The organism is Virgisporangium aliadipatigenens (assembly GCF_016863615.1).
Taxonomy (GTDB): Bacteria; Actinomycetota; Actinomycetes; order Mycobacteriales; family Micromonosporaceae; genus Virgisporangium; species Virgisporangium aliadipatigenens.
The window spans coordinates 1-112,747 of the sequence record NZ_BOPF01000021.1; the positions used below are offsets into that span (position 1 = coordinate 1).

Below are 112,747 nucleotides of genomic sequence, written 5' to 3' on the forward strand. Positions count from 1 at the left end.
CTCACGCTGCAAGACCCTACCGGCAGCGGCCGCGATGTCAGTGAACTCGCGCACTGTCAGCTGCTCGCCCCGCGTTCCCGGAGAAATGCCGGCGCCGGTCAGAACCTCCTCGGCGCGCACGGCGCCGCCCGCCCACGACGCCAGCGCGGCCCGCAAAGTCTTACGCCGCTGGGCGAACGCGGCCTCGACCACCGCGAACACCGCTTCGCGCGGCGCACCGGGCGGCGGCTCCCGCCGGCGGAACGCGACGAGCCCACTGTCCACATTGGGCACCGGCCAGAACACGGCCGGCGGCACCCGACCGGCGGGCCGCGCCTCGGCGTACCAGGCGAGCTTCACGGTCGGCACCCCGTACACCCGCGAACCGGGCGCCGCGGTCAGCCGGTCGGCGACCTCCTTCTGCACCATGACCAGCCCGGACGTGAGCGTGGGCAGCTCCGCCAGCAGCGTCAGCACGACCGGGACGGCCACGTTGTACGGAAGGTTGGCCACGAGCGCGGTCGGCGCCGGCCCCACGAGATCGGCGGCCCGGACCTTCAGCGCGTCCGCGTGCCGAACGGTGAGCCGGTCGGCGCACTCCGGCGCGCGGGCCGCCACGGTCTGCGGCAGCGCGGCGGCCAGCACCGGGTCCAGCTCCACGGCGTGCAGGTGCGCCACCTCGGGCAGCAGGGCGAGCGTGAGCGAACCGAGCCCGGGCCCCACCTCCAGCACCACGTCGTCCGGCGTCAACGCGGCGGCCTTCACGATGCGGCGCACGGTGTTGGGGTCGTGCACGAAGTTCTGGCCGAGCTGCTTGGTGGGGCGGATCCCGTGGGTCGCCGCGAGGCTGCGGATCTCGGCCGGTCCTAAGAGACTCACAGGCTCACCATGGTCCGAAGATCCGTTCGCCGGTCGCGGAGATCGCCGCGCACAGCTCGTCGACCGGTGTCTGCGCCGCCTCGGCGAGCCCGCGGACGGTCAGCGGGATGAGGTACGAGGCGTTCGGGCGGCCGCGGTACGGCATCGGCGTCAGGTAGGGCGCGTCGGTCTCCACCAGCAGGTGCGAGACCGGCGTGACGGCGGCCGCGTGCTTGAGGTCCGCCGCGCTCTTGAACGTCACCGTGCCCGCGAACGACAGCACGAACCCGCGCGCCACGCACTCCCGGGCGAACGCCGCGTCGCCCGAGAAGCAGTGCATGACGACCGTGTCCGGAGCACCCGCGTCGTCCAGCACGCGCAGCACGTCGGCGTGCGCGTCCCGGTCGTGGATCATCAACGCCTTGCCGTGCCGCTTCGCGATCTCGATGTGCGCGCGGAAGCTCTTCTCCTGGGCGGAGAAGCCCTCCGGCCCGGTGCGGAACGTGTCCAGGCCGGTCTCCCCGATGGCCCGCACCCGCGGGTCCGCGGCGAGCGTGTCGATCTCGTGCAGCGCACCGTCCAGATCGGACAGTCGGGGCGCCTCGTTGGGGTGCAGCGCCACCGTCGCGACGATCTGCCGGTGCTTGCCGGCGGCGTCCACGCCCCAGCGCGACGAGGCGACGTCGACGCCCACCTGCACCAGCCGGTCCACCCCGGCGGCGGCGGCGATCGCCAGCGCGTCCTCGACGGTGCGCGGCCCACCCGCCTCCGGCGGCGTCTCGAACATCAGGTCCAGGTGCGTGTGGCTGTCGAGCACCGGCACGGCGAGCGGCTCCGGCGGCGGCGGAAACTCCCCGTGCCGCCCGGATCCCCTCTTACTCACTGCTGCCCCGCGGCCAGCACGTCGCGGATGGCGTCCAGCGAACCGGCCTCCAGGTCGGCGGCCTTGCTGCCGGCGCCCTGCACCCGCGTCACGACCATCAGGTTGCGCCACCGGGTGAACGTGAAGACCTCGGTCAGCTCAGCGCTCACCCGTACGTGGTACTGCCACGTGTCGTCGCCGATCCCCGGGACCTGCTTCGGCTCGCTCGCGATCTTCGCCGGTGGTTCCCGCCAGATCTTGATCAGGTCGGCGGCCACGTCCGGCGCGCCCTTCCCGGTCACGGCGCTCGGCGCGGTCACCTCGACCTCGAGCCCCAGCCGGTCCTTGTCGGACTGCCACACGCACGCGCTGCGGAACGTCCGGTCGGCGGGCGAACGGTCGTTCTCGCGCGAGCCGAAGACCAGCTTCTGCACCGTCTCCTGCCGCACGGCCCCGCAGGCCGACGGCGCCGCGGTGAGGTCCGTGGCCGACGGGGCCGGGCTCGCCGCGGTGCCCGACGCGCCGGACTGCACCCCGGCGAGCACCTCCCGCATGACGCCGAGCGAGGCGCGTTCGACCTCGGTCATCGACAGCGCCCGCAGCGGCCCGCCCCACCAGGCGGTGCTCTCGAAGCGCACGTCGAGGATCAGGTTCTTCACCCGCACGGTGAACGTCGCCGTGCGCTGGTCGGTGCCGATGTACCACTTCTGGGCGGCCTGGTCGCCGAGGCCGGCGACCGGCGGGTTCTTGCCGGCCGACCAGCGGTCCGCGGTGAAGTCGGCGCCCGCCACCTCGGTGGCGCTCTTCCCGCCGGCGGCGGAGTAACCGCGCAGCTTCACCTCAAGCGCGCGGGAGACGTCGCCGTCGCGGAACACCCAGCGGCACTTGCCCTCGATGTTGCTCGGGGTCGGGTCCGGGCTCACGCCGGCGGGCGGCTTCGGCTGCTCCGGAACGAGGCCGCGCACCGTCGCCATCGAGACGGTGCGACAGGGGTCGGGCACCGAGCGGTACTCGCCCTCGGCGAAGGTGCCCGGGAGCTGCGCCTCCCAGGAGGGTTCGACCACCGGCTCCTTCGGCCCCTCGCAGGCGGCGGTAGCCGCCAGGGCGACCGCGGCCAGCAGGCCGGACAGCCAGCGCCGTCCCATGCCTTCCACCTCCCGCTCGCAGACAACCCGGACAATCTATAGGGCGCTCTCAGCCGAGCAGGGGCGGCGGGGGCACCGGGCCGTCCTCCGCGTCGTCGTCCTGCGCCGGAACGGCCGCGCCGATCCACCTGTCGAGGTCCGGCCCGTGCACGACGCGGTTGCCGAAGACGCTGTTCAACGGGTCGCGCTGGGCCGTTCTCGTCATGCGTTCGACGGGGAGGCCGCCCCTGCGACGCGCGCCGGCGATCACCACGTTGCCGTAGCGGCGGCCGCGTAACAGCCCGGCCTCGGAGAGCACACACGCGTCGGCGAAGACCTCCCGCACCGTCGCCGCCTGCACCCGGGAGAACGCCAGCGGCGGCACGTCGACGACGTTCGCGGCGTAGCGGCCCGTGTGGGTCAGCACCCGTGCCGCCGCCCGCACGAACTCGACGCTGGTGACGCTGCGGGGCATCCGCGCCGCCCGGTACACGTCCACGATCACCAGGTCGAACCGCCCCGCCGGGGCCGCTTCCAGGGCCGCCCGCGCGTCGTCGAGCGTGATCGTGACCCCGGCGTCGACCGGCAGCGGAAGTTCGCTCTCGACGAGGTCGATCAGCGCGGCGTCGCGTTCGACCACCTCCTGCGCGGAGCCGGGGCGGGTGGCCGCCACGTACCGCGCCATCGTCAGCGCGCCGCCGCCGAGGTGCAGCACGTCCAGGGGCTTGCCCGCGGGTGCGATCGTGTCGATCAGCCACGACAGCCGCCGCATGTACTCGAACTCCAGGTGGGTGGGGTCGGCGAGGTCCACGTAGGACTGCGCCACCCCGTCGATGTGGAGCATGTACGCACCGGGCCGTTCCGGATCGGAACGGATCTCCGCCGTGCCAAGGTCCACTTTCCGGCGGATCATGTACGAAACCCTAATCAGGGCCGGTTCGCCTCGCGGTAGTGCCCCGTTCACGCTCCGGAAAAACTGCACTCGTAGCGTCGCGCCCATGACCCTGCCCGAGGCCGGCGCCGTGTCCACCACCGACGATGCCTCGCTGACAGTGACGTTCGACGGGGTCGTGCACCCCGCCGTCAGCGTCGCGCGGGGGGCCGCCTACGAGCTCTTCGGCGCCGATCCCGGCCCCGGCTGGCTCCGGAACCCGCGCCCCGGTGCCCGGTGGCCGTTCCGCCGCTTCGTCCCGGCGGCCGAGGCCGACCTGATCTCCGGCACGCCCGACGCGGCCGAGGACGCCCCGCTGTACGCGCCGGTGAGCCGCCGCCTCTCCTGGGACGCCCTGCACGCCCTGAGCCAACGACCCGCCGACGTCGACTCCGCGACGATCCACGCCGTGCGGCGCACCGCCACCGTCCGGCGCGGCACCCGGATGGCGCTGGTCCTGCCGGCCACCGCCCTCGCCGACTACCTGCACGGCGCGCTGCCGGGCGGGTTCTGCTACCGGGAGAGCGACATCGCGCACCTGCGCACCCCGGCCGAGCTGTCGGTGCTGGGCGGCGACGGGACCGAGGTCGGGGTCAGCTTCGTCCTGCACTGGCGGGCCACCGACGGGGCGGACTTCGAGGTGCCGGTCGGTCCGCGGTTCGCCGGCCTGGTCGCCATGCCGACGGGTTCGCGCGTCGGACCTCCCGTCATCGGAACGGGGTTCGCGCCCAGTTCCCACCATCTGATTCCGGAGTTCGTGACCCGTGACTTCGCGGACCTGCCGGTGCCGGCCCGCGCCTCGCTGGTCGCCTACACGCCGGACGGCTCCGAGGTGCAGCTCTACAGCTACCTGGCCGAACAGGCCTCCTGGGTGCGCATGTGCGGGCCGCGCTGGCGGCCGCTGCTGGAGCTCGCCGGCGTCAACCCCGAGCAGGAGTACTTCCACGTGGCGCCGCCGCTGACCCGGCTCGTCGGCCGGTACCGGGGCGACATCTTCGACGCGATCGCCGACCCGCCGGAGGAGTTCCGGGTGGCGGCGAAGAACCGGGCGGCCCGCTGGGCGGTCGAGACCCTGGCCCGGCGCCGCTACGAGGTGACCTGGCAGGGCGCGGCGACCACCGTGGTGCGGGCCGAGGAACGCTGGCTGCGCCTGCGGCTGTGCGCGCCGGACCCGGACAACGTGGCGCGGCTCGGGGCGCAGTGCGTCGCCCGCGGCCTCTACGAGACCTGGGTACCGCGCGGTCACGTCGCCGAGCTGCACGAGGTGGACCTGGAGTACCCGCCGCCGCGGGCCGCCTGAGTCGGACGGCCCGACGGCGGGCTCAGCTCTCGAGACGGGCCAACTCCTCCTCGACGATGGACTCGTCGAGCTTCTTGAAGATCGGCTTCGGCGGTGCCAGTTCGCGGCCGGCCTCGATCGGCACCGACGCCCAGCGCGCGCCGACCGAGTAGTCGCCGCCCAGCACCGGATAGCCGGGGCCGCCGTCCAGGTCCTCGACCTCGCGGATCTCCGGCATCGGCGCGTGCACGTCCTTGCCGCCGAGCAGCTCGTGCACCTTCTGCGCCGAGTGCGGCAGGAACGGCGTCAGCAGCGTGTTGCAGTCGCTGACCGCCTGCAGCGCCACGTGCAGCACCGTGCCCATGCGCTCGCGATCCTCCTTGAGCTTCCACGGCGCCTGCTCGGAGACGTACTTGTTGACCTCTCCGACGACGCGCATCGCCTCCGAGATGGCCTGCTTCTGCCGGTGCCGTTCGATCAGGGAACCGACCGTCCCGAAGCCGGCCCGGACGGCGTCCAGAAGCGCGCGGTCCTCGGACGTCAGCTCGCCGGCGGCGGGCACGGCGCCGAAGTTCTTCGCGGCCATCGAGATCGACCGGTTGACCAGGTTGCCCCAGCCGGCCACCAGCTCGTCATTGTTGCGGCGGCGGAACTCCGCCCAGGTGAAGTCGGTGTCCTGGGTCTCCGGGCCGGCGACGGCGATGAAGTAGCGCAGCGCGTCGGCGTCGTAGCGGGACAGGAAGTCGCGCACGAAGATCACGACGGCTCGGGACGAGGAGAACTTCTTCCCCTCCATGGTCAGGAACTCGCTGGAGACGACCTCGGTCGGCAGCGCGAGCTTGCCGAAGACGCCGGGCTCCCCGCCGTGCGCGCCCTCGCCGTTGTACGCGAGCAGCTCGGCCGGCCAGATCTGCGAGTGGAACGTGATGTTGTCCTTGCCCATGAAGTAGTAGGCGCGGCTGTCGCCGTCCTTGGTCCACCACTTCCGCCACGCCTCCGGGTCGCCGGTGCGCCGCGCCCACTCGACCGAGGCCGACAGGTAGCCGATCACCGCGTCGAACCACACGTAGAGGCGCTTGTTGGCGTTCTCCTCCCAGACGGGGATCGGCACCGGGATGCCCCAGTCGATGTCCCGGGTCATGGCGCGCGGCTTCAGGTCCTCCAGCAGGTTCTTGGAGAACTTGAGGACGTTGGGCCGCCAGTCGGTCCTGGTGTCGAGCCACTCGCCGAGCGCCTCTGCGAGCGCGGGCAGGTCGAGGAAGAAGTGCTCGGTCTCGATGAACTTCGGCGTCTCGCCGTTGATGCGGCTGCGCGGGTTGATCAGGTCCACCGGGTCGAGCTGGTTGCCGCAGTTGTCGCACTGGTCGCCGCGGGCGCCGTCGTAGCCGCAGATCGGGCAGGTGCCCTCGATGTAGCGGTCGGGCAGCGTGCGGCCGGTCGACGGGGAGATCGCGCCCTGCGTGGTCTGCTTGATCATGTACCCGTTGCGGTGCACGGTGCGGAACAGCTCCTGCGCCACGATCGCGTGATTGCGCGTGGTGGTGCGGGTGAACAGGTCGTAGGAGAGGCCCAGCGCGTGCAGGTCCTCGACGATCATGCGGTTGTACCGGTCGGCGAGCGCCTGCGGGGTGAGCCCCTCCTTCTCGGCCTGCACGAGGATGGGCGTCCCGTGCTCGTCCGTGCCGGAGACCATGAGCACGTCGTGGCCCGCCATGCGCATGTACCGGCTGAACACGTCGGAGGGCACCCCGAACCCGGATACATGACCGATGTGGCGCGGGCCGTTGGCATATGGCCAGGCGACCGCGGCGAGAACGTGACTCATAACGGACCAGCCTAGTTACGTCCGTACCGGGGCCGCGAACGGATAGCTCGTCCGACACGCGCGAGGGATTCTAAGGACGAACCGCCACAAAATATAGTGCAATGGGACTATGACACGTTCTGCGGACCGCCGACCGCCACCGGAATGGCCGCTCGCCGCCGACCCGGAAGGGGGCGACGGGCCGCAGGACCGGTTCCGCGTACTCGATGAATCCCTGCTCAACGAGGCGCGGCGGCGCGACGACGCGGACTCCTTCCCGCTGTGGCCGCAGGTCGAGACGCAGGGCGAGGAGAGCCCGCGCGAGCCCGCACTCCGCCGCGACCTCGAACCCGCGCAGGAGCCGCTGGAGCCGCCCCAGGCGCCGGACTGGGCCACCCGGGCGACCCGGCACCGGTTCCTCGAGGACCCCTCCTACCGGGCCCGGTTCGGCGAGGGGGAGACGCCGGCCTTCGACACCACCGACAGCGGGTGGCCGATCCTGCCGGCCGCGGCGTCCCCCGGACCGGTGGCGCCGGTCTCCCCCGCCGTACCGGCGACCGTGATCGTCGAGGGCACGTTCATCGAGGAGCCGCCTCCGCTGCCGCCCGCGCCGGTGGAGTCCGCGCTGCCGCCCGCGCAGCAGACCGAGTCCACGCGGCCGGTGGAGCCCGTCCGGGCGACCGCGCCCGCCCAGGCGAAGCCGCCGCTCGAAGGCGCCGGCGGCCTCACCATCACCCCGCGCCGGGGCGCACTCCGCACCGAGCCGCCGCGCACCGGCATCCCGCACACCCGCCAGACCCGGCGGCCGCTGGCCGGCCTCACCGCCCTGCTGCTGCTCGCCATCGTGTCGGCGTTCTTCGGCTGGGTGACGGCCGAACCGTTCTGGCTGGCCGTCGGCCACTCCGAACGCGGCACCGCCACCGTCAGCCGCTGCACCGGGGACGGGCTCACCCGCCGGTGCGAGGGGACGTTCAGCGTCGACGGCAGGCTCAGCCGGGTCGCCGTGCCGATCCTGGGCGACGCGCCGGCGCCGGGGCGTTCGGCCGCCGCGCGGATGACCTCCACCCGAGGCGACCGCGTGTACGTCGGCACGAGCAGCCGCGAACAGGCGGGCGTCGGCGTCGGGCTGCTCGTGCTGTGCGGGCTGGGGATCGCGTGGGCCACCGGAGGGCTGCGCCTCGCCGGCCGGCGGGCCCGGACGGCCGCGGTGGCGTTCAGCCTCGCCGGGCCGCTGCTCCTGTTCGCCCTGATGCTCGCCGCCACCTACTGACGGGCGCCCGACCCCGGACGGGAGCGGATCACGGCGTCGTAGACCTCGCGCTTCGGAACGCCGTGCGCGACGGCCACCGCCGCGATGGCGGCCTTGCGGGCGGTGCCGCCGGACTCCAGCGCGGCGACGGCCACGGCCAGCCCCTCGTCGGTGGGGCGTTCGGCCGGCGCCGCCGGTGCACCGCCCACGACGAGCGTGATCTCGCCGCGCGGCGGGTCGTCCGCCACGGAGGCCACCAGCTCCGCGAGGGTGCCCCGGCGCACCTCCTCGAACGTCTTCGTCAGCTCGCGCGCCAGCGCCGCCGGGCGTTCGGGGCCGAAAATTTCAGCCAGATCCGTGATCGTGCCGGCGATGCGGTGCGGCGCCTCGAAGAAGACGAGCGTGCGCCGTTCGTCGGCCAGTTCGCGCAGGACGGCGCGGCGCTCACCGGGCTTGCGGGGCGGGAATCCCTCGAAGCAGAAGCGGTCGCAGGGCAGGCCGCTCAGCGCCAACGCCGTCGTCACCGCGCTCGGCCCCGGCACCGCCGTCACCGGAACGCCCGCGTCCACCGCCGCACGGACCAGCCGGAATCCCGGATCCGACACCGACGGCATCCCCCCGTCGGTGATCACGGCAACCGTGCGGCCGGCGCGCAGTTCGTCGAGCAGCTCCGGTGTGCGCCGTTCCTCGTTCCCCTCGAAGAAGCTGACCGAACGGGCGACCGTGACGTCCAGGTCGGCGGCGAGTCGCGCGAGCCTGCGGGTGTCCTCGGCGGCGACCGTGTCGGCCTCGGCAAGGGCGCGCGCTACCCGCGGCGACACGTCGGCCGGATTCCCCAGCGGGGCACCCAACAGGATCAACGGCACCGGACACTCCCTTCTGCGGCGGTGGAGGCACCACCACCGAACGGCCCCAGCAGCCTACGATCGCGGGGTGAGCACCGAGCCCGCAGTCGCGGTGATCGACCTGTCCAAGGAGACCCAACCGTCTCCGGTACCGCCGCCCCCACCCCCGCCCGGGATCACCGAGGAGGTGCGGCAACGGCTCGCCGTCGTCGGCAGCGACGCGATGTCCTGGTGGGCGACCGGCTTCGTCGTCTTCATCACCGCACTGCTGCGCCTGGTCAACCTCGGCCGCCCGCCGCAGATCATCTTCGACGAGACGTACTACGCCACCGAGGGCCAGGAACTTCTGGCGCACGGGGTGGAGTGGCGGCCGGAGAGCAACACCGGCGACTTCGTGGTGCACCCGCCGCTCGGCAAGTGGCTCATCGCGCTCGGCGAATGGGCGTTCCGCGACGGCGGGCAGTACACCGCGTTCGGGTGGCGGATCTCGGCCGCGATCGCCGGCATCATCTCGGTGCTGATCGTCACCCGGATCACCCGGCGGCTGTTCCGCTCGACCGTGCTCGGCTGCGTCGCCGGGCTGCTGATCGCGCTGGACGGGCTGCACTTCGTGCTCTCCCGGGCGGCGCTGCTGGACATCTTCCTGACGGTGTTCGTGGTGGCGGCGTTCGGCTGCGTCGTGATGGACCGCGACCAGCGCCGCGTGCGGGTGCTGCGGGCGTTGGAGTCCGGGGCGAAGCCGGGCTTCCAGATCCGCTGGTGGCTGCTCCTCGGCGGGCTCATGCTCGGCTGTGCCGCCTCGGTCAAGCAGAGCGGGGCGTTCTTCGTCCCGGCGATCTTCCTCATCGTGCTCATCTGGGAGATCGGGCTGCGGCGCACCATTTCCTCGTCGGCCCCGTGGCTGCACGCCGCCCGCGGCGTCGCCGGGTGGCTCGGCGGGTTCACCCTCATCGGGTTCGTGGCGTACATCGCCAGCTGGGCGGGCTGGTTCGCCACGGACACCGGCTACAACCGGCACTGGCTCGCGGCGCAGGGCAAGTCCGAGCCGCCGATCATCGGCGCGCTGATCAACCTGTGGGAGTACCACAAGGCGGCGTACGGGTTCCACCGCGGGCTCAGCTCGCACCACGACTACCAGTCCTGGCCGTGGCAGTGGCTGCTGATGGGCCGGCCGGTGGCGTTCTACTGGGAGACCAACCAGCCCTGCGGCGCGGAGAAGTGCGCGGCCGAGGTGCTCCTGCTCGGGACGCCGATCCTGTGGTGGTCGTTCATCCCGGCGCTGGCCGGGCTGCTGTGGTTCGGCATCGCGCAGCGGGACCGGCGCGCCGCCGGCATCGGGATCATGATCGCGGCGGGGCTGCTGCCCTGGTTCTGGTACCACTACGACGGCGGACGCACGATGTTCGTCTTCTACGCGCTGCCGGCCGAGCCGTTCCTGGTGATGGCGGTCGTCTACGTGCTCGGCGCGATCATGGGGCCGGCGCCCCTGGCCACCGGCGACGGGTTGGGGATCGGCCGGATCAACAGCAACGTCTTCTTCGAGAGACGCGGCATCGGCGCCCTGGCCATCGGCGCGTACGTGCTGCTCGTCGCGGCCTGTTTCGCGTACTTCTATCCGATCTACGTGGGCGAGTCGATCCCGTACGAGGACTGGTGGGCGCGCATGTGGCTCGGGACGCGCTGGGTCTAGCCCGTTCGGGCACGGCGTGGCGTCTTACGGAAAGCCCTGCGTGCGGTTAGGGTCCCGCGATGGCCGGCACACTGTCCCGATACGCCGTCGAGGCCGCCGAGCTTGAGGCGGCCGCCGCTTCGAGCGGGTCCGACGCACCACAGTTGCTCGTCGAGGCCGCGCACCAGTGGCGCCTCGCCGGCGACTCCGAACGTTCCCAGGGCCTCCTCGGCACCGTGATCGCCGGCGGCGGCGAGATGGGCTGCTACGCGCGGGCCGAGCTGGCCGGGCTGCTGTTCGACGCCGGTGCGCGCGACGCGGCGTTCGCCGAGCTGGCGCTGCTCGCCGACGACCCGCAGTGCGGCGACGGGCCGAGCCGGGTGGTGGCGGAGCTGCTCACCGATCAGGGCGCGCTGACCGCCGCGGTGCCGTGGTACGACCGGGTGGTGACGACCGGTGACCCGATCCTCGAGGTCAACCGCAGCCGGGTCCGCAAGCGCCTGGGCCTCGCCGACCCGGAGTAGGTCAACCCAGGGCCGCGCGGATCGCCGTCGCGAGCGACTCCTCCGTCGCCGCGTCCAGTCCCGCCATTGTCCGGGGGAACGTCTCACCCAGGTCGATCAGCACGTCGAGCACCACCTCGCCGGCGAGATCCCCCGCGGGGCCGACCTTCGAACGGGCGCTCGCGATGCGCGGGGCGTTGACCATCGACACCGCGATCCGGCGCAGTTCGTCCGCCGTCAGCGGCACCGACGGGTCCCACGCCCGGCCGGCGTCGAAGCGGCGTTCGTCGAACTCGGCGATCTTGCGCTTGACCGCCGGCCGGCCCTCGGGCGGCAGCGCGGCGTCGGGCCGCACCACCACGCCCTCGGCCAGGTTGCCGTCGATCGGCGGCAGGCCGAGCAGGCCCGGCACCCGGGTCGGATATCTGACCGGTACGGCGTCCACCTCGGACTGCCGCCCACGGGCCAGCAACGGTACGGAGTCCAGCCCCGCCGCCGCCGCGACCCGCGCCACCTCGGCGTACGGCAGGTAAGCACCGCCGTCGACCAGCACGTCGAAGAGCGCGAACCTGATCTCCGGCGCGTACCAGATCCCGGTCTGCACGGGTGCGGCTCCGGGCACCGGCGGCACGTCGGGGTGCGGATAGTGCCCGCCGTACAGCTCGCCGTAGAGCCGCACGGCGGCGTTGCCCGTCTCCCCGTGGGCGAACCGCGCCGCCGCGCCGAAGCGGAGCGCAGCAGCTGCCACCCGAAGAACGGCTCCTCGGCGGCGAGCCACGCCCGGCGCTTGCCGACGCGCAGTTGGCGGCCGTCGAACGCGATCACCAGCTGCGCGCCGTGGATCTTCTCCGTGGCCACCCAGGTGCCACCCACGCGGCGGCCGGCCGGGTCGGCCACGAGCGGGATCTTCGGGTATGCGACGTGCTCCACATCGGGCAGGCTGCCGCCCGGATGTCAATAGCGCCACCGGATTAGCCGCATCGGGCCGTGGCACAGCGTGAGTACAGTGATGAAGATCGAGTCCGAAGTGGAGGGTCCGCGTGGTGCAGTCGCAGTCGATGGGCCGCGTCTCGCTGGAGCGCCAGTTCCGGATGTACCGCTTCTACGACGAGCACGGCGCGCTGCTCTACGTGGGCATCACGGGGCGTCGGCCGTTCCGCCGGCTGATGGAGCACGTGTGCGACAAGCCGTGGGCGCCGGAGATGGCGCGCTGGGAGGTGGACCCCGGCGTCTGGACCACCGAGGAAGAGGTGCTGGTCGTCGAGCGGCACACGATCCGTTCCGAACGCCCGCGCTACAACGTCCGCCACAACGAGTCCAACCCGGATCGCGTGTGGGCGCCGCCGGTCCAGCGCGGGGCACCGCCGCAGCAGCAGCGCGGCGGGTGGTCCGGCCGGCGGCCGATGGGTCGGGTGCCGTCGCGTCGCACGCCGTACCGGCGGCTGCCCTGGTACACGCGCATGGCGCGGACGCTGACGTTCCGGGTGTCGGTGCTGTGGCTGGTGCTGGCCGGCGTCTTCGGGGCCGGCGCCTGGTACGCCGCGGATCTGTTGGCAGCAAAGGGCTTCACGCCGGATCTGCCGGTCACCTCGACCGCCGGCGTGGGGGCCGTCGTCGCCACCGCCGTCGTCGTGCGCTGGTGGAAGCGCATCAAGCGGGCGCTCAAGAGGCGACGCTAGGGTTCCGCCCTCCGGTCCTTACTGCTCGGCCGGACGTTCCTATGTGACGCTCAGCTACTCGTTGATGTCTCATAGTCGTGCCACACTTCCCTCTGCCCGACACCGGCCGAGTGTGCCGGGCGAGAGGAGCCCCAGGTGCGCAGCACGACCGCCATCCGTTCCGGCGCCGACCTTCGCCGCTACTTCGCCGCCTCCCCCGGGCAGGCCGAACTGGTGGGCATCGAGTCGGAGTACGGACTGGTCGACCCGCTGACCGGGCGCTCGGTGCCGTACCCGACCGCGGAGGAGTTCCTGCGCGCCCTGCTCGTGGCGTTCCCCCGGAGCAAGCCGGTCCACGAACGGCATCTGCTGGTCGGCGTGCGTCTCGCCGACGGCGCCGAATTTTCCCTCGAAACCGGCTGCGGCCTGGAGTACTCCTCGGCGCCGCGGTCCTCGGTCGCCGGCGCGGTCGACGACACCCTTCGGGACATGACGGCCGCGGCCCGGGTCGGCGCGGAGTGCGGGATCGCGCTGCTCTCCGGGGGCATGCTGCCGTTCACGCCGCCGACCGACGTGCCGTGGCTGCCCAAGCAGCGGGTCGGGGTCATGCGGGACTACTTCGCCGGCCTCGGCGACGACGGCTCCGGGGCGGCCGGGGTGATGGCGCTCACGCTCTCCACCCAGACGTCGCTGGACTACGTCTCCGAGACCGACCTCGAGGAGAAGATGCGGCTGCACGTGGCGGCCGGGCCGATCGCCGCCGCGCTCTTCGTGAACTCGCCGCTCGAAGGCGGCCGGGCGACGGGTGCGCTGTCGCGGCGGATGCAGCTGTGGCGCAAGTTCGACCCGCGGCGGTGCGGGGTGCTGGGCTTCGCCGCCGACGACTCCCCCGCGCTCAACGGGCTGGTCGAGTGGGCCATGGCGCTGCCGATGATCTACCGGCGGGAGGGCGACGCGCACGTGGCCGCGCCGGCCCGGCCGTTCGCGTCGCTGGTCGAGCACGGGTTCGACGACGGGACCCGGCCCACGTTCGACGACTGGGAACTGCACCTGAGCCAGGTCTGGCCGCACGTGCGGGTCCGGCGCACCCTCGAACTGCGCGCGCCGGACGGGCTGATGTGGCCGCACTTCGGCGCGGTGCCGGCGTTCTGGGTGGGGCTCACGTACGACCCGGGGATCCGCCGGGAGGCGCTGGACCTGCTCGCCGGTGTGCGGGCCGACGAGTTGGAGCAGCTCACCGACGCCGTCGCGCTCGACGGGCTGCGCGTGACGGAGCCGCTGGCGGTGCGTTCGTACGCGGCCCGCCTCCTCGAACTGGCACACGCCGGCCTCGCCGCCCGGGTCGCGCGGGGCGTCGAGCCGGAGCGGGTGTTGGGCCTGCTGGAGCCGCTGGACGAGGTGGTCGAGAGCGGCGTCACGTTCGCCGAACGGACGCTCGCGCGCTGGTCGACGGAGTTCGAGGGGCGGCCGGAGCGGTACGTGGCCGCCTACCGCGTGCCGGACACACCCGGCGCCTAGCCGATCAACCTGTGTCCTGGCAGAGTTGGGGACGTGAGCAAAAGCTGTTCCCATCTCGACGTAGCCGACCCGGCCGCCGTCCCCTCGGGCGACGGGTGCGAGGAATGCCTGAAGGCCGGCGGCAGGTGGGTACACCTGCGCATGTGCCGCACCTGCGGACACATCGGCTGTTGCGACTCCTCGCCGGGCAAGCACGCCACCGCGCACAGCCACTCGGACGGGCACCCGCTGGTGTCGTCGTTCGAGCCGGGTGAGCAGTGGTGGTGGTGCTACACCGACGAGGTCGTGTTCACCGTTCCCGACCAGCAGAGTTTCGCGCACAGCTGATGGACGAAGCGGACGCCAAGCCCATCCTGCTGACCGTCGACGACGACCCGGCGGTCTCCCGGGCGGTGGCGCGCGACCTGCGCCGCCGCTACGGCAAGGCCAACCGGATCGTGCGCGCGACCTCCGGTGCCGACGCCCTGGAGGCGTTGCGCGAGGTGAAGCTGCGCGGCGGCCGGGTGTCCGTGCTGCTGGCGGACTACCGGATGCCGGGCATGAGCGGGATCGAGTTCCTCGAAGCGGCGATGGACCTCTTCCCGAAGGCGCGCCGGGCGCTGCTCACGGCGTACGCCGACACCGACGCGGCCATCGCGGCGATCAACGTGGTGGACGTCGACCACTATCTCCTCAAGCCGTGGGAGCCACCGGAGGAGAAGCTCTATCCGGTCATCGACGCGATGCTCCAGGCCTACGCCGACGAGCCGGACGTCGAGGTGATCGAGACGAAGGTGATCGGGCACCGATGGTCGGCGCCGTCGTTCGAGACGCGCGACTTCCTGGCCCGTAACGCCGTTCCGTACCGCTGGTACGCCGTCGACGAGCCGGAGGCGGCGCGGCTGCTCCAGGCGGCCCAGGTCGCGGCCGACACGCTGCCGGTCGTGATCACTCCGGACGGTTCCGCGATGATCGCCCCCTCGACCAAGGCACTCGCCGACGCGGTCGGGATGTCGACCGTGCCGGCGACGGACTTCTACGACCTGGTCGTGGTCGGCGGCGGGCCCGCCGGGCTCGGGGCCGCGGTCTACGGGGCGTCCGAGGGCCTGCGGACCCTTCTGGTCGAACGCCGTGCGACCGGCGGCCAGGCCGGCCAGAGCTCCCGGATCGAAAACTATCTGGGCTTCCCCGACGGGGTCTCCGGTGCCCAGTTGACCGACCGCGCGCGGCGGCAGGCGACCCGCTTCGGGGCGGAGATCCTGACCGCCCGCGACGTCACCGGGCTGGAGGTGCGCGGCTCCTCCCGGGTGGTGACCTTCGGCGACGGGTCGCACGTGGCGGCGCACTCCGTGATCATCGCCACCGGGGTCTCCTACCGGGACCTCGACGCACCGGGCACCGATGACCTCAACGGCCGCGGCGTCTACTACGGCTCGGCGGCGACGCAGGCGGCCGAGTGCACCAGCCGCGACGTGTACATCGTCGGCGGCGCCAACTCGGCGGGCCAGGCGGCGGTCTTCTTCGCGCGGACGGCGAAGTCGGTGACGCTCGTGGTGCGCGGCCCGTCGCTGGAGGCGAGCATGTCGCACTACCTGATCGAGCAGATCAGCGGCATCGAGAACATCTCGGTGCGCACCTGCACCGTCGTCGAACAGGCGCACGGCGACGGCCACCTCGAAGGGCTGACGCTGCGGCACACCGCCTCCGGCGAAACGCAGTCGGTGGACTGCTCGCACCTGTTCATCTTCATCGGGGCGCAGCCGCGCACCGAGTGGCTCGACGGCATCCTCCAGCGCGACCCGCGCGGGTTTCTGCTGACCGGGCCGGACCTGCTGGTCGACCGGCAGCGGCCGAGGGGCTGGCCGGCCGACCGGGACCCGTGGCCGCTGGAGGCGAGCGTGCCGGGTGTCTTCGTCGCGGGCGACGTCCGCGCCGAGTCGGTCAAGCGGGTCGCCTCCGCCGTGGGTGAGGGCGCGATGGCCGTGACCCTGGTGCACCGGTATCTGGGGGCGTCATAACCATGGGAGTCATGGACAGGGTCGGGACGCTGGAGCCCGACGACCTGCGCAAGCTGTTCCTCTTCGAGAAGCTGTCGGAGGAGCAGCTGGCGTGGCTGTCGGAGCACGGCTGGGTGGCCGAGGCGGAGGCGGGCGAGTTCCTGCTGCGCGAGGGTGAGCCGGTCGAGGTCTTCGTCGTCCTGCTGAGCGGCACGATGGCGATGAGCCGCCGGGTCGGGCAGGACGACGTGGAGACCATCCGCACCGACCAGGTCGGCGTGTACGCCGGCGCGACCCAGTCGTACCTCGACTCCTCGGACCGGCAGACCTACACGGCGACGGTGCGCACGGTCAGCCCGGTGCGGGTCTTCGCGCTCACCGACGACGACTTCGCGTGGGCGATGCGCACCTGGTTCCCCATGGCGATCCACCTGCTCGACGGCCTGATGATGGGCATGCGCCGGGGACAGGAGATCATCGGCCAGCGTCAGCACCTGCTGGCGCTCGGCGCCCTGTCGGCGGGCCTGACCCACGAGCTCAACAACCCGGCGGCCGCCGCCGTGCGCGCCACGTCGGAGCTGCGCGGCCGGGTGGCCGGGATGCGTTCGAAGCTCTCCATGATGGCGCACAAGGAGATCGAGCCGGTCCTCCTGGAGATGCTCGTCGAACTGCAGGAGGAGGCGATCGGTGGGGTCGCCGACGCGCCCACCCTGTCGGCCGTTCAGGAGTCCGAACGCGAGGACGAGATCGGGGACTGGCTGGAGGAACACGGCGTCGAGGACGGCTGGGATCTGGCGCCGATCTTCGTCAACGCCGGCACCACGACCGAGTTCCTCGACAAGATCGCCGATCGGGCCCCCGAGGACCTGCTCGAACTGGCGGTCCGCTGGGTGTCGTACTGCCTGGAGACCGAGCTGCTGATCAACGAGATCACGGACTCGGTGACCCGCATGTCGACCCTGGTGTCGGCCGCCAAGCAGTACTCGCACATGGATCGCGCGCCGTTCGAGCGGGCCGACATCCACCTGGGGCTGAAGAGCACCATGATCATGCTGAGCGGCAAGCTGCAGGGCATCGAGGTGGTGAAGGACTTCGACCGAACGCTTCCGCCGGTGCCGGTGTACGCGGGCGAGCTCAACCAGGTGTGGACCAACCTGATCGACAACGCCGTTCAGGCGATGAACGGCAGCGGCACGCTCACCGTGCGCACCTACGAGGAGAACGGCAACGCGCGGGTGGAGATCGGCGACACCGGCCCGGGGATCCCGCCGGAGCTGCGTCAGCGCATCTTCGAGCCGTTCTTCACGACGAAGCCGGTCGGCCAGGGCACCGGGCTCGGGCTGGACGTGGCGTACCGCATCGTGGTGGGGCGCCACGGCGGGAGCCTGACGGTGGAGTCCGAGCCGGGCAACACGCGGTTCATCGTGTGCCTGCCGCTGACCGAACGTCCCGCCGAGGCCGCTGTCTAGGCCACTGTCGGGATCCGTAGAAACTTACAAGCAGTCTTGCTCGTAAGTTGTGTCGCGTGGGACCGTTCGGTCATGTTGACCGGCACCGATCCCACCGCGCGCACGGTGGATCAGATCCTGTCCGAGATGATGACCCCCGCCGGCCGGGCCCGGATCGGCGATCTCTACGCGGAGTTGCACACCCTCGGGGAGTTGCACCGCACCCGCCTGATGGGCCGGCTCGTGACCGGCTACCGCGCCGCCGACGCCGTGCTGCGCAACACCGCCGCCGGCCGCAACCGTCCCGACGGCAGGCCGATCTTCAAGGACGCCGACCAGCACTCGTCGCGCCGCCTGGTCAACCGCACGATGCTGATGGCCGACCCGCCCGACCACTCCCGCCTGAGGCGCCTGGTCAGCAAGGCGTTCACCATGCGGGCGGTGGCGGGTCTGGAGCCGACGATCCGCGAGCTCCTCGACGCCCTCCTGGACGACCTCGCCGCGCGCGCCGCCGACGGCGAGACCGTCGACCTCATGTCCGGCCTCGCGTTCCGCCTGCCGGTCGCGGTCATCGGGCGGCTGCTCGGTGTACCGGCCGCCGAGCAGCCCGGGTTCCAGCAGATGGTGCGCGACCTCAACGCCGTCTTCGACCCGGACATCGCCAACGGCGACATGACCGACGCCGACCTGGCGGCGGACACCCTGGAGGCCTACTTCGCGGAACTCATCCGCGAACGCCGCACCCACCCGCGCGAGGACCTCACGTCGGCCCTGATCGCGGCGCGGGACGACGACGACCGGCTCAGCGAGGACGAACTCGTGGCGATGCTGGTGCAGCTCTTCACCGCCGGCTTCGAGACGACCACCAACCTCATCGGCAACGGCATGCTGGCCCTGCTGGAACATCCGGACCAGCTCGCCAGGCTGCGCGCCGACCCGTCGATGATGCCGTCCGCCGTCGAGGAACTGCTGCGCTACGACTCGCCGGTACAGGCCAGCGGGCGGGTCAGCCGGGCGGACTTCACGCTCCCGGACGGCACGGTCGTCCCGGAGAACCGGTTCCTGCTCGTCATGCTCGGGGCGGCCAACCACGACCCGCGCGTGTTCAGTCAGCCGCACCGGTTGATCCTCGACCGCGCCGAGGCGACGCCGCTGAGCTTCGGCAACGGCATCCACTTCTGCCTCGGTGCCGGGCTGGCCCGGGTGGAGGCGCGCATGGTCTTCACCGAGCTGCTGCGCCGGTTCCCCTCGATCGAACTGGCCGGGACGCCACAGCGGACGCCCTACCTCACGATCTGGGGCCTGAACCGCCTGCCGCTGCGGCTGCGCTGAGCGGCTCGACCAGCAGCGCGCGGATCATCCGTTCCAGGACTGCGCGCTGCCGGTCGAACGCCGCGTCCGGCTGCACGGTCCGCAGCAGCGCGGCGCCGTGGACGGCGTTGAGCACGAGGCCGATCACTTCGCGGTAGTCGGGGTGCTCCGCCAGCTCCGAGCCGAACAGCTCGTTGAGCAGGCTGCGGTTGAGGCGGCGCAGGTCGCGCTCGAACGGGATCAGCGCCTCCCGCAGCGCGGTGTCGGTGCGCGCCGCCGCGAGCAGTTCGACGCCGGCCTGGAACAACCGCCCGGAGAACTGCGACAGCAGCAGGTCCAGCACGGCGGCCGTGCGGTCGACCCCGGACGGGAACTGCGCCGCGGCGGCCCGCAGCTCCGCCGCCCGCAGCGCCGCGAGGTGCTCGATCGCCGCGACGACCAACGCCTGCCGGGTCGGGTACTGGTGCAGTTGCGCACCCCGCGAGACACCCGCCCGGTCGGCCACGCGGCCGGTCGACAGCCGGAAGTAGCCGTCCTCCACCAGGCAGTCGATCGTGGCTTCGAGCACCAGATGCTTGGTCGCTGCCCGGCGCTCACCCTGGGTCCGGCGCCGGGGAGCGCCCGCTTTCGCCTCAGGCATACCGCACGGTACCGCTGCCCGGGCGGCCAGCGGCAGGGCCGCTCACAACAGCTTGAAGTCCTGGTACTCGAACCCGGGCGCCACCACGCAGCTCACCAGCACCGGCTCGCCCCCGGCCGGAACGGCCGACTGCCACACGCCGCCGGGGATGCGCACCTGCGGCTGCTGGCCGTCGCCGACGTCGTTGCCGAGCACCACGACCTCCGCGTCGCCCGGGGTCTCCCCGTCGCCGCCGAGGCGCAGCTCAAGCGGCCCGCCCTCGTGCCAGAACCACAGTTCGTCGGAGCGCACCGTGTGCCAGCGGGACTCCTCGCCGGGATTCAGGAGGAAGTAGATGGCGGTGGCCGCGCGCCGGGGGCCGTCGTAGCCCTCGGGCTCGAACTCCACGGCGGAGCGCCAGGTCTCCCGGAACCAGCCGCCCTCGGGGTGAGGGGCCAGATCGAGCCGTTCTGCAAGGGGTGGTCGCGTCACCGGCGTCACGATATCGGGTGGCGGCGAGGGTTGGCGAAAGGGGTGGGTCCGTCCTAGGGTGTCCGTTAGAGACCGGCGTCTTCCCCCGTGGACGCCGGTCTCTCTGTTTCTGGATTTCTGTCCGGTTCTCATGCACGCCTCCCATACGTCGAACCGCCCGCCACGTGACCCCGTGGCGGGCGGTTCGCTGTTCCTTACCCCCTCTTGCCCCAAACTCCCTTCTTGACGCTGTGACTGTCACCCCTTGTGTACTGAACCCCAGAGTTACTGGACGATGATCCGGACGGAGTCGAAGGCGGGCGTCTGCCGGGCCAGCTCCATCAGCGGGATGCGGTGCGAGCCGTCACCGGCCCAGGCGGAGCACTGCGCGATACCGCGCGACGGCATACCGGTGACCGTGATGGTGATGACGTCGGGCTCCCGGCCGCCGCCGCCGTCCTCGGTCGCCACGAAGAACGCCGGGTCCGCGCCCGCCTCAGGGGCGGCGTTGGTGTTCGCGAGCATCCGGCAGGCGGTGTGGAAGTGGCCGCGGGTCAGGCCCTGCGCGTTGAGGAAGCCGCTCTCCTTGTAGTAGCCACCGGCGGCGGCACCGAGGAACCGGTCACGCACGAGGTTGCGGGTGCTGACCTTGATCTGGAACGACTGGCCGACGTTCACCGTGCGCGGCGAGTCGGTGATCAGCAGCGACGGGTTGGTGTCCCGGGGGCCGACCTCGCCCATCTCGGTGGCGACGCACTTGTTGCCGGCCTGGAAGCCGTCGTGAATCGGGAGCTTGCTGACGCCCTCACACTGGTCGCCGAGGATTTGCAGCGGCGGCGCGGCCGAGGAGCTGGCGCCGGCGCTCGCACCCGTGCTCGCGCCGGTACCCGGGGACGGGGTGCAGGGGCGGCCGCGGTTGTCGGTCCAACGGGTGCCGCCGGCACGCCCGTCGTCGGCGTAGTTGCGGACGCGACGGCCGTTCTGTACGCCGCCGTCCTGCGAGCCGTCGGCGGCGGTCGATGCGCTGGCCCTGCCGGAGGTGCTGGGCGCCGGCGGGTTGCTCGGCTTACAGGTGCTCTGGTTGCCCCGGTTCTGGTTGCCCCACCTGCGGGAACTCGCGTTCGACACCTGCGTGACCGTGACGACTGCGGCGAACGTGATGACTGCTGCGAGCACTGCCATCATGCGGGTGCTCGGGCGACGCCGTTGCGGCGTGCTTTCATCGGGCGAGCTGCGGCGTGGTGCCGGCCTCTCCAGCATGGCGGGGACCCTTCTTTTTCATTTCGGTTGCCGGACCGTCCTGTGGGCCATCCGGGCCGGCGGTTTAAAACCTTGATGCCAACGTATTCGAAACTAGGTTCGCCCAATTGGGGAGTCAAGCCGACGAGTAATTGATAAGCAAGCCTGGCGACGCACCTAAAGTGGACTTATATATTGGCTCGCGGGCAGGGCGAAGCCCCGGCAACGGAGCGCCGCCGGGGCGTGTGAACTGCCGTTCTACCTGCTCAGCGTGCAGGTGTTAATGCGTGCGGTATTCAGTTCTCCGATTCGCCGGAGCCGGCCTTGACCAGCTCCCGCCCCCTCGTCGGCGCGGGCTTCGCGATGGTCACGCGCGCGGGCTCGACAGCGGGCTTTGCACGCTTCTGGCGGAGCACGCCAAATGCGGTTACTGCTGCGATGAACACCAATGCGCCATACAACCACCACCGACCGCTGTCGCTTTCTTTCGCGGGCGCGGGTGCGGCATCGGTCGCCGCTTCCGGTTGGGCGATCGCCGGGTTGACGGCGAGGCTCAGCGCGGGCTTGTCGCCACCGTCGGCCCACCGCACGGTCGAACCGTCGGCGTGCGTCTCGACGACGGCGAACGTCATCGTCGACACGAGCGGGATCGGCCCCATGGAGAGCGTCAGCTTCAGGGTGCCGCCCGGAGCGAGTGCGGCGCCCTCGAAGGCGCTCCACGTCACCGTAGTGACCACCTCTTTGATGGGCAGCGGACCGTGCAGACCCGGAATGGGCTGGTCGATGGGGCGCATCGCGATGGCGGGCGCCCATCCGTCGACCGACAGCGGGAAGACCTCGGCGATCGGATTGGCCTCGGGGATGAGGATCTGAACCGAATTGATCGGCGACGTCGGGTGCTCGTTGGTGATCGTGAAGGTGAGCTTGGCCGCGTCCCCCTGCACCGGGGTGTCGCCGCCCACCGTCACCTGGGTCGGCAGCGGTGCGGCCGTCGCGGGTGTCGCCGCGAGGCCCAGGCACAGCAGGCCCAGACCGACCAGACCGATCGTCCTGACCCCGTTTCGCGCAAACCTCATACAGATAACTCGCATCCGAGGGGCGTCCGGTTCCACCGCCTGAAAATTTCTTGCGAGATTGTCCGTACGCCACGGTTCGGATGCGGTGTGTGATCGTTGAGCCCCCTGGGACTGTGATCTACTCGCGCTCCGTGAGGGGCGCCGCATCCCGCTTCCGACGGGGATGGAAATCTTAACGTCGTCGGTGGCGAACCCGCCGGCCGTCCACCCCGGTCCGAGGAGTCGTAGAGATGCAGCCAGGCACCACCGAGCCAGGCGCCCCGCAGCAGGACGCCGACACCACCGAGGGCACGACCTTCGCCGACCTGCGGCTACGGCCGGAACTGCTCAAGGCCCTCGTCGACCTCGGCTACGAGGAGCCCACCCCGATCCAGAGCGGCGCCATCCCGCCGTTGCTCGCCGGGCACGACCTCCTGGGTCAGGCGGCGACGGGCACGGGCAAGACGGCCGCGTTCTCCCTGCCGATCCTGGAACGCCTCGCCGACGACGCGAACCGCCCCGGCGACCCCGGCGCGCTGGTGCTGGTGCCGACGCGTGAGCTGGCCGTGCAGGTGTCGGAGGCGCTGCACCGCTACGGCCGCGACCTCGGCGCCCGCGTGCTGCCGATCTACGGCGGCCAGCCGATCGGACGTCAGTTGCGCGCGCTCGACCAGGGCGTCGACGTGGTGGTGGCGACGCCGGGGCGCGCGCTCGACCACATCGGCCGGGAGACGCTGCGGCTCGGTTCGCTGAAGATGGTGGTGCTGGACGAGGCCGACGAGATGCTCGACATGGGCTTCGCCGAGGACATCGAGGCGATCCTGGAGCAGGCCCCGGCCGACCGGCAGACGGTGCTCTTCTCCGCCACCATGCCGTCCCGGATCGAGGGCATCGCCAAGCGGCACCTCACCGACCCGGTGCGCATCCAGATGGGACGCCGGTCGGCCGAGGCCGGTGCGCCTCCCCTGGTGCGACAGATGGCCTATGTCGTTCCCCGGTCGTACAAGCCGCAGGCGCTCGGACGCGTGCTGGACGTCGAGAGCCCGACCGCGGCGATCGTCTTCTGCCGGACCCGCGAGGAGGTCGACCAGCTCACCCAGACGCTGAACGGCCGCGGCTACCGCGCCGAGGCGCTGCACGGCGGTATGGACCAGCAGCAGCGCGACCGGGTGATGGGGCGGCTGCGCGCCGGCGCGGCCGACCTGCTGGTGGCGACCGACGTGGCGGCGCGCGGGCTCGACATCGAGCAGCTCACGCACGTGGTCAACTACGACGTGCCGTCGGCGCCGGAGTCCTACGTGCACCGCATCGGCCGGGTCGGCCGGGCCGGCCGCGAGGGCGTGGCGATCACCCTGGCCGAGCCGCGTGAGCACCGGATGCTCAAGACCATCGAGCGGATGACGAAGCAGCGGATCACGGTCGAGAAGGTGCCGACCGTCGCCGACCTGCGGGCCCGCCGGCTGGAGATGACGCGGGCGGCGCTGCAGGAGAGCCTGATGGAGGACGACCTGGAGCGCTACCGGGTCGTGGTCGAGTCGCTCGCGGACGAGTTCGACGTCATGGAGATCGCGTTGGCGGCGGTGAAGCTGGCCTACGAGTCCAGCGGCGCGGCGGCCGACGAGGAGCAGGAGATCCCGGAGGTGGCGCTGCGCGCCGCGGGGCCGTCGCGGCGGGACGGCGAGCGCCCGGAGCGCCGCGGCAACCGTCCGCCGGCCGGCCGGATGACCCGCATCTTCGTGGGCGTGGGGCGCAGTGCCGGCATCCGTCCGCAGGATCTGGTGGGCGCGATCGCCGGCGAGTCCGGGCTGAACGGCCGGGACATCGGCGCGATCGAGATCGCCGACCGGTTCTCGCTGGTGGAGATCCCGCAGGCGGCGGCCGACGAGGTGATCACCGCGCTCCGGGGGGCGACGATCAAGGGCCGGAAGGCGACGGTTCGGCGCGAGCGGCGCGAAGCTCGCTGAAAGGCGCCCAAACCAGGCGAACGGCGATCCGGGCGACTCCTAACACATGCTTTCTCTCTGGTCGTGCTTCGCCACGCCGTCCTGAGGGCTTCTGTCGAGAAGCAACCGATCAGCAACCGAACGTGACCGCAATCTGCACTCTCCGTGGGCAAGAGTTCACCCTGTCAGCCGGTCCGCCACCACGGCGAACCGAACGAAGGGGGAACGATGACCGCTCACGCCGCCACGGACACCATGACCGCCCCCTCGGCCCGGGAGCAGGACGAACTCGTCCGCACCCACCTTCCGCTGGTTGGGCACCTGGTCCGTGAGGTGCTGAACCGGCTGCCCTCGCACGTCAACCGCGAGGACCTCGTGTCCGCCGGTATGGCCGCCCTGGCCGCCGCGGCGCGGAGCTTCGACCCGAAACGGGGCACCCCGTTCGGCGGCTTCGCGACGCTGCGCATCCGTGGCGCCCTGCTGGACGAGCTGCGTGGCCTGGACTGGGCCAGCCGTTCCGTCCGCAGCCGCGCCCGCCGGATCGAGGCCGCCCAGCAGCAGCTGACCGCCACGCTGGGCCGCACCCCGACCCAGGGGGAACTGGCGGAGGCCCTGGGAGTTGCCGTCGACGAGATCAAGTCGGTGGACGAGGACGTGCAGCGGGCCGTGGTGCTCAGCCTGCAGGGCTTCGCCGCCGGCACCGCCGACGACCTGGTGCGCGAACGGACCCCGGGTCCCGAGGACCTGCTGGTCTACCGGGAGCGCATCGGGTACCTGCACCACGCGATCGAGGCGCTGCCGGACCGGCTCCGCCACGTGGTGACGGCGTACTTCTTCCAGGAACGCCCGATGGCGGAGATCGCCGCCGAGTTGGGAGTCACCGAGAGCCGGGTCTCCCAGCTGCGGGCCGAGGCACTGGTCCTGCTCCGGGACGGGCTCAACGCCCACCTGGAGCCGGAGTTGGTCGAGTCACCGGCCCGTGCGACGGGCTGCGTGGCGCGGCGCCGGCAGGACTACTACGGCCGGATCGCGGCCCGCGGTGACCTGCAGAGCCGGCTCGCGAAGACGGATTACTTCGCCACGCCGGTAGCCGCCTGACATTTGCACCGCGGGAGGCCTGTTTTTCTGCCTCCCGCGGTGCATCCTTTTCTCATGGACGAGTCCTTCACCGACCAGGAGCTGGCGTTTCTGCGGCACGCGCGCTTCGGTGAGCTGCCGGATCGGGTGCGCCCGGAGGAGCAGGTCCAGTCCGTCGAGACCGATGCCCGCCGCGATCTTCCGGAGCCCGTCGGGGACCCCGCCACCTGGCGTGATCTCCACGCCGGCGGCTGATCGCGCTCCTTCGAAGAGCGTTATTGCGTCGGTCCGTCGGGGGCGCGACCGCTGCTCCCGCCGGGTCGCTACGCTCCACGTCCGCGTGCAGTCAGCTGGCGCGTGTGGCCCGCTGGTTGGCTGCCGCTGAGCGGTAGTCCCCGACGTCCTCCGGGCGGATCAGCCCGTCCTCGATGGCGCGTGCGAGGAGGGCGAATCTCGACGGGACGCTGCGGCCGACGCGGGCGTACTTGACTCTCGCGCGGTCGAGGTACTGCTTCACGGTGTCCTTGGTGATGGCGGTGCCGCTGCCGTCGGCCTTCTCCATGCGTCGGGCCACCGCCGCCATGTCCATCCCCTGGAACCACAGCAGCAGCGCCTCGCGTTCCCTCCCGGAAAGCTGGGGGTCGGCGAGCATCCCACCGGCCAGCGACCGGGTCACGTACGGGCGGTCGGTCCCCACCGCGAGCAGCGTCGCCAGGCAGTGCTCGCGCGCCTCGTCCTTGGTCAGGTAGGCGCAGGCGCCCGCGTCGAGCGCCGCCTTCACCATGGCCGGCCCGCCGTGTGCGGAGAAGACCACCACGCGGTGGCCGGCGTCGGCGAGCGGGCCGATGCGTTCCAGCATCAGCTCACGGTTGAGCTCCAGGTCGAGCAGGATCACGTCGACCGGCGTCGCGTCCGGTCCCACGAGAGCGTCGAGCGTCGCCGGCGTGGTGCCGGTCAGGACGATGTCGACGCGGTGGAGCGGGTCTGCCGCTGCCCAGGCACGGACACCGTCGATGACGACTTCGTGGTCGTCGACGACGGCTGCGCGGAGCGGCGCCACCGGGTCTGCACCCACAGTTGACCATCCTCCCGTTCGACGGACAGGCTGACGTCGGCGCCCGGCGGCGGGCCGACGACCCCGGGGGTGTCCCCGTCGGCGAGCACCGACACCGAGATGTCGTCCCCCGTGGACACCACCGTGACACGGGCGGTGCCGTGGGCCGCGGCGAGCACCTCGGTCGGCGCCTCGACCAGCGCCTGCCGCACCTCGGTGGGCAGGTCCCCGACGGCGCCGACCTGGTCCAGGGTGACCGCCGCGCCGCGCCGTTCGGCCACGTCGGCGGCGGCTCTCAGGTCGTGCAGCAGCGGATCGGGAACGTCGTCCGTCTCCGTCACCAACCGGCGCAGCCGGGCGGCGGCGATCGCGCAGCGGGCCCGCACCATCGGGTCGTCCGGGTCGAGCGCGCCCCCCGCGAGGCCGGCTAACAGATCCTCCGCGGCGGCGCGGGCGGTCGCGTAGCGGCGGCGGCGTTCGAGCCGGGTCTCCTCGGCGGCTATCCCTCGGGCCAGCACGCGGTCGCCGGCCTCGCGCGCGGCGGCCGCACGGCGCGCGGTCTCCGTGATCATGCGCGCCCCGAGGAGTGCGCCGAGTTGCAGCGAGGCCGTCCCGTACACGACGCCGAGCAGCATCGCCAGCTGGTAGCGGTCGGGGCCGGTGGAGGAGAGAAGAGCGGCGGTCGTGATGATCGCGTTCGCCGACAGGAACGCCACCGTCGCCTCGACGTCGTGCCGCCACAGCACCAGCAGGCCCAGCCAGCCGACGGCGCCCCAGGCCCAGTTCGGCCACTCGAAGATGCCGCCGGAACCGGCGCTCAGGTGCAGCGCGGCCGTCCCGGCGAGCAGCACGGCGGTGCAGATCCACACGGCGAACGGCTCCAGCCGCCGCCCGCGCAGCAGCGCCACCGCGGCGACGACGCCGACGACCGTGTACGCGCACCAGACGGCGAGCCCGAGCCCGGCCGGGTGCACCTTCTGCCAGGTGAGCAGCGCGGCCGGCAGGTCGTTGCCGAAGTGCCAGGTGCCCGCGATGGCCAGGGCGCCCCGCACGGCCCCCTTGTCGTAGATCTTCTTCGCCCGATCCGCCGCCGAGGAACGCAGGATCGGCACGGTGTCGATCCGTTCGCGTCTGCGCCGCCCGCGCGTTCGCCTGCGGCTCACGGCTTCCACAGCAGCTCCACCGTGGTGCCGCCGCCCGGCTTGGAACGGATGCCGGCCAGCCCGCCGACCTGCGCCAGCTGCCCCCGGATCGCCTCGCGCAGCCCGAACTTCTGCGGCGGCACGCGCGCCGGGTCGAAGCCCCGCCCGTTGTCGGTGATCCGCACCTGCACGCCGTCGGTGCCGATCCGTCCGATGTGGACGGTCGCGTCGGCGGTGCCGCTGTGGCGCACGACGTTCTCCAGTGCCTCGGCCGTGGCGGCGGCGAACGCGTCCGCGACGGCCGACGGCACGGTGTGCGGGGCGCGCATCAGCCGCACGATGAGCGGCGGCTGGAAGCGTTCGACCGTGGCGGCGAGGCTCTCGTCGATGCGCACCGGCCGGGCGGGGGTGTCCGGCTCGGGTCCGGCGCGCAGCGTGGCCAGGTCGGCGGCGGCGCGTGTGCGTAGCGCTTCGACGGTGTCCGGCGCGAGACCGCCCACGGCCGCCATCGTCAACGTCGTCAGCGGCCCGTTGTGCAGCAGCCGCAGCTCGGCGCGTTCGGCCTCGCGGCGCACCAGCTCGACGGCGCCGGCCCGGGCGGTGGCGTGGTAGTCCTCCAGGGCCACGGTCGCGCCGGAGTCGGTGCGCCGCAGCACCCCCACCAGCGCCGCGGTGATGACGGTCTGCAGCACCAGCGTGAACCCGTGGATCAGCCCGCCGCCGGCGGTCTGGGAAAGTTGCCCGCCGGCAACGAAGCACGCGGCGACGGCCAGTCCCGCGGGCACGGTGGCCGCGGGGCGGCCGACGAGCTGCGCGCAGATCACGGCGACGCTGGCGACGTTGGCCAACCAGCCCGCACCGGCCGGCTGCGCCACCGCGGGCACGAACGTCGCCGCCCCGAGCACCAACAGTCCCGCCACCACCAGGTCGGCGAGGGCGTACCGGACCCGCAGCCCGTCCCGGTACACCGCCGACACATAGAGAACACTCCATGCGACGTACCCGATGAGCAGGCCGGCCAGCGGAACGGCCCGCACCGGGCCGCCCACTCCCAGGGCAGCGGCGATCGCCACGACCACGGTCGCCGACAGTCGCAACACGATGGCGACCCGAGACAGCGTGGTACGCAGCGGCTGGGCGGCGGACTGGATCGACACGGTACCCAGCAACTTACGGCGTGAAAGTGATCAATGGGGGTTGGATCACCTACCCGGCGGGAAAGACTGGCCCGAAGGATGGTGATTCGGTTGTCTGACTGGATATCGAGCGTCATCGACGCGCTCGGTCCGGCCGGTGTCGGCGTACTCGTGGCCCTGGAGAACATCATCCCGCCGATCCCGTCGGAACTGGTGCTCCCGCTCGGCGGCTTCCGCGCGCGCGAGGGAACGATGAACGTCTTCCTCGTCTGGCTCTGCGCCACCGTCGGCGCCTACGTCGGCGCGCTGGCCCTGTACTGGCTCGGCGCGTGGCTCGGCTACGACCGCGTCTACTGCCTCGCCGGGCACAAGCGGTTCATCCTGGCCAGCCAGAAGGACATCGAGCGGGGCTCGGCGCTGTTCGACAGGTACGGCAGCTGGGTCATCGCGCTCGGCCGCTGCGTGCCGGTGGTGCGCAGCATCGTGTCGCTGCCGGCGGGGATGCGCCGCATGCCGATGGTGCGGTTCAGCGTGCTGACGCTGAGCGGCACCGCCGTGTGGAACGCGGCGTTCATCGGGGCCGGCTGGGCGCTGGCCGAACGGTGGAAGCAGGTCGACCACTACATGGGACCGGTGAGCCTGGTCGTGGTGGGCTTTCTCCTGGTGGGAGCGGGCGTTCTGGCCTGGCGACGCCGGCACGACTGAGGCGGGAGTGAACTGCGGGCAACCGGCGCGCGTAAAAGTCTTCGGGTCCGGGTAAAGCGGTCCCACGCCGCTGGAGGTGCCCATGCTGAGCGAACGCGACCGTCAGGTCCTCACCCAACTCGAGATCATGCTGACGGCCTCCGACCCGCGGTTCGTCGACGCCCTGCGCAGCGGCAAGCCGCGGCCACCCCGCGAGTACAACCGGCTCGGGACGATTCTGCTGATCATCGCCGGGCTGGCCGCGTTCACCGGAATCATCCTGTCGAAAGGACACCCGGCGGCGGTCGTCGCGCTCCTCGCGGTCTGCCTGAGCGCGGTCGTGCGTTTCGTCCAGCGCCGCTTCGACAAAGCCTGATCGAGGCCGCCGGTTCTACCCTGCCGCTTCCGCGGAGGTCCGCCGCTCGATCGCCGGATCGCGGCGCTCGGTGCGCCGCTCGGACTCCGCCAGCAGCGCCTCGGCCTGCGCCTCCGGGTCGTCGCTGGAGACGGCGAGCTCCTCCGGGAGCAGGTGTCGGGCGCGGCTGGCAGCGAGATCATCCGTCATGCGAGCTCTCTTACCCACCGCGCCCGAGCCACTCACCTATCCGCGGGAACGCCACGCAGTGAGCAACGACGTCCGTCCGTTGGTGCGCAGCAGCGACCCCTCGTAGAGCCGCGCCCCGACCGCCAGGCACGCCGCACAGCTCGCCACCAGCACAACCAGCGCCAGCACCGGCTCCCACACGGCCGCGTCCCCGAAGAACAGCCGCAGCGGCATCGCCATCGGCGCCGAGAACGGGAAGTACGACAGGACCGTCATCGCCGTCTGGTTGTCGTTCAGGAAGATGACGCCGAAGAACGGCAGCAGCACGCACATCTGCACCGGCATCGTGGTCTGCCCGATGTCCTCGGTGCGGCTGACCAGCGAGCCGGCCACCGCCCACAGCGACGCCAACAGCGTGAACCCGACGATGAAGAACGGCACGAACCAGCCCAGCGCCGGCGCCAGCATCGTGATGACCGCGCTGTCGCCGGTGAGGTTCATGCCGACGAACGCCACCAGCGCCAGCACCGCGATCTGCCCCATCGCCAGAATCCCGCAGCCCAGCACCTTGCCGGCGAGCAACGCCCGCACCGGCACGGCCGCCACGAGGATCTCCACGATGCGGGTCTGCTTCTCCTCGGTGACGCTCATCGCGATCTGCGCACCGAAGCCGACCGCCGTGAAGAAGAAGATCATCCCGAATGCCGTCGTCACGAGGACGCGCACGACCGAGTCGATCGCCTCCGGGTCGAGCAGCCTCGTCCCCGGCTGCACCGACAGCGCGGAGACGATGTCGCCCGGCACGTCGTCCATGGCCAGCACCTCGGGCTTGCCGTTCGTGGTGACGACGGCACCGTCGACGGCACCGTCGCGCACCAGCTTCTCGGCGGCCGCGTCGTCGGCGACCACCCGCACGTCCAGGCCGGCGTCGCGCAACTGCTGCACGGCCGGGTTCGAACCGGCGACGGCCACCTCGTCCGGGCTGCCGGCGAAGATGGCCGGCAGCACGGTGATGGCGACCGTGAAGAACAGGAAGAAGAGCGTTCCGTAGAGGAACGTCTTGTCGCGCAGGCGGACCTGGATCTCGCGCGCCGCGACCAGCTTGGTGGTGGTCCAGAACGACGTCATCGGATGACCTCCCGGAAGATCTCGGCCAGCGAGGGAACGATCGGCGTGAAGGCGCGCACCGGCCCGCGCGTCATCGCCTCGCGCAGCACCACCTGGTCCGCCTCCGGGTCGGCGAGTTCGATGACGGCCCGGTCCCCGTCGAGTTCCACGATCGTCACGCCCGGAACGTCACGCAGCCATCCGGCGTCCGTTCCCAGCAGCACCTCGATGCGCGGCAGCGTGTACTTGGCGCGCAGTTCGGAGCCGCTGCCCGCGGCGCGGATCTGCCCGGCGGCGATCACGACGAGGTCGTCGCAGAGCCGTTCGACCAGGTCCAACTGGTGGCTGGAGAAGAGCACCGGCACGCCGTCGGCGGCCCGTTCGCGCAGCACCGCCACGATCACGTCGACCGCCAGCGGGTCCAACCCGGAGAACGGCTCGTCGAGGATCAGCGCCACCGGGTCGTGCACCAGGGCGGCGGCGATCTGCGCCCGCTGCTGGTTGCCCAGCGACAGCGTGTCCAGTTTGGCGTCGGCCTTCTCGGCCAGCCCCACCTGCTCCAGCAGCGCGTCGGCGTTGCGCCGGGCCGCGCCGGCGTCCAATCCGTGCAGCCGCCCCAGGTAGACGAGCTGGTCGCGCACCTTCATCTTCGGGTACAGCCCGCGTTCCTCCGGCATGTAGCCGAACGCGCGCCGGGTCGCCGAATCCAGCGGCCCGTCCTTCCAGGTGACCGTTCCCGCGTCCGCCGCCAGCACGCCGAGAATGATCCGCATCGACGTCGTCTTGCCCGCGCCGTTCGCCCCGACGAACCCCGTGATCCGGCCCGGCGCGACGTCGAAGCTGACGTCGTCGAGCACCAGGGTGCCGTCGAACGAGCGGCGCACCGCCTCTACCCGCAACATGCCTTCGACGCTAGATCCACCGGCGGTCGGGAGCATCCGGCGGCGGACGGAGCCGCTCGGGTCAGCCCTGCGACGGAGCGTGCGGCGATCCGGGCGTGACCACGCCGTGCTCGTAGGCGAAGACCACCGCCTGGGTGCGGTCGCGCAGGCCGAGCTTGGTCAGCACCCGCGACACGTGCGTCTTCACCGTCGCCTCGCCGAGGAACATGCGTTCGGCGATCTCGGCGTTGGAGCTGCCGCCGGCGACGAGGACCAGCACCTCCCGCTCCCGTTCGGTCAGCGAGGAGAGCCGCTGGCGCGCGGGCCCGACCGGCGTCGCCTTCGGCAGCACTCCAGGCGCCAGCGCGAACGTCGCGATGACCCGCCGCGTCAGCTCCGGCGCCAGCAGCGCGTCGCCCCTGGCCAGGATGCGTACCGCGTCGATCAGGCCCTCCGGGGTGCCGTTCTTGAGCAGGAAGCCGCTCGCCCCGGCCTGCAGCGCCGCGAACAGGTAGTCGTCCCGGTCGAACGTCGTCAGGATGAGCACCGCGGGGCCGCCCGCCGCCGAGCCCGCCACGATCCGGCGGGTCGCCTCCAGTCCGTCCATCCGCGGCATCTCGACGTCCATCAGCACCACGTCGGGCCGTTCGCGCGCGGCCAGCGCCACCGCCTCGGCGCCGTCGGCCGCCTCGGCCACCACGGCGATGTCGTCCTCCGTCTCCAGGATGACCCGGAAGCCGGCCCGTACGAGCTGCTGGTCGTCGACGAGCAAGACCTTGATCACGCGACGACCGCCCCGCTGTCCGCCATCGGCTCGCGCGGCATCGGCACATCCAGCTTTGTCAGGGGGAACGTCGCCCGCACGCGAAAACCGCCCTCCTTACGCGGCCCGGCTTCCAGCATCCCGTCGTGGGCCGACACGCGCTCGCGCATGCCGATCAGGCCCAACCCGCCGGACGCGCCCGCCCGGCCGCCCGTGCCGTCGTCGGCCACGTCGACCTCCACCTCCCGCTGCAGGTAGCGCACCCGCACGTCGACCGAACGGGCCTTCGCGTGCTTGATCGTGTTCGTCAGCGACTCCTGCACCACCCGGTACACGGCCAACGAGACGGAGTCCGGCAGGCTCACGGGCGTTCCATGGACGGATGAACGCACGTCGAGCCCGGCGTCCCGCGCGGCCTGCAGCAGGTCATCCACGTGGGCGACATCGTGGCCCGCGGCGTCCACCGGCGCGGTCCCGTCCGTCTGACGGAGGACGCCGAGCATCCGGCGCAGCTCGTCGACGGCCGTGCGGGCGGCCTGCTCGACGGCGGACAGCGCGGTGCGCGCCTTCACCGGGTCCCGCTCCATGACCCGCCGGCACGCCCCCGCCTGAACGCCCATCACAGACACGTGGTGCGCCACCACGTCGTGCAGCTCCCGCGCGATCCGCACCCGCTCCTGGATCACCGCCCGCTCGGTGTGCGCCTCCTGCGACCGCCGCAGCTCCTCGGCCTGCCGCTTCACCTCGTGCTCCCGGTGCGCGGCCGTCCAGGCCAGGTTGCCGAAGAAGTACGCGCTCCCGAAGAACATGGCGTTGAACAGGACCGTGCTGACGATCGCCGCGAGCACCGGCGGCAGCGGCCCGATCGCGTCGGGGAAGTGCTGCTCCTGCGCGTCCATCGCGTTCACGGCGATCGAGGTGCCCAGATAGGCGAACATCACCACGATGACGGCGATCCGCAGCCGGTTGGCGACCCGCCGGTTCCGCCCCCACGCCCCGAGCGTGTACAGCGCACAGAACAGGGCCGCCGAACTGGCGATCCCGTCCTGGCTCGACCGTAGCTGGCTCACGATGAACAGCACCGACACCACCGCCAACACCGTCGCCGGCCACCGGCGCCGCACCACCAGCGGCAGCGCTACAGCGGCCGACCAGGCCAGCGCCTCGGCCCAACTCGGCGGCGGCCCCAGCGGGAACGACCCGATGCTGTTGTTGAGGGTGACGCCGATCAGCGACCAGCCGACGAGGAGAAGTCCCAGGTAGATGTCGTGCAGCCGTTCGACCTGGGTCGGTCCGGGGCGCTGCCAGTCCATCGAACCTCCCCAGGGTCGGCGCATGTGCGGCTCGACCGTATCCGACCTGCGTCGTTTATCGTCTGGCCGGTGGCCGAAACCTTGACGATCGACTGCGGGGGCGGGGGCATCAAGGCGTCCGTGCTGGACGCCGACGGTGCGATGCTCGCCGACCCGATACGCGTCCCGACGCCGTACCCGCTGTCGACGTCGCTGTTCATCGAGACGCTGCTCGCCCTCGCCCGGCGGCTGCCCCCGGCGGCCAGGGTGACGGTGGGCGTTCCCGGCATGATCAGGCACGGCGTGGTGGTGCACACGCCGCACTACATAACGGTCAGCGGGCCGCGTTCCCGGGTCGACCCCGAACTGCGCGACCAGTGGACCGGCTTCCATCTCGAGAAGGCGCTGGCGGTGGCGTTCGGGCTGCCGACGCTCGTGCTGAACGACGCCGAGGTGCACGGCGCCGACCTCGTCCAGGGCGCCGGCCTGGAACTCGTGCTCACGCTCGGCACCGGGCTCGGGTGTGCGATGTTCGACCACGGGGTGCTGGCGCCGCATCTGGAGTTCTCGCGGGCGCCGATGCGCTGGGGACAGACGTACGACACCTACATCGGCGAGATCGAACGCCGGCGCCTCGGCGTGCGGCTGTGGTCGCGGCGGATGGTGCGGGTCGTGGAGAGCCTGCGTCCGGTCTTCCTGTGGGACCGGCTGTACATCGGGGGCGGCAACGCGCAGCTCATCCGTGCGGAGGCACGCGCCAAGATGGGGCCGGACGTGGTGTTCGCGCTGAACGCGGCCGGGATCCGCGGCGGCGGCAAGGCCTGGAACCTGGTCGGCGTCCGCGGCCAGCCCTAGCGCGCCACGTGTCACCCGGAGCCGGCCGGCTTGCTCCCGACCGCCGCCTCGCGGCCCTGTTCCCACGGTGTGGAAGCTGTCGCCGAACGTGTGTGAGCTCAGGGAGGTCAACAGGCCGAAAAACAGCCCTGAGCTCACACACGTTCGCGCTGAACTCACACCCGTGCGGCGTCACGGCGGTCGAGCGGGGAGCTGCGCGCGGGAGCGGGCGGTCGTGCGCCCGACGGACGCGCGAAAAAAGTGGCTGTCTCTACTTCCAACGGAAGTGGACGAAGACGCGGCCGAAGTTGCTCGCGTCCTTCTCGACCCGGTGGTAGATCTGCTTGATGTGCTTCTGGTCGAGGAAGCGCAGCACCCGCTTCTTCAGCTGCCCGGAGCCCTTCCCCGGGATGATCTCCACGAGGGTCGCCTTCTTCGCCACCGCCTCGGCGATGATGCCGTTGAGCGCCTGGTCGATGTCGCGGCCCTTGTTGAAGATGTCGTGGAGGTCCAGCTTCAGCTTCACGTCGCCGATGGTACGCACCCGGCGGTGCGAGGATGGGTCGATGGAGTACGTGCGACTGGGCAGCACCGGGATGAAGGTCTCCCGGGTGGCGCTGGGAATGATGAGCTACGGCGATCCGGAGAAGCGTCCGTGGTCGCTCGACCTGGAGTCGTCCGAGCCGATCGTGCGGCGGGCGGTCGAGGCGGGCGTGACGTTCTTCGACACCGCCGACGTCTACAGCTGGGGCGCGAGCGAGGAGATCACCGGCAAGCTGCTCGGGAAGCTCTTCGCACACCGCGACGACTACGTGCTCGCCACCAAGGTGTACAGCCGGATGGGCGACGGGCCCAACGAGGCCGGCCTGTCCCGCAAGCACATCATGGCCTCGATCGACAATTCGCTGCGCCGCCTCGGCACCGACTACGTCGACCTGTACCAGGTGCACCGCTGGGACGGCGAGACGCCGGTCGAGGAGACCATGGAGGCGCTGCACGACCTGGTCAAGGCCGGCAAGGTGCGCTACATCGGGGCGTCCAGCATGTACGCGTGGCAGTTCGCCAAGGCGCAGTACACCGCGACGCTGCACGGCTGGACCCGGTACGTCACGATGCAGAACCACTACAACCTCGTGTACCGCGAGGAGGAGCGCGAGATGAACCCGCTCTGCCTCGACCTCGGTGTGGGGTTGCTGCCCTGGAGCCCGCTCGCGCGCGGGCTGCTCACCGGTTCGCGGAGCCGCTCGGGCTCGAAGACGACGCGTCGCGCGCAGACGGACGAGTTCGCCGAGAAGCTGTACGACGAGAGCGACTTCGACGTCGTGGACGTCGTGGTGAAGATCGCGGCCGAACGGGAGGTGCCGCCGGCGCAGGTCGCACTCGCCTGGCTGCTGCACCAGCCGGCCGTGACGGCGCCGATCTTCGGGGCTACGAGGGAGGCGCACGTGGATGATGCGGTGGCTGCGGTGTCGCTCTCGCTGAGTGAGGGCGAGTTGGGTCGGCTGGCGGAGCCGTACCGGCCGCACGCGATCAAGGGTCATTGAGCGGTTCCCGGAAGTCGGGGTGGGAGTCGGGACTCGCGTGGTCTCGACCCCCTCCGCGCGGCGGGGCCGGAAGGTGCCCGACGGGGCACGCGTGAAAGCGATTCATCCAATTGACGCACGACGATCACGGTATTCTGCGATCTTGAATTTCCTTCCGCCTGTTGTGTGACGAGACTTCTGTACGGCCGAACATCCGTTTGCCATACTGTTGCTCCTCTCGTCGCCCGTTCGCTTCAGATCTCGGCCGACGCGGAGGGCCCCAGCACGCGAGCGGCACGTCTGGCGGATTGGAGAATCGCAAGTTGACCTGCAATTCGTACCCTCTCGGACCATTCCGCCCTTCGGTGCCTTGACATGCCGTCCACGGCATCCCGGTCAGATGAAGGCAAACGCTCCGACGGGGCATGGTGGGACGTAACAATCGGTATCGTCACCGCATTACCGATCGAGGGCGCAGCGATGGCGACCTTCCTCAAAGATCCACAATACGTGCGACTCGAAGACGACCCGAACGACTATCGGATCGGGCACATCGACAGCGCGGACCAAAAGCGCCAACATCGGGTCGTATTGACGACAATGCCCCGCGACGATACCCGAAACGCGGCAGCGACCTGCACGGACATGCTCCGGACGTTCCCCGGGATCAGATGCGTCGTGCTCGCCGGAGTCGCCGGCGGCGTCCCCTCCCTGCGACGGCCGGACCGGCACGTACGACTCGGTGACGTCGTGGTGGCGGTGGACGGCATAGTCGATTACGGGCATGTCCGCTTACGGGACGGCATCGCCGAGCCGCGCCGGCCGGTAACCGGCGTGTCGATGGACCTCGTTCGTGCCGTACGCCGTTTGCAGGTGGAGTCGTACGACGACAATTCCGGCCGATGGATCTCCTGGCTGACACCGGCACGGGATCAGCCGATGGCCACGTTCCGGCGTCCACCCCCGGAAACCGACCTTCTCGTATTCCGCGGACGGGCCGTTCCCCACCCTCCGCCGGCGCAGACCGGACACGTCGAAGGACTGCCGAAGATTCACTACGGCAAAATCGGATGCGCCGACGTACTGATGCTGGACGAGGAGCGCCGGGACAACCTGGCCGCCAGACACGATCTGTTGGCCTTCGAAATGGAGGCGGCCGGTGTCGCCGCCAGCGCCGCGAGCCACGGAATCGGATGGTTCACCGTTCGCGGGATCGTCGACTACTGCGACCGCGCGAAGAATGACGTCTGGCACCCGTATGCCTCGCTCACCGCGGCGGCGTACGTGCGGGCCATGCTCGGCAGGTGCCAGCCGTTTCCGGTCTGGCGCATGGCCCCCGGGCGAGGCGCCATCGCACTGCTTCCCGATCACGAGCTGGACTCGCTCGTGGCGTTGCTGGAGCACGTTCACGACCTCGACCTCCAGGCCGTGTGGCGAGCCGCGACGGGTGAACTGACCCCGCTGCCACCCTCGCCACCGACCGGTGCCGTCGACCTGTTCAACTACCTCGCCGGCCTCAACGCCGGCCTCGACCAGGTGCCTCCGGCGTTGGCATTCGTCGAGGAGGTCGCCGGCCGGGTCGACCGGCGCCTCGGCGCTCGGCTACGTCAGTGGGTGGACCACATGGCAGCCCGGCTTCACCTCGTCGAGGTGATGCACGAGCACCGCGCACGGGTCGAGGAGCGGCGGTTGCGCAATGACGAGCCGAACGGCGCGGGCCAGCAGATCAAACCCTGTCTCGTGATCCAGGTGGAGGGCGACGGCATCGATCGTGAGCGCTGCGAGGTCCGGTACTGGATACAGCGCAGTTCCGACCGGTGGCAGCCGGAGCCCGGGGAGCCACGCCAGACCGCGTTCAAGGAGGTCGAAGAGGCGATGCAGGCGGCCGTCCGGCATGCCGAATCGGCGTGGCGGGACAATGACGGACCGGTCGGGATCGAACTCCTCCTGCCGACCGATCTGCTCCACAAGGCCGTCGAGTGGTGGCACACGGAACTCGAGGCCCCCGCGCCGACCCCGTTGTGCCTGGACTACCCAGTCGTCGTGCGGAGCCTCGACCGCATGCGCGCCACCTACCGGCATCGCGTCTGGATCAATCGTTGGAAGACGATATGGCGCCATCCGCCCGGACACCGGCTGTATTGGGGGCGCATGCACACCCAGGAGAACTCGATCGAGTCGTGGAACGCTCGCCTGCGCGACAACGCGGAGCTGACCACCGTGGTGCTCAGTTCGTCGCCGGAACACACAACCGGCCGGGAGGAACTGCAGTCCGCGTTGAACGCCGGCGTAGCCGTGATCCTCTGGGACAGGCGTGCACCGCTGCAGCCCGACACAGCGAGCCTGATCGAGGAAGCAACGCAGGGCCATCCGAACGAGCTGCCGCATCGAATCCGCGTTCTCCGCACGGCCGCCGCCACCGCCGCTCATGAGGAGCAGGCCCGCCATCCCGGCCGCCACATCGCACTGCTGTGGGACGACCCGAATCGCACGGTCGAGGCCGGAGGGCATTGACGTGGACACGACGCCGCACACGCACTGGTGGCATTATCACGGCGACGGGGTGCCCACCGACGACGAGCGGCGGACCACGTTTCCGGCGCCGCCGCCCTGGCGCACGTTCCACGGGACGCCGTGCCAGTCACCACCGCCGGACGACGAGGAAGACGCCGACCGCAAACTCGGTCGTGCCGACGTCCGGCCGCTGCGCCGCGCCGACCGGCGGGAGTGCGACATGGTGAACGCCGCGATCCTGCTCCGCCGCCCGCTCCTGGTGACCGGCAACCCGGGCACCGGAAAATCGAGCATCGCCTTTCGGATCGCCCGTGAACTGCGCCTCGGCCGGGTCCTTCAGTGGCCGATAACCAGCCGGACGACCCTGCGCTCCGCCCAGTACGAATACGACGCCATCGGACGGGCGCAGGCGGGCGCCGACCGGTCCGACACCGACGATCCGGTCAACATCGGCGACTTCATTCGCCTGGGGCCGCTCGGCACCGCGCTGCTGCCATACGAACGACCCCGGGTCCTGTTGATCGACGAGTTGGACAAGAGCGACGCCGACCTGCCCAACGACCTGCTGCACATCTTCGAGAACGGCGAGTTCACCATCCCCGAACTGCTTCGCGTGCGCCGGCGGGAGCCCGAGGTCGCCGTCTTCACCGACGATCCGGATCAGGAGGCGCGGGTCCGCGACGGCCGGGTGCGGTGCCGGGCATTTCCCATCGTCGTCATCACCAGCAACGGGGAACGGGAGTTCCCGCCCGCGTTCCTCCGTCGATGCCTGCGCATGGAACTCGCTCCGCCGACCGCGGACGACCTGGCCGCCATGGTGCGCGCGCAACTGCCGGCGCTCGTCGACGGGCAGCGCGAACTGATCGAGGACTTTCTCAACCGGCCGGAACCGGACGGCCTCGCGCGGGACCAGTTGCTCAATGCGATGTACCTGACCGCCTCCGACGCGTACGGTGAGGATCGGGAGTCCTGGCAGGACCTGATCACCTCCATCTGGCACCCGCTGTCCGGGGAGCGCTGAGCCGTGAACACATCCCCGCGCGATCCACCCGGCCCCGGTGACAAGCAGCCGACCTGGGTCGAGATCGCCGACGCCGTATGGCTGGCCGCGCTCACCCGCGGACGCGGTACCGAGGCACCGGAGCCATCGGCCGCCGAAGAGACCCCGCTGCCGGAACCGTCGACCGACAACGCCACCACCGGTGCGGATCCGCCACCGCCACTACCGCCGGTGAACGTGCGAACGCCCCGCGGGCCGACGCTGCGGAGACAGATCGCCCCGGTCGTGGAAACAGCCACTTCCGTCGAACAGTTCAATCGCTACGCACTTCTCGGGGCCGGTGGCATCGTCCGCGCCCTGCGTCCGTTCAAACGACTCGTCGCCTCGGCCACCGAAACGGAACCCGACGAGGTCGCCATCGCGGAACGCGCCGCGGAGACCGGTCATTGGATTCCGCGATATCGACCGGTCGAGACCCACAGTCTCCGCGTCGTTCTGGTCGTCGACGCGGGGCCGTCGATGGCGGTGTGGGATCCGACCGTCACCGCATTTCGCCTTCTCATGGAACGTCAGGGGCCGTTCCGCGGCGTTCGCACCTACACCCTTTCCGCGCAGCGCGTCGACGGGCGGCTCACGCCTCGGATCCGTGGGTCCGGCGGTGGATTACGGAACTCCGCCGAAATGCTCGACACCAGTGGACGCCAGGTCTTCTTCGTCCTCAGCGACGGCCTCAACCCGCTGTGGAGAGAACCGCGCATGGACCGGCTGCTGCGCCGATGGGGACGCTCGGGCCCGGTGGCCATCGTCAACCCGTTCCCGCAGGGACACTGGCATCGCACCAACCTCACGCCGCGCCGCGCTCGTCTGCACAGCCCGCAGGCCGTCACGCCCAACGCCCACTGGACGGTCACGTATCCCGAGGAGCACCACAACCCGTTCGACACCACCGTCGACGAGCGCGCCATGGCGGTGCCCGTCCTCGAACTCGGACCCCGTTGGATCCGCTGGTGGGCGCGTCTGGTGATGGAACCGTCGGCCTGGGTCGATGCGATCGTCCACGCCGTCGATCCCAGCACGCCGCCGGATACCGCGCCCGCCACGGAGCCGCGTTCGGCCTCCGATCTCGTGCTTCGCTTCCGCTCCGGTACCTCGGCCACCGCTTTCCGGCTGGCGACCTACATCGCCGCCGCTCCGCTGGATCTCCCGCTCCTGCGCAGGATGCAGCGTTCGCTGTTGCCGGATTCCGCTCCGCACCATCTCGCCGCGATCGTCACCAGTGAACTGGTCCGGCCGGCCGGTGACGACCCCACATCACTGGAGTTCGTGGACGGTGTGCGCGAAGCGCTTCTCGCCTGCGCGACACGCGACGATTCCGCGAAGGCGGTCCGAGTGGTCGCCGCCCATCAGCGACACCGCGTTCCCACGACGTTCACCGATGCGATCGAGGCACCGGACCTCACCCCGGAAACCCTGGTCACCGACGAGAACCTTGCCATGGCCCGCATCGAACTCGCTGTGCTCAGTGCGCTCTCCGGCCCTTATGCGCGGCGCGCCCGCCGATTACAACACGCCATCGACGCATGGGAACGCAACACTTCCGGAGAACCCCCAGAAGCCGACGAGGCGCTGACCCCCGCCGAACCGGCCGAGCAGGAATCACCCGGTGGCCGAGGCACCGGGCAAGGCGAGAGCGGTGAAGAGATGACAGAGTTCAGTGCCTCCGAGCCGTCGCGGGAACCGGGCATCGCCGAAGATCGGGACCGGCTCATCGGCAGCGACGACGACCCCATCCTGTCCATCCAGACGCTGTTGGAAGGACACGGCCACGAGTCGGGTCCGGCCGTATGGGGAAAGGTACCCACCCGCAATCCCGTCTTCACCGGCCGACGGGAACTGCTCGATCAGCTCGAACGGCGGCTCCAGACCGAGAGTGTCGCCGCCGTCCTGCCGCAGGCGCTGCACGGCGAGGGCGGCGTCGGCAAGTCACAGATCGCCATCGAGTACGCCTACCGGCACCGTGGCGACTATGACGTCATCTGGTGGGTTCCTTCCGAACGGCCCGCTCAGATCCTGGCCTCGATCATCGAACTGGGCAACAAGCTCGGACTCGAGGTCGGGAACGAGGTCATCACCGCCGTTCCGCGGGTGCGCAACGCCCTCCGGGCCGGCACCCCGTACGCCAACTGGCTTCTCGTCTTCGACAACGCCGAAACGCTGGAAACCGTCCGTGAATACTTCCCGGAGGCCGGCACCGGCCGCGTTCTGGTGACTTCCCGCAACCAGGAGTGGAGCCGGATCGCGGAGACGCTCGAGGTCGACGTCTTCACTCGGCAGGAGAGCATCCGGCTGCTGAAGCGACGCAATCAGGGCCTGGCCGACATAGACGCAGACCAACTGGCCGAGGCGCTCGGCGACCTGCCGCTGGCCATCGAGCACGCCTCGGCATGGTTGGCGGCGACCGGCATGGGCGTTCCCGAATATCTCTCGGTGCTGCGCGAGAAACGGGCGGAACTGACCGCGCTGGTTCCGACCCCCGGCTACGAGATGCCGGTCGCCGCGGCCGCCAACGTGGCACTCGACCGCCTCGCCGTGGAGAACCCCGCCGCCCTGCAACTGCTGCAGGTCTGTTCCTTCTTCGCACCCGAGCCGATCAGCCGCGAGTTGTTCACCGGACCGCGGATGACCCCGATCGCCACGGAACTCGACGAGGCCCTGCAGAATCCCAGCCTGCTCAACCAGGCGATGCTGGAGATCGAGAAGTACGTGCTCGCGCGCATCGACCATCGCGCCAACACGTTGCAGCTGCACCGTCTCGTCCAAGCCGTGCTTCAGGGCCGCATGCCGGAGGACCAGCGATTCACGATGGAGCACGGCGCCCACCTTCTGCTCGCCAGCGGTGGTCGACCGGGTGATCCGAGTGACCAGGCCAACTGGCTCAGCTATCAGGCGCTGGCGTCTCACCTCACCGCTTCGAACGCGATCGCGTGCGAGGACGGCTGGGCACGCGATCTCGTTCTGAACCTCGTCAAGTTCTACTTCTACTGGGGCGACTACGACAGCGGCACGAACCTGGCACAGCAGGTCGTCGACGAATGGCGGCAGCGGCTGGGTGAGAATCACCGACAGACCCTGTCGGCGGCGAAATGGCTCGGATACTTCTGGTGGGTCAACGGCAACTTCGCGGCCGCCGCCGAGATCCAGCGAGACACCCTCGTCCGCTACGAACGCTCATTCGGACGCGACGACCTCGGCACCATCGACGCCATGAGCATGGTCGCGTCGACCCGCCGCGTGTACGGCCAGTTCACGGCGGCTCGCGACATCGACCTGGACGCCTTCCAGCGGGCACGCCGCCTGTTCGGCGGGGACAACCCGGAGACGCTGCGCGCCGCACACAATCTCGGTGTCAGCCTGCGGCTCACCGGAGAGTTCCGCACGGCGCGCAACCTCGACGGGGACACCTATCGTCGCCGGGTCGCCGTACTCGGCGAAGACCACCCGGAGACCCTGCGCACCCTGAACAACCTGTCGATCGACGAACGGGAGTGCGGCGAGTACATCAAGTCCCGCCAGCTCGTCGAGCGGATCTACCAGCGATACGTCAACCTGTTCGGCGTCGAACATCCGGACACCATCAGGGTGGCCCGCAATCTCGCCGTGGCCCGCCGGCGCGCCGGTGACCACGAAAAGGCCTACAAGTTGGCCGAGGACACGATGAACCGGCTGCAGGACCGTTTCGACGTCGCGCAGCCGGATGCGATCGCGGCGGCACTCAACTTCGCGGTGGACATCCGCGAGTCGGACGACCTTCCCCGTGCGCATGCCGTGGCCGCCCAGACCGCCGAGCGGTATCACGCCACGCTGGGACCGGACCATCCGTACACGCTCTATGCGCGCACCAACCTCGGCATCGTCCTACGACTGCTCGATCGGCACGACGAGGCGTTGAGGCACAACCGCGAGGCGCACGAGAAGCTGGAACAGTCACTGGGCAGGATGCACATCCTGACGTTGACCTGCGCGATCAACCTGGCGAGCGACCTCGCCGCGGCCGGCCGGTACGAGGAGGCCTACAACCTCGACCGGGACACCTGGGGACTTGCTCGCCGCATCATCGGCGAGGAACATCCCTCCACGTTGGCGTGCGCCCTCAACCTCGCGCTCGACCTCGACAAGCTCGGGCGCACCGACGAGGCATCCGAACTGTTCCGCGAGACGGTCGAGACTTACGAACGGGTGCTCGGCGAGGCGCACCCGGCAATCACCGCGGCGCACGCCGGAATGCGCGCGAATTGCGACGTCGACCCGATGCCGTTCTGACATCGCCGTTAAGAGAAAAGGGCGCGACCACCGAAATGTTGATCGCGCCCTTCGCGTTCCGAAATTCGGAATGTCGCCCTACTTTTCTTCCTTCGCCGTCAGATCGCATATCCGGTTGTATACCGCGGACCCCACGAGGCATGCCCATGCCGGACCGTCACTCAGGAAGATGCCGCACATAGTCATCACGGCAATTCCCGAGGCGACCATCCGGCGCGAGGTGAACCAGGGCGGCCTGGCGTCCACCCGCGCGGCGCGGGGTTGTGGTCGCTCCGGGACCGGACGGCATTGGCCTTCACATTCTCTCGCAGGGACATGCTTGCCACGGCCTGCGGAAAGGTGGGCAAGACCGATCCGCAGGCCACTTTTCTTGGTTTCCTAATTCTGGTCCAGTAACGACTTCCGGCAGGCGCTGGCCAAGTAAAGAGGTGCGCTTTTGTCGTGAGGTGTTCCACACGACCACCCTCGCTTCGGCAAGCGCACCTACTCGCCAGATGATCCAGGTCGATCATTATCTGATCCGGACGAATACAACATCGTAGCGGATCCCCAGGCGTTCTCCCGACCCCTCAGGACTACATTAGGAGAGGCCTTGAGGATGTTCGACGGAAACAACGGCGAGTATGCTGAAGAGTTCGGTATGTGCGCCGTTCCGATACCGCGTTCCATTCAGGACCCGCTATCGGACAGCACCGGAGCCAACCAGCCGGCCACCGCCACCGGATCGGCCGCGACGCCCGACGCGCGAAGCGCGCCGTACACCGAACGGACCAGGTCGGGCCGTTGGGCCAGCGCATCAGCCGCCCGGTCCGCCCCGGTGCGCCCGAGAGCCAACGCAAGGCCGGTCCACGCGAGGATCGAGTCGTCGGCATCCTCGGGGCCGGCGTCGATCCATTCGAGATAGGCCGCCCGAGCAGCGAACGGTTCACCCATCACCAGGTACCGGTCGGCGGCTGCCAGCGGCGATGCGCTGCCGGACAGTCCGTCGTCGTCGAAGAGCCGTCGCCGCACGAAGGTCGGGATCCGCTGCGCCCACCGGAGTACCGGATGCGGCGCGCTGATCGCCGGAGCGATAGCCGTCGCGGGTTCCCGCGCGAGCCACGCCCGGGTCAGTGCGGTCACGTCAGCCGGATCGGCGACGAAGTGACGCAGCCGCCAGCCCACGCGGTGACAGTCCGCGGTGAGAGTCGTCAGCCGAACGACCTCCGGGTCGGTTTGGTCAGCTGCCCAGTCCGCGGCGGAGCGTTCGAGTCCGTCGATGACGGCACGACCCTTGCCGGTCAACGCCGGTGCGCGTCGTACCGACCGCAGCGCCTCGACCGTCTGCCCCCGGGCGTACAGGTAATCGAACTCGGCCAGCAGCCGGTCCCGCCCGGTGACGGACAGCCGATGACGTCGCCAGAACTCGGCTATGCCGAAGAAGGCGTAGATGCCTTGTAGTAGCCCCGCCAGCGGCCGTGGGTCGTCCCGCCAGGGCGCGTAATAGAGACTTCCGTCGTCCTCCTCCGTCAGGTGGAACAGATGCATGAGAGCGCCGAGTTTGATGTGCTGGAACTCGTGGACCAGTGAGACCGCCAACGTGGTCGCATCCGGCGGTTCCGACACCAGCACGCTGCCGAACGCCTCGCCGTTGGACGCACTTCGGGTGTCCCAACCCGGTTCGGGTTTGAGCGGCACGAGGGACACGACGCCGTCAGCAAGCGCCTCCGCGCTATGGCGATGGTCGCGGCACAACAGACTCCACGCCGCACCGAGGAGACCGGTCCAACGATCAAACGCGTCCGGTGCCAGCCGAGCCGGTGGCTCAGGATCGGCCAGGTCGCGGAAGGGGTCGAGGTCGTCGAGCCACACGGTCAGCCGCAGGTCATCACCGACCGACACCTTTCGCAGCGGCAGCCACCGATCGCCGTCGTGTCGTGTCGTGTCGTCGCCGCTTCCCGCCGTCGGCGGAACGTCGACCGTTCGGCCGTCGTGCCGCAGCTCGATTCGACCGCCCCGGACCGAGGCGTCCACGACCACCTGCGCCGGCGTCTCGGTCAGGCGAGCCATGCCGAGTCCCGGAAGCATCACCGTGCCGTGCCGGCCAGGTACCTGAGTGGCCCAGTCGACGCCACACTTCGCGGCGGCTACCAACGCGATGAGGTGGATCGTCCCGAGGTCGACCCAGAACGGCACCGATCCCGACGCGCCGCCGCGATGTCGGCGCAGCACGTACGCCATGGAACTGCCGACCTGCGGATGCATGAGCAGGTCCAGAAACGCTTCCGGCTCGGCTTTCTGCGCGGCTTCGAACACTCCCGCGAGTTCCTTGACGGGTGGCAGCGGACCGGCCAGCGACGGATCATCCGTCACCGTGTCGAGCAGGGTGCGCAGCAGCAACAGTCGGCGGCTCCGCTCCGTCTTCCAGAAGTATCGGGTTATCTCCGGCGTGCCCCGACCCTGGGCAACGGTATCGAACCACTCGATTGGCAGGGTGTGCCGAGCCAGCACTGACGAACTCCTGTCCGAATACATGGGAGATGCATTCCTATCAGTCAGAACGGAGTCGTCAGTCCGCACGTCCCGGAGGCCCGGTGCCCAAGTTGTATCTGGGGCGCTCGACCTGCTTCAGCAGCCCTTGTACCAGCCAATCAAGCTCGTCGTGTCGCAACACCAGCTGATCGAGCGTCAGCTGGGACAGGTCCACCATTTCGGTGTCCCATTCCGAGGAACTGTCCAACGCCTGTTCCATTCTATGAACGTAACTCCGGCCCCAGTGCTACTGGCGGGATTGCTGGTGCGGCCAGAATGCAGCACCAAAACGGCTCAGCGTACCGCCATGCACAGAGGTTGCTTAGTTGCCCATACCAGGAGAGCAGGCACGATCGGGTAACGGTATCGGTTCGACCGGTATATGCCCGAACTCATAAAGACGGGCCGACCATGCACAGAAGGCGCCCCCAAAGGGCGCCTTCGGCAGAAAACTGGTGGAGCTGAGGGGATTTGAACCCCTGACCCCCTCGATGCGAACGAGGTGCGCTACCGGTCTGCGCCACAGCCCCAGTTGACCCACCACGGTGGGCCGGCAACAAGGCTAACAGGTCCCCTTCGCCGCCCGCGAACCGGTTCCCCCTACTCGTTCGCGGCGCGTCGTGACGTCGGCCGGAACTCCGTCAGCGCCCGCCGCTCCTCCTCCCGGGCGGCGAGCTGGCGCTCCAGCAGTTCGCGGCGCTGGGCGGCCCGGCGGGCCTGCTCACGGCGCACGGCGGCCTGGTGCTGGGCGACCCAGCGGAGGTAGCGCGCCTCGGCGCGGCGGCGGCGCCGTTCGACCAGGGCGCGGTTGCGCAGGTGCACCACGTAGGCGAGCAGCAGGACGGAGGTGACCGACAGCGCCACCACGAACGGACGCCCGAGCACGAAGGCGCCCGCGATCTCCAGCAGGTTGAGCAGCGTCAGCAGGAGCAGGGTGCGGCGGCGCCGGTGCATCATCCGCGCGTGCGCGTCGGCCCCGGACCGCCGCGACCGGCGAACGGAAGCCGCGGTCGCCGAACCGGCGGCGGCACCGGCCCCCACTTCGACCCCGGAGCCGGAGGACCCCCCGGACCCCGAAGCCGACCGCCCGGACCCGGAGACCGAGGAGCCGGCCCCGACCCCGGAAGCCGAAGAGCCGGATGCGGCAGCCGAGGACCCGGCCCCGGACGCGGATGCCGACCGCCCGGACCGGGAGACCGAGGAGCCGGAGACTGCGGAGCCCGCACCCGGGGAGCCAGAAGCCGAGCCAGGAGAGCCGGCGGACGAACCAGCCGACCCGGGCGAGGACGCATCAGCCCCGGCCGACCCCGTGCCGGCGTCGGCGTCGGGATCGGACGACGTACGCGGACGCCGCGAGGACGGCGGCGCCGGCGTGGACGCCACGGAGGGAAACGCCGACGACGCCATGAACACGGCCGCCCCGGCGGCGAACGCCGCAGCGCCCGCCACCTGCTGAGCCAGAACCCGGGGAGGGTTGACCGGCCGCCGTCCCGGCACCGTCCGGCGCCGCCGCTCGGGCTGCGCACCGGCGCGGACCAGTACCCGCGCGGTCGACAGCGCCCGCTCGGCGACGAGCCGCTCCGTGGCGTCGTACCGGCGCACGAGGGCCGGAGCGAGCGCGAGCAGGCCGGCCGCGGCGAGGACGGCGAGGAGCACCGAGGTCGGCACCCTCACCCCTCTCTCGATCATGTGCCGGACGGTCCCGCCCCGCCCGGCGCGTTTACCCGAAGCATGCGTGTGAACACCGAGGTTACGGGGCGCGGCACGCATTCCACGCACGACGCGCAGCGGTCCGACGCGCCGATCTTAAGTTACTTTCAGCGCAAAACGGACACCAGTACCCGTCCGGGTACGGAAATCCCCTCACAAATGGATCACGCCATCCGTCGGGTGTCCGACCGGCGATGATCGTCACTTCTTGCGGGAATCCGCTCTCCAGCGACAGGTTTTACGGAAAATCGCCGATCATCGAGGGCTCCACGGGCCCACGGGTCAGGAGGACGAGGCCGCGGCCTGCAGACGGTGCCAGCGGGCCAGCAGGCCGCCCTCCCCCGCCACATCCTCGGACGTCAGCGCGTAGCCGACGTGGTCCCGCCACGCGCCGTCGATGTGCAGGTACCGCGGGTGGTACGCCTCTTCGCGGAACCCGAGCTTCTCCACCACGCGGCGGCTGGGGGTGTTCTCCGGGCGGATGTTCACCTCGATGCGGTGCAGGCCGCCCGAGCGGAACGCGTGATCCACCGCCAACGCCAGCGCCGTCGGCATGACCCCACGGCCGGCCACCCGGGAGTCGACCCAGTAGCCCGCGTACGCCGAGCAGAACGCCCTGCGCACGATGTTCCCCAGAGTCAACTGACCGGCGAGCCGCTCCCGCCCGTCATCGACGACGCACACGGCGAACGGCATCGCGGTCCCCCGTCGCGCGGACCGGCGCAGGTCGGCGTAGACGGCCCGGAACGTCGCCGGCGAGTTCAGCTCGTGCCACGACCCGTACGGCGTCGGCTCCCACTTGGCGAGCCAGCTCTCGTTGATCCGCCGCACGTGCGACCAGGCCCGGGCGTCGGAACGCCGGTACGGCCGCAGCACCACCGGCCCGTCCGCGAGCACCACCGGCCATCCCGGCGCCTCGCCAGACCACAACATCAGACCCGCCTACAGAAAGAGAACCGGCTACCGGCGCCGATCCAGCAGCAGAACGTCCACTGTGGACCCGGCCGCCGCGGTGACGACCCGTTCTCCGAGCACCATCAGCGCGTTGGCCGCGGCCAGCCCGGACAGCGTGTACGGACCACCCGGCAGCGGGGCAACAGTGTAGCCGCCGCCGCGCCGTTCGGCGACGTGCGCGGGCCGGAACTCCCGCAGCCCCGCCGGCGACGAGACGGTTTCCAGCAGGTGTGCCCGCACGCTCGGCCGGAAGACCGGATCCGCGCCGGCGAGCAGCTGGATGATCGGCCGGCCGAGCACCTCGAAGCCCACGAGTGCCGCGCCGGGGTCGCCGGGCAGGCACACGACCGGCACGCCCGCGGCGCCGCCGATGGTCCCGAAGCCGAGCGATCCGCACGGGTACAGCGACACGTCGGTGAACGACACGTCGCGCCGGGACAGGATGCGCCGGACCATGTCGCCGGGGCCGGTGCCGGTGCCGCCGGTCGTGATGATCAGGTCGGCGCGCAGCGTCTGGTCCTCCAGCAGCCCGCGCAGCCCTTCGGGGTCGTCGTCGCAGATGCCGATCCGGTAGGCGAGCGCGCCGGCCTCGACGGCGGCGGCGGTCAGCGCGTGCGAGTTCGCGTCGACGACCTGGCCGGGTTGGCTGGCGCGGCCGACCTCGACGAGTTCGTCGCCGGTGGCGAGCAGCACCACGCGCGGGCTGGGCCGCACGACGACGTGCCCGATCCCGGCGGCGGCGAAGACGGCCACCAGCGCCGGCGTGATGTAGGTACCGGCACGGGCGAGCGGCTCGCCGGCGGAGATCTCGTCGCCGGCCCGGCGCAGGCCGCTGCCGCGCTTGCCCGAGCGGTACACCTCGACGACGGCCATGCCGCTGTCGGTGTCGCCGGTGGGCACCACGATGTCGGCGCCGCCGGGCAGGGCGGCGCCGGCCGCGATGGAGAAGCACGTGCCGGGCGTCAGCCGCACCGGCCGCCAGCTCGACGCGGCGAGGTCGCCGATGACGTTGAGCCGGACGGGGCGGTGCGGCGACGCGTCGATCAGGTCGTCGAGCCGGGCGGCGTAGCCGTCGATGGAGGCGCGGTCGAACGCCGGCACCGGCCCGGGCGCGTGCACGTCCTCGGCGAGGACGTTGCCGTACGCCTGGGTGAGGTCGAGGTCCAGGGGCGGTAACGGTCGCACGGCACGCAGCACCGCCGCCAGGTAGTCGGCGAGCGGTGTACGCGAGTCGGCGAGCAACGTCACACGATCTCCTTGTCGACGAACTCGGTGAGCCAGCTCTTGAACGCCGGGCCGAGGTCGTCGCGCTGGCAGGCGAGCTGAACGACCGCCTGCAGGTAGCCGAGCGGCATGCCCGTGTCGTAGCGGACGCCCCGGTAGACGATGCCGTGCACCGGCGTGCCCTCTTCCAGGAGACGGGCCATGGCGTCGGTGAGCTGGATCTCGCCGCCGCTGCCGGGGCCGGTCTTCTTGATGGCGGCGAAGATGGTCGAGGGGAGCACGTAGCGGCCGATGATGGCCAGGTTGCTCGGCGCATCCGCCGGCTTCGGCTTCTCGACCAGGCCGGTGATGCGCACGACGTTGTCGCCCTCGGCCTCCTCGACGGAACAGATGCCGTAGCGGCTCACCTGGTCCTGCGGCACCTCCAGCAGGGCGATGACGATGCCACCCGTCCGCGCCTGGAGATCCAGCATTTTCACCAGTAGTGCCTCGTCGTCCATGAACTCGTCGCCGAGCATCACGACGAACGGCTCGTCGCCGACGTGCGACTCGGCGTAGGAGACGGCGTGCCCGAGGCCGAGCGGTTCGCCCTGGCGGCAGGTGTAGATCTCGGCGAGCTCGCTGGGACGCTTCACCGCGGCGAGCCGCTCCGTGTCGCCCTTGTCCGCGAGCCGCTGCTCCAGGTCCGGCCGCCGGTCGAAGTGGTCCACCATCGAGGTTTTCCCGCGCCCGGTGATCAGCAGGACGTCGTTGATGCCGGCCGCGGCGGCCTCCTCCACGATGTACTGGAGGACCGGGCGGTCCACGACGGGAAGCAACTCCTTCGGCACGGCCTTGGTGGCGGGCAGGAAACGGGTAGCGAGACCCGCGGCTGGGATGACAGCCTTGACTGCGCGTGGTCCGGTCACGTCCTGAGGCATGTTCGAAAGGCTAACCGCCACTGCCCCTCCGTGTCGGTTGTGTCCCGCGCGCCGCGCCGGGGGCGATCGCGATCCGGCACGTGTCACGGCCTGCGGCCTTGGCCGCGTACAGGGCCATGTCGGCCGCTTCCAGCACCGCCGAGCCGGTCGTGCCGTGTTCCGGGTAGACCGCCACCCCGATCGAGAGGGTCACGGTGACGGGGCCGTTCCTGGTGGTGACGGGTGTGCGGCGCACGGCCGCGCCCAGCCTCCGGGCCAGTGCCGCGCCGCCGGCCGCGTCGGTCTCCGGCAACAAGATCACAAACTCTTCACCCCCGCGGCGGAACGCGAAGTCGACCTCGCGGGTCACCCCCCGGATCCGCCGGGCCAGTTCCGCGAGAACGGCGTCACCGGCCCCGTGCCCGTACCGGTCGTTCACGTGCTTGAAGTGATCCAGGTCGAGGGCGACCACACAGAGCGTGCGGTTGAACCGGTTGGCGCGTTCCAGCTCGCGACGCAGCGACTCGCGCAGGTAGCGGTAGTTGAACAGGCCGGTCAGCGGATCGGTCAGCGACAGCCGCTGGGCCTCCTCGTGCAGCCGCACGTTGTCCAGCGCCACGGCGGCCTGCCCGGCGAACGTCGTCAGCGTCACCAGGTCCCCGACGTCGAACTCCTCCGGCCCGACCCGGTCGTAGAGCACCAGCAGCCCGCGCGCCGCCTCTTCGCCCTCGGTGACGGCCGGCGCGGCGAACGGCACCGCGATGTACGTCTGCGCCCGCGGCTCATGCGGCGCCAGCGGGGTGACCGCGCTGAACCGACCCCGTTCGGGCACACCGGACTCGGCGATCGCCCCGAGCAGCCCCTCGCCCAGCTTGAGCCGCAGCCCGCCCAGGTCGACGTCGCTCTCCGGCAGCGAGCCGATCGCCGACTGCGCGACGAGCAGCTTGGAGACCGGGTCGTACAGCAGCACCACGCCGGCCTGCGCGCCGGTGGCGGCCCGGGCGGTGTGCAGGGTGACGTTCAGGATGCGCGACAGGTCGTGGGTGCCGGAGAGCGTGTCGCCGAGCAGTGCCAGATAGCCGCGCAACTGGTCCCGGCTGGCGGTCAGCGCCCGGATGTACCCGCGCATCTCCTGCGTCATCCGGTTGAACGTCGTCGCGAGCCGCCCCACCTCGTCGACGCTGCGCACCGGCACCTTGATCCCGAGATCCCCGGCGGCGACCCGGTCGGCGGCGTGCGCCAGTTCGGTCAGCGGCCGCGTGGTCGAACGCGCCATCCACCACGCGGCGACCATGGCGAGCAGGCCGGCGGTGATGACCACGGTGACGAGAACGGCGTAGAGGCCGCCGTTCGCGGGCGGATCGACGGCAAGGGCGAGCCGCAGCGGCTGGCCGGGCCCGGCGTCGAGGCGCCGCACGTACCGCCCCGAACCGGTCGTGCCGTCCTCGTGCAGGGACGCGGTGCGCCGCACGGCGTTGGCCTCGGCGCGGGACTCCGTGGACAGCAGCGAGTCGCCGCTGGAGAGCACGGTGACCGAGACGCCGCTGATGCGGGCCAGCGCCTGGGCGAGCGCCTCGTCGACGGGTGCGATGGCGACGGCCGCGCCGAGGTCGTTGCCGGCGGTGTCGCGCCGTCCGACGACGGCGGCGATCGAGGTGCCCACTCCGCGGCCGGGTGCGGCGCAGTCGACCCAGTTCATCGGCGGCGGGGCACCGGCGCTGGCCTGGACGGTGCCGTCGGGCCCGGTCAGCAGCACGGTGGCCGCGAACCCGACGTCGAGCGCGGTCAGCGGCTCGTGCCGCGCCGGTGCGCGGCCGCCGCCGGTGCCGTCGGCGGTCGTCGGGCGTTCCGCCAGATCTTGATCCTGGGCGAGGAGCGCGGCGGAGGTCGCGGCGGCGGCGAGGCGCTGGCAGCGGGCCCCGAGCTCGGCGCGGACGCTGCCGGCGGCGAGGTCGAGGCGCTCGCGGGCCCGGTCGGCGCCGATGGCGGGGACGGTGGTACCGATGAAGAGGGCCCCGAGGAGTACGGGGCCGAGCACGACCGCCAGGAAGGCAGCGGTGAGCCGCGCGCGCAGCGTCACTCGTCCTCCCGGGGGGCGTGGGGGTAGCTCAGCTACCTGATGCTGTCACAAGCAGTAAGCCAACGGAGCCGGACAGTGAGGGAGTTCGTGTCAAATTTCAGCCGTGAGGGGGCTTTTCCCCTCTTCGGTGGTCTTGCCAGTGCAAAACGAGACATGCGGGCCTCCGTTCTCACCGCACGGCGTGCGGTCGCACCCGGGGTGCGGCAGCGTGCCGACGCCGCGATCGCCGTCGCACTCGCGCCCCTCGTGGCCGGCAAGGTCGTCTGCGCCTTCGACCCCATTCCGGGGGAACCGGGCGGAGCCCCGCTCCGCGACGTTCTGGCCGGGGCGGGGCGGCTGCTCCTGCCCGTCCTGCTGCCGGACAACGACCTCGACTGGGCGGTGCACGACGGCGGGCCGCTGCACCCGGCCGGCCGGGGCCTGCGTGAGCCCTCCGGCCCCCGGCTCGGCGTCGACGCGATCACCGACGCCGAACTGGTCGTCGTGCCGGCCGTCGCCGTGGACCGGCGCGGGCTGCGGCTCGGGCGCGGCGGCGGTTCGTACGACCGGGCGCTGGCCAGGGCCGCCGGGCGGGTCGTCGCGGTGGTGTACGCCGTGGAGATCGTTCCCGAGGTGCCGGCCGAGGCGCACGACCGCCCGGTGCACGCGGCGGTGACCGAGGACGGCCTCGTCCCGTTTGTGAGATAACAACCGGGAAGCCGACTGGACGGCGGGGGCAATCATGGCGCACCATTGGCACTCGAATCCTGCGAGTGCCAATGCCATGGAGGAGCCGTGCCGACCTACCAGTACGCCTGCACCGCGTGCGGTCACAACCTGGAGGCCGTGCAGTCGTTCACGGACGACGCGTTGACGGAGTGCCCCGAGTGCGCCGGACGCCTGCGCAAGGTCTACGGCAGCGTGGGCATCGTGTTCAAGGGCTCGGGCTTCTACCGCACCGACTCCCGCAACGGGAGCGGCGGTAGCAGCACGGTCACGCCCAAGAAGGAGACGGCGAAGTCGGAGAGTTCCTCGTCCTCGTCGAGCGACTCGTCGTCCTCGTCGAGCACGACGTCCTCGACCACGTCGAGCGCCTCCACCTCCGCCGCCTCCTAGACGGGCGCGGGGCGGGCGTCAGTCCCAGTGCGGCGGGCGTTCGGCCAGCAGGTGATCGTCGTTGCGGCTGGGACGCTCGCCCCACCCGGTGTCGGTGTCGTCGGCGGTCTGGTCCGGCAGGATGACAAACTCGTCGGTCAGCAGGACCTCGCGGTCCTCGTCGTGCGTCGCCACTCCTGAAGGTTAGCGCCGGAGCTTCGCGCGACGCCGGATAGGTTCTTCCTGTGACGAAAGCCGACGACGACGCGGGCTGGCGGCGCCCTCCGGCCGGCACCGACTCCGAGCGGGCCGCGCAGCCGGCTCCGGCCGCCCCGACCCGGCCCCCGGTGGAGTACAGCGGCCCGCCGCCGAGCAACCCGCCGCCGGCCAACTGGCGTCCCCCGCTGGTGCAGCGGCCGGTCCCGCCCCGGCAGTTGCCGGAGCAGGATCACGACCGGCTGGACATCGAGGAACAGGCGGCGCGGACCCTGTCCCAGGGCATCGGCATGGTGGCCGGCGCCGTGCTGCTGGTGCTGATGCTGATCCTCTGCGCCCGCGCCCTTTTCTGAGGACCCCCTACTGCCCCTCCCACACCGCCTTGGCGCCCGAGTCACCGGTGCGAACGACGTAGTACACGGCCACGATCGCGAGCACCACCGCCAGCCCGGACAGCGCCAGCGGCAGCACCTTGCCGCCCGCCCCGCCCCCGACGGCGACACCCCCCGGCGGCGGAACGAACAGCACGAGGCCGATCGCCACCAGCGCCAGCACGGCCGAGGCGATCAGCGTGTAGTTGCCGAAGTCGGCGTGTGCCTGGAGCCGGTCGAAGTACTCCGCGCTGATCGCGCCGCGCTTGTTCAGCCGGTCGTAGAAGGCATTTCCTGAAAGCTTTGCAAACAGCGCCGCACCCGGCGTGACGATCGCCAGCGCACCCAGGACCCACCGGGTGTGCGGACGGACCTTCGGCACCACGGCGTACCCGACGGCGACGAGTGCGAGCAGTGGAACGAAAACCACGGCAGCGTGCACCAACAGCGGATGCATCGGCAGGCCCGAGATCTCCTCGAACATGGCGCCTCCTTGATCGCGATGGCCAACCATACGCACGGTTTACCGCGGCAGGGCGGTTCACAGATTGTTGTCCGTGCCGGCTATTTCGTGATGCGATGGTCACGTGAACGCAGCGGAACTCCTCCGTGACAGAGGCCTACGGGTGACCCGGCCACGCGTCGCGGTGCTGGAGATCCTGCACGAGTCGCACGGCCACCTCGACGTCGACGACATCACCGCCCGGGTGCGCGGCCGGCTCGACTCGGTATCCGTTCAGGCGGTGTACGACGTGCTCGCCGCGCTCAACAGGGCCGGCCTCGCCCGGCGCATCGCCCCCGCCGGTGCCGCGGCCCGGTTCGAGGCGCGGGTCGGCGACAACCACCACCACCTCGTGTGCCGCACGTGCAACGCGATCGTCGACGTCGACTGCGCCACCGGTGCCGCGCCCTGCCTCGACCCGATCGACGCGGCCGGGTTCGTCGTCGACGAGGCCGAGGTGACGTACTGGGGACTCTGCGCTACCTGCCGGTAGCCTGGGTGGGGTGACAGACTTCGGGCTCTACGGCCCGGGCTCGGTGACCTGGAAGGTTCACGACGAACCGATCCTCTTCGTCGCCGGCCTGCGGGCGCTCATTCTGCAGTCGTTGCATCCACGCGCCATCGCCGGCGTGGCCCAGAACTCGGACTACAAGAGCCGCCCGGCGCATCGGCTGGAGCAGACCTCCGACTACGTGATCACGATGATCTACGGAACGACGCCGGAGGCGCAGCGCGCGGCCGCCCGGGTGCGCGGCATCCACTCCCGGATGCGCGCGCACGACCTGTTCACCGGCGAGGAGTTCCGGCTGGACGAGCCGGAGCTGCTGCGCTGGGTGCACGTGACCGAGGTCGAGTCGTTCCTGACCGTGGCGCGCCGGGCCGGTGTGCGGCTCACCGACGCCGAGGCCGACCGGTACTTCGACGAACAGCGTCGCGGCGCCGCACTCCTCGGCCTCGACCCGGAGACGGTGCCGGGCTCGGTCGCCGAGGTCGAGCGGTACTACGCGGACATGCAGCCCCGCCTGGCGATGACGAAGGAGGCGGCCGACACCCTGTTCTTCCTGACCTGGCCGCCGATGCCGTTCAAGCTGGGGTGGACGCCGGTGCGCGCCGCCTACCTGGGCGTGGCGAGCCTCGCGATCGGGCTGCTGCCGGCGTGGGCGCGCCGCTTCTACGGCCTGCCCGGCATCGAGGCGGCCGACCCGGCCGCCAGCCTGTCGGCCCGGATGCTGCGGCTGTCGCTGCTGGCGTTCCCGTGGGCCCTGGTGCGCACGCCGATGTACAAGGCCGCCATGAAGCGGGTCGAGGACGCCGGCCTGAAGATCTAGAAGACCACCTTCGCGGCGCGGCCGTCGAGGGTCACCACGTCGCCGGGGTGCAGCTGCCGACCGCGCCGCTCGTCGACCTCGTCGTTGACCCGCACGTCGCCGGCGAGGATGCGTTCCTTGGCGTCGCCGCCGGACTCGACCAGATCGGCCAGCTTGAGGAACTGACCGAGGCGGATCATGTCGCCGCCGATCGCGACCTCACGCATCAGTGGTCCCGAGTTTTTGCGCATGGTCAGGAACGTACGTCACGCTCTCCTTGGGCGGCCGCCGGTACCCCTTGGGCTTCGGCCGCTTCGGCATCTCGATCGCGGGCGGGTCGATCCGCTCGTACGGCACCGTCGACAGCAGGTGCGCGATCATGTTGATCCGGGCGCGGCGCTTGTCCTCGCTGTCCACGTCGTACCACGGCGCGTCGGGATGATCGGTGTGCGCGAGCATCTCGTCCTTGGCCCGGGAGTAGTCCTCCCAACGGGTGATCGACTCCAGGTCCATCGGCGACAGCTTCCAGCGGCGCATCGGATCCTCCAGCCGCGAGCGGAACCTCCGTTCCTGCTCCGCGTCGCTGACCGAGAACCAGTACTTGCGCAGCAGGATCCCGTCCTCGACGAGCAGCCGTTCGAAGATCGGCACCTGGTGCAGGAACCGCCGGTACTCGGCCTCGGTGCAGAAGCCCATGACGCGTTCGACCCCGGCCCGGTTGTACCAGGAACGGTCGAAGAGCACGATCTCGCCGGCGGCCGGCAGGTGCTCGACGTAGCGCTGGAAGTACCACTGCGTCCGCTCGCGCGAGGTCGGGGCCGGCAGCGCGGCGATCCGCGCGACGCGCGGGTTGAGGAACTCCGCCACGCGCTTGATCGCGCCGCCCTTGCCCGCGGCGTCCCGCCCCTCGAAGATCACGACCAGTCGGGTGCCGCTCGCCTTCACCCACTCCTGCATCGCCACCAGCTCGGCCTGCAGCCGCAGCAGCTCCGCCTCGTACAGCTCCCGGTCCAGCTTCGCGGGCTTCTTCGCCTTCGCCGGCTTCTTCGTGTTGTCCGCCTTCTTCGCCATCCCGGCCTCCGTCCTCCTAGCCATCCGCCGGCCGCCGCTGCGCCCCCGGCACACCGGCACCGGCCGCGCGACCGCCGGCCTCGTCCACCCCGCCGGCGACAGTGGTGGCGGCCCCGCCAGGCCCGGAAGCACCGGACGGCGCGCCCACCGGCCCGTCGGCCCGCCCCTCCAACGCGGCCCACGGCTCCTTGGCCGGCCACGCCGCCGACCCCTCGGGGCATACCCGCCGGAAGTCGCACCATCCGCAGCGGGGACTCGGCACCGCCGGGAACGCCTCGTCCGGCGCGACCCCGTCGGCCAGCGCCCGCTCGGCGGCCACGGCGTCGGCGGCCGTCGCCTCGGCCCGGCGCAGGTGGCGGGCCAACGACTCCTCGGTGTGCTCGTGCGCGGCCACGGTGCCGGTGGGCAGGTGGTGCAGCTCCACGCGCACGCACCGCCGCCGGAACGTCCGCTGCGCCGCGATCGCGTACAGCGCCAGCGCCCGGGAGCCCCGCGCGTCGTCGCCGTCCAGCTCGGAGCGGCCGGTCTTGTAGTCCACGATCACCAGGTCGTCGCCGCGGCGGTCGATCCGGTCGACGCGGCCGGACAGCGCGAGCGTGGCCGTCTTGGTGGCCACCGTGCGCTCGACGCCCACCGGATCGTCCTCCGGGTCGAGCCCGTCGACGTACGTCTCCAGCCAGGCCAGCGCCCGCCGGTACGCCTCCCGCTCCTGCTCCTGGTCCCGGTAGCCCTCGCTGACCCAGGTGGCGCGCAGCAGCTTCGGCAGCAGCTCGGGGCCGCGCCGCTCGGCGGGTGTGCCGTACCAGTTCTTCAGCGCGGTGTGCACGCTGGCGCCGAGCGAATTGTGCGCCCAGGGCGGCCCCTTGGGTGGCTGCGGCCGGTCGACGTAGGTGAAGCGGTAGCGGCGCGGGCAGTCCTCGTAGCTCCCGAGCCGGCTCGGGGTGCACGAGAACAACCGCTGCGGGGCGTCAAAAAGGCCGGGCTGCTGCACACCGGACATCCTGCCAGTGCCCTATGACAGTTTGTCACCCTGAGTGAATGGTTTGCCGTGGCTCGCGGTGGCGAGGAGGCGTTCGAGCTGGTCGGGGGCCGTGGTGTTGGCGGCGAGCCGGACCGTCTTGTTGGTGCCGTGGAAGTCGCTCGACCCGGTCATGATCAGGTCCAGCTCCGTCGCCAGCGCGCGCATATCCTCCCGCTCCGCGGGCGAGTGATCGTCGTGGTCGACCTCCAGACCGTGCAGTCCGGCCTTCGCCAGATCGACGATCATGTCATCGGGAACGACCCTGCCGCGCACGCTCGCCCGGGGGTGCGCGAAGACGCTCACCCCGCCGGCGGCGCGCACCAGCCGCACCGCCTCGAAGACGTCCAGGTCCTCCTTCGGCAGCCGGTACTTCGCGCCCAGCCACCGTTCGCCGAACGCCTCCGACACGCTGCCCACGAGTCCACGCCGCATCAGCGCCTGGGCCAGGTGCGGGCGGCCGATGCTGCCGCCGTTGGCGTAGTGCAGGATCTCCTCCCACGTGACGTCGATCCCGTCGGCCCGCAGCAGCGCGACCATGCGTTCGGCGCGGCTGTCCCGGGACCGCCGGACCCGCTCCAGCGCGGCGACCAGCTCCGGATGCGCCGGGTCGAACAGGTACGCCAGCAGGTGCAGCCCGATCGGCCGGCCCGGCCCGTGCCAGCGGCACGACAGTTCGGCGCCGGGGACCAGGGTCAGCCCCGCCGGCAGCGCCTCGACCGCCGATGCCCACCCGGCGACGGTGTCGTGGTCGGTCAGCCCGACGGTGGTGAGACCGGCATCCGCCGCGGCCCGAACGAGTTCGGCCGGGGTGCAGGTCCCGTCGCTGGCTGTCGAGTGGGTGTGGAGATCGATGGGCACGCGCTCAACCTACTGGTTGACCACCACGGCATCCCCGGGCAGTGAGTGGAAGCGCACCGTCTCCTTAGGGCGGTCGACCCGCCACGTGCCGACCCTGTTCCCCTCGCGCAGCACCACCGTGGAGCGATCCAGCCAGAACGCCTTCATCGCCACGCCGCTCACCGGCGACTCGTGGCTCGCCGGCCGTTCCCGCGAACTCTCCAGGTCGTAGACGCGCGCCCCGACCTGTCCCGTGGCGAGCAACCACCGACCGTCCGGCGACAGCCAACCCCGGTCCACGGCCGAGTCGAACACGTCGCAGGCCGACTCCTCCACGCCGAGCCCCTCGACCCGGATCGACACCAGGCACGGCGAACCGCCCTGGTCACGCTGCGCGGCCACGAGGTACTTCCCGTCCGGCCACGCCCCGAAGAGCACGCTCGAGGTCGACCAGGTCGGCTTGTACGCGCCCCGCTTCGGGAACCACACGTCGTACCGGTGGTACCCGTCCCCACCACCGGCGGAGAGGCCCCCACCGGAGAGGCTGCCGTCGGAGAGCACCACCGCCTCCCCCACGAACCCGACCGGCGCCACCCCGGCCGGCACGGTGGACTCCTGCCGGGACCCGGAGGACTCCATCCGGAAGTCGAACAGCTTGCCGTCGAGCACACCGGCGACCCGCGCCTCCGGCCCGACCGCGAGCCGGTTGGCGCGCGGCACCACCGTGATCTGCGAACCGTTCGCCGGGTCCAGATAGGACAGCCGGTAGACGGGCGCCTCGGTCAGCCGCTCGACGAGCAGGTAGCCGGCGCGCGCACGGTACGCCCGCTCGACCGTCCCGGCGAGCGCGATCGGCACGGCGCGACCGTCCACTGTGTACAGCGTTCCGCCGCTGATCACGTCGACCGGCATCCGCTCGTTGACGAACTGCGCCAGCAACGACGGATCGTTGCCGGAGTTCTCCTGGCCGGACAGCGGCCGCAGGGAGAGCACCATGAGCACCGCACCCGCGAGGAAGCACAGCGCCACCGCGCCGACCATGCTCTGCTGACGCCGCAGCCGGGCCCGACCCCGGGCGATGGCGGCGTCGGCGAGCAGGTGCGAACCGGTGGGCGCACCACCGGCCAGGTCCCGAAGAACCCGGCTCAGCTCGTCTTCCAGCGGGGTCACGGTCCTACCCGGGCACCGGCAAGCTCGTTGTCGACGACGGCCGCGAAGGTGGCGGGCGCCTCGGCGAGGGCGACGGGCGCCTCCGCGACGGTCGCCGACCGGCGCCGGGGCAGCCGCACCGCCGGCTCGATGCCCTGCTCGGCCATGCGCGCGCGCAACGTGGTCAGCGCGCGGGCGCACTGGCTCTTGACCGTGCCGACGCTGACGCCCAGCAGCCGCGCGGTCTCCGCCTCGGTCTGGTCCTCGTAGAACCGCAGTACCAGCACGGCCCGCTGGCGGTTGGGCAGCCCCTGCACGAACCGCCACAGCAGGTCCCGCTCGGCGCGCTCGTCCACGCCGTCGGTCGCCTCGCGGTCCGGCAGCACGGCGGTCGGCCGCTCCCGGTGCCAGCGCCGGCGCCACCAACTCGTCGCGGTGGTGACCAGCACGCGGCGCGCATACGGCTCCACCGACTCGATCACACCGAGACGCAACCACGCCAGATACGTCTTGGTCAACGCCGTCTGCAGCAGGTCTTCGGCGATGCCCCAGTCGCCGGTCAACAGGTATGCCGTGCGCAGCAACGCGGGCGATCTGGCCGCCACGAACTCGCGGAACTGCTCGTCGATCGTTTTCTCGATCGTCTCGGTCACGTGTGCTCCCCCTGGACGTCCCCGAAGTAAGGACGCTCGAAGGAGGTCAATCGGTTGTCAGGTGCCGTCGTCCACGACGTCCTGCGCGTTGGCCAGCCGAGCCTCGACCGCCTCCGGCTCGTACATCTCCTCGACGATGCGCAGGTAGAGCTCGTTGGGGCTGGGCAGGTGCGGGATGCGGCGCAGCGCCTGCTCCTGACCGGCCGACTCCAGCTCGAACGTGCCGTAGTTGAGCACCCGTCCGAGCGCGCTCTGCACGTACTTCATGTCGGTGACCCGCTGGAGCGGCATCATCGCGACGTTGCGGGTGATGATGCCGCTGACCACCATGACCCGCTTGTTGGTCAGGATGAACCGGTCGAACCACCAGTCCGCGATCTGCCAGGCGACCCAGATGAGCACGAAGATCCAGCCGAGCACCAGGAACGTCGCGAACTCCGGCCGCGCGTCGTAGCGGGTCAGCAGGCCGGTGACGACGCCCATGACGACCGTGGCGCCGGCGGCGATGCCCACCTCGCGGGCGAGCTGGATCGGATGGCGCCGCCATTCCCCCCGGAACTTCTCCGTGGGGAACAGGTACTTCTGCACCAGCTGGCTCGGCTCGTCCTCCAGCGGCACGACGCGCCGGCTGCCGACGAGCCCGGTGCCTCCGCCGCCGCCGCGGAGGTTGCTCAGCTCCTCCTCGGTGATCGGCTCCCCGACGACGAACGACGCCCCCACGGTCGTGGAGCCGTCGTAGCGTTCGTCCGCGAGATCCTCGGGGAAGCCAAGGTCGTCGCCGTAATCGGGATCCTTGCGGAACCGTGGGTCGTCGAACTCGGGATCGTCCACATAGGGCGGTGGGGTGCGTCCGCCGGGACTCGGCCGGGGCCGGTCGAGGTCGGGATCCGCCGCGAAGGCCCGCTCGTCCTCCCGGATGTCGGCCAGGTCGGCGTCGGTCAGCTCGTCCGGGTCCGGCCGATCGGGTCCGGCCGGAGGGTCGAAGCGCGCGCGTGGGATCGGTTCGGTGTCGCGGTCCCGCCAGATGTGCTCGTCCTCGCCGCCGCTGCTACGCGGCCCCTCCCCAGCCATGGGTCAGTTGAAGAGCGAGGTCATGAAGTCGCCGATACCGCCGGCCAAGTCCATGATTCCGCTGCCGATCGACTTTGCGACGTTGGCGGCGGACTGAGGCCGGTACGCGATGAAAAAGATCAAGAACGCGATGCTGCCCCAGGTAAGGACTTTCTTGACCATCTCGGCCCATCCCTCCCCACGGCGACGGTCCTGTCCCGCCGCGGACACTCAGCGTATCAGTCAGACCGCTTAGGGTGAATTGTGCGTGCGATGACCGACTCGGACGTTGATCCTAGACCGATAGGTCTACACCGCACCGTGACGATACGGGGGCAACGCGGCACAACACCAGTCGTGGGCCGCGCGTGTCGTAGACGGCAGAATCACACCCGTCCGGGCGGTTTTCACACCCGCCCGTGCAGATACGGCGTCGGTGCGCCGTAGACGAGCTGCCCGGGGACGTCGTCCACGAGGTTGATCAGGTTGAGGTCCTCGGCGAAGACGTAACCGGCGCCGGAGGGCCAGGCGACCAGGTAGAGCCACATGCCCATCGCCTCGCCGACGTAGGCGCAGCGGTCGGCCGCCGACTTCACGGTCCACAGCGAGGCGGGCCAGCCGGCCGCCCGGACCCGCGCGTGCGGGGTGGCGGTGGACTCGCCCTCCAGGAACGGTCCCGGGTCCGGCCCGGGGATGCCGGCGAGGCGGGTGCCGAAGCCGACGCCCGGCTCCTCGGCGACGAGCAGCAGGTCGGCGGGGCCGCCCTCCAGCGGGGTCGGGCCGCTGATCGCCATCACCGTGCCGCGGGTCCCGTCGTGGTCGTCACCGACCCAGCCCGCGCCGGTCACCGTCCATCCGGGCGGCAGGGGCCACGGGCACCAGAGCGGCGTGGCCGAGCCGTCGACCCGGCTGCGGACCATCTCGACGATCTCCGGACCGATGTGTTCGGGAACGTGCAGGGGAAGCACACCACCGTCGACGTCGCAGCGCCATTCGGAGTTCATCAGGTCCGGCGGCCGCACCGGGCCACCGCACCTGGGACAACTCACGGAGACGCCCATGCCCACTACGGTGCGTCGTCGAACCGCCCGCCGTCAAGCCACTCCGGCGGATCCGCGTGTTCCTGAATCCAGGCGTGCATCGCGATTCCGCTCGCGACACCGGCGTTGATCGATCGCGTGGATCCGTACTGCGCGATGGAGTACAGCGCCGTGCACGCCGCCCGCGCCGCGTCCGACAGGCCGGGCCCCTCCTGCCCGAACACCAGCACGCAGCGCCTGGGGAGCGCGTGGCGTTCGAGCGGTTTGGAGCCGGGGAGGTTGTCGATCCCGACCACGGCAAGCCCCTCGCCCGCCGCCCACGCGGCGAACGCCGGCACGTCCGGATGGTGTCGCACGTGCTGGTACCGGTCGGTGACCATCGCGCCCCGCCGGTTCCACCGCTTGCGGCCGATGATGTGCACCTCGCGCGCCAGGAACGCGTTCGCGCTGCGCACCACGGTGCCGATGTTGAAGTCGTGCTGCCAGTTCTCGATGGCGACGTGGAAGTCGTGGCGGCGGGAGTCGAGGTCGGACACGATCGCGTCGAGCCGCCAGTAGCGGTAGCGGTCGACGACGTTGCGACGGTCGCCGCCGGCGAGCAGTTCGGGGTCCAGGCGCGGGTCGTCCGGCCAGGGGCCCTCCCACGGTCCGACGCCCACCGCTGACTCCGGTTCGGACTCCGGTCCGGCGCCTTCGGGCAGGGAGACGAAAGCGGTCACGGACGCCGAAGGTACAGGCCGGTCGGGTGAACGCACGGACGCAGCTCACCCGACCGGCGCACCGATCACGGGGGAACCGGCCCGGTCAGCCGGCCAGGGCGTGTTCGAACCGGTCCAGGAGGCGGTGCTGGGCCGCCGCGGCGGGGTCGTCGACCGGCGGCGTCGCGCCGAGCCCGCACGCGGCGAGCGCGATCCGGCGCACCCACCGGCGGTAGCCGTCCGCCTCCCCGGTGGGGACCCGTTGGGCGAGCGCCTGCCCGGCGAGCACACAGTCGCCGTGCACGACCTCGGGTGGCACCGCCTCCGGCGACACGTCGTCGCCGGCGTAGATCGCCGCGACGACCTCGCGGACCAATGCGCTCGCATCGGTGCGGCCGGCCGCGATGGCGGCGACGCCGGCGAGGATCTCGGTGACGGCCGGCGGCTCCGGCGAGACCACGGAAACAGCGGTCAGGACGCGCGGGGGCAGCCGTATCAGCAGCTCCCAGTCGTGCGACGGGAGCGAGCGGGCGTAACTACCACCGGCGCGGGTCCGTGCGGGCTGGCTGGCCATGACGACCTCCCGAACGCAGCATATGCCGACGTATCAGGCAAGCATCACGATTCGAGCGCCCCGGCAGAACCGGACCCGGACGCAATGAACGGCGGGGCCCTCCCCGGCACCCGCCGTCCACGCTCTGTTACGAGAGAGTCTGAGTGATCCCGGACACTCCGTACAGAGACGGAGGTCACATTTACCGAATCGAGACACCGACTCAAAGGTCGGAAAGTTTCGGCACTCGTGGGAGCGATTCCACGAAACTACGTTCCGTAACGTGCACTGAGCGTGCAGACTCCGTCGCTGAACACGGGCGGTAGGGTCCCCGTCAATGGAAACGCCAGCCACCCGACAGGCCGGTCCCGATCGGTTGTCCGACCGCGGTCGGACGGCCCGGCTCGTGGCGACCGCGCTCGGCCTCCTGCTGCTGTTCGGCGGCACGATCTTCGGCACCGACGACGACTTCCCGTTCGGGCCGTTCCGGATGTTCGCCACCACCAACCGGTGGGACGAGCCGATCTCCATCGCCCGCGCGGAGGTGCTGCTCGACTCGGGCGAACGCGTCGAGCTGACCCCGGCCAACAGCGGCGTCCGGCGGGCCGAGGTCGAGGGGCAGCTCGAACGGTTCAAGGCGGAGCCGCAGCGCCTCGCCGGGCTCGCCGACGCGTGGCGGGCACACCACCCGGGCGGCAGCTCAGTCCGTTCCGTCGCGGTCTATCTGAGACACCACGAACTCAGCCGGCGCGGGCCGACGGGCCACTACTACGACGAGCAGGTGGCGACATGGGACGCCTGAGCGCGGCCGGCGACTGGCTGGTGGCGCCGGTGCCGCGGGCCCGGATCGCGATCTTCCGCACGATCGTCTACCTCTTCGTCGCGCTCGACGTCACCGTGATCACCGGCTGGGTGCGGGCGCACACCGGGATGCCCGGCGACCTGTACCGGCCGCTTCTCGTGGCGCGCCTGCTGCACCTGCCCACGCCCGGGCGCGCGCTGATCCTCACCGTCTTCTGGGTGCTGCTCGCGGCCGCGCTGGCCGCCGCCACCGGGCGCGCCCACCGGCTGCTCGGCTGGACCGTCTTCGCGCTGTACTTCGAGTGGATGATCATCGCGATGAGCTACGGCAAGGTCGATCACGACCGGTTCGGGCTGCTCGTCGCGCTCGCGGTCCTGCCGACCGCCGGGGCCGCGCGTCACACGGATCAGACTCTGACGGAACGGGGCGGTTGGGCGCTGCGCATGACGCAGTTCGGCGTCGTGGCGACCTATTTCCTGGCCGCGTGGGCGAAGCTGCGCTTCGGCGGGCCGGAGTGGCTCACCGGCGCCACGCTGATGCGGGCGGTCGTGCGGCGCGGCACGTTCCTCGCCGACCTGCTGGTGCAGGTGCCGTACCTGATGATCCTCTCGCAGTTCGGGATCATGGCGTTCGAGCTGCTCAGTCCCGTCGTCTTCGTCCTGAACGAGAAGTGGCGGGTGCGGCTCGTCGCGTTCTGGTACGCCTTCCACGTGATGGTCTTCGCGACGATCACGATCTCGTTCGCGCCGCATCTCGCCGCCATGTCGAGTTTTCTGCCGCTCGAACGGGCATTGGCGCGCGTGAGACGGCCCACGTGGGGAATGCTCCGATACGCCGGTGTCGTTTCTCCCGGAGACGCGCCCGAGGATCGGAGTTCGATATGGCGACGGTTGAGGTCACCGAGCACACCTTCGAAGAGACAGTGACGGGTGAGGGCATCACCCTCCTCGACTTCTGGGCCGAGTGGTGCCCCCCGTGCAAGGCGTTCGGTCCGATTTTCGAGAAGGCCTCCGAGGCGCATCCCGACATCACGTTCGGGAAGATCGACACCGAGGCCGAGCAGATGCTCGCCATGCAGTTCGAGATCCGGTCGATCCCGACGATCATGGCGGTGCGCGACGGGATCGTGGTCTACGCGCAGCCCGGCGCGCTGCCGGCCAAGGCGCTGGAGTCGCTGATCTCGCAGGTGCGGGAGCTCGACATGGACGAGGTGAAGGCGAAGGTCAAGGCCGCCACCGAGCCTGAGGCCCCGGCCGCTCCCGCTGCCCCTGCCGCTCCTGCTGCTCCTTCCGCGCCGGAGAAGGCCACCGCACCCGCTTCCGACGAAGCCGGCGCTGTGGAGCCCGCGGCCGCCGGGTCGCCCGCCGCCGAGAAGCCGGCGGCGAAGAAGGCACCGGCCAAGAAGACCGCCGCGAAGAAGGCGCCCGCCCCCCGGAAGGCACCGGCCAAGAAGGCGGCGGCGAAGAAGACGACCGCCAAGAAGACCCCCGGCGCGAAGAAGGCTCCCGCCGCGAAGGCGGCCCCGACCGACGCGGCCACCGAGGAGTAGGTAGCCGGCGGCGTCAAGGCCGCCGGCGAGTAATCGCACCGACACGCAAAGTTGGCCCCACGCATATCGTTGAACTTCGTATCGAACGTATGTTCGAATGTCTGTGTGCGTTGGGACCAGTTGCTGATTTCCGCTGACCGGACCGATGGCGAGCGGCAGAACACTTCCCTGCCGCTCGCCCTCCCGGGTGCGACGGTGCGTACTTTCGACACGCCCGAGTTCCGGGGCAAGACGTTCTACGAGGTGCGAGCGCGCTCGATCATCAACCGGGTGCCCGCCTCCTCCCGCATGCACTTCGAGTGGACGGTCAACCCGTACCGGGGCTGTTCGCACGCGTGCACCTACTGCCTGACCGGCGACACGCCGATCCTGATGGCCGACGGGCGGACCAAGCCGCTCGCCGACCTCGTGGTGGGCGAGCGCATCTACGGCACCGTGCGCGACGGCTACTACCGCCGTTACGTGGTGACGGAGGTGCTCGCGCACTGGCAGACCCGCAAGCCCGCGTGGCGGGTCCGGCTCGCCGACGGCACCACCCTCGTCGCCAGCGCCGATCACCGGTTCCTGACGCAGCGCGGGTGGAAGCACGTCGTCGGCAGCGAGCAGGGCACCGACCGCCGGCCGCACCTCACCGTCGGCAGCAAGCTGCTCGGCGTCGGCCACTTCGCCGACGCGCCCAAGGACTCGGCGGACTACCGGCACGGCTACCTGTGCGGGCTGGTCGGCACGGGCGGGCGGCATCCCGCCGACTTCCACGGCGAGCCCGACGCGATGCTGCGCGCCGCGCAGTACCTGGCGCGTTCGATCGACGACGAGAGCGGTGCGCGGGATCCCGAGCCGGGTGTGCACGTGGGTCCCGCGGCATGGCCGCAGGCACCGGGGGCGGACTGGCACGCCGGGTTGCTCGCGGGGATGTTCGACGCGCACGGCAGCTGCAGCCGGGGCAACCTGCGCATCGCCACCAGCGGCGAACGCCTCGTCGAGGCCGCACGGGAGGCGTTCGCGCGGTTCGGGTTCGAGGTGTCGGTGGACCGTTCGGGGCGTGGGCGGCGCACCACCTACCTGCGCCTGCTCGGCGGGCTCGCCGCCCGGCTGCGGTTCTTCCACACCACCGACCCGGCCGTCGTGCACAAGCGCGACCTCAGCGGGATCGCCGTCAAGTGCGACGCCGACCTGCGGGTGGTCAGCGTGGAGCCGCTCGGGCTCGACCTGCCGATGTACGACATCACCACCGGCACCGGGGACTTCATCGCCGCCGGCGTCGTCAGCCACAACTGCTTCGCCCGCAACACCCACACCTATCTGGACCTGGACGCCGGGGCCGACTTCGACGACAAGGTCGTGGTGAAGGTCAACGCGCCCGACCTGCTGCGCAAGGAGCTGGCGCGTCCACAGTGGACCGGCGGGTCGATCGCGATGGGCACCAACGTCGACTGCTACCAACGCGCCGAGGGGCGGTACCGGCTGATGCCCGGCATCATCGCCGCGCTGCGCGACCGGGCCAACCCGTTCTCCGTGCTGACCAAGGGCACCCTGCTGCTGCGCGACCTGCCGCTGCTGCGGGAAGCCGCCTCGGTCACCCGCGTCTCGCTGGCCGTCTCGGTCGGGTTCCGGGACGAGGAGCTGTGGCGCTCGGTCGAGCCGGGTGCGCCGAGTCCCGCGCGGCGGCTGGACATGGTGCGGCGGCTCGGCGACGCCGGGTTCGCCGTGTCGGTGCTGATGGCGCCGATCCTGCCGGGCATCACCGACACCGACGGGGAGATCGACGCCACCGTGGCCGGGATCGTGGCGGCCGGCGCGGTCAACGTGGTGCCGATCCCGCTGCACCTGCGCCCCGGCGCGCGGGAGTGGTACCTGCGCTGGTTGTCCCGCGAGTTCCCGCACCTGCTGCCGATGTACCGGGAGCGGTATCGCGCGGGGGCGTACCTCGACGCGACGTATCAGAAGGAGCTGTCCGCCAGGGTCAAGGCCGCCGCGCGCCGGCACGGGCTGCGGCCGCCGGCACCGGAGCCCGAGCCGGTCGCGCCGGCACCCGCCCCGCTCCCGAGCGACACCCAGTTGACGCTGCTGTGAGGGAATCCAGTGCCGAACTTGAGTTCATGCGCCCCTCGCTCCTCGCCCCACGCCCGTCAGGCGGTGCCCTGGTCATGGATCGGCCCAGGCTCTACACCGACGTGCACCAGGTGATCGACGAACGGGCGATCTGGACGGCGTTCCAGCCGATCGTGCGGCTCGACACCCGCGAGGTCGTCGGCTACGAGGCGCTGAGCCGCGGGCCGGCGGGGACGCCGTGGCAGCGGCCGAGCACCATGTTCGCCGCGGCGCGGGCCGTCGGGCGGGCCGGTGAGCTGGATTGGATCTGCCGCATGAGCGCCTACCGCGCCGCGCTGGAAGCCGGGCTGGGGCCGGAGACGACGCTGTTCGTCAACGTCGAGCCGGCCGCGCTGCGGGAGCCGTGCCCGCCGGACCTCTCCGACGTGCAGGACCGTGCCAAGGGGCGGCTGCGCGTCGTCACCGAACTGACCGAACGCCACCTCGCCGACGACCCGGCCGCGCTGCTGGCCGCCGTTCGGGGCTGTCGCGATGCGGCCTGGGGCGTGGCGCTCGACGACGTCGGGGCCGACCCCGCGTCGCTGGCGCTGATGCCGTTCGTGCACCCGGACTTCGTCAAGTTGGACATGCGGCTGCTGCACGAGCCGGGGCAGCCCGCCACCGCGCAGGTGGTCAACGCCGTCATCGCGCACGCGGAGCGCACCGGCGCCGCGATCGTCGCCGAGGGCGTCGAACGGGAGGCACACCTCGCCCAGGCCCGAGCCATGGGCGCCACGCTGGGGCAGGGCTGGCTGTTCGGCGCGCCGGGGCCGCTGCCGCGCGGCGACGGGCCGGCCGTACGGCAGTTGGACCTGCTGACCGTCACCGATCAGGGGCCGGCCGGGCGCACGCCGTTCCACATCGTGTCGCAACACCGGCCGACGACCAGGGCGACCAAGCGGATGCTCATGGAGACCACCCGCTACCTGGAGTCCAAGGTCGCGGACCCGGTCGAGCCGCCGGTGCTGCTGGCCTGCTTCCAGGACGCCGGCAACTTCACCGGCGGCGTCCGGCGGCGCTACACCCGGCTGGCCTCGGGCTCGCCGTTCGTGGCAGTCTTCGGCGCGGGCCTCGACGCGGCACCGGCGGCGAAGGTGCGCGGCGCCGACGTGGCCGCGGGCGACCCCCTGCACGCCGAGTGGAACGTCATCGTCGTCGGCCCGCACTTCAGCGCCGCCCTGGTCGCGCGCGACATCGGCGACACCGGCGCGCAGGACTACCGGCGCTTCGACTACGCGCTCACCTACGACCGCCCGCTGGTGCTGGCCGCCGCGCGGTCCCTCCTCGGCCGGCTGGGACCAGTAGCCTCGGACACGTGAGGACCGCTCAGGAAATCCTGGCCCAGGCTCGCACCATCGCCGTCGTGGGCGCTTCCCGGTACGCGTACAAGGAGGCGCACACCGTGCCGCTGCAGATCAAGCGGCACGGCTGGCGCATCATCCCGGTCAACCCCGAGATCGACGAACTGTGGGGCGAGCGGGCCTATCCGCGCCTGGCGGACCTGCCGGAGCAGGTGGACTTCGTCAACGTGTTCCGGCCCTCGGGCGAGGCGACCGACGTGGTCCGGCAGGTGATCGACACCAAGGTGGCGCCGGCCGTCTGGCTCCAGCTGGGGATCTTCTCCCCGGAGGGCCGGCGACTGGCCGAGGCCGCCGGCATCGACTACGTCGAGGACACCTGCCTGGCCGTGGTGCGCGCCCGCTACGGCCTCAGCGCGCCCGCCGCCCCCTGAGCCGCTACCGGTACTGCGCCTCTCGCACGCTGTTGCCGCCGTCGATCACCAGCATCTGGCCGGTGATGTAGGAGGCGCTCGGCGAGCACAGGAACGCGATCGCGGCCGCCACCTCGTCCGGCGCCCCCGGCCGGCCCATCGGGCTGCCGTAGCCCTGCTTCAGCTCCACCAGCGTCGACGCGCCGGTGTGGATGATGCCGGGCGCGACCGCGTTGACCGTGATGCCGTCGGCCACCAGCTCCATGGCGAGCGCGCGGGTGAGACCCACCACGCCGGCCTTGCCCGCCGCGTAGCCCGCCTCGGCCGGCAGCGCGTTGACCGGACCCGCCGTCGCGGCGAGGTTGACGATGCGGCCCCAGCCGTGCTCCGTCATGCCGCCCACGAACGCCCGGCTCACCAGGAACGCCGTCGTCAGGTTGCGGTCGATCTCCGCGCGCCACTCGTCATAGGTCAGCTGCGCCACCGGCCGAACGACCTCCGGGCTCGCCTTGCTCGCCAGGCCGGCGTTGTTGACCAGGATGTCCACCGGGCCCAGCTGCTCGGTGATCGCGTCGGTGAGCGCACCGACCTCGGCCTCCACGGTCAGGTCCGCGACGAAGCCGGTCACGCCCAGTTCCGTGGCGCGCTCGTGGATGCGTCGCGTGGTCGACACGATCGCGACCGAGGCGCCCATCGCGCTCAGGCGGCGGGCGGTCGCGTAGCCGATGCCGTCGGGGCTGCCGGCGCCGGTCACCAGGGCGACGCGGCCGTCCAGCCGTTCGGGGAAGGAATCGCCGCCGGCCAGGGGCGACGCCTCGCCGGCACCCCCGCCGGCCGCGTCGCTGCCGGTGGGAACGGACCGAAGGTTCGGACGGCGATTACGTGGATCGGAGACCATAGGCAGAATCCTGCCTGGCGCACCGCACACCGGCAACGACAACGGGACGAATCACCTTCAGGCATCGGTTCCGGCATCGGCGAACTTCCCGGACGGCTGTGCGAGCGGGCACCCGCTACTCTGGCGTGGCCGGCGTCCGCAGGCGTCGGCGTGTCCCGTAGCGGAGTGTCCACGCGATGTCCTATCCCCAGCAGCCCGGCGGCTGGTCCGACCCCTCGTGGCCGCCCGCCAACCAGCCGTACTCCGACCCCGGATACGGCGGCTATTCGGGACCACCGGCCGACCCCGGCTACGGATACGCCTATCCGCCGCAGCAACCGCAGCCGTACGACCCGGGCCTCGCCTACGGCGCGCCGGCGCAGGCCTACCCGCAGGCCGCGCCCGAGCTGAAGAACAACGGGCTCGCCATCGCCTCGCTGGTCGTCTCGATCATGAGCCTCCTCACCTGCGGGCTGGCCGGCATCATCGGCGCGATCCTCGGGCACGTCGGCCGCAAGCAGATCCGCGAGCGCGGCGACGCCGGGGACGGGCTGGCCCTCGCCGGCATCATCGTGGGCTACGTGCTCTTCGTGATGGGGCTGCTGTTCGTGGCGTTCATCGCGTTCGTGTACGACGCGGCGTCCAACTACGAGCCGACCTACGACCCGACCCCGTACCACACCTAGTAGGTAGGCGGTTCGAACCTCGTGGTGCGGGACATGCCCGCCGCGCGGCCCTTGGCCGAGATCACCAGCGCCATCTTGCGGGACGCCTCGTCGATCATCTCGTCGCCGAGCATGACGGCACCGCGCTTCCCGCCCGCCTCGGACGTGGCGTGCGCGTAGGCGTCGAGGATGAGTTCGGCGTGGTCGTAGTCCGCCTGGCTCGGCGCGTACACCTCGTTGGCGGCGTCGATCTGGCCCGGGTGCAGCACCCACTTGCCGTCGAAGCCCAGGGCCGCCGAGCGCTTCGCCGCCTCCCGGAACGCGTCCACGTCCCGGATCTGCAGGAACGGGCCGTCGATCGCCTGGAGGTCGCGCATCCGCGCGGCCATCAGGATCCGCATGAGGATGTAGTGGTACGGGTCGCCCGGGTAGTCCGGGATCAACGCGCCGACCTGGAGCGAACGCATGTTGATCGAGGCCATGAAGTCGGCCGGGCCGAAGATGATCGTCTCCATGCGGGGCGACGCCGCGGCGATCTCGTCGACGTTGACCAGGCCGGCGGCGTTCTCGATCTGCGCCTCGATACCGATCCGGCCGACGTCCAGCCCGAGGGACTTCTCCAGCTGCGTGAGCGTCAGGTCGAGCCACTGCACCTGGGCGGCGTTCTGCACCTTGGGGAGCATGACGCAGTCGAGGTGCGCACCGGCACCCTCGACCACCTCGATGACGTCCGTGTACGTCCACGGGGTTGTCAGATCGTTGACCCGCACGGCGCGCGTCTTGCCGCCCCAGTCGCCGTCGTTCAGCGCGGCGACGATGTTCTTGCGGGCCGCCGGCTTGGCAAGCGGCGCGACGGCGTCCTCCAGGTCGAGAAAGACCTGGTCAGCGCCGAGTCCCCGAGCCTTGTCCAGCATTTTGACGCTGGAGCCGGGCACGGCCAGGCACGAGCGGCGGGAACGGCCGGCGGCAGGCATCGATCTCTCCTTAACGGTCGGTCAATCGGCCTGGAGGGTAACCTCCGTGCGTGGCTGGCACAGCGCGGGATCTCACCGGTCAGGTGATCGTGATTACGGGTGCGAGTTCCGGGATCGGACTGGCGGGGGCGAAGGCCCTCGCGAGTCGCGGAGCCGGTGTCGTTCTGGTCGGGCGGGACCGGGAACGGCTCAAGGCCGCCGCCGACGAGGTGGCCGTCCTGGCGGGGTTCCCGCCGCTGACACACACCGCCGACTTCAGCCGGCTCGACGACGTTCATCTGCTGGCCGATCAACTGCGGCAGCGGCTGCGGCGCATCCACGTGCTCGTCAGCAACGCCGGCGCCGTCCGCCTGAGCAAGAAGAAGACCACGACCCGGGACGGCCACGAGACGACCGTACAGGTCAACCACCTCGGCGGGTTCCTGCTGGCCAACCTGCTGCGCGAGCAGCTGCGCGGCGGCCGCATCGTGGTGACCTCCTCCGACGTGCACAGCAAGCACGCCATCGACCCGGCCGACCTCTCGGCCAAGACGGGGTGGGCGGGCTACGGGGCGAGCAAGTCGGCCAACATCCTGTTCGCCCTCGAGGCGGCGCGGCGCTGGCCGGACATCGTGCCGGTGAGCTTCCACCCGGGCGTGGTGTCCTCGCGCTTCGGCACCGGAACGCTCATCAAGGCCGGGCAGTTCTTCATCAAGCCGTTCCTGCTGACGCCGGAGAAGGGCGCCGACACGATGGTGCACCTGGTGACGGCGCCGACGACGGAGTTGCAGCGCGGCGGCTACTACGTCAAGCGCACGCTGACCCGGCCGGCCCCGCACGCCGCCGACCCGGCGACCGCCGCCCGCCTGTGGGACGCCAGCCTGGCCGCGGTCGGCATCGGCTGGCAGCGCCACTAGCGCCTGCCGGTCAGCTCGGTTTCGGGGGCTTGCGGACCCGGTGCAGGCGGAAGGGGCGCTTCGTCGCCCGGGCCGCCTCGCTCGGGCGCGGGGGCTCGGCCAGAGAGGTCTGCGGCAGGGTTTCGCCGGCCTCCAGTGGCGGCGCCGCCTCGCGCAGGGCGTAGACGGTCGAGTGGGCGGCCCAGCGTTCGGCCGTCTCGGTCGGGCCGCCGCTGGCGTTGAGCCGCTTGCCGGCCAGCTGCGGCGCCACCGTGCTCCACTCCTCGCCGGCCGGGTCCACAGTGGACACCGCCGCGGGCCAGGTCACGATGCGGCCGCCGTGGTCCCCCCGCAGGGTCACCGGGACCGTGGCACCGGCGGCCAGGGCCGGCGCCTCCTGCTCCCCGCCGCCGGTCACGACGTACAGCGCGTCGCCGACCCAGGCGCACCACACCGCGCGCCCGTCGATCCAGGCGATGGCGGCCTTCTTGACGGCCTCGGTCACCAGCGGATGCGCCATGCACGCATCCTGCCAGGATTCAGGCCGGACGCGGCATCGTGGTGGAGAACTCCCGCGCGGTGTACCGCGAGGCGACCAGCCCGTGCGGCCAGGACTGCGCGGGCCAGCCGCCCTTGGCGAGCAGCGCCGTCACGAACCGGTCCGGCGTGTTGAGCTTCTTCCACACCGCCGGCAGGAACGTCGCACGCCGTTCCCCATCGGTGATCAGAACGCCGTCGACGCCCGGCCGCAGCGCCGCGACCAGGTGCTCGCGGGTGTCGGCGGGAAGCCCGCCCTCCTGGGTCAGCACCGAGACCTTGACCTCCAGGTCCGGCCGCTCCTCGGCGGTGACCGGAGGCATCCGCGGGTCCCGCATGGCGCGGTGCGCGTTACGGATCACGTCGAGGTAGAGCGGGCGGGCCGGCTCGATCGTGCCGACGCAGCCCCGCAGCCGCCCGTGGCTCTCCAACGTCACGAACGTCGCGCCCGGCGCCGCGAGCGGGCCGGAGTCCGGGCGTTCGGGATCGGGCCGGCCCTCCAGGCGTGCCGCCACGGCCTCGGCGGCCAACTCGGCGAGGGCCCGACCATCGTCGTCTTGCAGCGCGGGCTGCATCGTTCGAGCGTATGACCTTCCCATGGGCGCCGCCAGGCAAAACCGGGCAGCGCCGGGCATCAGAACGCCGGTTCCAGGCGGCGGGTCAGCACGTCGAGAATCTCCGGCAGGGAGCCGATCTCGATACCCTCCCACGTGACGTCGCGGCCGAACGTCAGGTGCCCGCGCAGGTCCGGTGCCGCCAACCGGAGCGTGGCCATCCCCAGGGCGGCCGCACCGGTGAGCTCCGTGCTGCCGCCGTCCCCCACGTACAGGCACTCCTCGGGTGAGACGTCCAGGGCGGCACAGGCCGTCAGGTACATGGCGGGGTCGGGCTTGCGGCGGCCCAGTTCGACCGAGAAGACCTTGGTGTCGAGGAGGGGGTGCACGGGCAGCCAGGGCAGCAGGCGCGGCAGTTCGTACCAGCAGTCGCTGACGACCGCCGTGCGCAGGCGGCGGGCGCGCAGGGCGGTCAGGACCTCGACGGCGCCGGGACGCAGCGGGCCGTCGGCCCCGACGGTCGCCACCCGGCGGGCATAGACCGAGTACACGGTCCGGAAGGTGGGATTTCCGCCAAGGGTGCGAGCGAGATCACTCAGCACCTCGAGCGGCTCCCCCATGGCGCCGGTGGCGCGCCGGTAGAACGTCCGGTCCAGAGCTGCGATCCACTCGTCCGGGTCCACGCCCAGGTCAACGGCCATGCGGCGATGATCGGGGCCGCGTTGCACGGCGGTGGTGAGCGTGCCGAAGTAATCAAACAGAACAGCGCGCGGCTGGAGATGATCCAATTTGGTACTCATTTGCCACGCACCGTACCCAGCCAGTTACCTGCTCGAACAGGCGACCGTCCGGAAGGTGGCAGCATGGAGCGCCGTGCGTCATCTCGGATTCCCGGTCATCGCCGCGCTGACCGTGTCGGTCACCGCCGTCTCGTCGTCGGCACCGCTCACGGCGTACGCGCTGGCGCCGGCGCTGGCGATCGCGTTCTGGCGCAACGCCATGGCCGTGGCGGTGCTCGCGCCGGTGGCCGTGACCCGGGGACGTGCCCAGCTCCTCTCGCTCGACCGGCGCACCGCCGGCGTCTGTCTGCTGGCCGGTGTGGCCCTCGCCGCGCACTTCGCCACCTGGCTGCCCAGCACCCGGCTGACCAGCGTCGCGACGGCCACCGCCCTGGTCAGCACGATGCCGGTGTGGTCGGCCGTGATCGCGACGTTCCAGGGGAACCGGCTGCCGCGTTCGACCTGGATCGGCATCGCCGTCGCCGTCACCGGAGCGGTGCTCGCCACCGGTGCCGACCTCACCGTCTCCGGGCGGGCCGTGGCCGGGGACGCGCTGGCGCTGCTCGGCGGGTTCTGCGCGGCCGCCTACGCCGCGTTCGGTGAACGGGCCCGCAGCACGCTCACCACCACGACCTACACGACCGTCTGCTACGGCGCCTGCGCGCTGATCCTCGGGGTCGGCTGCCTGGTCGGCGGCGTGCCGCTGGGTGGCTACCCCGGTTCGGCCTGGCTCGCCATCATCGGCATCACGCTCGGCGCCCAACTGCTCGGACACTCGCTGATCAACTTCACGCTGGACAAGGTCTCGCCCACCACGATCAGCGTGCTCATGCTGCTCGAGGTGCCCGGCGCGGCGCTGCTCGCCTGGTGGTGGCTCGGTCAGCTCCCCGAGCCGGGCAGCCTCCCCGGCCTCGTCGTGCTCACGGCCGGGGTGCTGATCGTCCTGCTCGGGTCGGCCCGCAAGAGCCGTCCGGGAGACGGTCACCCGACGAACGGCGGCACCACGATCTCGCCCGAGGCGATCGCCACCACCTGACCGGAGACCGTCGCGCCGACCGCCACCCCGCCCCTCGCCGTCACCGTGCAGTCCAGTCGCGACGGGCGGCCCATGTCGTGCCCCTGGTGCACCGTGTACGACGAGGTGCCCTCGCCCGGCAGCAGGCCGTTGATCACCAGGAACAGGCCGAGCCCCAGGGCCGCCGAGCCGGTCGCGGGATCCTCGGCGACACCCGACGCGCCGGCGAAGACCCGGGCGTGCGCGGTGCGCTCCGCCGGTTCCCACGCGAAAACGCTGGCGTGCGCGGTGGCCGAGGGGGTCGCGCGCGAGAGCGCGTCGCGACGGACGTGGAGGTAGTCGAACTCCAGCCCGCAACCGGCCCGGCGCGGCGGAGTCCCCACGAGATCGGCGGAGGTGAGCCCCACGGAACCAGCCAGCTCAGCCGGGTCGAACGGGCGGCTCAGGGTCGGCGTGCCGCCGGTCAGCGTGGCGCAACCGGACTCGTCCACCACCACCGGCAGGAGGCCGGCGCCGCACTCCTGCACCACCTCACCGGCCTTGACCAGCCCGCGCCGCCACTGCGTCACCGCCACGCCCACGCTCGGGTGCCCGGCGAACGGCAGCTCCGCGAACGGCGTGAAGATCCGCGCCCGGTAGTCCGCGCCCGGCTTGGTCGGCGGCAGCGCGAAGACCGTCTCCGAGTAGTTGAACTCGCGCGCCAACGCCTGCAACTGGCCGGTCGACAACTCGTCGGCGCCGAAGACGACAGCCAACTGGTTGCCGGCGAACGGCCGGCTGGTGAAGACGTCGACGATCTCATAGTGCAGGCGACTCATGGTGTTCAGCCTAGGCTTCTAAGGTATTTGGGGTGAGCACAGCCACTCGTGTCTACGTGGCCCGAATTGCCGGGATACCCGTCTTCGACCCCAACGGGGATCAGGTCGGGCGTACGCGGGACGCCGTGGCACGGGAACGCACCGGCACCCTGGCCCCCCGCATCATCGGCCTGGTCGCCGAGATGCCGCTGCGCCGCCGCATCTTCCTGCCCATCGGCCGCATCACCGCCATCGAGGCCGACGCGGTGATGCTCGGCACCGGCACGCTCAACCTGCGCCGGTTCGAGAAGCGCCCCGGTGAGCTGCTGGTGCTCGAAGAACTGCTCGACCGGCGGGTGACCGTCGCCGCATCGGGTACCAGCGCCACCGTGGTCGACGTCGCGATGGAATCCGACCGGCTCGGCGACTGGTCGCTGACCCGGGTGGCGGTGCGCGAGTACACCGGGCGGCTCACCCGGCGCGGGCACCTGCGCCAGCTCGAGTGGAGCGAGGTGCGCGGGCTCAGCGGCCACGCCGATCAGCAGGGCACCGCCGGGATGCTCGCCCTCTTCCAGGACATGCGCCCCGCCGACCTCGCCAACGCGCTGCAGGACCTCGACGAGAGCCGGCGCTTCGAGGTGGCCGCGGCGCTCGACGACGAACGCCTCGCCGACGTCCTCGAGGAGTTGCCCGAACAGGACCAGATCGGGATCCTCGCGGCGCTCAACCCGGAGCGTGCGGCGGATGTTCTCGAGGAGATGAACCCGGACGACGCGGCCGACCTGCTAGCCGAGCTGCCCGCCGGGGAGCAGGAGGCGCTCCTGGAACTGATGGAGCCGGCCGAGGCGACGCCGGTTCGGCAGCTGCTGGCCCATCCGGAGGGCACCGCCGGCAGCGTCATGACCTCGGAGCCGGTGATCATGGCACCGGACAACACGGTCGCCGAGGCGCTCGCCCGCATCCGCGAACCACAGCTCGCCCCCGCGGTCGCCGCGCAGGTGTTCGTCGCGCGGCCGCCGATGGCCACCCCCACCGGCCGCTACCTCGGGATGGTCTTCTTCCAGCGGCTCCTGCGCGAACCGCCGTCCGCCCTGCTCGGCGGCATCCTCGACTCCGACATCGACCCGCTGGAGCCGGCCGCGCCGCTGGCCGAGATCACCCAGCGGATGGCCACGTACAACCTCGTCGCCTGGCCGGTCGTCGACGCCCAGGACCGGCTCGTGGGCGCGGTGACCGTCGACGACGTCCTGGACCACCTGCTGCCGCGCGACTGGCGCGACCGCGAACACGCCGGTGCAGCTGATGAGTGACCACCGGCGGCTGGATCAGCCCCGCGACCCGCGGCGCATCTCCCTGCCGCGCTACGACCCGGAGACGTTCGGGCGCGTCTCCGAGGGCATCGCCCGGTTCATGGGGACGGCGCGCTTCATCGTCTACATGACCGTGTTCATCGCCGCCTGGCTCGGGTGGAACACGTTCGCGCCGGCCGGCATGCGGTTCGACCCGTACACGTTCACCTTCCTCACGCTGTTGCTGTCGCTGCAGGCCTCCTACGCGGCGCCGCTGATCCTGCTCGCCCAGAACAGGCAGGCCGACCGGGACCGCGTCTCCCTGGAGGAGGACCGCCGGCGGGCCGCCATGCAGAAGGCCGACACGGAGTACCTGGCCCGGGAGATCGCGGCGCTGCGGATCGCCATCGGCGAGGTCGCCACCCGGGACTACCTGCGCTCCGAGCTGGCCCGCCTCGCCGAGGAACTCGACGACGCCGCGCACCGGCGCAGCAAGCACGACCGCAAGGAGATCCGCAAGGACGTCAAGCGGGTCGTGCGGGAGGCCGATCTCGACACCACCGCCGCCGAGGACGGCTACGACGACGACAGCGCCCTGGACGAGCCGCTGCCTCGCCGATAGCGGGTCCCACCCGACCCGGCAGTAGCATTGCCGACATGTCAGCTCCCGCCACCACGCTGAACGACGCCGTTCGCGCGGCGCTCGCCTCCGTCCAGGACCCCGAGATCCGTCGCCCCATCACCGACCTCGGCATGGTCGAGTCGGTCGACGTCGGTGCCGACGGGGTGGCCCGCATCGGGATCCTGCTGACCGTCTCCGGCTGCCCGCTCAAGGACAAGCTGCGCGCCGACATCACCGCCGCCGCCACCTCGGTCGACGGGGTGCGCGCGGTGGAGATCGACTTCGGGGCGATGACCCAGGATCAGCGGCAGGCGCTGCAGGCGAAGCTGCGCGGCGGAAGCGGCGGGGCGGAGCCGGTGATCCCGTTCGCGCAGCCCGGATCGCGGACCCGCGTGTACGCCGTGGCCAGCGGAAAGGGCGGCGTCGGCAAGTCCAGCGTCACCGTCAACCTGGCCGCCTCCCTGGCCGCCCGCGGGCTGTCCGTCGGGGTGGTGGACGCCGACATCTACGGGCACTCGGTGCCGCGCATGCTCGGCGTCGAGGGTGGGCCCACCAAGGTCCAAGACATGATCATGCCGCCCCAGGCCGTGCACGGGATCAAGGTGATCTCGATCGGGATGTTCACTCCGGGGAACGCCGCCGTGGTCTGGCGCGGGCCGATGCTGCACCGGGCGCTGCAGCAGTTCCTGGCGGACGTGTTCTGGGGCGACGTCGACGTGCTGCTGCTCGATTTGCCGCCGGGTACCGGCGATGTGGCGATCTCGCTGGCGCAGCTGCTGCCGAGCGCCGAGATCCTCGTCGTCACCACCCCGCAGACCGCCGCCGCCGAGGTGGCCGAGCGCGCCGGGGCCATCGCGTTGAACACCCACCAGCGGGTCGTCGGCGTCATCGAGAACATGTCCTGGCTCGAACTGCCCGACGGCACCCGCATGGAGGTCTTCGGCGCCGGCGGTGGGCAGACCGTCGCCGACTCGCTCAGCCGGTCGATCGGGGCGACGGTGCCGCTGCTCGGCCAGATCCCGCTCGACCCGCGCCTGCGCGAGAACGGCGACGTCGGCACCCCGATCGTGCTCGCCGAGCCGACGTCCGGTGCGGCGACGGCGCTCGAGTCGATCGCGGACCGGCTGGCCGTGCGCAAGGAGAACATCGTCGGCCGCTCGCTGGGTCTCAAGCCGGCGGGCCGCTAAGCGGCGATCTTGCAGTTGTGGCTGCGACGAAGCGGCCGTAGACGGCGCAAGTCGGGCGCCGCAACTGCAAGATCGGCGAGGTCCTACGTGACGTCGTCGTAGCGGCCGGCGATCGGGGCGGCCGGCTCCGCCGCGGCGGGCTTGCCCAGGTCGACGGCCGGGGCCTCGACGGCGGGCGCCGGATCGGGCTTGGTCGTCGCGAACTTGTCCAGCCCGAGCTTCTCCGTCTCCACGCCCAACTGGTCGGCCGTGGTCTTGACGTCGCTCAGGATCTCCTGGAACGGGCGCCGGATGGCGTCCTCCTCGGCCTCGCTGAGCAGATGCTTGCGGATGAACGTCTTCGGGTGCAGGTCCTCAAGCTCGATGTTGGTGCCGAGCTCCCGCGAGAGATCACTGGTCGCACCACGAGCCATCGAGCGCACCTTGCGCAGCAGTCCCATCGCGTCGGAGAGCACCTTGGGCAGCCGCTCCGGCCCGATGATGAACAGGGCCGCCAGGATCAGCGCGATGATCTCCCAGCTACCCAGGTTGTCCAGCACGAGGCCAAGAGTAGGACTAGTTCGCGTCCTGGGCCAAGGTCACCGACGTCTTCTGTTCCGAACCGTCGCGTTGGTACGTCACCGGCACCACCGACCCGGGCGCGTACTTGCGGATCAGGGCCACCAGATCGCCCGGATCCTCCACCGCGTCGTCGTTGAACCGCGTGATCACGTCACCGGCGCGCATACCGGCCTGTTCGGCCGGCCCGCCCGCAGCGACTGAATTGATCTTCACGCCGCCGTTGGCGCTGCGGTAGTTGGGATCGGTCGTCGCGCCGAGCACGGTGCGCCGGGCCTTGCCGCGTTCGATGATGTCCTGCGCCTGCCGCTTGGCCTGGTTGATCGGGATGGCGAACGCGAGACCGACGTTGCCGGCCGTCTCCTCGTCCGAGGCGAGCGACTTGATCACCGAGTTGATGCCGACGACGCGGCCGTTGAGGTCGAAGAGCGGGCCACCGGAGTTGCCCTGGTTGACCGCCGCGTCGGTCTGGATCGCCGCGTAGTAGCGCGGGCTGCTGGCCTCGCCGGCGACCACCGGCCGGTCGAGCGCGCTGACGATGCCGTACGTGACGGTGTTGCTGAGCGCGAGCGGGGCGCCGATCGCCAGGACCGGGTCGCCCACCTGCACACTGTCCGAGTCCGCGAACTCCACCGCCGGCAGGTTTGACTGCTCGATCTTGATGACGGCCACGTCGGACTCGGGCTCGGTGCCGACCAGCTTCGCATCGGCCGTGCGCCCGTCCGCGAACGTCACGCTCAACTGGCTGCCCGGCCCGCCGGCGACGTGGTCGTTGGTGAGCACGTATCCGTCGTTCGACACGATGAAGCCGGAGCCGAGACTGCCGTTGCTGCCGACGCGCGCCCGGATGGTGACCACGCTGGGCAGGACCTTCTTCACCACACCCGCGATGGAGTCCGGCGGGCGCTGGCCCAGGCCGCCGTTGGCGCTCCCCTCGCCCAGCGCCGAACCACCACCGAGCGTGCCCCCGCCGCTGCGCACCGCAAAGACGTATCCGAGCGTGCCGCCCAGGGCGCCGGCCAGCAGCGCTGTGATCACGGACACCATCAGGACCAGGCCGATGCCCTTGCGGGGCTCGGCGGGCGGCCGTTCCAACGGAGTGGCCGACTCGGGCGGCTCGGCCGGGACCGGGGCGTAGACCACGGTCGCTGCCTGGGGGTTTCGCCAGGGATCGGAGATGCCGTCCGACCACCACACCTCACCCGACTGCCCGGCCCCTCGCCGCCACGGCGAACCGTCCGTCACGATCGGTACTCCTCCGCTCGCCCACCACACGCCGCCCAACCCGCGGGGGATGGGTCTGTCCAGCATTGCACGGGTCGGCCCGAGTCGTTTCCCACCGGCATGGATGAGTCTCACGTCCGGCCACGGTGCCGGTCACCGATGGATCGACGGAACAGGGCTTAGGCTCTGCCCGGGATCGGTATGCGACGAGGAGGTGTGGTCACCGTGCGGCACGACGCGCACACCCGTGACTTCGCCGACGGGTACGTCGCCGAGGATCCCCTGCTCACGGTCGCCCGGGAGCAGGCCATCGAGGTGGGACTCACCCCGGTGAGCCCGGCCGCCGGAGCGGCGTTGCGGTTGGTCGCGGCCGCCAGCGGTGCGCGTGCCGTCGTCGAGGTCGGCACGGGAACGGGCGTGAGCGGCCTCTGGCTCCTGCGCGGCATGCGGCCCGACGGCGTTCTCACCACGATCGACCTCGAACGCGAGCACCAGCGCATCGCCCGGCGGGTCTTCGCGGCGGCCGGGTTCCCGCAGTCGCGCACCAGGATCATCGCCGGGCGGGCCGCCGACGTGCTGCCCCGGCTGACCGACGGCGCGTACGACCTGGTGTTCGTGCACCACGACCGGATGGAGTACGCGTCGGCCGTCGCGGCGGCGGCGCGGCTGCTGCGGCCCGGCGGGCTGCTCGCCCTCGGCGGTGCACTCGGCGAGGGCCGCGTGATCGACCCGGCCGCCCGGGATCCGGACACCGTGGCGCTGCGCGAGATCCTGCGCACGCTCCGCGACGACGAACGGTGGCTGCCGGCGTTCGTGCCGACGGGCGACGGGCTGATGTGCGCGGTGAAGCGGTAGCGCGCATTCTGTCGTACCCCTCGTTCAGGGTGTGGGGCATGACGATCGCACCCGTGCACCACACGCTGCTGTCCGCCGTTCCGCCGTTCTCGATCGAGGCGTCACGCCGGGCCATGGCCGGTTTCCAGCCGTGCGCCGGAGATCAGCAGGTCTGCGCCGCGCATGTGCGCAAGGCGTTCCTGCGGCCGGGCGCCGACGACGAGGCCGTCGTGGTGGAGGTCAGTCGGCGACCGGACACCACGCCCGGCGTGAGCCTGCTCGTGCACGCCGCGAGCCCGCTCTCCCCCGCCGAGGCGGCCGCGGTGGAGCTGACCGTGTCCCGATGGCTCAGCCTCACCGACGACCTGCGCCCGCTGCTCGACCGGGCCACCGGCGACCCGCCCACGGCGGCCCTGCTGGGCGCGGTCGAGGGGCTGCACCAGGTGCGGTTCCCGTCGCTCGCGGAGGGGGTGGCGTACTTCGCGCTCAGCCAGCGGTCGACGCAGTGGTCCGCCGCGGCGCGCAAGGCCCGGATGGCGACCTCGCTCGGGCCCGCGCTGGAGGTCGGCGGGCAGCGGTATGTCGCGTTCCCGTCGCTCGGCCGGCTCGCCTCGATGAGCGCGGAGGAGCTGCTGCCCTACGGGGGCAACCGGCAGCGGGCCGCCCGGCTCGACGAGGTGCTCACGGGGGTGGCGCGGCTGGACGAGGACATGCTGCGCACCGCGCCGTACGCCGAGGCGCGGGAGGCGTTGCTGGCGGTGCGCGGGATCGGGGTGTTCACGGCCAACGCCATCCTGCTGCGGGTGCTCGGGCGGCCGGACGACGTGCCGTTGGAGATGGCGCAGTTCGCGGCCGTCAGCGAGGGGGTGTACGGGCCGCACCCGCCGGCGCCGGATGAGATCCGCGAGCGGTACGGGGCGCACACCGGCTGGTGGGCGTACCTGTGCCGGACGGCGCTCGCCTGGCGCAGGGCCGACGCGAAGGGTGCGGCCGCGGCGGCCTAATCCGCCGAAGGGTCAGGGCGTCAGCGTGGAGAGCCAGCGCAGCAGGGTGCGGACGCCCCAGCCGGTGGCGCCCTTGACCAGTTCGCCGTCGGCGCCGTCGGCCCACGCCGGGGCGGACATGTCGATGTGCGCCCACCGGTCCCGGTGCACGCCCGCGAACTCCCGCAGGTACAGGGCGGCGGTCACCGACCCGGCGCCGATCTCGGTGGCGTTGATCAGGTCGGTGTCGTCGCCGGCCAGGGCCTCCACGTAGTCCTCGGGAAGCGGCAGCCGCCACACCTTCTCGCCGGCCTCGTCGGCGGCGGTGGCGAGTTCCTTGGCGAGGGCGTCGCTGTCGCTGAAGAGCGCGGCGGTGCGCTTGCCGAGGGCGACGCTCTGCGCGCCGGTGAGCGTGGCGAGGTCGATCAGGTAGTCCGGCTTGAGCCGGGTGGAGCCGTAGGCGAGGGCGTCGGCGAGCACGAGCCGGCCCTCGGCGTCGGTGTTGCGCACCTCGCTGGTGATGCCGCCGAAGTGGCGGACCACGTCGCCGGGGCGCATCGCGGTGCCGCTGACCATGTTCTCGGCGAGGGGGGCGAGGGCGGTCACGCGCACGGGCAGGCGCAGGTTTGCCGCGCCGAGCGTGGCCGCCACGACCGCGGCCGCCCCGCCCATGTCCTTGCGCATCAGCTTCATGCCGTCGCGGCCCTTGATGCAGATACCGCCGGTGTCGAAGGTGATGCCCTTGCCCACCAGCACCACGTGCAGTTTCGCGCCGCGCGGCCGGTAGGCCAGTTCGACCAGGCGGGGGCCGTGGGCCGAGCCGGAGCCGACCGCGAGGATGCCGCCGAAGCCCTCGGTGGAAAGCTGTGCCGGTTCGCGCACGGTGACGGTGAGGTCGGCGACGCCCTTCGCCTCCCGGATCACCTGCTTGGCGAACCAGTCGGGAGTCTTCCGGTCGCTCGGCGTGTTGGTCAGGTCGCGCGCCAGCCGGATCTGCGTGACGGTGATCCGCGCCTTCGCCAGCGCCTCGTCGAACGGCGCGCCCGACACCAGCGTCACCCGGCGCAGCGCCGGCTTGTCGTCGTCGTTGCCCAGCCGGTACCGGTACGACGCGAGCCACAGCCCCTCGGCGAGCCCGCGCACCGCTTCGGCGCCGACGCCGTCGGGCAGGACCAGCGCGACGGCCTCTTCCTTCTTGGCGGTGCGGGCCAGTGCGGCCCCGGCCGAACGCCACGCGGCCTCGCCACCGTCGCCGACGCCCACGAACACCAGCCGCGCCAGCCGTTGCAGCGGCCGGATCCAGGTCTGCGTCGAGCCGGCCTTGCCGGAGTGCTCCGACTCGTCCAGGAACCCGACGAGTTCCTCGGCGTCGACGCCGTGCGGCACGTCGACGAGGAGTTCGACGGAAGGGCTGTCACCCTCGTGGGTTGCGACGGCCGCGGCATCCGGGTCGTTGTCCTCGGTACCGGGCCCGACCGGCAGCGCGACGACCGCGACGCCCCTCGGCAACCGGCCCGCGACCCGAACGTCAAGCATCTCCATCACTCCCGGCACCGGCTTCCAGAGTTGGTCTATGGGCAGCAAAAGGGCCGGTGCGACGCAGGTCCGAGACGGCCCTGCACACCGGCGGGTGGGGGCGATAGGGGGCGCGCGGCAGCGGTGCCGCGCGCCCCCGGGACGCCGTTGCTCAGCCCGTCGCGGACTTGAGCGCCGTACTGAGCGCGTTGGCCTCGTCGGGCGTCATCTCCACCACGAGCCGGCCACCACCCTCCAGCGGCACGCGCATGACGATGCCGCGGCCTTCCTTGGTGACCTCCAGCGGACCGTCACCCGTCCGCGGCTTCATGGCCGCCATGTTGTCTCCCCTCACAGTCAGCCTTCAGGCGCATCGGTTCCCCATCCGCACCCGCATGCGGCGCGCCGCCTCGCCCCGAACAAATACAGGTCCGGCGCGTTTTGTGCCAGCTCTAGATTTTCGCTGATGAAGGGCCCAAGACCCAAACCGGCGCCACTTTGTTGTGACAGTGATATGGCGACACTCCTGTGAAACTGTCACAATGAGCGCCGATGCAGGCACGGTCGGCACTTTTTGACCTCTACGGCGACTACCTGCGCCCGCGCGGCGGACGCGCCCCGGTGGCCGCTCTGGTAAGGCTGCTCGCACCACTGGGCATCGCCGCGCCGGCCGTTCGTACCGCAGTATCCCGCATGGTCAGGCAGGGGTGGCTGCATCCGCTGCGACTGTCCACCGGCCCGGGCTACCTGCTCACCCCCAAGGCCGCCCGCCGGCTCGATGACGCCGCCGCGCGCATCTACCGGACCGGCCGCACGCCGTGGGACGGGAAGTTCGACCTGGTGCTGTTGGAGCCGCCGACCGCCCGGGCCGAGCGGCAACGCCTCGCCACCACGCTCGGCTTCCTCGGCTACGGCGCCGTCGACCAGGGCACCTGGGTCGCCGCGCGGCCGACCGACGAGGTCGAGACGGTGCTGACCGAGGCCGGTGTGCAGTTCGAACGCTTCACCGCCACGCACGCCGGCGGCATCGTGGGCGCCGCCGCGCTGGTGCGCCGGGCGTGGGACCTGACGGAGATCGGGCAGGCGTACGAACGTTTCGTGACCGAACTGACGCCGATCGTCGAGGCCGCGCACGAGGGCGACGAGGCCTGCTACACGGCCCGGTTCCAGCTGGTGCACGCGTGGCGGACGTTCCTGTTCCGGGACGCGCAGCTGCCGTCGGTGCTGCTCCCCCGCCGCTGGCCGGGCACCTCCGCGGCGATCTTCTTCGACCAGCATGCGACGAAGCTGCGCCCGGCGGCGGACCGGTTCGTCGACCATTGTCTGGAGCACGCCGCCCAGCGCAGCTCGATACCCGTTCGTTGAGAGAGGCCCACATGGCACCCCTTCTCGTCGACCGCGACGGCGCGGTCGTCACGCTCACGCTCAACCGGCCCGACGCGCTCAACTCGCTGGACACCGCGCTGAAGGTGGCGCTCCTGGAGGCCCTGCGGGAGCTGCGCACCGACCCGACGTGCCGGGCGGTGGTGCTCGCCGGTGCCGGGCGGGCGTTCTGCGGCGGGCAGGACCTGCGCGAGCACGTGGCGTCGTTGGAGTCCGGCGAGGGTCAGCAGCTGGACACCGTGCGGGAGCACTACAACCCCATCGCCCTGGCGCTGGCCGGCGTCGGCAAGCCGGTGGTCGCCGCGGTGCGCGGGATGGCGGCGGGCGCGGGCGCGTCGCTGGCGTTCCTCGCCGACCTGCGGGTCGGTGGGCCGCGCACGGCGTTCCTGATGGCCTTCGCCAACGTGGGGCTGGCGGCCGACACGGGGGCGTCGTGGACGCTGCCGCGCCTGGTGGGCACGGCCAAGGCGACAGAGATGCTGATGCTGGCGGAGCCCGTGGACGCCGCCGAGGCGTTCCGGCTGGGACTGCTGACGCGGCTGGTGGACGACGACGAGAAGGTGCTGCCGGCCGCGCAGGAGCTGGCGGCCCGCCTCGCCGCCGGGCCGACCGTGGCGTACGCGCAGATCAAGGCGGAGCTGTCGGTCGCGGCCACCGCCACGCTGGAGCAGTCGTTGGAACGGGAGGCCGAGGCGCAGGCGCTCTGCGGCGGCACCCACGACCACACGGCGTCGACGATGGCGTTCGTCAACAAGCAGCGGCCGGTGTACGAGGGTCGCTAGCGTTTCGTACGAACGACGTAAAACACTCGCGCCGCCACGAATCACGCATAAATCAGTCATACAGTGGGGCCCGTGACAACGCGTGAGGATGTGGCACACCTGCTGCGGCGCGCCACGTTCGGCCCGCGGGCGATGGACCTGGACGAGGCCGAACGGATCGGGTTCGGCGCCACCCTCGACGGGCTGCTGACCCAGACCGGCCCCACGCCGGGGACCGACCCGGGGGCCGAACGGACACCGGTGCCGCCGGCGGAGCGGGACCCTTATGCCGTTCTCCCGAAAAACGCCGACGGGGACGCGAAGGCGGCGGCGGTCAAGGCGCAGAAGGCGCAGGTCGTGGCGCTCACCTCGTGGTGGGTGAACCGGATGGTGAGCGCGGAGCACCAGGCCCGCGAGAAGCTGACCTTCTTCTGGCACGGCCACTGGGCCACGTCGGCGCAGAAGGTCCGCTCGGCCAACCTGATGCGCACCCAGCAGCAGACGCTGTACCGGCTCGCCGGCGGCGACTTCGGTCCCATGGTGCACGCGATGGTGCGCGACCCGGCCCTCATCTACTGGCTCGACGGGCAGCGCAACTCGGCCGCCGCCCCCAACGAGAACCTGGCCCGCGAGCTGATGGAGCTGTTCACGCTCGGCATCGGCAACTACTCCGAGGCCGACGTGAAGGAGGGCGCGCGGGCGCTCACCGGCTGGCAGCTCGACCGGGTCGAGGGAACGGCGTCGTTCAGCCCGAAGAGGTTCGACAGCAAGCCGAAGACCATCCTCGGCAAGCGCGCCGACCACGACGCCGACGACTTCGTGGAACTCCTGCTGGCACACCCGGCGACGGCGAAGTTCGTGACGGCGCGGCTCTGGTTCCGTTATGCCTCCGGTGAGCCCGTTCCCGCGCAGACGCACGAACGACTCGTCGCCGCGTACGGCGCGAAGCGCGACATCACGGCCGCGCTGCGGGCGATGTTCACCGATCCGGCGTTCGCGGCGACGCGGGGGCAGCTGGTGAAGCAGCCGGTCGAGTGGGCGGTCGGCGCGATGCGGCAGCTCGGCGTCGAGCCCGGGTCGTGGAAGGAGAACGACCGCAAGCAGCTCAACGCGGCGCTGGACGCGCTGGGGCAGGTGCCGTTCGCGCCGCCGAGCGTGGGCGGGTGGCCGGCGGGTGCCGCGTGGTTGACCACGTCGACGACGCAGGTGCGGCTCGGGTTGGCCAACCGGTTCGCCAACAACGTGTCGCCGGCGACGCTCGATGCCGTCGCGTCGGCACCGGCCGCCGGGCGGCCGGACGCGCTGGCGCGGCTGCTGGCCGTGGAGTCGTTCAGCACGCGGACCCGCGCGGTGCTGCTCGACGCGGGCAACTCCGGCAAGCAGGCCGACCTGCGCCGGCAGATCGCGCTGGCCCTGGCCAGCCCCGAGTACTGCGTGCAATAGGAGGGAGCACGGATGGACACCGTCACCCGGCGCCGGTTCCTGGTCGCCAGCGGCGTCGTCGGCGGGACCGCCCTCGCCGCCGGGGCCGGCACGCTCACCTGGCGCGAACTCTTCCGGACCGAGAAGCTGCGCAGCGGCCACAGCACCGGCACCCTTGTGCTGATCACGCTCTACGGCGGCAACGACGGGCTCGCGACGGTGGTGCCGCACGCCGACCCGGCGTACCGGCAGGCTCGCGGCGATCTCGCGATCCCGGGCGAGAGCGTGCTGCCGCTGGATCAGACGGTCGGGTTGAGCCCTTCGCTGGCGGCGTTCAAGCGGCAGTTCGACGCGGGGCATCTCGCGGTCGTGCGGGGGGTGGGCTATCCGAAGCCCGACCGGAGCCACTTCCGTTCGATGGACATCTGGCAGACGGCGGACCCGGTGCAGCCCGGCAACACCGGGTGGATCGGACGCTTCCTCGACGCCAACCGGGCCGCCGACTCGCGGTGGGCCGTGACGTTCGAGCCGGTGCTGCCGCCGGTGCTGGCCGGCGCCTCGAAGGCCGGCGCGGCCGTCACCACCAACGGGCTCAAGCTGCCCAGCGGCTACCGCACGCCGATGCTCGCCGGCCTCGGCCGGCCGGAGGAGGAGTCACCGCTGCGGGCCCGGGCCGCGCGCGCCTTCGCCGACCTGGTGCGGGTGGACGAGATGGTGCGCGGGCTGCCCGAGCACGAGGAGACCGAGGAGACCGAGGACGGCATGCCGGCCGCCACCTCCACCGGCGGCGGCAAGGCGTCGCTCGCCCAGCAGCTGCGGCTCATCGCGCGCTGCGTCGAGGCGGAGGTCGCGCCGCGGGTGTACTCGGCGTCGCTCGGCGGCTTCGACCTGCACGCCGACGGGCACGAGGCGCAGCTGACCCTGCTGCGCGACCTGGACAAGGCCGTCGGGAGCTTCCTCGACCGGATGGCCAGGACGCCCGCCGGGCGCCGGGTGGTCGTCGCCGTCTACTCCGAGTTCGGTCGGCGGGTCCGGGCGAACGCCTCCGACGGCACCGACCACGGCACCGCGTCCGACATGTTCCTGCTGGGGGTGCCGGTGCGCGGCGGCCTCTACGGCGCACCGCCGAGCCTCACCGACCTGGACGACGGCGACCTGAAGTACACGACCGACTTCCGCGACGTGTACGGAACCCTGCTCGCCGATGTGCTGGACACCGATCCGGCCCAGGTCCTGGGCGGCTGGACCGGCCGCCTTCCGGAGCTGCTGCACTGATGCGTAACACCTGGTTGTGGCGCACGTTCGGCGTCGCCCTGCTCGGCGCGGCCGTCGCCTTCGCCGGCCTGGCCAGCTGCCGTTCGTCCCCCGACCGGCCGCCCGCCGCCACGCCGTCGGCCGTGCCCCAGGCGGCGTCGCCCGCGCTCTCGTCCGTCCCGTCCGCGGCCGAACGCGAACGCGCCTACGCGGATCTCGTGGACCGGGTGACCAACGTGGCCTTCGCCCCGGACTCGCCCGCATACGACGTGCGCAACGTGGACGCGTTCCTCGACGAGGTGGTGGCGGCGCTGCACGCGGGCCGGCCGGTGCCGGCCGAACGGATCAAAGCGGCGGCGGCCGGCTTCAGGCCCGCGGCGTCGGGCGTCAAGGGCTACAGCCGCGCGGAGGTGGACGCGTTCATCGGCGAACTGACCGATCGCATGGCCCAGCTGCCGTAGCTCAGTCCTCGTCCTCCTCCGGGTCGAGGTTGGTCTCCTCGCCGAGCACGAACGCCTGCATGGCCAGCTCGTCCCCGGAGGGCGAGACGAACGCCGGCAGCTCCCGGGGCCCCAGCTCGGCCACGTAGGACCAGAAGGCGCGCACCGCCTCGGCCGGCGTGGCCGCTTCGATGGGCAGGTCCACGCTCACCAGCCAGGTGCGCCTGACCGGCTCGGCGCCCGCCTTCGCGGAGTACTGCGCGAACGTCCCGGGGTCGAGCGGGTGCACGCCGGGCCCGGAGACCGCCAGGTCCTCGGCGGGCAGCGGGGCGTCGAAGAGGCGGTGCGTGTAGGCGACCCGGCCGTCCGGGGTGACCCGTCCGAGGCCGAACACCGCCCTGGACCCGTTGTCGACGGTGAGCAGCACGGGATCGCCGGCGGACGGCCCGGCGCCGGGCAGCGGGACCGACTCGTGGGCGTACAACCGCTCCGTCTCGTACCCGTCCGGGGTCAGAACCAGTGCCCAAGGTGCCATGTCCGCTATCCCATCACGTCGCCCCGACCGGGACGTGACACCCCAGCACATGATCGTCGACCATGCCGGTGGCCTGCATCAACGCGTAGGCGGTGGTCGGCCCGACGAACCGGAACCCGCGCTTCTTCAGCTCCTTGGCCATGGCGGTCGACTCGGCCGTGATCGCCGGCAGCTCGGCGAAGCCGGCCAGCCGCACCTCCCGTGGCTCCGGCGCGAACGACCACAGCAGACCCGACAGGTCCACCGGCAGGTCGGCCGCCACGCGTGCGTTGTGCAGCGTGGCCTCGATCTTCTGCCGGTTGCGCACAATGCCGGTGTCGGCGAGCAGCCGCTCCACGTCGTCCGGCCCGAACGCCGCGATCTTGGCCACGTCGAAGCCCGCGAAGGCCGCCCGGAAGTTGTCCCGCTTGCGCAGGATCGTGATCCACGACAGCCCCGACTGGAACGCCTCCAGCGTGATCTTCTCGAAGAGCGCGGCGGAGTCGCGGACCGGCCGGCCCCACTCGTCGTCGTGGTAGGCGCGGTAGTCGGGCGTGGACGCGCCCCAACCGCAGCGAGCGAGCCCGTCGTCACCAATCACCAGATCCGGCACGGGCAGACGCTAGCGCGCGGGTACGACACTTTCCCGCACGACGTCCTCCACCGCCGGAGCGGCCGGCGCCTTCGTGGCAACGGTGCGCTGCGACAGCCATCCGCCCAGCAGCACGATCCCCGCGCCGAGCACCTGGTACCAGTGCAGGCGTTCGTCGAGGAGCGTGACGCCGACCGCCAGCGAGACCAGCGGGATCAGGTAGGTGACCGTGGAGGCCACCGTGGCACCGGCGTCGCGCACCAGCGAATGGTGCAGCAGGTAGGCGATGCCCGTGCCGAACACGCCGAGCGCCGCCACGGCGAGGGTCGAACGCAGCGGAAACGCCGAGGGAACCCCGCCGAGGAGGGGCGTCACGAGCGCCAGCTGCAGCGTCGCCATGAGCAGCTGTCCGCAGGCGAGCGCGGCGAGCGAGTAGCCGGTGCCGGTGAGGAACCGCCGCACGTACGCCCAGCCGGCCGCGTACAGGGCGGCGGCCGTGAGCGCCATCAGGGTCGGCACGCCGCCCGCGAACCCCTGCCACACGCCGAGCACCACGGCGACCCCGGCGAAGCCGGTGACCAGGCCGGCGAGGCGGGTGCGGGTGGGGCGTTCGTCGGGGAGCACGGCCAGCGCGACGAGAACGGTGAACAGCGGCGTGGTGGCGTTGCAGATGCCGGCGAGCGCGGACGGGATGTGTCGTTCGGCGTATCCGAACAGGGTGAACGGCACCGACGCCGTGATGGACGCCGCCACGAACAGGTGGCCCCAGACCTTGAGCGATCGCGGGAGGCGTTCGCGGCGCACGGCCACCACGGCGAGCAGCACCGCCGCCCCGAACGCCACCCGCCCGAGCGTCACCTGCGTCGGGTGGAACGCCTCGACGCCGAGCCGGATCAGCAGGAAGCTCACGCCCCAGATCGCGGCGAGCAGGACGAAACGGGGCACCCAGGTGGGCGAGGTGGGCTCTGGCGCGGTGGTGTTCATGCGTTCTACCCTGGTGCGGGCCAACGTTAAGCACAATTTATTTGATCTGTACACAACCTCGTAGGACTGCTGAAGTGTTCAACATGGATCGGCTGCGCGTCCTGCACGCCGTCGCGCGGCACGGGTCGATCAGCGCGGCCGCGGGCGTTCTGCACGTGACGACCTCGGCCGTCTCCCAGCAGCTCGCCAAGCTGGAGCGGGAGGTCGGCCAGGTGCTCACCGAGCGCAGCGGCCGCGGCATCCGACTGACCGACGCCGGCCACCTGCTCGCGGGTCACGCGGGCGGGCTGATCGCCGCGCTGGACGCGGCCGCGGCCGACCTCGCCGCCCATCGCGGCACGGTCGCGGGGCGGGTGACCATCGCGTTCTTCGCCTCCGCCGTGCGCGGTCTCGGCCCGGACACCCTCTCCCTTCTGCGGGAACGTCACCCGCTGCTCACGGTCCGGCTGGCCGAGCAGGAGCCGCCGGAGTCCGTGCCGCTGACGCTGCGGGGCGAGATCGACGTGGCGGTCGTGCTCGACCTGCCGGACGCGCCGTTCGCCGTGCCCGAGGGGCTGCTGCGCGAACCGCTGCTGGACGACGTGATCGACGTGGCGCTGCCGGCCACCCATCCGCTCGCCGGCGCCGGCACCATCACGCTGGACCAGCTGCCGGGCGAGGAGTGGATCAACTGGCCGGACGGCGGCTACTGCCACGCCTGGCTCTCGCGGACGCTGCGCCGCAACGGCGTCGAGCCGCGCATCACGCACACCGCCAACGAGTACTCCAGCCAGTTGGCGCTGGTGGCGGCCGGGTTCGGCGTCAGCGTGCTGCCCCGCCTCGGCCGCGAACGGATCCCCGCCGGCGTGCGGCTCGTGGCGCTGGACCCGACGCCGGTGCGCCAGCTCTACGCGGTGTGGCGGGCCGACACGGCGCACCGCCCGGCGATCGGCGCGACGGTGCGCGCGTTGCGGGACGCCGCTCAGCGGCACTGCGACGCGATGGCGACCGAGAGGCCCGTCGCCGCGGCGTGAGTCAGGGCAGGCGGCCGGCCTCGACCAGTTTCGCGAAGCGCTTGAGCGCGTGCGTGAGGCTGACCTTCGATCCCGGCCACACGACCGGCCACGCGACCTTGCCGGCCGCCCCGCCGGGCAGGTGGAACCACTCGTGCCAGACGACCTGGGTGCGCTCGCCCTCCATCGGCGTGCAGCGCAGCACGCCCGGCCCGCGCAGCACCTTGCCGTGGTGCACGACGTGCACGGTGCGCGGCGGATCGAGCTTGACGACCCGCATTTCGTCGCGCAGGACGGCCGGGCCGACCTTGGTGACCGCCTCGATCGAGGAACCCGGACCGCCGTCGCCCTCGACGACGCGCACGGACGTGAAGGGGATCCACTCGCCCTGGCGTTCCCAGGCGATGAACGCGGCGAAGACCCGATCGGCCGGCGCGTTGACGATCACCGTGGCGGTGACCTCTCCGGAGCCGGGGCGGGTGGCGTCGCCGAGCCCCGCGGCGGCCCCTCCCTCGACAGGTCCGCTCACTGCCTCCCGCTCGCTCATGAGGCATCCGCCTGGGCGGTCGCCTTCTCCTTCGCGGGCTTGCCGTTCTCGGCGGCGTTGTCCGCGGGGGCGTCGGTGTCGGCGTCATCGTCCGCGACGGCCGGCTCCTCGTTCTCGGCGATCTCGACCAGTTCCTCGTCGGAGACGGCCACCTCGGCCGCGGGCTTGTCGGCGGCCTCGTCGTCGGACTTGCCGGAACGCTTGCCCTCCGAGGAGTCCTTCGCGAGGGAGACCGCGCCGTCGCTGTCGGCGCCCTCGGTGGCGGTCTCGCTCTTCAGCGCGGCGAAGCGGGCCTCGCGCAGCCCGTCGGCCTCGGCGGTGTTGCCCGCCCGCAGCGCCGACACCTCGGCCTCGAGCACGGCGATGAGCTCCTCCTTGTACCCGATGTCGTAGGCCGCACGGCGCAGCGCCACGTCGACCTGGGCCATCCGGTACCCGCGCAGCGCGGTGTCGAACCGCAGCCGCAGGAAGTCCGCCTCCGCGAGCGGCCGGTCGAGCGGCAACGGCGCCGCGGCACCGTCGGGCTCGGCCGGGTCGAGGCCGGGGTCCGCGCCGGTCATGAGCGCGGCGACACCGAAAACCACCGCACCGATGATCAACGCGGCCAGGAGGACGAAGAGCGCCATGGGTCGATCGTGGCACGCTGACCCGTGGCGGGCGACCCCGCCACCCCGCAGACGACCGCACGATCTACCCAGAACGCACCCGGAGGCCCCAAGTGCCGAGGCCAGAAGCCCGTGACCGAAATGCCGGACTGCGTCTCGGCGCGCAATCATTCGGGCCGACGGACTACGCGGTCATGGCGATCGTCAACCGGACACCCGATTCCTTCTACGACCGCGGCGCCACGTTCGCCGAGGACGCCGCCCTGCGCGCGGTGGAAGCGGCCGTCGAGGCGGGGGCCGACATCATCGACATCGGCGGGGTGAAGGCCGGGCCGGGTGCCGAGGTCGACGCCGACGAGGAACTGCGCCGCACGGTGCCGACGGTGGCGGCGGTGCGCGCGCGGTTCCCGGGAGTGGTGATCTCGATCGACACGTGGCGGGCGAGGGTGGCGCGCGAGGCGGTGGCCGCCGGGGCCGACCTGCTCAACGACACCTGGGCCGGCGCCGACCCGGAACTGGCGGTGGCCGCCGCGGAGACCGGCGCCGGCCTGGTCTGTTCGCACGCCGGTGGGCTGACCCCGCGCACCCGGCCGCACCGGCCCGCGTTCGACGACGTGGTGGCGGACGTCGTGCGCACCGTGACCGGCCTGGCCGAACGCGCGGTCGCGGTCGGTGTGCGCCCGGACGGCATCCTGATCGACCCCGCGCACGACTTCGGCAAGAACACGTTCCAGTCGCTGGAGGTGAGCCGGCGCCTGGACGAACTGGCGGCGACGGGTTGGCCCCTGCTCGTGGCGCTGTCCAACAAGGACTTCATCGGCGAGACGCTTGACGTGCCGCTGGACCAGCGCCTGGAGGGCACGCTGGCGGCCACGGCGATCGCCGCGTGGCTGGGCGCGCGGGTGTTCCGGGCGCACAACGTGCGCGAGACCCGACGGGTGCTGGACACGGTCGCGGCGATCCGCGGGGACCGCCCGCCGAGGGTCAGCCGAAGGGGCCTGGCCTGAAAGGTTCAGACCCGTTCAGGCCCAGCGGAGCACGCGCTTGCGCCAGGCGTACAGCAGCCCGAGCGCCAGCACGGCCACGAAGATCGCCATCTCCACGACTGCGGCGCCGCCGAACCCGGGCCGGTCGAAAATCACGGCCCACGGGAAGAGAAACACGCTCTCGACCGCAAACAACGCATACAAATATGCGTACACGTAGTAGCGGATCTGGGCCTGTGCCCAGTCACCGCCGACCGGATCGAGCCCACACTCGTAAGACTCGAACTTCCCGGACGAAACGGACGGCCTACGGGGACGAAGTACACGATTGGCGGAAAAAGCACCCACGAAAACGAGTGCGCCGGCGAGTAGGGTGATGCCCAGCGTCGCGTACGAGCCGAGGTACCCGTCCATGATGCGAAGCGTACCGGTCTCGCTCCTGTTGATCCTGTTCTGCCTCGTCGGCGGTGCGCCCGCGGCAGCGGAGCCGACCCCCACGCCGTCGCCCTCCCCGACGGCTCCGCCGCCCGTGGTGCCGACCGTCGAGGCCGCCGACATCGCGGTCGACCCGGGCTACTGGCAGGGCACCACCGAGCGGTTCGCGCTGCGGATCACGATCGGCAACCCGTCCGACGAGGACGCGATCACCACGACCGACGTGATCCTGCCGCCCGACGTGACCCGCGTCGACGCCACGCCGGCCGCGGGCTGCACCGTCGCCGGCCTCAGCTTCACCTGCCCGCTCGCCGCCGGCGCCAAGGTCGCGCTGGAGGTCACGGTCGGGATCGCGAGCGGCGCGTGGCGGCAGCCCCAGCGCGGCCGGGTCAGGACCACCGCGCGGGTGGTGGGCGACCTCACGCCGGGCGTCGCCGAGGACACCTATGCGGTGTCGTTCCCGCCCGGGCCGCCGACACCGGGGATCGGGCTGGAGGTCAACGATCCCGTGCTGCGCGAAAACGGCCGCGACACCGTCGAGCTGGAGGTGCGGCTGCACAACTCGGGAGCCGTTCCGGCGCGCGGCGTCGTCGAGGTGCGACCGCCGGCCGGCGTCTCCGTGGCGACCGTCCCGTCCGTGTGCACCGCCCGCGACCGCACCGTCTCCGGCGAACGCTGCGAACTCGGCCGCATCCCCGCCGACCAGCAACTGCTGCTGGTGTTCGGGCTCACGGTGCCCGCCGCGGCGCGGTCGGCGGCCGAACTGCTCGGCTCCGTGCAGGCCACGCTCACCCCGGCCGTGCAGGACGGCCTGACCGTGCAATCGGAGTTCCATATCAGGATCCCGGAACCCGCGGCCAGCGTCACGCCGGGTGACGAGGGCGACGGTCCGGTGGCCGCGGCCGCCGAAGGCGCCCGGGGCGCCAACCGACTGCCGGACAGCGGCCCGATCGCGACCGCGCCGGTGAGCCGCACGCTTTCGATCATTCCCCTGCTCACGGCCGTCGCCGGCGCGTTCACGATCCTTGTCGTGCTGTCGTTGATCCGTCGCCGGTCCGGGTGAGGGACGTCACGGTTCGGCGATCAGGACACTGCGGCCGGTGTATTCCTTCGACGTACGCTCTAAGGGCAGACTCACTTGCCGGGTCGGCACCGCCGCCATCCCGCCCCCGCGAACCGTCCTGCCGATGACGCCGTATCCCTTGTGGAAGGGGGAGGCGCCACTCGGCCACGAGGAGGTAGAAGTCCGTGTCCAAGCAGGTCCGGCAGCTGGACCGCGTGGTCATCCGGTTCGCCGGTGACTCCGGTGACGGGATGCAGCTGACCGGTGACCGGTTCACGTCGGAAACCGCTCAGCTGGGTAATGACATATCGACGTTGCCCAACTTCCCCGCGGAGATCCGTGCCCCTGCGGGCACCCTGCCGGGGGTGTCCAGCTTCCAGGTGCACTTCGCCGACTTCGACATCCTCACGCCGGGCGACGCGCCCAATGTTCTCGTCGCGATGAATCCGGCCGCGCTCAAGGCGAATCTGCCGGACCTCCCGCGCGGTGCGGAGATCATCGTCAATACCGACGAATTCACCAAGCGGAACCTCGCGAAGGTCGGATATGCGACCAACCCGCTCGAGGACGGTTCGCTGAACGGCTACGCGCTGCACCCGGTCGCGCTGACGAGCATGACGATCAAGGCCCTGGAAGCGCTGGAGGTGTCCAAGAAGGACGCCGAGCGGGCCAAGAACATGTTCGCCCTCGGGCTGCTGTCGTGGATGTACTCGCGGCCGAGCGAGTCCACGCTCGACTTCCTCAACCGCAAGTTCGCCTCGCGGCCGCACCTGGCGCAGGCCAACATCGCGGCGTTCAAGGCGGGCTGGAACTTCGGCGAGACCACCGAGGACTTCGCCGTCCGCTACGAGGTGAAGCCCGCGCAGATGCCGCCCGGCACCTACCGCAACATCACCGGCAACGTGGCGCTGGCCCTCGGCGTCGTCGCGGCCGGCGTGCGCGCCAAGCTGCCGGTCTTCCTCGGCGCGTACCCGATCACGCCCGCCTCGGACGTGCTGCACGAGCTGTCCAAGCACAAGAAGTTCGGCGTGACGACCGTGCAGGCCGAGGACGAGATCGCGGCCGTCGGCGTGGCGCTCGGCGCCTCCTACGGCGGTGCGCTCGGCGTCACCACCACGTCCGGCCCCGGTGTCGCGCTCAAGGGCGAGACGATCTCGCTCGCCGTGGCGCTCGAACTGCCGCTGCTGATCATCGACGTGCAGCGCGCCGGTCCGTCGACCGGGCTGCCGACCAAGACCGAGCAGGCCGACCTCAACATGGCGCTGTTCGGCCGGCACGGCGAGGCACCCGTCGCGGTGATCGCGCCGAACTCGCCGTCGGACTGCTTCTACGCCGCCGTCGAGGCCGCCCGGATCGCGCTGAAGTACCGCACGCCGGTGCTGCTGCTGTCGGACGGGTACATCGCCAACGGTTCCGAGCCGTGGCGGCTGCCGGAGATCTCCGAGCTGCCCGACCTGCAGGTGGAGTTCGCCACCGCGCCCAACGGGCCGGACGGGCAGTTCCTGCCGTACCTGCGCGACCCCGAGACGTTGGCGCGGCCGTGGGCCGTTCCGGGCACGCCCGGGCTGGAGCACCGCATCGGTGGGCTGGAGAAGGCCGACAAGACCGGCGACATCTCCTACGACCCGGCCAACCACGACTTCATGGTGCGCACCCGGGCCGCCCGCATCGAGGGGATCCCGGTGCCGGACGTCGAGGTCGACGACCCGTCGGACAACGCGCGCATCCTGGTGCTGGGCTGGGGTTCGACCTACGGGCCGATCGGTGCCGCCTGCCGTGCGCTGCGCGCCCGCGGGATCGACATCGCGCAGGCGCACCTGCGGCACCTGTCGCCGATGCCGGCCAACCTCGGTGCCGTTCTCAAGAGCTACGACAAGGTCGTCATCCCGGAGATGAACCTCGGTCAGCTCGCCCACGTCATCCGCGCCCGGTTCCTGATCGACGCGATCGGCTACAACCAGGTCCGCGGCCTCCCGTTCACCGCCAACGAACTGGAGACCATGCTCGAAGAGGTGATCAAGAGTGCCTGAGGTGCCGCTCAAGCTGACCATGAAGGACTTCAAGTCCGACCAGGAGGTGCGCTGGTGCCCCGGCTGCGGGGACTACGCGATCCTGGCGGCGGTCCAGAACTTCATGCCGGAGCTGGGCATCCCGCGCGAGCGCATCACGTTCATCTCGGGGATCGGCTGCTCGTCGCGGTTCCCGTACTACATGAACACCTACGGGATGCACTCGATCCACGGGCGCGCCCCGGCCATCGCCTCCGGACTCTCGGTGTCGCGTCCCGACCTCTCCGTCTGGGTCGTCACCGGTGACGGCGACGCGCTCTCCATCGGTGGAAACCACCTGATCCACGCGCTGCGGCGCAACGTCAACCTGAAGATCCTGCTGTTCAACAACCGGATCTACGGGCTCACGAAGGGTCAGTACTCACCGACCTCGGAGCTGGGCAAGATCACCAAGTCGACGCCGGTCGGCTCGGCGGACTCGCCGTTCAACCCGATCTCGTTGGCGCTGGGCGCCGAGGCGACGTTCGTGGCGCGCACGCTGGACAGCGACCGCAAGCACCTCCAGTCGGTGCTGCGCGCCGCCGCCCAGCACGAGGGCTCGGCGTTCATCGAGATCTACCAGAACTGCAACATCTTCAACGACGGCGCCTTCGACACCCTGAAGGAGCCCGAGACCCGCGAGGACTACCTGATCCGCCTCGAACACGGCGAGCCGATCACGTTCGGCGCACAGGGTCAGTGGTCCGTGGTGCACCCGCCCGGCGGGTTCGGCCTGAAGGTGGTGCCGACGGAGTCGGCCGAGGCCAGCGACATCGTCATCCACGACCAGACGATCTCCGAACCGGCGTACGCGTTCGCGCTGTCGCGGCTGCCGGAGGGCGACAACCGGCACACGCCGATCGGGGTCTTCCGCTCGGTCGACCGCCCGTCCTACGACCGCCTGGTCACCGACCAGCTGACGGAGGCCAAGGCCAAGCTGACGGCCGAGCCCGAGGCCGAACTGGCGAGCCTGCTGAGCTCCGGCGACACCTGGACGATCCTGTAACGCGCTCTGTTGTTCGGCGGCGCCGGCCCTCCTGGGGGTCGGCGCCGCCGTCGTTCCATGGGCCGTCAGCCCGCCCGGAGGCGGTCGCGAAGCGACCTCGCGACCTGGGCCATGACCGCCTCGGCCCCGGGCTGGACCACCGCGGGGACGCTCGACTCCGTCAGGGCCGCTACGGCGTAGGTCGGGCCGTCGAGGTGTTCGACCACGCCGACCTCGTGCCGCAGGTTGAGCAGCGTCCCCGTCTTGGACGACCAGCGCGCCGCGTCGGAGGCGAAGTCGGGCGCGAGGCGCTGGCGGTGCAGGTTCATCGCCATCAGGTCGCGCACCCCTCGCGCCACCGCGGGGTCCACAGTGGACGGTCGCCAGAGCCCGGCCAGCAGGTCCACGAACGCCCGTGCGCTCCCCGTGCTCGCGCGGCTCACGTCCAACTGCGGCAGCGGATGGCCGCGCCCCTCGGTGGCGGCGCCGATCGCGAGCGAGTGCGCGAGGTGGCCCTTGCGCGGCTCGAAGCGTTCGGCCGGGGTGTCGTTGAGGACGTCGATCGCGTGCCGCACGACGATGCCGTCGAAACCCAGGGTGCGCAGCATCGCCGTCACCTCCTCCGGCGGCGTGAACCCGAACAGCGCGTCGGCGGCCGCGTTGTCGCTGATCGCCATCGCCAGGTAGAGCAGGTCCTCCAGCGCCACCGTCGCGGGATGGCGGAACCGGCTGATCCCCGGCGGCCCCGGCATCGCGACCGACCGGCCGGGCGGCACCACGACCGGCAGCGCCGGGTCGAGCGCGCCGGTGCGGACGCGTTCCAGGGTGGCGACCGCGAGCGGGATCTTGGCCAGCGACGAGACGGGATACCCGACGTCCGGCTCGATGCCCAGCTCGTCGCCGGTGTCGAGGTCGCGCACCAGGAAGGAGCCGCGCAGGCCGGCCTCCGCCAGCGCGTCCCGCGCGTCCCGCAGCACCGCCGCGATGCTCACGCCGCCCCCAGGCTGGTCGCCACCTCGTCGTGCAGGTCCTCGTGGACGCGCCGCGCGTCGTCCCGGGCGCCGGCCACCGCGTCGTAGCCCCGGGCCAGGTCCAACTCCCCGAGCGGCCGCCAGTGCAGGCCGAAGTCCGCCGCCTGCGCCCGGGAGCACAGCAGCAGGTCGTCCGAGCCGTACGCGTGGGCCGCCGCCGCGAAGAGCGTCGCCGCGACGCTCACCTGCCCCGGCCGCAGCCCCAGCGCGTCGCGCAGCCTGGTCAGCGGGTCGCGCACGTGCGGGACGTCGTCCTCGGGCTGGATCCAGACGCGCCGCCGTGGGTCGCGGTCCGCCCGCCCCGCGCGCAGCGTCTCCACATGGATCACAGGCGTCGGTGGAACGGCCGAAGCCGCCAGGCCCAGGGGGACACGCCATGCGCCCTCGTCCGCGGGCACCGCCAGCAGTGCGGCCCGCACCTCCAGCGCGCGATGCAGCTCGACGCGTTCGGCCGGATCCGCCGGGCACAGGTCGAGCACCAGGTCGTGCTCCCGGGCGGCGGCCACCAGAGCGGCCAGCGCACGCGGTGCGCACACCTGCGGAACGGCCAGGCGCAGCGGGCGCAACCGGGCCCGTTCGGCGTCGTGGCGCAGCGTCTCGGCCAGTTCGACCAGGCGGCGTGCGGAGGGCAGCAGGTCGCGGCCGAACGGCGTCAGCGTGACGCTGCGCGAGGAACGGTCGAAGAGGCGGCCGCCGAGGTGGCGTTCGAGCGCGGCGATGCGGCGACTCGCCACCGACTGCGGGATCCGGGCGGCGGCCGCCCCGACGGTGAAGCTGGCGTGGCCGCTGACCGCCACGAACGCCCGACACGCCGCCACCACATCCACGACCGCACTGTATGCCGGAACGGCATCGACGAGCACATCCGCGTCTTGGACGGCATCGAGCATCGCTGGCAGGCTCCCCCCAATGCACCGCAGATGGGACAACGCCATGCTCAAACCGCTGCTGGCCGCCGCCGTCGCCGGCATCGCGCTCGCCGGCTGCGCCACCGACCCGACGCCCGCCCGGGACGGCACACCGCCCTCGGCGACACCGTCCGCGGCCGATCCCGGGTTCAAGGCCCTGGAGACGGAGTTCGGGGCGCGGCTCGGGCTGTACGCCGTCGACACCGGCTCCGGGCGCACCGTCACCTGGCGCGCCGACGAACGCTTCGCGTACGCCTCGACGTTCAAGGCGCTGGCCGCCGCGCAGGTTCTGGATGCCACGACCGCCGCCGAACTGGACACCGTCGTCAGGTACACGGCCGCCGACCTCGTCACCTATTCGCCGGTCACCGAGAAGCGCGTCGAGTCCGGTATGACGCTGCGCGAGATCTGCGACGCGGCCGTCCGCTACAGCGACAACACCGCCGGCAATCTCATGCTGCGCAAGCTCGGTGGGCCGGCCGGGTTCGAGAAGGGACTCCGGGACCTCGGCGACACGGTGAGCGACCCCGAACGCTGGGAGACCGACCTGAACGAGGCCACCCCCGGAGACGTCAGGGACACGAGCAGCCCGCGGGCGCTCGCCGCCGACCTGCGCGCCTACGTCGTCGGCGACGCCCTCGACGCGGAGGACCGCCCGGTCCTCATCGACTGGCTGAAGCGCAACACCACCGGCGATCAGACGATCCGGGCCGGTGCACCGGCCGGTTGGAGCGTCGGCGACAAGACCGGCAGCGCCGGATACGGCGGCCGCAACGACATCGCCGTGCTGTGGCCGCCGGACGGTCGCGCACCCGTCGTGCTCGCCGTCCTGTCCGCCAAGGACGCCAAGGACGCCAAGTCCGACAACGCCCTGCTGGCCCGCGCGACGACCGTTGCGATGACGGCGCTAGCGGCGAAGTAGCGAACGCACCGTCACGAGAAGCGCGGCGGCGGCCAGCAGCACCAGCGACGCCGCCGCCGCGAGGCCCACCGCCTGATACGTCAACGCCGTCCACAGTGGACGATCCAACGGCGTCGGCAGCTGCGTGTACCCGGTCACGGCGAGCACCGGCACCGCGCAGAGGGCACCCGCCGCCGCGAAGCCCAGGGCCACCCGACGCGGTGCGCCGTCCGGCAGGCGCACACCCCGCCGCCACACCCACAGCGTCACCAGCCAGCCGCACAGCGCCCCGAGCAGCCCGCCGAACGCCGCCACCGGCGCCACCCACATCGGCCGCGCCCGCAGCACGTCCAGCCGCACGAACGCGTCCCCGTCCGGCGCGAACTCCACCCGCCACGGCCCCTTCACCGCGGAGAAGCCCCCCGCCGTCGGGGAGACCGTCCAGCCGGCCGTCGCCAGGCGCACCCGCGAATCGGAAAGGGCGGGCTCAGGGCGTTCCCCCGGAATCCGGAACCGGACCCGGCCCGGACCGTAGGCGCCGCTCGGGTCGTAACCGAAGCGGACGTCGAAACGCTCGGGAGGCGGCACCGCAGCGCCCATCACCAGCCGCGCCAACGCCGAGGCCTCCCGGTCCGACGGCAACGGCCCGGCCGCCTGCCACGCCGCCCGCTCCGCGACCGCCGCACCCGCGAGCGCACCCAGAACGGCACCGAACACCGCGACGGCCAGGGCGAGCACCGTCGCCGACCGCCTTGCCCGCACCAGGGTCAGCGCCACGGTGTCAGAGTATCCGCGTCGACAGGTCCAGCCGGCGCGGCGTCCACGACGGCGCGTCCGTCACCAGATCCGGATGCTCGACCGCCATCGCCGAGGTCACCGCCTCGGCCAGCGGCAGCGCGCACCCCTCCGCGTAGGCGGCGTCGAACGCCCGATCGCCCAGCCTCTCCCGCAGGTCGTTCTCGCGGCGGCTCCAGTACATGCCCATGGCGCCCGGCACCAGGTGCAACGCCGCGCGCCCCGCCTGCGCCGCGCCGAACAGCCGCGCCGCCACCAACGGCTGCCCGCCGGAGGCGCACCGCACCGCGAACGCCGCCACCGTCTCGCACACGCCCGCGTGGAACCCGTGCGCCATCCGCGCCCGCAACGTCACCAGCAGATGGTCGTGCGCCGCCACCACGTCGCCGCGTTCCACCGCCACCAGGCCCAGCAGCAGGTCGACCGTGCGCCGGGCCCGATCCGCCGGACGCGACTGTTCCCACGGCCGCGCCGCCGCCAGCACGTCCGCCGCCTCGTCCCAGGCCCCCTGCCGCCAGAGCAGCTGAGCCAGGCAGTACACCGCCGGCAGCGCCTCCACCGGCACACCCTCGCGGCGACCCACGTCGATCGCCTCCCGGCAGGCGCGTTCGGCCTCGGCGTCGCGGCCCAGATCGCGCAGCGGCGCACCCCGTGCGGCCAGAACGCGCACCAGCTCCGCCGGATCGCCGGCCCTTCGCGCCAGTTCCTCCGCGCGCCGCACGAACGACAACTGCTCCGCGTAGCCGCCCTCGGCACCCACGAACGCCGCGTACATCCGGTGCGCGCCGGCGATCTCCACGTCGGGGATGTGTTCGGCCGTCGCGGATGCGCGTTCGTACACCAGGTGCAGCCAGCGGCGGCCCTCGCGGGCCAGACCCCGTTCGTGCCACCACTGCGCGAACGCGTCCACCAGCGCGATGCCGTCCCGGGCGCTGCCGCCCGACGTCGTCCAGTCCAGTGCCGCGCGCACCTCGTCGGCGAACGGATCCAGGTGGTACAGCTCCGGCGGCGCGGCCCGAACGGTGTGCCGGCACCAGGCGACGTGCCGGTCGCGGGCGGCGTTCTCCTCGCCGGCCTGGCGCAGCAGCCGCACCGCGTAGCCGCGCACCGTCTCCGGTACGCGGTAGCCGTTCCAGCCGCGGTCGAGCAGGCACTTGTCGACCAGCACGGCCAACGGGTCCAGCGGGTCGTCGCCGTGCACGGCCTCCACAGTGGACAGTTCGACCGGGCCGTGGAAGACCGACAACCGGCGCAGCAGCCGCGCCGGACCCGGCGGCAGCGTCCGGTACGACCACTCCAGCGAGGCGCTCATCGTGCTGTGCCGGCCGGTGCCGGCGCGTCCCGCGTCCAGCAGGCCGAGCAGATCCGACAGGCGCTTCGCCACCTGCGCCGCGGGCAGCAGCCGCATCCGGGCGCCGGCCAGCTCCAGCGCCAGCGGCAACCCGTCCAGCCGGGCGGCCACCCGGGTCAGGTCCGGCAGTTCGGACGCGGGCACCGCGCGATCCCCGCGCGCCGCCGCCGCCCGCACGGCCAGCAGGCGCGTCGCGTCGCCCAGCTCCATCGCCGGAATCCGCCACACCACCTCCCCGGGCACGTGCAGCGGCTCGCGGCCGGTCGCCAGCACGACCGTTCCCGCGCCGCCGCCGAGCACCCGCGTCGCGAGCGCGGCCGCCGCCTCCGGATGGGTGTCGCACGTGTCGAGAACGAGCAGCAGCCGGCGCGCCGCCACGTAGTCCGCGATCGTGTCGCCCAGCGGCCGTCCCGGCTCGGGGCGCAGGCCCAGCGCGTCGGCCACCTTGCGTTCGACCCCGGCCGGATCGGCCACGTCCGCCAGGTCGGCGAACCACACGCCGTCCGGGCAGGTCGCCACGCGCCGGCGGGCCACCTCGACGGCCAGCCGCGTCTTGCCGGCACCACCCGGGCCGACGACCGTCACGAGACGGCGTTCCTCGACGAGACGGGCCAGCTCCCGCTGCTCCGCCGCCCGCCCCACGAACGACTCCAGCGCCGCCGGCAGGTTGTGCGGCGCCACCAGGGTCCCCCGCGGCCGGGGGAACTCCCGCACCAGTCCCGGGCCGACCAGCTGGAAGAGCCGTTCCCGCGAGTCGAACCCGCGCAGCCGGTGCAGGCCCAGATCGCGCAGGGAGATCCCGCTCGGCAGTTCCCCGGCGAGCGCGGCGGTCGCCGAGGAGCACAGCACCTGCCCGCCGTGCGCGCTGCCGGCCACCCGGGCCGCCCGGTGCACCTCGGCCGTGGCGTACTCCCCGCCGTACGGCCGGGCCGGGCCGGTGTGCAGCCCCATCCGCACCTGCGGCGGGAACGGCACCGACCACTCGTGAGCCGCCAGCCGCCGCTGCGCCTCGGCACACGCCGCCAGCGCCGCACCCGGGTCGGGGAAGGCGAAGAAGAGCGAGTCACCCTCGCTGAACAGCTCGTACCCGCCGGCGAGCGCAGCCCGCAGCACCCTGCGGTGCTCGCTGAGCATGTCCCGGTACCGGATACCGAGCAGCTGTGCCAGCCTCGTCGAGCCCTCGATGTCCGTGAAGAGGAACGTCACCAATCCGGCGGGTAGACGCATCCGAACCGACACCCCAGGACCTCCGCCTCCCTGCCAGGCGCGCAACCGTACTGCCGTACATCGGACTGAACGACACCGGCATGCCTCGGATGTGGCCCGGACGCCCGGTTCGGGACGCCGTTCGTCCTGCGTCAGCGAGCCGACCGGTGAATCACGCGGGGATGGTCGGCTCGACAGCGGTAACCGTCGTCAGCAGCCGCACGCACCACCGCAACAGCCGCCGCCCGCACCGGGGGACGGTACCGCCTGGCCCCGTCCGGTGAAGGCCACCGTCGACAGCAGCTTGACGGTGTCGTCGTGACCGGAGGGACACGCCGCGGGTGCGTTGGCGTCCTTCATGGCGCGATTCAGCTCGAACGTCTCGCCGCAGGCGCGGCATCGGTACTCGTAGCGGGGCATGGTTACAGATTATGGGCCGACATCGGCAATACTCGACGGCGTGAGCGAGGCGAGCGAGGCGGTCGGACGCGATCGCGAACAGCGGACCAGACTGCGTCCGGCGGTGCCGGCACCCCGTAAGCCGGGCGATCCGGGCTTACCGGTCACGCCTGACACACCTGACGCGGCCGCCTCGACCGCTTCCTCCGCTCCCGCGGGGGTCGACGCGACCGATGCGGCGGTGGCGAGCGGCTCCACCGGACCAGCGTCCACCACGACGCCGGCCACCGCGGGCGCGGGCGACGCCGCCACCGGAACGAGTGACGGCGCCGCTGATACGGGGGACTCCCCCGCGGAGACGGCCGCCGCGGACTCCGCAGCCGCCGACAAGTCCGCCGACGCCGAGGGCCAGCCCACCGGCGGCAAGGCCCCCGAGACGGCCGCCGAATCGGACGGGTCCACGAAGGCCGCTGCCGCCGAGGCCGGGCCGGCCGCCGACAGCAAGACCGCCGAGGCCAAGACGGCCGAGGCCAAGACCGTCGACGGGAAGACGGCCGAAGCGGAGAAGCCCGCCGACGGCAAGGTGGATCTCGTCAAGCGCGACAGCGCCGCCGCGGCCAAGGACGGCGCCTCCACCAAGGTCGACCTGGTCAAGGTGACCCGCCGCCCGAGCCCCGCCCACCTGCGCACCGACACCACCGGCGCGCACCGCCGGCCGATGCGCGGCGCGGCCGGGGCCATCGGCCGGGCCGCCCGCCGCGGCGCCCGCGGCACCCGCGCCTGGTCCCGCCGGCCGTCCGGCCGGATGGTGCTGCCGGGCCTGTTCATGCTGGCGCTCGTGGTGGCCGTCGCCGGCGGCGGCCTCGCCGTCGAGCGCACCCAGGGCAAGCCGGTCGCCGCCCCGCAGGCGTCCCCCTCGCAGTCCGAGGAGCCGGCGCCGGACGCCGGTGCGGAGGACCCGAGCGCGGGCCTGCCGAGCGGCGGGCCCGACTCCGACGCCGGGTTCGTCCCGGCCCGCCGGCCCGCGGACTCGCTGGCCACCTGGGCCTCCCCGATGGCGGTCCGCACGGGCGTCCCGGTGATCGCGCTCCAGGCGTACGGTTTCGCGGAACTGGTCGTCACGCAGGAGTCCCCCACGTGTCACCTGCGCTGGACCACCCTCGCCGGCATCGGCAAGATCGAGTCGGACCACGGGCGCGGCAACGGTTCGAGCCTCGCGAACGACGGACGGGTCAACCCGGCGATCATGGGCCTCCCGCTCGACGGCCAGGGCAACCGGCGTGCAATACCCGACACCGACAGCGGGGAACTCGACGGCGACCGCACCTGGGACCGCGCGATGGGACCGATGCAGTTCATCCCGAGCACGTGGGCGCGATTCGCCGCCGACGGCGATTTCGACGGCGTGACAGATCCGCAGGACATCGACGACGCCGCATTGGCCGCAGGGCGCTACCTGTGCGCGGGCAACCGGGACCTGGACACCGCCGAGGGCTGGAAAGCAGCCATCCTCTCGTACAACAACGTTCAGACCTATGTGGACAACGTGTTCACGGCGGCCAATGACTATGGGGCCAAGAGTCGCGTCTGATCATCCACATGCGGCGTGACCTGGTGGACTTTCTGTGTCAGTGACCCTTCCGCAACGGGCTGTTCATCGGCAAGCTAGACGGGTGATGGTGCGCGAGTGGGAGCCGTCGATGGCGTCGGACGCCGAGGTGGCGGCAGTGGTGGACCTGCTCAACGCCGCGGTCGAGGTGGACACGCCCGGTGATCCACCCTGGATCGTGGACGGCTTCCGGGAGTACGTCGCGACCACGATGCCGGGTGAGCGGCGTGCCGCCTGGGTCGTCGGCGAGGAGGGTGGTCCCCTGCTCGGCTACGCCATGATGCTGCTGATGGACGACATGGGCGTCTTCGAGCTGTCGGTGCACCCGGAGGCGCGCCGGCACGGCGTCGGCAGCGCGCTGCTGCTCGCGGCCGCCCGCCGGGCCAGCGACGAGGGCATCCCGTCGCTTGGCATCGAGGTCGTCGGGGACACGCCGGCGGTGCCGTTCTACGAGGGGCACGGCTTCCGGTGGGCGTACGCCGAGATGCGAAACGTGCTCGATCTGTCCACTGTGGACTGGCAGCGGCTGGACGAGATGGCGCGCGGCATCGGTTCCGGGTACCGGGTGGAGGCCTATCCGGGCGGGCCGCCCGAGGAGTTGTACGCCGCGTACGCCGCCGCCAAGGAGTCGGTGCGCGGCGACGATCCGGCCGACCTGGAACTGCGGCCAAGTTCGTACGATCCGGAGCGGCTGCGCGACAGCCTCGCCACCCTGCACGCGCGCGGGCTCAAGCCCTACATCGTGCTGGCCATCCACGAGTCCACCGACACGGTGGCGGGCCTGACCGAGGTGGTCGTGCCGCGCCAGCGCCCGAGCCGCGCCGACCAGTACGACACGGTCGTCGTGCCGGAACACCGGGGCTACGGGCTCGGGCGGGCGTTGAAGGCGCGCATGCTGTTCGAGCTGAAGGCGGCGGAGCCGACGCTGCGCGAGGTGCAGACCTGGCACGACGCCGAAAACGAGCCACTGTTGAAGGTCAACGCCGAGCTGGGGTTCCAGCCCGATCGCGAGTGGCGCGAGTACGAGGTCGAGGTGGTCGACCTGCTGCACCGGCTCCGGCCGGCCGTCCTGTAGGCGCTACTTGGCGCGCAGCGCGGGGATCACCTGCGTCTTGTACAGCTCGAAGAACTCCCGCACGTACGGGCCGGTGTTCGCCACGTAGATCTCGTCGTAGCCGGCCTTCACGTACTGGTCGAACATCATGAGCTGCTTCTCCGGATCCGGGCCGCACGCGAACGACTCCTTGATCATGTCCGGCGTGACCAGTGAACCGGCCTGCTCGAAGTGCTTCGGCGACGGCAGCACCTGCGACAGTTCGCCGGGGACGCCGGCGTTCGGCCACCGTTCGTGGGCGATGCGCACACCCTCGTCCTCGGTCGGCGCGTAGCACGCCTTGAACCCGGCCTGCGTGGGCTTGTTGCCGCCCCCGCCGCTGCGGAACTTCTCCACCGCGTCCGCGGCGGGTGCCACCGAGCAGAAGCCGTCACCGATGCGCGCCGCCAGCTCGATCGCCTTGGGGCCGAACCCGGAGACGTACACCTTCACGGGCTCCTGCGGGAGCGTGTAGATGCGGGCGTTCTCCACGGTGTAGTGCTTGCCGTAGTGGTTGACGAAGTCGCCCTCCCACAGTTTGCGCATCACCTCGACGGCCTCTTCGAGCATTTCGAGGCGGATCTGCGCGCTCGGCCACGGGTCGCCGAGGATGTGTTCGTTCAGCGCCTCGCCCGAGCCGACCCCGAGCACGAACCGCCCCTCGTGCAGCACCGCGCTGGTGGCGGCCGCCTGGGCGAGAACGGCCGGGTGGATGCGCACGGTGGGACAGGTGACCGCAGTCGTGACCGGCAGCCGGCACACCTGACTCAACGCGCCGATGGTCGACCACACGAACGGGCTTTGCCCCTGCGCGTCGACCCACGGGTGATAGTGGTCCGAGATCCACAGGGCCTCAAAGCCGGCGTCCTCGGCCAGCTTGGCCTGCTCGACGAGTTCGGTAGGTCCGAAGTCCTCGGACGACAGAAAGTAACCGATCCGCATGAGCAGACGGCTACCCCGTCACGCGCGCCTCACACCCGGCGGAGCAGGCCCGCCGCCTCGACGGCCCAGTAGGTCAGGATCTGGTCGGCGCCGGCGCGGCGGATGCTGGTCAGCGTCTCCAGGATGGCCGCCTCGCGGTTGATCCAGCCGTTGGCCGCGGCCGCCTCGACCATCGCGTACTCGCCGGAGATCTGGTACGCGCTCACCGGCACGTCCACCGCCTGGCGCACCGCCGACACCACGTCGAGGTACGGCAGCGCCGGCTTGACCATGACCATGTCGGCGCCCTCCTCGACGTCCAGGGCGACCTCGCGCAGGGCCTCGCGGATGTTGCCGCCGTCCTGCTGGTACGTCTTGCGGTCGCCCTTCAGCGACGACTCGACCGCCTCGCGGAACGGCCCGTAGAACGCCGACGCGAACTTGGCCGCGTACGCCAGGATCGCCGTCTCGCCGAACCCGGCCTCGTCCAGCGCGCGCCGCACGGCACCGACCTGGCCGTCCATCATCCCGGACAGGCCAAGCACGTGCGCCCCGGCGGAGGCCTGGGCGACGGCCATCTCGCCGTAGACGTCAAGCGTCATGTCGTTGTCGACGGTGCCGTCCGGGCCGAGCACGCCGCAGTGCCCGTGCGAGGTGAACTCGTCCAGGCACAGGTCGCTCATCACGACCGTGCTGTCACCGACCTCTGCGAGCACGTCGCGCAGCGCCACGTTGAGGATGCCGTCGGGGGCGCACCCCGCGGAGCCGTCCTCGTCCTTCTCCTGCGGAACGCCGAAGAGCATCAGCCCGCCGATGCCCGCCTGCACGGCCTCGACGGCCGCCTTGCGCAGCGAGTCGCGCGAGTGCTGCACCACGCCCGGCATCGAGGAGATCGGCCGCGGCTCGCTCAGCCCTTCCTTCACGAACATCGGCAGGATGAACTGCGCGGGAT

General features: G+C 71.6%; 113 protein-coding genes, 1 tRNA gene and 2 pseudogenes (1 of these 116 cut by a window edge). 52 read left to right on the top strand and 64 right to left on the bottom strand.

The window, feature by feature from the left end; translation table 11 throughout:
* The 4 genes from rsmA to Val02_RS26550 form a co-directional block, all read right to left on the bottom strand.
* On the bottom strand, positions 1 to 858 hold an 858-nt coding region (rsmA, locus tag Val02_RS26535; protein WP_203901940.1), incomplete at its 3' end, for a 16S rRNA (adenine(1518)-N(6)/adenine(1519)-N(6))-dimethyltransferase RsmA.
* Positions 859 to 862: 4 nt separating this feature from the next.
* On the bottom strand, positions 863 to 1,720 hold the full coding sequence (locus Val02_RS26540; protein ID WP_239153340.1) for a TatD family hydrolase: 858 nt from the start codon (positions 1,718 to 1,720) through the stop codon (positions 863 to 865).
* Entirely contained in the window at positions 1,717 to 2,844 is a 1,128-nt protein-coding gene (locus Val02_RS26545; RefSeq protein ID WP_203901942.1) for a hypothetical protein, read from the bottom strand. The genes Val02_RS26540 and Val02_RS26545 overlap by 4 nt, the downstream gene beginning before the upstream one ends.
* 49 nt (positions 2,845 to 2,893) lie before the next feature.
* Positions 2,894 to 3,736 carry a spermidine synthase gene (locus tag Val02_RS26550; RefSeq protein WP_203901943.1) on the bottom strand — a complete coding sequence of 281 codons (843 nt, stop codon included), beginning with the start codon at positions 3,734 to 3,736 and terminating at the stop codon, positions 2,894 to 2,896.
* 85 nt (positions 3,737 to 3,821) lie between these two features.
* On the opposite strand from Val02_RS26550, the gene Val02_RS26555 reads away from it, so the two are divergent.
* Positions 3,822 to 5,054: a hypothetical protein gene (locus Val02_RS26555; RefSeq protein WP_203901944.1), complete on the top strand. Its 1,233-nt coding sequence runs from the start codon at positions 3,822 to 3,824 to the stop codon at positions 5,052 to 5,054.
* 22 nt (positions 5,055 to 5,076) lie between these two features.
* On the opposite strand, the gene metG is transcribed toward Val02_RS26555, so the two are convergent.
* Entirely contained in the window at positions 5,077 to 6,858 is a 1,782-nt protein-coding gene (metG, locus tag Val02_RS26560) for a methionine--tRNA ligase (RefSeq protein ID WP_203901945.1), read from the bottom strand.
* A gap of 109 nt (positions 6,859 to 6,967) precedes the next feature.
* Here metG and Val02_RS26565 point away from each other — a divergent pair, with 109 nt between their 5' ends.
* On the top strand, positions 6,968 to 8,107 hold the full coding sequence (locus Val02_RS26565; RefSeq protein ID WP_203901946.1) for a hypothetical protein: 1,140 nt from the start codon (positions 6,968 to 6,970) through the stop codon (positions 8,105 to 8,107).
* Here Val02_RS26565 and rsmI read toward each other — a convergent pair.
* Positions 8,101 to 8,952 carry a 16S rRNA (cytidine(1402)-2'-O)-methyltransferase gene (gene rsmI / locus Val02_RS26570; RefSeq protein ID WP_239153341.1) on the bottom strand — a complete coding sequence of 284 codons (852 nt, stop codon included), beginning with the start codon at positions 8,950 to 8,952 and terminating at the stop codon, positions 8,101 to 8,103. The genes Val02_RS26565 and rsmI overlap by 7 nt on opposite strands.
* A 67-nt stretch (positions 8,953 to 9,019) precedes the next feature.
* On the opposite strand from rsmI, the gene Val02_RS26575 reads away from it, so the two are divergent.
* Together Val02_RS26575 and Val02_RS26580 are read left to right on the top strand one after the other, a co-directional pair.
* A complete protein-coding gene (locus Val02_RS26575; protein ID WP_239153342.1) occupies positions 9,020 to 10,621 on the top strand; it encodes a dolichyl-phosphate-mannose--protein mannosyltransferase in 1,602 nt (533 codons plus the stop codon).
* 59 nt (positions 10,622 to 10,680) lie between these two features.
* Positions 10,681 to 11,124, top strand: coding sequence for a hypothetical protein (locus tag Val02_RS26580; RefSeq protein ID WP_203901947.1), 444 nt, complete (start codon positions 10,681 to 10,683; stop codon positions 11,122 to 11,124).
* Between the two features lies 1 nt (position 11,125).
* Here the strand turns inward: Val02_RS26580 and Val02_RS26585 are convergent, their stop codons facing one another.
* Positions 11,126 to 11,851 (bottom strand): RNA ligase family protein, encoded by a 726-nt coding sequence (locus Val02_RS26585; protein ID WP_203901948.1) that lies wholly within the window; start codon positions 11,849 to 11,851, stop codon positions 11,126 to 11,128.
* Positions 11,852 to 12,143: 292 nt separating this feature from the next.
* On the opposite strand from Val02_RS26585, the gene Val02_RS26590 reads away from it, so the two are divergent.
* From Val02_RS26590 to Val02_RS26615, 6 genes are all read left to right on the top strand, one after another.
* Complete coding sequence (locus Val02_RS26590; RefSeq protein WP_203901949.1) at positions 12,144 to 12,782, top strand: GIY-YIG nuclease family protein; 639 nt, start codon at positions 12,144 to 12,146, stop codon at positions 12,780 to 12,782.
* Positions 12,783 to 12,917: 135 nt separating this feature from the next.
* Positions 12,918 to 14,279, top strand: coding sequence for a glutamate-cysteine ligase family protein (locus Val02_RS26595; protein ID WP_203901950.1), 1,362 nt, complete (start codon positions 12,918 to 12,920; stop codon positions 14,277 to 14,279).
* A 33-nt stretch (positions 14,280 to 14,312) separates the two neighbouring features.
* Positions 14,313 to 14,606: a UBP-type zinc finger domain-containing protein gene (locus Val02_RS26600; protein WP_203901951.1), complete on the top strand. Its 294-nt coding sequence runs from the start codon at positions 14,313 to 14,315 to the stop codon at positions 14,604 to 14,606.
* Positions 14,606 to 16,276, top strand: a complete 1,671-nt coding sequence (locus Val02_RS26605; protein ID WP_203901952.1) for an NAD(P)/FAD-dependent oxidoreductase — start codon at positions 14,606 to 14,608, stop codon at positions 16,274 to 16,276. Before Val02_RS26600 ends, Val02_RS26605 begins: the two co-directional genes overlap by 1 nt.
* Before the next feature lie 11 nt (positions 16,277 to 16,287).
* Positions 16,288 to 17,724 carry an ATP-binding protein gene (locus tag Val02_RS26610; RefSeq protein WP_203901953.1) on the top strand — a complete coding sequence of 479 codons (1,437 nt, stop codon included), beginning with the start codon at positions 16,288 to 16,290 and terminating at the stop codon, positions 17,722 to 17,724.
* A gap of 72 nt (positions 17,725 to 17,796) precedes the next feature.
* The gene (locus Val02_RS26615; RefSeq protein WP_203901954.1) at positions 17,797 to 19,035 is read left to right on the top strand and encodes a cytochrome P450; all 1,239 of its coding nucleotides are present in this window, start codon (positions 17,797 to 17,799) and stop codon (positions 19,033 to 19,035) included.
* On the opposite strand, the gene Val02_RS26620 is transcribed toward Val02_RS26615, so the two are convergent.
* The 4 genes from Val02_RS26620 to Val02_RS26635 all read right to left on the bottom strand — a co-directional run bounded on the left by Val02_RS26620 (position 18,992) and on the right by Val02_RS26635 (position 22,455).
* A complete protein-coding gene (locus tag Val02_RS26620) occupies positions 18,992 to 19,654 on the bottom strand; it encodes a TetR/AcrR family transcriptional regulator (protein WP_203901955.1) in 663 nt (220 codons plus the stop codon). The two genes, Val02_RS26615 and Val02_RS26620, sit on opposite strands and share 44 nt — an antisense overlap.
* 42 nt (positions 19,655 to 19,696) lie before the next feature.
* Positions 19,697 to 20,134 (bottom strand): cupin domain-containing protein, encoded by a 438-nt coding sequence (locus Val02_RS26625; RefSeq protein ID WP_373317949.1) that lies wholly within the window; start codon positions 20,132 to 20,134, stop codon positions 19,697 to 19,699.
* 255 nt (positions 20,135 to 20,389) lie between these two features.
* Positions 20,390 to 21,289, bottom strand: a complete 900-nt coding sequence (locus Val02_RS26630; protein WP_203901957.1) for a Pecanex-like protein 1 — start codon at positions 21,287 to 21,289, stop codon at positions 20,390 to 20,392.
* 350 nt (positions 21,290 to 21,639) lie between these two features.
* Positions 21,640 to 22,455: a DUF1775 domain-containing protein gene (locus tag Val02_RS26635; protein ID WP_203901958.1), complete on the bottom strand. Its 816-nt coding sequence runs from the start codon at positions 22,453 to 22,455 to the stop codon at positions 21,640 to 21,642.
* A 194-nt stretch (positions 22,456 to 22,649) separates the two neighbouring features.
* Between Val02_RS26635 and Val02_RS26640 the strand changes: the two genes are divergently transcribed.
* The 3 genes from Val02_RS26640 to Val02_RS26650 all read left to right on the top strand — a co-directional run bounded on the left by Val02_RS26640 (position 22,650) and on the right by Val02_RS26650 (position 25,673).
* Positions 22,650 to 24,362, top strand: coding sequence for a DEAD/DEAH box helicase (locus Val02_RS26640; protein ID WP_203901959.1), 1,713 nt, complete (start codon positions 22,650 to 22,652; stop codon positions 24,360 to 24,362).
* A 207-nt stretch (positions 24,363 to 24,569) separates the two neighbouring features.
* Positions 24,570 to 25,439 (top strand): sigma-70 family RNA polymerase sigma factor, encoded by an 870-nt coding sequence (locus Val02_RS26645; RefSeq protein ID WP_203901960.1) that lies wholly within the window; start codon positions 24,570 to 24,572, stop codon positions 25,437 to 25,439.
* A gap of 54 nt (positions 25,440 to 25,493) precedes the next feature.
* Positions 25,494 to 25,673: a hypothetical protein gene (locus Val02_RS26650; protein ID WP_203901961.1), complete on the top strand. Its 180-nt coding sequence runs from the start codon at positions 25,494 to 25,496 to the stop codon at positions 25,671 to 25,673.
* 91 nt (positions 25,674 to 25,764) lie between these two features.
* Here the strand turns inward: Val02_RS26650 and Val02_RS26655 are convergent, their stop codons facing one another.
* The 3 genes from Val02_RS26655 to Val02_RS26660 are packed head-to-tail and all read right to left on the bottom strand — an operon-like array spanning position 25,765 to position 28,771.
* Entirely contained in the window at positions 25,765 to 26,478 is a 714-nt protein-coding gene (locus Val02_RS26655; RefSeq protein WP_239153344.1) for a response regulator, read from the bottom strand.
* Positions 26,373 to 27,635, bottom strand: a complete 1,263-nt coding sequence (locus Val02_RS47585) for a hypothetical protein (protein ID WP_239153345.1) — start codon at positions 27,633 to 27,635, stop codon at positions 26,373 to 26,375. The genes Val02_RS26655 and Val02_RS47585 overlap by 106 nt, the downstream gene beginning before the upstream one ends.
* On the bottom strand, positions 27,632 to 28,771 hold the full coding sequence (locus Val02_RS26660; protein WP_203901963.1) for an ATP-binding protein: 1,140 nt from the start codon (positions 28,769 to 28,771) through the stop codon (positions 27,632 to 27,634). The genes Val02_RS47585 and Val02_RS26660 overlap by 4 nt, the downstream gene beginning before the upstream one ends.
* Positions 28,772 to 28,852: 81 nt before the next feature.
* On the opposite strand from Val02_RS26660, the gene Val02_RS26665 reads away from it, so the two are divergent.
* Both Val02_RS26665 and Val02_RS26670 read left to right on the top strand, forming a co-directional pair.
* Complete coding sequence (locus Val02_RS26665) at positions 28,853 to 29,455, top strand: DedA family protein (RefSeq protein WP_373317956.1); 603 nt, start codon at positions 28,853 to 28,855, stop codon at positions 29,453 to 29,455.
* An 82-nt stretch (positions 29,456 to 29,537) separates the two neighbouring features.
* Entirely contained in the window at positions 29,538 to 29,810 is a 273-nt protein-coding gene (locus tag Val02_RS26670; protein ID WP_203901965.1) for a DUF3040 domain-containing protein, read from the top strand.
* 15 nt (positions 29,811 to 29,825) lie between these two features.
* Here Val02_RS26670 and Val02_RS26675 read toward each other — a convergent pair whose 3' ends face one another.
* The 5 genes from Val02_RS26675 to Val02_RS26695 form a co-directional block, all read right to left on the bottom strand.
* Positions 29,826 to 29,999, bottom strand: a complete 174-nt coding sequence (locus Val02_RS26675; RefSeq protein ID WP_203901966.1) for a hypothetical protein — start codon at positions 29,997 to 29,999, stop codon at positions 29,826 to 29,828.
* A 36-nt stretch (positions 30,000 to 30,035) separates the two neighbouring features.
* Positions 30,036 to 31,106, bottom strand: a complete 1,071-nt coding sequence (locus Val02_RS26680; RefSeq protein ID WP_203901967.1) for an ABC transporter permease — start codon at positions 31,104 to 31,106, stop codon at positions 30,036 to 30,038.
* Positions 31,103 to 31,987 (bottom strand): ABC transporter ATP-binding protein, encoded by an 885-nt coding sequence (locus Val02_RS26685; RefSeq protein ID WP_203901968.1) that lies wholly within the window; start codon positions 31,985 to 31,987, stop codon positions 31,103 to 31,105. Before Val02_RS26685 ends, Val02_RS26680 begins: the two co-directional genes overlap by 4 nt.
* A 61-nt stretch (positions 31,988 to 32,048) precedes the next feature.
* Entirely contained in the window at positions 32,049 to 32,750 is a 702-nt protein-coding gene (locus tag Val02_RS26690) for a response regulator (RefSeq protein WP_203901969.1), read from the bottom strand.
* The gene (locus Val02_RS26695; protein ID WP_203901970.1) at positions 32,747 to 34,042 is read right to left on the bottom strand and encodes a sensor histidine kinase; all 1,296 of its coding nucleotides are present in this window, start codon (positions 34,040 to 34,042) and stop codon (positions 32,747 to 32,749) included. The genes Val02_RS26690 and Val02_RS26695 overlap by 4 nt, the downstream gene beginning before the upstream one ends.
* A 69-nt stretch (positions 34,043 to 34,111) precedes the next feature.
* On the opposite strand from Val02_RS26695, the gene Val02_RS26700 reads away from it, so the two are divergent.
* Positions 34,112 to 34,876 carry an ROK family protein gene (locus tag Val02_RS26700; RefSeq protein WP_203901971.1) on the top strand — a complete coding sequence of 255 codons (765 nt, stop codon included), beginning with the start codon at positions 34,112 to 34,114 and terminating at the stop codon, positions 34,874 to 34,876.
* Between the two features lie 250 nt (positions 34,877 to 35,126).
* Here the strand turns inward: Val02_RS26700 and Val02_RS26705 are convergent, their stop codons facing one another.
* Positions 35,127 to 35,381: a Smr/MutS family protein gene (locus Val02_RS26705; RefSeq protein ID WP_203901972.1), complete on the bottom strand. Its 255-nt coding sequence runs from the start codon at positions 35,379 to 35,381 to the stop codon at positions 35,127 to 35,129.
* 40 nt (positions 35,382 to 35,421) lie between these two features.
* On the opposite strand from Val02_RS26705, the gene Val02_RS26710 reads away from it, so the two are divergent.
* The 4 genes from Val02_RS26710 to fxsT all read left to right on the top strand — a co-directional run bounded on the left by Val02_RS26710 (position 35,422) and on the right by fxsT (position 44,212).
* On the top strand, positions 35,422 to 36,399 hold the full coding sequence (locus Val02_RS26710; RefSeq protein WP_203901973.1) for an aldo/keto reductase: 978 nt from the start codon (positions 35,422 to 35,424) through the stop codon (positions 36,397 to 36,399).
* Positions 36,400 to 36,753: 354 nt separating this feature from the next.
* Positions 36,754 to 38,892, top strand: a complete 2,139-nt coding sequence (locus tag Val02_RS26715) for a VMAP-C domain-containing protein (RefSeq protein ID WP_275415613.1) — start codon at positions 36,754 to 36,756, stop codon at positions 38,890 to 38,892.
* 1 nt (position 38,893) lies between these two features.
* Positions 38,894 to 39,913, top strand: coding sequence for an AAA family ATPase (locus Val02_RS26720; protein WP_239153346.1), 1,020 nt, complete (start codon positions 38,894 to 38,896; stop codon positions 39,911 to 39,913).
* A gap of 3 nt (positions 39,914 to 39,916) precedes the next feature.
* Positions 39,917 to 44,212, top strand: coding sequence for an FxSxx-COOH system tetratricopeptide repeat protein (gene fxsT, locus Val02_RS26725; protein ID WP_275415614.1), 4,296 nt, complete (start codon positions 39,917 to 39,919; stop codon positions 44,210 to 44,212).
* 669 nt (positions 44,213 to 44,881) lie between these two features.
* Here the strand turns inward: fxsT and Val02_RS26730 are convergent.
* From Val02_RS26730 to Val02_RS26765, 8 genes are all read right to left on the bottom strand, one after another.
* The gene (locus Val02_RS26730; RefSeq protein ID WP_203901976.1) at positions 44,882 to 46,771 is read right to left on the bottom strand and encodes an HEXXH motif domain-containing protein; all 1,890 of its coding nucleotides are present in this window, start codon (positions 46,769 to 46,771) and stop codon (positions 44,882 to 44,884) included.
* Positions 46,761 to 46,943, bottom strand: coding sequence for a hypothetical protein (locus tag Val02_RS26735; RefSeq protein WP_203901977.1), 183 nt, complete (start codon positions 46,941 to 46,943; stop codon positions 46,761 to 46,763). Before Val02_RS26735 ends, Val02_RS26730 begins: the two co-directional genes overlap by 11 nt.
* Positions 46,944 to 47,176: 233 nt before the next feature.
* Positions 47,177 to 47,253, bottom strand: a tRNA-Ala gene (locus Val02_RS26740).
* A gap of 70 nt (positions 47,254 to 47,323) precedes the next feature.
* On the bottom strand, positions 47,324 to 48,412 hold the full coding sequence (locus tag Val02_RS48950) for a SepX/GlpR family protein (protein WP_506023009.1): 1,089 nt from the start codon (positions 48,410 to 48,412) through the stop codon (positions 47,324 to 47,326).
* Between the two features lie 303 nt (positions 48,413 to 48,715).
* Positions 48,716 to 49,366, bottom strand: a complete 651-nt coding sequence (locus tag Val02_RS26750; protein ID WP_203901978.1) for a GNAT family N-acetyltransferase — start codon at positions 49,364 to 49,366, stop codon at positions 48,716 to 48,718.
* 27 nt (positions 49,367 to 49,393) lie between these two features.
* Positions 49,394 to 50,635 (bottom strand): molybdopterin molybdotransferase MoeA, encoded by a 1,242-nt coding sequence (locus Val02_RS26755; RefSeq protein WP_203901979.1) that lies wholly within the window; start codon positions 50,633 to 50,635, stop codon positions 49,394 to 49,396.
* Positions 50,632 to 51,531, bottom strand: coding sequence for a UTP--glucose-1-phosphate uridylyltransferase (locus tag Val02_RS26760; protein ID WP_203901980.1), 900 nt, complete (start codon positions 51,529 to 51,531; stop codon positions 50,632 to 50,634). Before Val02_RS26760 ends, Val02_RS26755 begins: the two co-directional genes overlap by 4 nt.
* 10 nt (positions 51,532 to 51,541) lie before the next feature.
* The gene (locus Val02_RS26765; RefSeq protein ID WP_203901981.1) at positions 51,542 to 53,590 is read right to left on the bottom strand and encodes a sensor domain-containing diguanylate cyclase; all 2,049 of its coding nucleotides are present in this window, start codon (positions 53,588 to 53,590) and stop codon (positions 51,542 to 51,544) included.
* Positions 53,591 to 53,677: 87 nt separating this feature from the next.
* On the opposite strand from Val02_RS26765, the gene Val02_RS26770 reads away from it, so the two are divergent.
* Positions 53,678 to 54,277, top strand: coding sequence for a 5-formyltetrahydrofolate cyclo-ligase (locus Val02_RS26770; protein WP_506023053.1), 600 nt, complete (start codon positions 53,678 to 53,680; stop codon positions 54,275 to 54,277).
* Positions 54,278 to 54,364: 87 nt separating this feature from the next.
* Positions 54,365 to 54,685, top strand: coding sequence for an FmdB family zinc ribbon protein (locus tag Val02_RS26775; protein WP_203901983.1), 321 nt, complete (start codon positions 54,365 to 54,367; stop codon positions 54,683 to 54,685).
* An 18-nt stretch (positions 54,686 to 54,703) separates the two neighbouring features.
* On the opposite strand, the gene Val02_RS26780 is transcribed toward Val02_RS26775, so the two are convergent.
* Positions 54,704 to 54,859: a hypothetical protein gene (locus Val02_RS26780; protein ID WP_203901984.1), complete on the bottom strand. Its 156-nt coding sequence runs from the start codon at positions 54,857 to 54,859 to the stop codon at positions 54,704 to 54,706.
* A gap of 50 nt (positions 54,860 to 54,909) precedes the next feature.
* Here Val02_RS26780 and Val02_RS26785 point away from each other — a divergent pair, with 50 nt between their 5' ends.
* Positions 54,910 to 55,233 carry a translation initiation factor 2 gene (locus Val02_RS26785; RefSeq protein ID WP_203901985.1) on the top strand — a complete coding sequence of 108 codons (324 nt, stop codon included), beginning with the start codon at positions 54,910 to 54,912 and terminating at the stop codon, positions 55,231 to 55,233.
* A gap of 7 nt (positions 55,234 to 55,240) precedes the next feature.
* Here Val02_RS26785 and Val02_RS26790 read toward each other — a convergent pair whose 3' ends face one another.
* Entirely contained in the window at positions 55,241 to 55,735 is a 495-nt protein-coding gene (locus tag Val02_RS26790) for a DUF2231 domain-containing protein (protein WP_203901986.1), read from the bottom strand.
* 103 nt (positions 55,736 to 55,838) lie between these two features.
* Between Val02_RS26790 and Val02_RS26795 the strand changes: the two genes are divergently transcribed.
* Both Val02_RS26795 and Val02_RS26800 read left to right on the top strand, forming a co-directional pair.
* A complete protein-coding gene (locus Val02_RS26795) occupies positions 55,839 to 56,246 on the top strand; it encodes a Fur family transcriptional regulator (protein ID WP_203901987.1) in 408 nt (135 codons plus the stop codon).
* A 10-nt stretch (positions 56,247 to 56,256) separates the two neighbouring features.
* Positions 56,257 to 57,081, top strand: a complete 825-nt coding sequence (locus Val02_RS26800; RefSeq protein WP_203901988.1) for an oxygenase MpaB family protein — start codon at positions 56,257 to 56,259, stop codon at positions 57,079 to 57,081.
* Here the strand turns inward: Val02_RS26800 and Val02_RS26805 are convergent.
* From Val02_RS26805 to Val02_RS26855, 11 genes and pseudogenes are all read right to left on the bottom strand, one after another.
* On the bottom strand, positions 57,078 to 57,287 hold the full coding sequence (locus Val02_RS26805) for an RNA-binding S4 domain-containing protein (protein WP_275415616.1): 210 nt from the start codon (positions 57,285 to 57,287) through the stop codon (positions 57,078 to 57,080). The genes Val02_RS26800 and Val02_RS26805 overlap by 4 nt on opposite strands.
* Positions 57,280 to 58,131, bottom strand: a complete 852-nt coding sequence (ppk2, locus tag Val02_RS26810) for a polyphosphate kinase 2 (protein WP_239153347.1) — start codon at positions 58,129 to 58,131, stop codon at positions 57,280 to 57,282. The genes Val02_RS26805 and ppk2 overlap by 8 nt, the downstream gene beginning before the upstream one ends.
* Positions 58,132 to 58,282: 151 nt before the next feature.
* Positions 58,283 to 59,131, bottom strand: a pseudogene (locus Val02_RS26815) (RecB family exonuclease); the annotation flags it as partial.
* A gap of 12 nt (positions 59,132 to 59,143) precedes the next feature.
* Positions 59,144 to 60,010 (bottom strand): PHP domain-containing protein, encoded by an 867-nt coding sequence (locus tag Val02_RS26820; protein ID WP_203901991.1) that lies wholly within the window; start codon positions 60,008 to 60,010, stop codon positions 59,144 to 59,146.
* A 9-nt stretch (positions 60,011 to 60,019) separates the two neighbouring features.
* Entirely contained in the window at positions 60,020 to 61,159 is a 1,140-nt protein-coding gene (locus Val02_RS26825; RefSeq protein ID WP_203901992.1) for a TolB-like translocation protein, read from the bottom strand.
* Entirely contained in the window at positions 61,156 to 61,791 is a 636-nt protein-coding gene (locus Val02_RS26830) for a SigE family RNA polymerase sigma factor (RefSeq protein ID WP_239153349.1), read from the bottom strand. The genes Val02_RS26825 and Val02_RS26830 overlap by 4 nt, the downstream gene beginning before the upstream one ends.
* A 57-nt stretch (positions 61,792 to 61,848) precedes the next feature.
* Positions 61,849 to 62,862, bottom strand: coding sequence for a PH domain-containing protein (locus Val02_RS26835; RefSeq protein ID WP_203901993.1), 1,014 nt, complete (start codon positions 62,860 to 62,862; stop codon positions 61,849 to 61,851).
* 3 nt (positions 62,863 to 62,865) lie between these two features.
* Positions 62,866 to 63,024 (bottom strand): hypothetical protein, encoded by a 159-nt coding sequence (locus tag Val02_RS26840; RefSeq protein ID WP_203901994.1) that lies wholly within the window; start codon positions 63,022 to 63,024, stop codon positions 62,866 to 62,868.
* Positions 63,025 to 63,248: 224 nt separating this feature from the next.
* Positions 63,249 to 63,902: a DUF6758 family protein gene (locus Val02_RS26845; protein ID WP_308440024.1), complete on the bottom strand. Its 654-nt coding sequence runs from the start codon at positions 63,900 to 63,902 to the stop codon at positions 63,249 to 63,251.
* Between the two features lie 5 nt (positions 63,903 to 63,907).
* Entirely contained in the window at positions 63,908 to 64,540 is a 633-nt protein-coding gene (locus Val02_RS26850; protein ID WP_203902129.1) for a TrmH family RNA methyltransferase, read from the bottom strand.
* A 145-nt stretch (positions 64,541 to 64,685) separates the two neighbouring features.
* The gene (locus tag Val02_RS26855) at positions 64,686 to 65,153 is read right to left on the bottom strand and encodes a hypothetical protein (RefSeq protein ID WP_203901995.1); all 468 of its coding nucleotides are present in this window, start codon (positions 65,151 to 65,153) and stop codon (positions 64,686 to 64,688) included.
* Between the two features lie 316 nt (positions 65,154 to 65,469).
* On the opposite strand from Val02_RS26855, the gene Val02_RS26860 reads away from it, so the two are divergent.
* The 6 genes and pseudogenes from Val02_RS26860 (at position 65,470) to Val02_RS26885 (ending at position 71,306) form a co-directional block, all read left to right on the top strand.
* Positions 65,470 to 65,934 (top strand): hypothetical protein, encoded by a 465-nt coding sequence (locus tag Val02_RS26860; protein WP_203901996.1) that lies wholly within the window; start codon positions 65,470 to 65,472, stop codon positions 65,932 to 65,934.
* Positions 65,922 to 66,860 (top strand): HTTM domain-containing protein, encoded by a 939-nt coding sequence (locus Val02_RS26865; RefSeq protein ID WP_203901997.1) that lies wholly within the window; start codon positions 65,922 to 65,924, stop codon positions 66,858 to 66,860. Before Val02_RS26860 ends, Val02_RS26865 begins: the two co-directional genes overlap by 13 nt.
* Positions 66,815 to 67,159 (top strand): annotated as a pseudogene (gene trxA, locus Val02_RS47590) (thioredoxin); the annotation flags it as partial. The gene Val02_RS26865 and the pseudogene trxA, both read left to right, overlap by 46 nt.
* 429 nt (positions 67,160 to 67,588) lie before the next feature.
* On the top strand, positions 67,589 to 69,556 hold the full coding sequence (locus Val02_RS26875) for an intein-containing Rv2578c family radical SAM protein (protein WP_203901999.1): 1,968 nt from the start codon (positions 67,589 to 67,591) through the stop codon (positions 69,554 to 69,556).
* Positions 69,557 to 69,630: 74 nt separating this feature from the next.
* Entirely contained in the window at positions 69,631 to 70,893 is a 1,263-nt protein-coding gene (locus tag Val02_RS26880; protein WP_239153350.1) for a sensor domain-containing phosphodiesterase, read from the top strand.
* Positions 70,890 to 71,306, top strand: a complete 417-nt coding sequence (locus Val02_RS26885; protein ID WP_203902001.1) for a CoA-binding protein — start codon at positions 70,890 to 70,892, stop codon at positions 71,304 to 71,306. Before Val02_RS26880 ends, Val02_RS26885 begins: the two co-directional genes overlap by 4 nt.
* A 4-nt stretch (positions 71,307 to 71,310) precedes the next feature.
* On the opposite strand, the gene Val02_RS26890 is transcribed toward Val02_RS26885, so the two are convergent.
* Positions 71,311 to 72,183, bottom strand: a complete 873-nt coding sequence (locus Val02_RS26890) for an SDR family NAD(P)-dependent oxidoreductase (protein WP_203902002.1) — start codon at positions 72,181 to 72,183, stop codon at positions 71,311 to 71,313.
* Between the two features lie 176 nt (positions 72,184 to 72,359).
* Here Val02_RS26890 and Val02_RS26895 point away from each other — a divergent pair, with 176 nt between their 5' ends.
* Positions 72,360 to 72,848, top strand: a complete 489-nt coding sequence (locus Val02_RS26895; protein WP_203902003.1) for a DUF4190 domain-containing protein — start codon at positions 72,360 to 72,362, stop codon at positions 72,846 to 72,848.
* On the opposite strand, the gene Val02_RS26900 is transcribed toward Val02_RS26895, so the two are convergent.
* The gene (locus tag Val02_RS26900) at positions 72,845 to 73,801 is read right to left on the bottom strand and encodes an HpcH/HpaI aldolase/citrate lyase family protein (protein ID WP_203902004.1); all 957 of its coding nucleotides are present in this window, start codon (positions 73,799 to 73,801) and stop codon (positions 72,845 to 72,847) included. The two genes, Val02_RS26895 and Val02_RS26900, sit on opposite strands and share 4 nt — an antisense overlap.
* A gap of 50 nt (positions 73,802 to 73,851) precedes the next feature.
* Between Val02_RS26900 and Val02_RS26905 the strand changes: the two genes are divergently transcribed.
* Complete coding sequence (locus Val02_RS26905) at positions 73,852 to 74,697, top strand: SDR family NAD(P)-dependent oxidoreductase (protein ID WP_239153351.1); 846 nt, start codon at positions 73,852 to 73,854, stop codon at positions 74,695 to 74,697.
* A gap of 10 nt (positions 74,698 to 74,707) precedes the next feature.
* Here the strand turns inward: Val02_RS26905 and Val02_RS26910 are convergent, their stop codons facing one another.
* From Val02_RS26910 to Val02_RS26920, 3 genes are read right to left on the bottom strand one after another with little or no spacing between them, the layout of a single operon-like run.
* A complete protein-coding gene (locus Val02_RS26910) occupies positions 74,708 to 75,196 on the bottom strand; it encodes a hypothetical protein (RefSeq protein WP_203902005.1) in 489 nt (162 codons plus the stop codon).
* 19 nt (positions 75,197 to 75,215) lie between these two features.
* Entirely contained in the window at positions 75,216 to 75,788 is a 573-nt protein-coding gene (gene amrA / locus Val02_RS26915) for an AmmeMemoRadiSam system protein A (protein ID WP_203902006.1), read from the bottom strand.
* A 59-nt stretch (positions 75,789 to 75,847) separates the two neighbouring features.
* The gene (locus Val02_RS26920) at positions 75,848 to 76,567 is read right to left on the bottom strand and encodes an HAD family hydrolase (RefSeq protein ID WP_203902007.1); all 720 of its coding nucleotides are present in this window, start codon (positions 76,565 to 76,567) and stop codon (positions 75,848 to 75,850) included.
* Positions 76,568 to 76,640: 73 nt separating this feature from the next.
* On the opposite strand from Val02_RS26920, the gene Val02_RS26925 reads away from it, so the two are divergent.
* Entirely contained in the window at positions 76,641 to 77,582 is a 942-nt protein-coding gene (locus tag Val02_RS26925; protein ID WP_239153352.1) for a DMT family transporter, read from the top strand.
* Here the strand turns inward: Val02_RS26925 and Val02_RS26930 are convergent.
* Entirely contained in the window at positions 77,528 to 78,379 is an 852-nt protein-coding gene (locus Val02_RS26930) for a PhzF family phenazine biosynthesis protein (RefSeq protein WP_203902009.1), read from the bottom strand. The two genes, Val02_RS26925 and Val02_RS26930, sit on opposite strands and share 55 nt — an antisense overlap.
* Positions 78,380 to 78,411: 32 nt before the next feature.
* Here Val02_RS26930 and Val02_RS26935 point away from each other — a divergent pair, with 32 nt between their 5' ends.
* From Val02_RS26935 to Val02_RS26945, 3 genes are read left to right on the top strand one after another with little or no spacing between them, the layout of a single operon-like run.
* Entirely contained in the window at positions 78,412 to 79,668 is a 1,257-nt protein-coding gene (locus Val02_RS26935; RefSeq protein WP_203902010.1) for a magnesium transporter MgtE N-terminal domain-containing protein, read from the top strand.
* Positions 79,661 to 80,269 carry a DUF1003 domain-containing protein gene (locus Val02_RS26940; RefSeq protein ID WP_203902011.1) on the top strand — a complete coding sequence of 203 codons (609 nt, stop codon included), beginning with the start codon at positions 79,661 to 79,663 and terminating at the stop codon, positions 80,267 to 80,269. The genes Val02_RS26935 and Val02_RS26940 overlap by 8 nt, the downstream gene beginning before the upstream one ends.
* Positions 80,270 to 80,304: 35 nt before the next feature.
* Positions 80,305 to 81,456, top strand: coding sequence for an Mrp/NBP35 family ATP-binding protein (locus tag Val02_RS26945; RefSeq protein ID WP_203902012.1), 1,152 nt, complete (start codon positions 80,305 to 80,307; stop codon positions 81,454 to 81,456).
* A gap of 83 nt (positions 81,457 to 81,539) precedes the next feature.
* Here Val02_RS26945 and Val02_RS26950 read toward each other — a convergent pair whose 3' ends face one another.
* A complete protein-coding gene (locus tag Val02_RS26950) occupies positions 81,540 to 81,995 on the bottom strand; it encodes a twin-arginine translocase TatA/TatE family subunit (RefSeq protein ID WP_203902013.1) in 456 nt (151 codons plus the stop codon).
* Positions 81,996 to 82,011: 16 nt separating this feature from the next.
* The gene (locus Val02_RS26955) at positions 82,012 to 83,259 is read right to left on the bottom strand and encodes a S1C family serine protease (RefSeq protein ID WP_239153353.1); all 1,248 of its coding nucleotides are present in this window, start codon (positions 83,257 to 83,259) and stop codon (positions 82,012 to 82,014) included.
* A 204-nt stretch (positions 83,260 to 83,463) separates the two neighbouring features.
* Here Val02_RS26955 and Val02_RS26960 point away from each other — a divergent pair, with 204 nt between their 5' ends.
* Positions 83,464 to 84,093, top strand: coding sequence for an O-methyltransferase (locus tag Val02_RS26960; RefSeq protein WP_308440025.1), 630 nt, complete (start codon positions 83,464 to 83,466; stop codon positions 84,091 to 84,093).
* A 38-nt stretch (positions 84,094 to 84,131) separates the two neighbouring features.
* Positions 84,132 to 85,076: a DNA-3-methyladenine glycosylase family protein gene (locus Val02_RS26965; RefSeq protein ID WP_203902016.1), complete on the top strand. Its 945-nt coding sequence runs from the start codon at positions 84,132 to 84,134 to the stop codon at positions 85,074 to 85,076.
* A gap of 12 nt (positions 85,077 to 85,088) precedes the next feature.
* On the opposite strand, the gene Val02_RS26970 is transcribed toward Val02_RS26965, so the two are convergent.
* Positions 85,089 to 86,591: a leucyl aminopeptidase family protein gene (locus Val02_RS26970; RefSeq protein WP_203902017.1), complete on the bottom strand. Its 1,503-nt coding sequence runs from the start codon at positions 86,589 to 86,591 to the stop codon at positions 85,089 to 85,091.
* Positions 86,592 to 86,742: 151 nt separating this feature from the next.
* On the bottom strand, positions 86,743 to 86,910 hold the full coding sequence (locus Val02_RS26975) for a DUF3117 domain-containing protein (protein ID WP_203902018.1): 168 nt from the start codon (positions 86,908 to 86,910) through the stop codon (positions 86,743 to 86,745).
* A 212-nt stretch (positions 86,911 to 87,122) separates the two neighbouring features.
* Between Val02_RS26975 and Val02_RS26980 the strand changes: the two genes are divergently transcribed.
* The 5 genes from Val02_RS26980 to Val02_RS27000 all read left to right on the top strand — a co-directional run bounded on the left by Val02_RS26980 (position 87,123) and on the right by Val02_RS27000 (position 91,851).
* Positions 87,123 to 87,935 (top strand): PaaX family transcriptional regulator, encoded by an 813-nt coding sequence (locus tag Val02_RS26980; RefSeq protein WP_203902019.1) that lies wholly within the window; start codon positions 87,123 to 87,125, stop codon positions 87,933 to 87,935.
* Positions 87,936 to 87,946: 11 nt separating this feature from the next.
* A complete protein-coding gene (locus Val02_RS26985) occupies positions 87,947 to 88,735 on the top strand; it encodes an enoyl-CoA hydratase/isomerase family protein (protein WP_203902020.1) in 789 nt (262 codons plus the stop codon).
* Positions 88,736 to 88,807: 72 nt separating this feature from the next.
* Positions 88,808 to 90,157, top strand: a complete 1,350-nt coding sequence (locus Val02_RS26990) for a DUF1800 domain-containing protein (RefSeq protein WP_203902021.1) — start codon at positions 88,808 to 88,810, stop codon at positions 90,155 to 90,157.
* A gap of 12 nt (positions 90,158 to 90,169) precedes the next feature.
* Positions 90,170 to 91,411, top strand: coding sequence for a DUF1501 domain-containing protein (locus Val02_RS26995; RefSeq protein ID WP_203902022.1), 1,242 nt, complete (start codon positions 90,170 to 90,172; stop codon positions 91,409 to 91,411).
* A complete protein-coding gene (locus tag Val02_RS27000) occupies positions 91,411 to 91,851 on the top strand; it encodes a hypothetical protein (protein ID WP_203902023.1) in 441 nt (146 codons plus the stop codon). Before Val02_RS26995 ends, Val02_RS27000 begins: the two co-directional genes overlap by 1 nt.
* A 1-nt stretch (position 91,852) precedes the next feature.
* Here Val02_RS27000 and Val02_RS27005 read toward each other — a convergent pair whose 3' ends face one another.
* From Val02_RS27005 to Val02_RS27015, 3 genes are read right to left on the bottom strand one after another with little or no spacing between them, the layout of a single operon-like run.
* Positions 91,853 to 92,416 carry a hypothetical protein gene (locus tag Val02_RS27005; protein WP_203902024.1) on the bottom strand — a complete coding sequence of 188 codons (564 nt, stop codon included), beginning with the start codon at positions 92,414 to 92,416 and terminating at the stop codon, positions 91,853 to 91,855.
* The gene (locus tag Val02_RS27010; protein WP_203902025.1) at positions 92,379 to 92,957 is read right to left on the bottom strand and encodes a DNA-3-methyladenine glycosylase I; all 579 of its coding nucleotides are present in this window, start codon (positions 92,955 to 92,957) and stop codon (positions 92,379 to 92,381) included. The genes Val02_RS27005 and Val02_RS27010 overlap by 38 nt, the downstream gene beginning before the upstream one ends.
* A 9-nt stretch (positions 92,958 to 92,966) precedes the next feature.
* Complete coding sequence (locus Val02_RS27015) at positions 92,967 to 93,920, bottom strand: DMT family transporter (RefSeq protein ID WP_203902026.1); 954 nt, start codon at positions 93,918 to 93,920, stop codon at positions 92,967 to 92,969.
* A gap of 83 nt (positions 93,921 to 94,003) precedes the next feature.
* Here Val02_RS27015 and Val02_RS27020 point away from each other — a divergent pair, with 83 nt between their 5' ends.
* The gene (locus Val02_RS27020) at positions 94,004 to 94,933 is read left to right on the top strand and encodes a LysR family transcriptional regulator (protein ID WP_239153356.1); all 930 of its coding nucleotides are present in this window, start codon (positions 94,004 to 94,006) and stop codon (positions 94,931 to 94,933) included.
* A gap of 1 nt (position 94,934) precedes the next feature.
* On the opposite strand, the gene Val02_RS27025 is transcribed toward Val02_RS27020, so the two are convergent.
* Positions 94,935 to 95,459, bottom strand: a complete 525-nt coding sequence (locus tag Val02_RS27025; RefSeq protein ID WP_203902028.1) for an SRPBCC family protein — start codon at positions 95,457 to 95,459, stop codon at positions 94,935 to 94,937.
* On the bottom strand, positions 95,456 to 96,085 hold the full coding sequence (locus Val02_RS27030; RefSeq protein WP_203902029.1) for a DivIVA domain-containing protein: 630 nt from the start codon (positions 96,083 to 96,085) through the stop codon (positions 95,456 to 95,458). Before Val02_RS27030 ends, Val02_RS27025 begins: the two co-directional genes overlap by 4 nt.
* A gap of 173 nt (positions 96,086 to 96,258) precedes the next feature.
* Here Val02_RS27030 and folP point away from each other — a divergent pair, with 173 nt between their 5' ends.
* The gene (gene folP / locus Val02_RS27035) at positions 96,259 to 97,071 is read left to right on the top strand and encodes a dihydropteroate synthase (RefSeq protein ID WP_203902030.1); all 813 of its coding nucleotides are present in this window, start codon (positions 96,259 to 96,261) and stop codon (positions 97,069 to 97,071) included.
* Between the two features lie 15 nt (positions 97,072 to 97,086).
* Here folP and ndhC read toward each other — a convergent pair whose 3' ends face one another.
* Complete coding sequence (ndhC, locus tag Val02_RS27040) at positions 97,087 to 97,464, bottom strand: NADH-quinone oxidoreductase subunit A (protein WP_203902031.1); 378 nt, start codon at positions 97,462 to 97,464, stop codon at positions 97,087 to 97,089.
* Here ndhC and Val02_RS27045 point away from each other — a divergent pair.
* From Val02_RS27045 to Val02_RS27055, 3 genes are all read left to right on the top strand, one after another.
* On the top strand, positions 97,463 to 98,548 hold the full coding sequence (locus tag Val02_RS27045) for a hypothetical protein (RefSeq protein ID WP_203902032.1): 1,086 nt from the start codon (positions 97,463 to 97,465) through the stop codon (positions 98,546 to 98,548). The genes ndhC and Val02_RS27045 overlap by 2 nt on opposite strands.
* A 185-nt stretch (positions 98,549 to 98,733) precedes the next feature.
* Complete coding sequence (locus Val02_RS27050; protein WP_203902033.1) at positions 98,734 to 100,578, top strand: 2-oxoacid:acceptor oxidoreductase subunit alpha; 1,845 nt, start codon at positions 98,734 to 98,736, stop codon at positions 100,576 to 100,578.
* 19 nt (positions 100,579 to 100,597) lie between these two features.
* Positions 100,598 to 101,602, top strand: a complete 1,005-nt coding sequence (locus Val02_RS27055) for a 2-oxoacid:ferredoxin oxidoreductase subunit beta (RefSeq protein WP_203902131.1) — start codon at positions 100,598 to 100,600, stop codon at positions 101,600 to 101,602.
* A gap of 65 nt (positions 101,603 to 101,667) precedes the next feature.
* Here Val02_RS27055 and Val02_RS27060 read toward each other — a convergent pair whose 3' ends face one another.
* Positions 101,668 to 102,573, bottom strand: coding sequence for a serine hydrolase (locus Val02_RS27060; protein ID WP_203902034.1), 906 nt, complete (start codon positions 102,571 to 102,573; stop codon positions 101,668 to 101,670).
* Positions 102,570 to 103,439 (bottom strand): LysR family transcriptional regulator, encoded by an 870-nt coding sequence (locus Val02_RS27065; protein ID WP_203902035.1) that lies wholly within the window; start codon positions 103,437 to 103,439, stop codon positions 102,570 to 102,572. The genes Val02_RS27060 and Val02_RS27065 overlap by 4 nt, the downstream gene beginning before the upstream one ends.
* A gap of 106 nt (positions 103,440 to 103,545) precedes the next feature.
* Between Val02_RS27065 and bla the strand changes: the two genes are divergently transcribed.
* Positions 103,546 to 104,442, top strand: coding sequence for a class A beta-lactamase (gene bla, locus Val02_RS27070; protein ID WP_203902132.1), 897 nt, complete (start codon positions 103,546 to 103,548; stop codon positions 104,440 to 104,442).
* Here the strand turns inward: bla and Val02_RS27075 are convergent.
* The 3 genes from Val02_RS27075 to Val02_RS27085 form a co-directional block, all read right to left on the bottom strand.
* Complete coding sequence (locus Val02_RS27075; protein ID WP_203902036.1) at positions 104,428 to 105,198, bottom strand: hypothetical protein; 771 nt, start codon at positions 105,196 to 105,198, stop codon at positions 104,428 to 104,430. The genes bla and Val02_RS27075 overlap by 15 nt on opposite strands.
* 4 nt (positions 105,199 to 105,202) lie before the next feature.
* On the bottom strand, positions 105,203 to 107,794 hold the full coding sequence (locus Val02_RS27080; protein WP_203902037.1) for an ATP-binding protein: 2,592 nt from the start codon (positions 107,792 to 107,794) through the stop codon (positions 105,203 to 105,205).
* Positions 107,795 to 107,983: 189 nt separating this feature from the next.
* Entirely contained in the window at positions 107,984 to 108,193 is a 210-nt protein-coding gene (locus tag Val02_RS27085) for an FmdB family zinc ribbon protein (protein ID WP_203902038.1), read from the bottom strand.
* A 40-nt stretch (positions 108,194 to 108,233) separates the two neighbouring features.
* Here Val02_RS27085 and Val02_RS27090 point away from each other — a divergent pair, with 40 nt between their 5' ends.
* On the top strand, positions 108,234 to 109,763 hold the full coding sequence (locus Val02_RS27090) for a lytic transglycosylase domain-containing protein (RefSeq protein ID WP_203902039.1): 1,530 nt from the start codon (positions 108,234 to 108,236) through the stop codon (positions 109,761 to 109,763).
* Between the two features lie 40 nt (positions 109,764 to 109,803).
* Positions 109,804 to 110,856: a GNAT family N-acetyltransferase gene (locus tag Val02_RS27095; protein ID WP_275415619.1), complete on the top strand. Its 1,053-nt coding sequence runs from the start codon at positions 109,804 to 109,806 to the stop codon at positions 110,854 to 110,856.
* Positions 110,857 to 110,859: 3 nt separating this feature from the next.
* Here the strand turns inward: Val02_RS27095 and Val02_RS27100 are convergent, their stop codons facing one another.
* Both Val02_RS27100 and hemB read right to left on the bottom strand, forming a co-directional pair.
* Positions 110,860 to 111,816 carry a TIGR03557 family F420-dependent LLM class oxidoreductase gene (locus Val02_RS27100; protein ID WP_203902041.1) on the bottom strand — a complete coding sequence of 319 codons (957 nt, stop codon included), beginning with the start codon at positions 111,814 to 111,816 and terminating at the stop codon, positions 110,860 to 110,862.
* Between the two features lie 29 nt (positions 111,817 to 111,845).
* On the bottom strand, positions 111,846 to 112,747 hold the 3' portion of the coding sequence (hemB, locus tag Val02_RS27105; RefSeq protein ID WP_203902042.1) for a porphobilinogen synthase. 79 nt of this gene lie beyond the right edge of the window; only the last 902 of its 981 coding nucleotides appear in the window; its start codon lies off the right edge, out of view; it ends in the stop codon at positions 111,846 to 111,848.

Excerpts from the sequence above, each read along its gene's own strand:
- Val02_RS27030 (WP_203902029.1), bottom strand. The coding sequence starts at position 96,085 with ATGGCGCTCTTCGTCCTCCTGGCCGCGTTGATCATCGGTGCGGTGGTT.
- Val02_RS26900 (WP_203902004.1), bottom strand. The coding sequence starts at position 73,801 with ATGCCTGCCGCCGGCCGTTCCCGCCGCTCGTGCCTGGCCGTGCCCGGC.
- Val02_RS26650 (WP_203901961.1), top strand. The coding sequence starts at position 25,494 with ATGGACGAGTCCTTCACCGACCAGGAGCTGGCGTTTCTGCGGCACGCG.
- Val02_RS26715 (WP_275415613.1), top strand. The coding sequence starts at position 36,754 with ATGCCGTCCACGGCATCCCGGTCAGATGAAGGCAAACGCTCCGACGGG.
- Val02_RS26615 (WP_203901954.1), top strand. The coding sequence starts at position 17,797 with ATGTTGACCGGCACCGATCCCACCGCGCGCACGGTGGATCAGATCCTG.
- Val02_RS26680 (WP_203901967.1), bottom strand. The coding sequence starts at position 31,106 with ATGACGTCGTTCTGGACCACCACCAAGCTGGTCGCGGCGCGCGAGATC.
- Val02_RS26695 (WP_203901970.1), bottom strand. The coding sequence starts at position 34,042 with ATGGACTGGCAGCGCCCCGGACCGACCCAGGTCGAACGGCTGCACGAC.
- Val02_RS26565 (WP_203901946.1), top strand. The coding sequence starts at position 6,968 with ATGACACGTTCTGCGGACCGCCGACCGCCACCGGAATGGCCGCTCGCC.
- Val02_RS26965 (WP_203902016.1), top strand. The coding sequence starts at position 84,132 with ATGACGATCGCACCCGTGCACCACACGCTGCTGTCCGCCGTTCCGCCG.
- Val02_RS26980 (WP_203902019.1), top strand. The coding sequence starts at position 87,123 with ATGCAGGCACGGTCGGCACTTTTTGACCTCTACGGCGACTACCTGCGC.
- Val02_RS26920 (WP_203902007.1), bottom strand. The coding sequence starts at position 76,567 with ATGAGTACCAAATTGGATCATCTCCAGCCGCGCGCTGTTCTGTTTGAT.
- Val02_RS27045 (WP_203902032.1), top strand. The coding sequence starts at position 97,463 with ATGATGCGAAGCGTACCGGTCTCGCTCCTGTTGATCCTGTTCTGCCTC.
- Val02_RS26790 (WP_203901986.1), bottom strand. The coding sequence starts at position 55,735 with ATGTTCGAGGAGATCTCGGGCCTGCCGATGCATCCGCTGTTGGTGCAC.
- Val02_RS27055 (WP_203902131.1), top strand. The coding sequence starts at position 100,598 with ATGAAGGACTTCAAGTCCGACCAGGAGGTGCGCTGGTGCCCCGGCTGC.
- Val02_RS26550 (WP_203901943.1), bottom strand. The coding sequence starts at position 3,736 with ATGATCCGCCGGAAAGTGGACCTTGGCACGGCGGAGATCCGTTCCGAT.
- Val02_RS26940 (WP_203902011.1), top strand. The coding sequence starts at position 79,661 with ATGAGTGACCACCGGCGGCTGGATCAGCCCCGCGACCCGCGGCGCATC.
- Val02_RS26805 (WP_275415616.1), bottom strand. The coding sequence starts at position 57,287 with ATGCGTGAGGTCGCGATCGGCGGCGACATGATCCGCCTCGGTCAGTTC.
- Val02_RS26995 (WP_203902022.1), top strand. The coding sequence starts at position 90,170 with ATGGACACCGTCACCCGGCGCCGGTTCCTGGTCGCCAGCGGCGTCGTC.
- Val02_RS26555 (WP_203901944.1), top strand. The coding sequence starts at position 3,822 with ATGACCCTGCCCGAGGCCGGCGCCGTGTCCACCACCGACGATGCCTCG.
- bla (WP_203902132.1), top strand. The coding sequence starts at position 103,546 with ATGCTCAAACCGCTGCTGGCCGCCGCCGTCGCCGGCATCGCGCTCGCC.
- Val02_RS26735 (WP_203901977.1), bottom strand. The coding sequence starts at position 46,943 with ATGGAACAGGCGTTGGACAGTTCCTCGGAATGGGACACCGAAATGGTG.
- ppk2 (WP_239153347.1), bottom strand. The coding sequence starts at position 58,131 with ATGGCGAAGAAGGCGGACAACACGAAGAAGCCGGCGAAGGCGAAGAAG.
- ndhC (WP_203902031.1), bottom strand. The coding sequence starts at position 97,464 with ATGGACGGGTACCTCGGCTCGTACGCGACGCTGGGCATCACCCTACTC.
- Val02_RS26910 (WP_203902005.1), bottom strand. The coding sequence starts at position 75,196 with ATGGCGCATCCGCTGGTGACCGAGGCCGTCAAGAAGGCCGCCATCGCC.
- Val02_RS26880 (WP_239153350.1), top strand. The coding sequence starts at position 69,631 with ATGGATCGGCCCAGGCTCTACACCGACGTGCACCAGGTGATCGACGAA.
- Val02_RS26620 (WP_203901955.1), bottom strand. The coding sequence starts at position 19,654 with ATGCCTGAGGCGAAAGCGGGCGCTCCCCGGCGCCGGACCCAGGGTGAG.
- Val02_RS26970 (WP_203902017.1), bottom strand. The coding sequence starts at position 86,591 with ATGCTTGACGTTCGGGTCGCGGGCCGGTTGCCGAGGGGCGTCGCGGTC.
- Val02_RS27100 (WP_203902041.1), bottom strand. The coding sequence starts at position 111,816 with ATGCGGATCGGTTACTTTCTGTCGTCCGAGGACTTCGGACCTACCGAA.
- Val02_RS26895 (WP_203902003.1), top strand. The coding sequence starts at position 72,360 with ATGTCCTATCCCCAGCAGCCCGGCGGCTGGTCCGACCCCTCGTGGCCG.
- Val02_RS26545 (WP_203901942.1), bottom strand. The coding sequence starts at position 2,844 with ATGGGACGGCGCTGGCTGTCCGGCCTGCTGGCCGCGGTCGCCCTGGCG.
- metG (WP_203901945.1), bottom strand. The coding sequence starts at position 6,858 with ATGAGTCACGTTCTCGCCGCGGTCGCCTGGCCATATGCCAACGGCCCG.
- Val02_RS27015 (WP_203902026.1), bottom strand. The coding sequence starts at position 93,920 with ATGAACACCACCGCGCCAGAGCCCACCTCGCCCACCTGGGTGCCCCGT.
- Val02_RS26835 (WP_203901993.1), bottom strand. The coding sequence starts at position 62,862 with ATGGCTGGGGAGGGGCCGCGTAGCAGCGGCGGCGAGGACGAGCACATC.
- Val02_RS26760 (WP_203901980.1), bottom strand. The coding sequence starts at position 51,531 with ATGCCTCAGGACGTGACCGGACCACGCGCAGTCAAGGCTGTCATCCCA.
- Val02_RS26855 (WP_203901995.1), bottom strand. The coding sequence starts at position 65,153 with ATGGCCAGCCAGCCCGCACGGACCCGCGCCGGTGGTAGTTACGCCCGC.
- Val02_RS26865 (WP_203901997.1), top strand. The coding sequence starts at position 65,922 with ATGGGACGCCTGAGCGCGGCCGGCGACTGGCTGGTGGCGCCGGTGCCG.
- Val02_RS27085 (WP_203902038.1), bottom strand. The coding sequence starts at position 108,193 with ATGCCCCGCTACGAGTACCGATGCCGCGCCTGCGGCGAGACGTTCGAG.
- Val02_RS48950 (WP_506023009.1), bottom strand. The coding sequence starts at position 48,412 with ATGATCGAGAGAGGGGTGAGGGTGCCGACCTCGGTGCTCCTCGCCGTC.
- Val02_RS26750 (WP_203901978.1), bottom strand. The coding sequence starts at position 49,366 with ATGTTGTGGTCTGGCGAGGCGCCGGGATGGCCGGTGGTGCTCGCGGAC.
- Val02_RS27025 (WP_203902028.1), bottom strand. The coding sequence starts at position 95,459 with ATGAGCGAGCGGGAGGCAGTGAGCGGACCTGTCGAGGGAGGGGCCGCC.
- Val02_RS26610 (WP_203901953.1), top strand. The coding sequence starts at position 16,288 with ATGGACAGGGTCGGGACGCTGGAGCCCGACGACCTGCGCAAGCTGTTC.
- Val02_RS26605 (WP_203901952.1), top strand. The coding sequence starts at position 14,606 with ATGGACGAAGCGGACGCCAAGCCCATCCTGCTGACCGTCGACGACGAC.
- Val02_RS26640 (WP_203901959.1), top strand. The coding sequence starts at position 22,650 with ATGCAGCCAGGCACCACCGAGCCAGGCGCCCCGCAGCAGGACGCCGAC.
- Val02_RS26710 (WP_203901973.1), top strand. The coding sequence starts at position 35,422 with ATGGAGTACGTGCGACTGGGCAGCACCGGGATGAAGGTCTCCCGGGTG.
- Val02_RS26975 (WP_203902018.1), bottom strand. The coding sequence starts at position 86,910 with ATGGCGGCCATGAAGCCGCGGACGGGTGACGGTCCGCTGGAGGTCACC.
- Val02_RS27005 (WP_203902024.1), bottom strand. The coding sequence starts at position 92,416 with ATGTGCTGGGGTGTCACGTCCCGGTCGGGGCGACGTGATGGGATAGCG.
- Val02_RS26930 (WP_203902009.1), bottom strand. The coding sequence starts at position 78,379 with ATGAGTCGCCTGCACTATGAGATCGTCGACGTCTTCACCAGCCGGCCG.
- Val02_RS26580 (WP_203901947.1), top strand. The coding sequence starts at position 10,681 with ATGGCCGGCACACTGTCCCGATACGCCGTCGAGGCCGCCGAGCTTGAG.
- Val02_RS26945 (WP_203902012.1), top strand. The coding sequence starts at position 80,305 with ATGTCAGCTCCCGCCACCACGCTGAACGACGCCGTTCGCGCGGCGCTC.
- Val02_RS26645 (WP_203901960.1), top strand. The coding sequence starts at position 24,570 with ATGACCGCTCACGCCGCCACGGACACCATGACCGCCCCCTCGGCCCGG.
- folP (WP_203902030.1), top strand. The coding sequence starts at position 96,259 with ATGGCGATCGTCAACCGGACACCCGATTCCTTCTACGACCGCGGCGCC.
- Val02_RS27020 (WP_239153356.1), top strand. The coding sequence starts at position 94,004 with ATGGATCGGCTGCGCGTCCTGCACGCCGTCGCGCGGCACGGGTCGATC.
- Val02_RS26860 (WP_203901996.1), top strand. The coding sequence starts at position 65,470 with ATGGAAACGCCAGCCACCCGACAGGCCGGTCCCGATCGGTTGTCCGAC.
- Val02_RS26840 (WP_203901994.1), bottom strand. The coding sequence starts at position 63,024 with ATGGTCAAGAAAGTCCTTACCTGGGGCAGCATCGCGTTCTTGATCTTT.
- Val02_RS26670 (WP_203901965.1), top strand. The coding sequence starts at position 29,538 with ATGCTGAGCGAACGCGACCGTCAGGTCCTCACCCAACTCGAGATCATG.
- Val02_RS26890 (WP_203902002.1), bottom strand. The coding sequence starts at position 72,183 with ATGGTCTCCGATCCACGTAATCGCCGTCCGAACCTTCGGTCCGTTCCC.
- Val02_RS27080 (WP_203902037.1), bottom strand. The coding sequence starts at position 107,794 with ATGCGTCTACCCGCCGGATTGGTGACGTTCCTCTTCACGGACATCGAG.
- amrA (WP_203902006.1), bottom strand. The coding sequence starts at position 75,788 with ATGCAGCCCGCGCTGCAAGACGACGATGGTCGGGCCCTCGCCGAGTTG.
- Val02_RS26630 (WP_203901957.1), bottom strand. The coding sequence starts at position 21,289 with ATGATGGCAGTGCTCGCAGCAGTCATCACGTTCGCCGCAGTCGTCACG.
- Val02_RS27000 (WP_203902023.1), top strand. The coding sequence starts at position 91,411 with ATGCGTAACACCTGGTTGTGGCGCACGTTCGGCGTCGCCCTGCTCGGC.
- Val02_RS26685 (WP_203901968.1), bottom strand. The coding sequence starts at position 31,987 with ATGTTGCGGGTAGAGGCGGTGCGCCGCTCGTTCGACGGCACCCTGGTG.
- Val02_RS26985 (WP_203902020.1), top strand. The coding sequence starts at position 87,947 with ATGGCACCCCTTCTCGTCGACCGCGACGGCGCGGTCGTCACGCTCACG.
- Val02_RS26675 (WP_203901966.1), bottom strand. The coding sequence starts at position 29,999 with ATGACGGATGATCTCGCTGCCAGCCGCGCCCGACACCTGCTCCCGGAG.
- Val02_RS26845 (WP_308440024.1), bottom strand. The coding sequence starts at position 63,902 with ATGGGCGTCTCCGTGAGTTGTCCCAGGTGCGGTGGCCCGGTGCGGCCG.